This window comes from Parvimonas sp. D9, assembly GCF_035282565.1.
In the GTDB taxonomy this organism is placed as follows: domain Bacteria; phylum Bacillota; class Clostridia; order Tissierellales; family Peptoniphilaceae; genus Parvimonas; species Parvimonas micra.
In genome coordinates this window covers 57,672-173,014 of the sequence record NZ_JAYKBM010000003.1, presented here as the reverse complement: position 1 = coordinate 173,014, position 115,343 = coordinate 57,672, and the positions used below count along the sequence as shown (strand labels likewise).

At 29.7% G+C, this 115,343-nt stretch carries 117 protein-coding genes and 1 tRNA gene (2 of these 118 cut by a window edge); 97 read left to right on the top strand and 21 right to left on the bottom strand.

Annotation, left to right across the window (positions count from 1 at the left end; all coding sequences use genetic code 11):
* Positions 1-485: the 5' portion of a Fur family transcriptional regulator gene (locus VJI94_RS04510; protein WP_004832680.1), read on the bottom strand. It extends 16 nt beyond the left edge of the window; the window shows 485 of its 501 coding nt (coding positions 1-485); the start codon lies at positions 483-485; the stop codon falls past the left edge of the window.
* Positions 486-812: 327 nt separating this feature from the next.
* On the opposite strand from VJI94_RS04510, the gene VJI94_RS04505 reads away from it, so the two are divergent.
* From VJI94_RS04505 to VJI94_RS04470, 8 genes are all read left to right on the top strand, one after another.
* Positions 813-1,484, top strand: coding sequence for a metal ABC transporter ATP-binding protein (locus VJI94_RS04505; RefSeq protein ID WP_029950679.1), 672 nt, complete (start codon positions 813-815; stop codon positions 1,482-1,484).
* Positions 1,484-2,287, top strand: a complete 804-nt coding sequence (locus VJI94_RS04500; protein WP_004832683.1) for a metal ABC transporter permease — start codon at positions 1,484-1,486, stop codon at positions 2,285-2,287. The genes VJI94_RS04505 and VJI94_RS04500 overlap by 1 nt, the downstream gene beginning before the upstream one ends.
* A 102-nt stretch (positions 2,288-2,389) precedes the next feature.
* Positions 2,390-3,376, top strand: coding sequence for a lipoate--protein ligase (locus VJI94_RS04495; RefSeq protein WP_324008490.1), 987 nt, complete (start codon positions 2,390-2,392; stop codon positions 3,374-3,376).
* A 10-nt stretch (positions 3,377-3,386) separates the two neighbouring features.
* Positions 3,387-4,241 (top strand): lipoyl synthase, encoded by an 855-nt coding sequence (gene lipA, locus VJI94_RS04490; RefSeq protein ID WP_150263339.1) that lies wholly within the window; start codon positions 3,387-3,389, stop codon positions 4,239-4,241.
* A 108-nt stretch (positions 4,242-4,349) separates the two neighbouring features.
* Positions 4,350-5,279, top strand: a complete 930-nt coding sequence (locus tag VJI94_RS04485; protein WP_324008489.1) for an alpha/beta hydrolase — start codon at positions 4,350-4,352, stop codon at positions 5,277-5,279.
* A gap of 73 nt (positions 5,280-5,352) precedes the next feature.
* Positions 5,353-5,967, top strand: coding sequence for an SAP domain-containing protein (locus tag VJI94_RS04480; protein WP_281703813.1), 615 nt, complete (start codon positions 5,353-5,355; stop codon positions 5,965-5,967).
* Between the two features lie 347 nt (positions 5,968-6,314).
* Positions 6,315-7,625: an NCS2 family permease gene (locus VJI94_RS04475; protein WP_324008488.1), complete on the top strand. Its 1,311-nt coding sequence runs from the start codon at positions 6,315-6,317 to the stop codon at positions 7,623-7,625.
* Positions 7,626-7,745: 120 nt separating this feature from the next.
* Complete coding sequence (locus VJI94_RS04470; protein ID WP_324008487.1) at positions 7,746-9,338, top strand: ABC-F family ATP-binding cassette domain-containing protein; 1,593 nt, start codon at positions 7,746-7,748, stop codon at positions 9,336-9,338.
* Positions 9,339-9,412: 74 nt separating this feature from the next.
* Here the strand turns inward: VJI94_RS04470 and VJI94_RS04465 are convergent, their stop codons facing one another.
* Positions 9,413-10,786 carry an alanine/glycine:cation symporter family protein gene (locus VJI94_RS04465; protein WP_150263324.1) on the bottom strand — a complete coding sequence of 458 codons (1,374 nt, stop codon included), beginning with the start codon at positions 10,784-10,786 and terminating at the stop codon, positions 9,413-9,415.
* A gap of 364 nt (positions 10,787-11,150) precedes the next feature.
* On the opposite strand from VJI94_RS04465, the gene VJI94_RS04460 reads away from it, so the two are divergent.
* The 3 genes from VJI94_RS04460 to VJI94_RS04450 are packed head-to-tail and all read left to right on the top strand — an operon-like array spanning position 11,151 to position 13,001.
* Positions 11,151-11,582, top strand: a complete 432-nt coding sequence (locus tag VJI94_RS04460) for a hypothetical protein (protein ID WP_324008486.1) — start codon at positions 11,151-11,153, stop codon at positions 11,580-11,582.
* 18 nt (positions 11,583-11,600) lie between these two features.
* A complete protein-coding gene (locus VJI94_RS04455) occupies positions 11,601-12,299 on the top strand; it encodes a hypothetical protein (RefSeq protein WP_324008484.1) in 699 nt (232 codons plus the stop codon).
* A gap of 15 nt (positions 12,300-12,314) precedes the next feature.
* Entirely contained in the window at positions 12,315-13,001 is a 687-nt protein-coding gene (locus VJI94_RS04450; RefSeq protein ID WP_004832693.1) for a hypothetical protein, read from the top strand.
* Between the two features lie 256 nt (positions 13,002-13,257).
* Here VJI94_RS04450 and VJI94_RS04445 read toward each other — a convergent pair whose 3' ends face one another.
* The 4 genes from VJI94_RS04445 to gcvT all read right to left on the bottom strand — a co-directional run bounded on the left by VJI94_RS04445 (position 13,258) and on the right by gcvT (position 18,355).
* On the bottom strand, positions 13,258-14,277 hold the full coding sequence (locus VJI94_RS04445) for an NADPH dehydrogenase (protein WP_029950213.1): 1,020 nt from the start codon (positions 14,275-14,277) through the stop codon (positions 13,258-13,260).
* A 154-nt stretch (positions 14,278-14,431) separates the two neighbouring features.
* Positions 14,432-15,880, bottom strand: a complete 1,449-nt coding sequence (gene gcvPB, locus VJI94_RS04440) for an aminomethyl-transferring glycine dehydrogenase subunit GcvPB (protein WP_324008483.1) — start codon at positions 15,878-15,880, stop codon at positions 14,432-14,434.
* 1 nt (position 15,881) lies between these two features.
* Complete coding sequence (gcvPA, locus tag VJI94_RS04435; RefSeq protein WP_324008482.1) at positions 15,882-17,225, bottom strand: aminomethyl-transferring glycine dehydrogenase subunit GcvPA; 1,344 nt, start codon at positions 17,223-17,225, stop codon at positions 15,882-15,884.
* 26 nt (positions 17,226-17,251) lie between these two features.
* Positions 17,252-18,355 (bottom strand): glycine cleavage system aminomethyltransferase GcvT, encoded by a 1,104-nt coding sequence (gene gcvT, locus VJI94_RS04430; protein ID WP_004832697.1) that lies wholly within the window; start codon positions 18,353-18,355, stop codon positions 17,252-17,254.
* Positions 18,356-19,031: 676 nt separating this feature from the next.
* On the opposite strand from gcvT, the gene VJI94_RS04425 reads away from it, so the two are divergent.
* From VJI94_RS04425 to VJI94_RS04400, 6 genes are all read left to right on the top strand, one after another.
* Complete coding sequence (locus VJI94_RS04425; RefSeq protein ID WP_248109728.1) at positions 19,032-20,147, top strand: ATP-NAD kinase family protein; 1,116 nt, start codon at positions 19,032-19,034, stop codon at positions 20,145-20,147.
* A gap of 413 nt (positions 20,148-20,560) precedes the next feature.
* The gene (locus VJI94_RS04420) at positions 20,561-20,938 is read left to right on the top strand and encodes a YtxH domain-containing protein (protein ID WP_004832700.1); all 378 of its coding nucleotides are present in this window, start codon (positions 20,561-20,563) and stop codon (positions 20,936-20,938) included.
* Positions 20,939-20,948: 10 nt separating this feature from the next.
* Positions 20,949-21,419, top strand: a complete 471-nt coding sequence (locus VJI94_RS04415) for a hypothetical protein (protein ID WP_029950221.1) — start codon at positions 20,949-20,951, stop codon at positions 21,417-21,419.
* Positions 21,420-21,477: 58 nt separating this feature from the next.
* Positions 21,478-22,230 carry a formate/nitrite transporter family protein gene (locus VJI94_RS04410; protein WP_150263309.1) on the top strand — a complete coding sequence of 251 codons (753 nt, stop codon included), beginning with the start codon at positions 21,478-21,480 and terminating at the stop codon, positions 22,228-22,230.
* Between the two features lie 11 nt (positions 22,231-22,241).
* Complete coding sequence (locus VJI94_RS04405) at positions 22,242-22,604, top strand: LysR family transcriptional regulator (protein ID WP_324001282.1); 363 nt, start codon at positions 22,242-22,244, stop codon at positions 22,602-22,604.
* A 139-nt stretch (positions 22,605-22,743) separates the two neighbouring features.
* Positions 22,744-23,079 (top strand): carboxymuconolactone decarboxylase family protein, encoded by a 336-nt coding sequence (locus tag VJI94_RS04400; RefSeq protein ID WP_004832706.1) that lies wholly within the window; start codon positions 22,744-22,746, stop codon positions 23,077-23,079.
* 122 nt (positions 23,080-23,201) lie between these two features.
* On the opposite strand, the gene VJI94_RS04395 is transcribed toward VJI94_RS04400, so the two are convergent.
* Positions 23,202-23,894, bottom strand: coding sequence for a hypothetical protein (locus tag VJI94_RS04395; RefSeq protein ID WP_324008480.1), 693 nt, complete (start codon positions 23,892-23,894; stop codon positions 23,202-23,204).
* A 388-nt stretch (positions 23,895-24,282) separates the two neighbouring features.
* On the opposite strand from VJI94_RS04395, the gene VJI94_RS04390 reads away from it, so the two are divergent.
* The 4 genes from VJI94_RS04390 (at position 24,283) to VJI94_RS04375 (ending at position 27,015) form a co-directional block, all read left to right on the top strand.
* Complete coding sequence (locus VJI94_RS04390; RefSeq protein ID WP_324008479.1) at positions 24,283-24,780, top strand: QueT transporter family protein; 498 nt, start codon at positions 24,283-24,285, stop codon at positions 24,778-24,780.
* Positions 24,781-24,943: 163 nt separating this feature from the next.
* Positions 24,944-25,765 carry an undecaprenyl-diphosphate phosphatase gene (locus VJI94_RS04385; protein ID WP_324008478.1) on the top strand — a complete coding sequence of 274 codons (822 nt, stop codon included), beginning with the start codon at positions 24,944-24,946 and terminating at the stop codon, positions 25,763-25,765.
* 120 nt (positions 25,766-25,885) lie between these two features.
* Complete coding sequence (locus VJI94_RS04380) at positions 25,886-26,455, top strand: hypothetical protein (RefSeq protein ID WP_324008477.1); 570 nt, start codon at positions 25,886-25,888, stop codon at positions 26,453-26,455.
* Positions 26,456-26,577: 122 nt separating this feature from the next.
* Positions 26,578-27,015: a hypothetical protein gene (locus VJI94_RS04375; protein WP_324008476.1), complete on the top strand. Its 438-nt coding sequence runs from the start codon at positions 26,578-26,580 to the stop codon at positions 27,013-27,015.
* Positions 27,016-27,514: 499 nt separating this feature from the next.
* On the opposite strand, the gene hpf is transcribed toward VJI94_RS04375, so the two are convergent.
* Entirely contained in the window at positions 27,515-28,039 is a 525-nt protein-coding gene (gene hpf / locus VJI94_RS04370) for a ribosome hibernation-promoting factor, HPF/YfiA family (protein ID WP_324008474.1), read from the bottom strand.
* Between the two features lie 164 nt (positions 28,040-28,203).
* Between hpf and ymfI the strand changes: the two genes are divergently transcribed.
* On the top strand, positions 28,204-28,941 hold the full coding sequence (gene ymfI / locus VJI94_RS04365; protein ID WP_324008472.1) for an elongation factor P 5-aminopentanone reductase: 738 nt from the start codon (positions 28,204-28,206) through the stop codon (positions 28,939-28,941).
* A gap of 111 nt (positions 28,942-29,052) precedes the next feature.
* Complete coding sequence (rpsD, locus tag VJI94_RS04360; protein ID WP_029950238.1) at positions 29,053-29,652, top strand: 30S ribosomal protein S4; 600 nt, start codon at positions 29,053-29,055, stop codon at positions 29,650-29,652.
* A gap of 95 nt (positions 29,653-29,747) precedes the next feature.
* Here the strand turns inward: rpsD and brnQ are convergent, their stop codons facing one another.
* Positions 29,748-31,028: a branched-chain amino acid transport system II carrier protein gene (gene brnQ, locus VJI94_RS04355; RefSeq protein WP_324008470.1), complete on the bottom strand. Its 1,281-nt coding sequence runs from the start codon at positions 31,026-31,028 to the stop codon at positions 29,748-29,750.
* Between the two features lie 298 nt (positions 31,029-31,326).
* Between brnQ and pepF the strand changes: the two genes are divergently transcribed.
* Entirely contained in the window at positions 31,327-33,120 is a 1,794-nt protein-coding gene (gene pepF / locus VJI94_RS04350) for an oligoendopeptidase F (RefSeq protein ID WP_324008468.1), read from the top strand.
* Positions 33,121-33,193: 73 nt separating this feature from the next.
* Here the strand turns inward: pepF and VJI94_RS04345 are convergent, their stop codons facing one another.
* From VJI94_RS04345 to dnaX, 6 genes are all read right to left on the bottom strand, one after another.
* On the bottom strand, positions 33,194-33,511 hold the full coding sequence (locus VJI94_RS04345) for an AzlD domain-containing protein (RefSeq protein ID WP_029950241.1): 318 nt from the start codon (positions 33,509-33,511) through the stop codon (positions 33,194-33,196).
* A gap of 9 nt (positions 33,512-33,520) precedes the next feature.
* A complete protein-coding gene (locus VJI94_RS04340) occupies positions 33,521-34,237 on the bottom strand; it encodes an AzlC family ABC transporter permease (RefSeq protein ID WP_041954663.1) in 717 nt (238 codons plus the stop codon).
* A gap of 27 nt (positions 34,238-34,264) precedes the next feature.
* Complete coding sequence (gene recR, locus VJI94_RS04335) at positions 34,265-34,873, bottom strand: recombination mediator RecR (protein ID WP_004832722.1); 609 nt, start codon at positions 34,871-34,873, stop codon at positions 34,265-34,267.
* A 2-nt stretch (positions 34,874-34,875) separates the two neighbouring features.
* Positions 34,876-35,217 (bottom strand): YbaB/EbfC family nucleoid-associated protein, encoded by a 342-nt coding sequence (locus tag VJI94_RS04330; RefSeq protein ID WP_324008465.1) that lies wholly within the window; start codon positions 35,215-35,217, stop codon positions 34,876-34,878.
* A gap of 294 nt (positions 35,218-35,511) precedes the next feature.
* Positions 35,512-36,666, bottom strand: coding sequence for a serpin family protein (locus tag VJI94_RS04325; protein ID WP_324008463.1), 1,155 nt, complete (start codon positions 36,664-36,666; stop codon positions 35,512-35,514).
* 50 nt (positions 36,667-36,716) lie between these two features.
* On the bottom strand, positions 36,717-38,339 hold the full coding sequence (gene dnaX / locus VJI94_RS04320) for a DNA polymerase III subunit gamma/tau (protein ID WP_324008461.1): 1,623 nt from the start codon (positions 38,337-38,339) through the stop codon (positions 36,717-36,719).
* A 361-nt stretch (positions 38,340-38,700) separates the two neighbouring features.
* On the opposite strand from dnaX, the gene VJI94_RS04315 reads away from it, so the two are divergent.
* A complete protein-coding gene (locus tag VJI94_RS04315) occupies positions 38,701-39,381 on the top strand; it encodes a YczE/YyaS/YitT family protein (protein ID WP_004832726.1) in 681 nt (226 codons plus the stop codon).
* 81 nt (positions 39,382-39,462) lie between these two features.
* On the top strand, positions 39,463-40,641 hold the full coding sequence (locus VJI94_RS04310) for a M20 metallopeptidase family protein (RefSeq protein ID WP_150263279.1): 1,179 nt from the start codon (positions 39,463-39,465) through the stop codon (positions 40,639-40,641).
* Positions 40,642-41,064: 423 nt separating this feature from the next.
* On the opposite strand, the gene VJI94_RS04305 is transcribed toward VJI94_RS04310, so the two are convergent.
* Positions 41,065-42,219 (bottom strand): NAD(P)-dependent malic enzyme, encoded by a 1,155-nt coding sequence (locus tag VJI94_RS04305; RefSeq protein WP_269754767.1) that lies wholly within the window; start codon positions 42,217-42,219, stop codon positions 41,065-41,067.
* A 172-nt stretch (positions 42,220-42,391) separates the two neighbouring features.
* Between VJI94_RS04305 and radA the strand changes: the two genes are divergently transcribed.
* On the top strand, positions 42,392-43,759 hold the full coding sequence (radA, locus tag VJI94_RS04300) for a DNA repair protein RadA (protein ID WP_324008459.1): 1,368 nt from the start codon (positions 42,392-42,394) through the stop codon (positions 43,757-43,759).
* Positions 43,760-43,798: 39 nt separating this feature from the next.
* Here the strand turns inward: radA and VJI94_RS04295 are convergent, their stop codons facing one another.
* Together VJI94_RS04295 and VJI94_RS04290 are read right to left on the bottom strand one after the other, a co-directional pair.
* Complete coding sequence (locus VJI94_RS04295) at positions 43,799-44,344, bottom strand: DUF6648 family protein (RefSeq protein ID WP_324008458.1); 546 nt, start codon at positions 44,342-44,344, stop codon at positions 43,799-43,801.
* 37 nt (positions 44,345-44,381) lie between these two features.
* Positions 44,382-44,807, bottom strand: coding sequence for a hypothetical protein (locus tag VJI94_RS04290; protein ID WP_004832731.1), 426 nt, complete (start codon positions 44,805-44,807; stop codon positions 44,382-44,384).
* A 298-nt stretch (positions 44,808-45,105) separates the two neighbouring features.
* Between VJI94_RS04290 and VJI94_RS04285 the strand changes: the two genes are divergently transcribed.
* The 3 genes from VJI94_RS04285 to VJI94_RS04275 all read left to right on the top strand — a co-directional run bounded on the left by VJI94_RS04285 (position 45,106) and on the right by VJI94_RS04275 (position 50,132).
* A complete protein-coding gene (locus VJI94_RS04285; protein WP_004832732.1) occupies positions 45,106-45,810 on the top strand; it encodes an ABC transporter ATP-binding protein in 705 nt (234 codons plus the stop codon).
* A 76-nt stretch (positions 45,811-45,886) separates the two neighbouring features.
* Complete coding sequence (locus VJI94_RS04280) at positions 45,887-49,033, top strand: FtsX-like permease family protein (protein WP_324008457.1); 3,147 nt, start codon at positions 45,887-45,889, stop codon at positions 49,031-49,033.
* A 31-nt stretch (positions 49,034-49,064) separates the two neighbouring features.
* Complete coding sequence (locus tag VJI94_RS04275) at positions 49,065-50,132, top strand: GNAT family N-acetyltransferase (protein ID WP_233428829.1); 1,068 nt, start codon at positions 49,065-49,067, stop codon at positions 50,130-50,132.
* A 236-nt stretch (positions 50,133-50,368) separates the two neighbouring features.
* Here the strand turns inward: VJI94_RS04275 and VJI94_RS04270 are convergent, their stop codons facing one another.
* Complete coding sequence (locus VJI94_RS04270; RefSeq protein WP_118059144.1) at positions 50,369-51,838, bottom strand: glutamate decarboxylase; 1,470 nt, start codon at positions 51,836-51,838, stop codon at positions 50,369-50,371.
* A gap of 63 nt (positions 51,839-51,901) precedes the next feature.
* Entirely contained in the window at positions 51,902-53,386 is a 1,485-nt protein-coding gene (locus tag VJI94_RS04265) for an amino acid permease (RefSeq protein ID WP_324008456.1), read from the bottom strand.
* A 398-nt stretch (positions 53,387-53,784) separates the two neighbouring features.
* On the opposite strand from VJI94_RS04265, the gene VJI94_RS04260 reads away from it, so the two are divergent.
* The 36 genes from VJI94_RS04260 (at position 53,785) to fabZ (ending at position 87,393) form a co-directional block, all read left to right on the top strand.
* The gene (locus VJI94_RS04260) at positions 53,785-54,678 is read left to right on the top strand and encodes a flavodoxin domain-containing protein (RefSeq protein WP_324008455.1); all 894 of its coding nucleotides are present in this window, start codon (positions 53,785-53,787) and stop codon (positions 54,676-54,678) included.
* 561 nt (positions 54,679-55,239) lie between these two features.
* The gene (locus tag VJI94_RS04255; RefSeq protein WP_324008454.1) at positions 55,240-55,980 is read left to right on the top strand and encodes an alpha/beta hydrolase; all 741 of its coding nucleotides are present in this window, start codon (positions 55,240-55,242) and stop codon (positions 55,978-55,980) included.
* Positions 55,981-56,008: 28 nt separating this feature from the next.
* On the top strand, positions 56,009-56,368 hold the full coding sequence (locus VJI94_RS04250; RefSeq protein ID WP_324008453.1) for a DUF6176 family protein: 360 nt from the start codon (positions 56,009-56,011) through the stop codon (positions 56,366-56,368).
* Positions 56,369-56,395: 27 nt separating this feature from the next.
* Complete coding sequence (locus tag VJI94_RS04245; RefSeq protein WP_324008451.1) at positions 56,396-57,157, top strand: class I SAM-dependent methyltransferase; 762 nt, start codon at positions 56,396-56,398, stop codon at positions 57,155-57,157.
* Positions 57,158-57,187: 30 nt separating this feature from the next.
* Positions 57,188-57,625 (top strand): GNAT family N-acetyltransferase, encoded by a 438-nt coding sequence (locus VJI94_RS04240; RefSeq protein ID WP_324008450.1) that lies wholly within the window; start codon positions 57,188-57,190, stop codon positions 57,623-57,625.
* A gap of 174 nt (positions 57,626-57,799) precedes the next feature.
* Positions 57,800-59,251, top strand: coding sequence for a glutamate--tRNA ligase (gene gltX, locus VJI94_RS04235; RefSeq protein WP_324008541.1), 1,452 nt, complete (start codon positions 57,800-57,802; stop codon positions 59,249-59,251).
* Between the two features lie 16 nt (positions 59,252-59,267).
* Positions 59,268-60,965 (top strand): DUF2207 family protein, encoded by a 1,698-nt coding sequence (locus VJI94_RS04230; RefSeq protein WP_324004060.1) that lies wholly within the window; start codon positions 59,268-59,270, stop codon positions 60,963-60,965.
* Between the two features lie 101 nt (positions 60,966-61,066).
* Positions 61,067-62,794, top strand: a complete 1,728-nt coding sequence (locus VJI94_RS04225; protein ID WP_324008449.1) for a DUF2207 domain-containing protein — start codon at positions 61,067-61,069, stop codon at positions 62,792-62,794.
* A gap of 45 nt (positions 62,795-62,839) precedes the next feature.
* Entirely contained in the window at positions 62,840-63,388 is a 549-nt protein-coding gene (locus VJI94_RS04220) for a LemA family protein (RefSeq protein WP_029949931.1), read from the top strand.
* A gap of 134 nt (positions 63,389-63,522) precedes the next feature.
* On the top strand, positions 63,523-63,999 hold the full coding sequence (locus VJI94_RS04215) for a YehR family lipoprotein (protein ID WP_004832758.1): 477 nt from the start codon (positions 63,523-63,525) through the stop codon (positions 63,997-63,999).
* A gap of 232 nt (positions 64,000-64,231) precedes the next feature.
* Complete coding sequence (locus VJI94_RS04210; protein WP_081446144.1) at positions 64,232-64,717, top strand: YehR family lipoprotein; 486 nt, start codon at positions 64,232-64,234, stop codon at positions 64,715-64,717.
* 171 nt (positions 64,718-64,888) lie between these two features.
* The gene (locus VJI94_RS04205) at positions 64,889-65,365 is read left to right on the top strand and encodes a YehR family lipoprotein (RefSeq protein WP_248111213.1); all 477 of its coding nucleotides are present in this window, start codon (positions 64,889-64,891) and stop codon (positions 65,363-65,365) included.
* A 188-nt stretch (positions 65,366-65,553) separates the two neighbouring features.
* Positions 65,554-66,516 (top strand): metal ABC transporter solute-binding protein, Zn/Mn family, encoded by a 963-nt coding sequence (locus VJI94_RS04200; protein ID WP_029949937.1) that lies wholly within the window; start codon positions 65,554-65,556, stop codon positions 66,514-66,516.
* 68 nt (positions 66,517-66,584) lie between these two features.
* Positions 66,585-67,295, top strand: a complete 711-nt coding sequence (locus VJI94_RS04195; RefSeq protein WP_040596976.1) for a metal ABC transporter ATP-binding protein — start codon at positions 66,585-66,587, stop codon at positions 67,293-67,295.
* A gap of 3 nt (positions 67,296-67,298) precedes the next feature.
* Positions 67,299-68,183: a metal ABC transporter permease gene (locus VJI94_RS04190; protein ID WP_004832762.1), complete on the top strand. Its 885-nt coding sequence runs from the start codon at positions 67,299-67,301 to the stop codon at positions 68,181-68,183.
* A complete protein-coding gene (locus VJI94_RS04185; protein WP_269720747.1) occupies positions 68,180-69,289 on the top strand; it encodes a metal ABC transporter permease in 1,110 nt (369 codons plus the stop codon). Before VJI94_RS04190 ends, VJI94_RS04185 begins: the two co-directional genes overlap by 4 nt.
* 330 nt (positions 69,290-69,619) lie before the next feature.
* Complete coding sequence (locus VJI94_RS04180; RefSeq protein WP_324008447.1) at positions 69,620-70,678, top strand: ABC transporter substrate-binding protein; 1,059 nt, start codon at positions 69,620-69,622, stop codon at positions 70,676-70,678.
* A 90-nt stretch (positions 70,679-70,768) separates the two neighbouring features.
* Positions 70,769-72,454: an iron ABC transporter permease gene (locus VJI94_RS04175; RefSeq protein WP_324008446.1), complete on the top strand. Its 1,686-nt coding sequence runs from the start codon at positions 70,769-70,771 to the stop codon at positions 72,452-72,454.
* 8 nt (positions 72,455-72,462) lie between these two features.
* Positions 72,463-73,533 (top strand): ABC transporter ATP-binding protein, encoded by a 1,071-nt coding sequence (locus VJI94_RS04170; protein ID WP_324008445.1) that lies wholly within the window; start codon positions 72,463-72,465, stop codon positions 73,531-73,533.
* A gap of 176 nt (positions 73,534-73,709) precedes the next feature.
* Entirely contained in the window at positions 73,710-74,294 is a 585-nt protein-coding gene (locus VJI94_RS04165; protein WP_324008444.1) for a DUF3841 domain-containing protein, read from the top strand.
* A gap of 171 nt (positions 74,295-74,465) precedes the next feature.
* Positions 74,466-74,912 carry a hypothetical protein gene (locus VJI94_RS04160; RefSeq protein WP_324008443.1) on the top strand — a complete coding sequence of 149 codons (447 nt, stop codon included), beginning with the start codon at positions 74,466-74,468 and terminating at the stop codon, positions 74,910-74,912.
* 77 nt (positions 74,913-74,989) lie between these two features.
* The gene (locus VJI94_RS04155; RefSeq protein WP_248111203.1) at positions 74,990-75,589 is read left to right on the top strand and encodes a hypothetical protein; all 600 of its coding nucleotides are present in this window, start codon (positions 74,990-74,992) and stop codon (positions 75,587-75,589) included.
* A 180-nt stretch (positions 75,590-75,769) separates the two neighbouring features.
* Positions 75,770-76,375 carry a hypothetical protein gene (locus VJI94_RS04150; RefSeq protein ID WP_269754301.1) on the top strand — a complete coding sequence of 202 codons (606 nt, stop codon included), beginning with the start codon at positions 75,770-75,772 and terminating at the stop codon, positions 76,373-76,375.
* Positions 76,376-76,556: 181 nt separating this feature from the next.
* Positions 76,557-77,075, top strand: coding sequence for a biotin transporter BioY (locus VJI94_RS04145; protein ID WP_004832774.1), 519 nt, complete (start codon positions 76,557-76,559; stop codon positions 77,073-77,075).
* Between the two features lie 200 nt (positions 77,076-77,275).
* Positions 77,276-77,503 carry an acyl carrier protein gene (acpP, locus tag VJI94_RS04140; RefSeq protein ID WP_004832775.1) on the top strand — a complete coding sequence of 76 codons (228 nt, stop codon included), beginning with the start codon at positions 77,276-77,278 and terminating at the stop codon, positions 77,501-77,503.
* A gap of 42 nt (positions 77,504-77,545) precedes the next feature.
* Positions 77,546-77,983 carry an acetyl-CoA carboxylase biotin carboxyl carrier protein gene (gene accB / locus VJI94_RS04135; protein WP_324008442.1) on the top strand — a complete coding sequence of 146 codons (438 nt, stop codon included), beginning with the start codon at positions 77,546-77,548 and terminating at the stop codon, positions 77,981-77,983.
* Between the two features lies 1 nt (position 77,984).
* Positions 77,985-79,352: an acetyl-CoA carboxylase biotin carboxylase subunit gene (gene accC, locus VJI94_RS04130; RefSeq protein ID WP_324008441.1), complete on the top strand. Its 1,368-nt coding sequence runs from the start codon at positions 77,985-77,987 to the stop codon at positions 79,350-79,352.
* Positions 79,336-80,202 carry an acetyl-CoA carboxylase, carboxyltransferase subunit beta gene (gene accD, locus VJI94_RS04125; protein WP_004832778.1) on the top strand — a complete coding sequence of 289 codons (867 nt, stop codon included), beginning with the start codon at positions 79,336-79,338 and terminating at the stop codon, positions 80,200-80,202. Before accC ends, accD begins: the two co-directional genes overlap by 17 nt.
* Positions 80,202-81,119: an acetyl-CoA carboxylase carboxyltransferase subunit alpha gene (locus VJI94_RS04120; RefSeq protein ID WP_324008440.1), complete on the top strand. Its 918-nt coding sequence runs from the start codon at positions 80,202-80,204 to the stop codon at positions 81,117-81,119. The genes accD and VJI94_RS04120 overlap by 1 nt, the downstream gene beginning before the upstream one ends.
* Positions 81,119-82,066, top strand: coding sequence for a beta-ketoacyl-ACP synthase III (locus VJI94_RS04115; protein ID WP_324008439.1), 948 nt, complete (start codon positions 81,119-81,121; stop codon positions 82,064-82,066). Before VJI94_RS04120 ends, VJI94_RS04115 begins: the two co-directional genes overlap by 1 nt.
* A gap of 9 nt (positions 82,067-82,075) precedes the next feature.
* Positions 82,076-83,020, top strand: coding sequence for a DUF561 domain-containing protein (locus VJI94_RS04110; RefSeq protein ID WP_324008438.1), 945 nt, complete (start codon positions 82,076-82,078; stop codon positions 83,018-83,020).
* Entirely contained in the window at positions 83,013-84,092 is a 1,080-nt protein-coding gene (locus VJI94_RS04105) for a nitronate monooxygenase family protein (protein ID WP_324008437.1), read from the top strand. The genes VJI94_RS04110 and VJI94_RS04105 overlap by 8 nt, the downstream gene beginning before the upstream one ends.
* Positions 84,093-84,096: 4 nt before the next feature.
* Positions 84,097-84,993, top strand: a complete 897-nt coding sequence (locus VJI94_RS04100) for an ACP S-malonyltransferase (protein WP_324008436.1) — start codon at positions 84,097-84,099, stop codon at positions 84,991-84,993.
* The gene (gene fabG / locus VJI94_RS04095; protein ID WP_150263242.1) at positions 84,986-85,720 is read left to right on the top strand and encodes a 3-oxoacyl-[acyl-carrier-protein] reductase; all 735 of its coding nucleotides are present in this window, start codon (positions 84,986-84,988) and stop codon (positions 85,718-85,720) included. The genes VJI94_RS04100 and fabG overlap by 8 nt, the downstream gene beginning before the upstream one ends.
* A 7-nt stretch (positions 85,721-85,727) precedes the next feature.
* Positions 85,728-86,960 carry a beta-ketoacyl-ACP synthase II gene (gene fabF, locus VJI94_RS04090; protein ID WP_324008435.1) on the top strand — a complete coding sequence of 411 codons (1,233 nt, stop codon included), beginning with the start codon at positions 85,728-85,730 and terminating at the stop codon, positions 86,958-86,960.
* A 1-nt stretch (position 86,961) separates the two neighbouring features.
* Positions 86,962-87,393: a 3-hydroxyacyl-ACP dehydratase FabZ gene (gene fabZ, locus VJI94_RS04085; RefSeq protein ID WP_324008434.1), complete on the top strand. Its 432-nt coding sequence runs from the start codon at positions 86,962-86,964 to the stop codon at positions 87,391-87,393.
* Positions 87,394-87,407: 14 nt separating this feature from the next.
* On the opposite strand, the gene VJI94_RS04080 is transcribed toward fabZ, so the two are convergent.
* Complete coding sequence (locus VJI94_RS04080; protein WP_324008432.1) at positions 87,408-88,178, bottom strand: biotin--[acetyl-CoA-carboxylase] ligase; 771 nt, start codon at positions 88,176-88,178, stop codon at positions 87,408-87,410.
* Between the two features lie 106 nt (positions 88,179-88,284).
* Here VJI94_RS04080 and VJI94_RS04075 point away from each other — a divergent pair, with 106 nt between their 5' ends.
* From VJI94_RS04075 to fusA, 31 genes are all read left to right on the top strand, one after another.
* Complete coding sequence (locus VJI94_RS04075) at positions 88,285-88,830, top strand: MarR family winged helix-turn-helix transcriptional regulator (RefSeq protein ID WP_004832788.1); 546 nt, start codon at positions 88,285-88,287, stop codon at positions 88,828-88,830.
* Positions 88,831-88,930: 100 nt separating this feature from the next.
* Positions 88,931-89,215: an Asp-tRNA(Asn)/Glu-tRNA(Gln) amidotransferase subunit GatC gene (gene gatC, locus VJI94_RS04070; protein ID WP_324008431.1), complete on the top strand. Its 285-nt coding sequence runs from the start codon at positions 88,931-88,933 to the stop codon at positions 89,213-89,215.
* Positions 89,215-90,621, top strand: coding sequence for an Asp-tRNA(Asn)/Glu-tRNA(Gln) amidotransferase subunit GatA (gene gatA / locus VJI94_RS04065; protein ID WP_324008430.1), 1,407 nt, complete (start codon positions 89,215-89,217; stop codon positions 90,619-90,621). Before gatC ends, gatA begins: the two co-directional genes overlap by 1 nt.
* Position 90,622: 1 nt before the next feature.
* Positions 90,623-92,050 (top strand): Asp-tRNA(Asn)/Glu-tRNA(Gln) amidotransferase subunit GatB, encoded by a 1,428-nt coding sequence (gatB, locus tag VJI94_RS04060; protein WP_324008429.1) that lies wholly within the window; start codon positions 90,623-90,625, stop codon positions 92,048-92,050.
* Positions 92,050-92,652 (top strand): RdgB/HAM1 family non-canonical purine NTP pyrophosphatase, encoded by a 603-nt coding sequence (gene rdgB / locus VJI94_RS04055; protein ID WP_041954585.1) that lies wholly within the window; start codon positions 92,050-92,052, stop codon positions 92,650-92,652. Before gatB ends, rdgB begins: the two co-directional genes overlap by 1 nt.
* A complete protein-coding gene (locus tag VJI94_RS04050; protein WP_009354639.1) occupies positions 92,633-93,103 on the top strand; it encodes a YfcE family phosphodiesterase in 471 nt (156 codons plus the stop codon). Before rdgB ends, VJI94_RS04050 begins: the two co-directional genes overlap by 20 nt.
* A gap of 60 nt (positions 93,104-93,163) precedes the next feature.
* Positions 93,164-94,195 (top strand): S66 peptidase family protein, encoded by a 1,032-nt coding sequence (locus VJI94_RS04045; protein ID WP_324008427.1) that lies wholly within the window; start codon positions 93,164-93,166, stop codon positions 94,193-94,195.
* Positions 94,196-94,199: 4 nt separating this feature from the next.
* The gene (locus VJI94_RS04040; protein WP_324008426.1) at positions 94,200-94,517 is read left to right on the top strand and encodes a nitrous oxide-stimulated promoter family protein; all 318 of its coding nucleotides are present in this window, start codon (positions 94,200-94,202) and stop codon (positions 94,515-94,517) included.
* A gap of 413 nt (positions 94,518-94,930) precedes the next feature.
* Positions 94,931-95,257 (top strand): hypothetical protein, encoded by a 327-nt coding sequence (locus VJI94_RS04035; RefSeq protein WP_324008424.1) that lies wholly within the window; start codon positions 94,931-94,933, stop codon positions 95,255-95,257.
* Positions 95,244-97,187, top strand: a complete 1,944-nt coding sequence (locus VJI94_RS04030) for a V-type ATP synthase subunit I (protein WP_324008423.1) — start codon at positions 95,244-95,246, stop codon at positions 97,185-97,187. Before VJI94_RS04035 ends, VJI94_RS04030 begins: the two co-directional genes overlap by 14 nt.
* 45 nt (positions 97,188-97,232) lie before the next feature.
* The gene (locus VJI94_RS04025; RefSeq protein WP_004832798.1) at positions 97,233-97,718 is read left to right on the top strand and encodes a V-type ATP synthase subunit K; all 486 of its coding nucleotides are present in this window, start codon (positions 97,233-97,235) and stop codon (positions 97,716-97,718) included.
* A 34-nt stretch (positions 97,719-97,752) separates the two neighbouring features.
* A complete protein-coding gene (locus tag VJI94_RS04020; protein ID WP_004832799.1) occupies positions 97,753-98,304 on the top strand; it encodes a V-type ATP synthase subunit E in 552 nt (183 codons plus the stop codon).
* Positions 98,305-98,317: 13 nt separating this feature from the next.
* A complete protein-coding gene (locus tag VJI94_RS04015) occupies positions 98,318-99,304 on the top strand; it encodes a V-type ATP synthase subunit C (protein ID WP_324004102.1) in 987 nt (328 codons plus the stop codon).
* Positions 99,297-99,605 (top strand): V-type ATP synthase subunit F, encoded by a 309-nt coding sequence (locus VJI94_RS04010; RefSeq protein WP_004832801.1) that lies wholly within the window; start codon positions 99,297-99,299, stop codon positions 99,603-99,605. Before VJI94_RS04015 ends, VJI94_RS04010 begins: the two co-directional genes overlap by 8 nt.
* Positions 99,606-99,621: 16 nt before the next feature.
* On the top strand, positions 99,622-101,391 hold the full coding sequence (locus VJI94_RS04005; RefSeq protein WP_029950019.1) for a V-type ATP synthase subunit A: 1,770 nt from the start codon (positions 99,622-99,624) through the stop codon (positions 101,389-101,391).
* Positions 101,384-102,760, top strand: a complete 1,377-nt coding sequence (locus VJI94_RS04000; protein ID WP_041954576.1) for a V-type ATP synthase subunit B — start codon at positions 101,384-101,386, stop codon at positions 102,758-102,760. Before VJI94_RS04005 ends, VJI94_RS04000 begins: the two co-directional genes overlap by 8 nt.
* Before the next feature lie 13 nt (positions 102,761-102,773).
* Positions 102,774-103,409: a V-type ATP synthase subunit D gene (locus VJI94_RS03995; RefSeq protein ID WP_324008422.1), complete on the top strand. Its 636-nt coding sequence runs from the start codon at positions 102,774-102,776 to the stop codon at positions 103,407-103,409.
* A 591-nt stretch (positions 103,410-104,000) separates the two neighbouring features.
* Entirely contained in the window at positions 104,001-104,297 is a 297-nt protein-coding gene (locus VJI94_RS03990) for a DUF1292 domain-containing protein (protein WP_029950025.1), read from the top strand.
* Positions 104,298-104,351: 54 nt separating this feature from the next.
* Positions 104,352-105,212 carry a Cof-type HAD-IIB family hydrolase gene (locus tag VJI94_RS03985; RefSeq protein ID WP_269755347.1) on the top strand — a complete coding sequence of 287 codons (861 nt, stop codon included), beginning with the start codon at positions 104,352-104,354 and terminating at the stop codon, positions 105,210-105,212.
* Positions 105,202-105,648, top strand: coding sequence for a peroxiredoxin (locus VJI94_RS03980; RefSeq protein ID WP_324004107.1), 447 nt, complete (start codon positions 105,202-105,204; stop codon positions 105,646-105,648). The genes VJI94_RS03985 and VJI94_RS03980 overlap by 11 nt, the downstream gene beginning before the upstream one ends.
* Positions 105,642-106,589: a TIGR01212 family radical SAM protein gene (locus tag VJI94_RS03975; RefSeq protein ID WP_324008421.1), complete on the top strand. Its 948-nt coding sequence runs from the start codon at positions 105,642-105,644 to the stop codon at positions 106,587-106,589. The genes VJI94_RS03980 and VJI94_RS03975 overlap by 7 nt, the downstream gene beginning before the upstream one ends.
* Complete coding sequence (gene sdaAB / locus VJI94_RS03970; protein WP_041954570.1) at positions 106,589-107,251, top strand: L-serine ammonia-lyase, iron-sulfur-dependent subunit beta; 663 nt, start codon at positions 106,589-106,591, stop codon at positions 107,249-107,251. Before VJI94_RS03975 ends, sdaAB begins: the two co-directional genes overlap by 1 nt.
* Positions 107,252-107,259: 8 nt before the next feature.
* Positions 107,260-108,141 carry an L-serine ammonia-lyase, iron-sulfur-dependent, subunit alpha gene (gene sdaAA, locus VJI94_RS03965; RefSeq protein WP_278553700.1) on the top strand — a complete coding sequence of 294 codons (882 nt, stop codon included), beginning with the start codon at positions 107,260-107,262 and terminating at the stop codon, positions 108,139-108,141.
* Between the two features lie 26 nt (positions 108,142-108,167).
* A tRNA-Leu gene (locus VJI94_RS03960) sits at positions 108,168-108,253 on the top strand.
* Between the two features lie 350 nt (positions 108,254-108,603).
* Positions 108,604-109,929 (top strand): electron transport complex subunit RsxC, encoded by a 1,326-nt coding sequence (gene rsxC / locus VJI94_RS03955; protein WP_324008420.1) that lies wholly within the window; start codon positions 108,604-108,606, stop codon positions 109,927-109,929.
* A gap of 10 nt (positions 109,930-109,939) precedes the next feature.
* On the top strand, positions 109,940-111,391 hold the full coding sequence (locus tag VJI94_RS03950; RefSeq protein WP_324008419.1) for an RnfABCDGE type electron transport complex subunit D: 1,452 nt from the start codon (positions 109,940-109,942) through the stop codon (positions 111,389-111,391).
* On the top strand, positions 111,391-111,969 hold the full coding sequence (locus VJI94_RS03945; RefSeq protein WP_004832817.1) for an RnfABCDGE type electron transport complex subunit G: 579 nt from the start codon (positions 111,391-111,393) through the stop codon (positions 111,967-111,969). The genes VJI94_RS03950 and VJI94_RS03945 overlap by 1 nt, the downstream gene beginning before the upstream one ends.
* 10 nt (positions 111,970-111,979) lie before the next feature.
* Positions 111,980-112,594 carry an electron transport complex subunit RsxE gene (rsxE, locus tag VJI94_RS03940; protein ID WP_004832818.1) on the top strand — a complete coding sequence of 205 codons (615 nt, stop codon included), beginning with the start codon at positions 111,980-111,982 and terminating at the stop codon, positions 112,592-112,594.
* Positions 112,594-113,169 carry an electron transport complex subunit RsxA gene (rsxA, locus tag VJI94_RS03935; protein ID WP_004832819.1) on the top strand — a complete coding sequence of 192 codons (576 nt, stop codon included), beginning with the start codon at positions 112,594-112,596 and terminating at the stop codon, positions 113,167-113,169. The genes rsxE and rsxA overlap by 1 nt, the downstream gene beginning before the upstream one ends.
* Before the next feature lie 10 nt (positions 113,170-113,179).
* On the top strand, positions 113,180-114,013 hold the full coding sequence (locus tag VJI94_RS03930; protein ID WP_004832820.1) for an RnfABCDGE type electron transport complex subunit B: 834 nt from the start codon (positions 113,180-113,182) through the stop codon (positions 114,011-114,013).
* A gap of 148 nt (positions 114,014-114,161) precedes the next feature.
* Positions 114,162-115,343, top strand: partial view of an elongation factor G gene (gene fusA / locus VJI94_RS03925; RefSeq protein ID WP_150263223.1) — the 5' portion only. The gene runs 879 nt beyond the window's last position; 1,182 of the gene's 2,061 nt are visible here — the first part of the coding sequence; its start codon is at positions 114,162-114,164; its stop codon lies beyond the right edge, outside the window.

Below are 115,343 nucleotides of genomic sequence, written 5' to 3'. Positions count from 1 at the left end.
TCCTTGCATTTATGTGTACTATGTAGTTCTTCATCGGAATTTTTTATACATTCCAATTCTTCTTTTGAAAGTTTTTTCTGACAATTTTTACAGATACCTTTAATTTCTAAATAATGACCTGTTACGATAAATTCAGTTTTATTTTCTATATCATCAATTAAGCTATGTATTGGGCAATGATTTATCGGTATTATTTTTTTGCATCTTTCACAAATCAAACTGTGAATATGTCCATTATTTAATTGAAAATATGTAGTTCCATCTATTTCTGCAGTTCTCTTTGCAATATTTTTTTCACAAAATTGATTCAATGCTCGGTATATACTTGAGATACTATATTTTTCGCCTTTTGTTGAAATTGCATTATAAATATCTTCTGCTGTTGTTGGAACTTCTCTTTTTTCCAATTCTTTAAGAATTGCCAATCTGTTTTTTGTGACTTTCAAATCATTATCTTTTAGAGTTTTCAAAAAAGCTTTTTTCATAAATACTCTCCTTTGCTTGATTTTTCGACGAAAAGGGTATATAATACACTGTATGTAAATGAGTGCTATTTGCAAATAAATTCACTCTTGATTAATCAAAAGGAGTAATTGTGAGAAAATCACAATTAAAATCATTTCCTTTACCATTATTATATCATTTTTTTCAGTTTGTGGCAAAGAATGAAAAAATGATTTAAAAAAAGAATATAAAAAAAACGTATATTTTATTTTATTCATTACAATTTTATTAGATAAAATTAAAGTTAAGAATTTAAACTAACTGTCAAAGATTTTAGGATAGTTTAAATTACAAGATAGGAGAATGTTTTGGAAAGTATTATTTCAATAAAAAATGTTTCTTTTTCTTACAGTGGAGGTGTAAATGTTTTAGAAAATCTTTCTTTTGATATTTATAAGAAAGATTTTATAGCTATAATTGGAGCAAATGGTAGTGGGAAATCTACTTTGCTCAAATTGATTTTAAAAGAGCTTAATCCTTCAGATGGAGAAATATTTATATCAAATACAAATATTAAGAATTTTAAAGAGTGGGATACAATAGGATATGTTCCTCAGATAAATGCCGGTAATATACCCGGTTTTCCCATAACGGCTTTAGAGATAGTAACTCTAAATCTTTATAATAAGATGGGATTTTTCAAATTTTCAAGGAAAAGTCATATTGAACTTGCAAAAAGGGCATTGTCGCAAGTTAATATGCTTGATTTTGCAAATACGCCTATGAATAAAATGAGTGGTGGACAACAACAGAGAATTATGATTGCAAAATCTTTAATAAATAATCCTAAGATTTTAATTTTTGATGAGCCTACAACGGGAATTGACAAAGAAAGTAAAGATCAACTTTTTAAGATTTTAACTCATCTTAATAGGATACATGGTATTACAATTTTACTTGTAACTCATGAGCTTGAAATCATGAAAGATAATCTTACAAAAGTTGTGGAAATAAGAGATAAGAAAGTGGTGGTGAGATAATGTTTCAACTTGAATTTATGAGAAGAGCTTTTTTGGTTGGAATTATGTTATCCATTGTTATACCTTGCATTGGAGTTGTTATGGTAAATAAGAGAAATTCAATGATTGGTGAAGCATTATCACATGTTTCTCTTGCTGGTGTTACGATAGGGCTTATTTTCAGAGTAAATCCAATCATAACGGCAATAATTTCTTGTGCGGTTGCAAGTTTTTCCATTGAAATCATGAGAAGATATTTTCCAAAAAATTCGGATATATCAACTGCAATAATTATGAGTTTAGGAATCGGACTTGCAGCAGTGCTTTCAGATTTTGTAAAAGGAGCGGCTAATTTCAACAGCTTTTTATTTGGAAGTATTGTTGCTATAAGTGATTTTGAAGTTATTTTGGTTACTATGGTATTTTTTATTGTAATTGCAGTTTTTGCCATATTGTATAAGGCATTGTTGTATGTTTCATTTGATGAAGTAGGAGCAAGACTTGCGGGAATTAGAGTTCAAACTGTAAATATAATTTTTACATTTTTAATTTCTCTATCAATTTCAATTGCTTCAAGAACTGTTGGAGTTTTAATGGTTTCATCCCTTATGGTTATTCCGGTCGCCTGTGCATTAAGAGTTTCAAAATCTTATTTTCAAACTGTAATTTACTCTATTTTGTTTGGAATGTTATTTACAATTGCAGGTATTGTTATCTCGTTTTATCAAGGATTGAAACCGGGTGGAACGATGGTTTTAACGGGAATTGTAATGCTAGTTACAATAGTGATTTTACAAAACTTAAGAAAACTTTTAAAAATTTAAAGAAAATCATTTTGGTTTTCTTTTTTGTTGTGGTACTATTTTTATATTTTGATTTGTGGTAAAATATACTTGAGTTAAAATTAATTTTTATGGAGAGATATTATGATTTTTGTTGAAAATAAAAATTTTGATCCTGCGTTAAATCATGCAATTGAGCTTTATCTAATGGAAAATTATGATGAAGATATTTTTATGCTTTGGAGAAATAGACCTTGTATTTTAATTGGACGATATCAAAATATTGATTTGGAAGTCAATTTGGATTTTACAAATGCAAATAATATGGATGTAATTAGAAGATTATCCGGTGGTGGTGCGATATATTGTGATACGGAAAATATGCAATATAGTTTTATAACTAAAAAAGCCGGAGAAGATGTGGATTCGTCTTTTAAAAAGTTTGCAAAGCCAGTTGTTAATTTTCTGAAGTCTTTGGGACTTAATGCGGAATTTACAGGAAGAAATGATATTCAGATAGACGGAGCGAAAGTCAGTGGAAATGCTCAATATCAAAATAAAGAAAAGATTTTACATCATGGTACTTTTTTATTCAAAGCGAATTTATATAATTTAACTAATTCTTTAAAATCAAGAGATATAAAATTTAAAGGGAAAGCCGTTCAATCTGTAAGATCCAGAGTTGGATTTATTGGAGATATGATTGATATGGATGTTGAAACTTTTATGGATAAAGCTATTGAATATATAAAAAATGAATATAAAATTACAGGTACTACATTTTTAACTGAAGAAGAGATGAAAAAAATTTACGAAATTAGAGATTCTCTTTTTGCAACAAAAGATTGGAATTATGGAAACGGCTCTTTAAAAAAGAATAGAAAAGCGGAAAAATATTCTTGTGGAGTCGTAGAAATAGGGATTGATATTGAAAATGAGACTATTAAAGACATTTCCATTGAAGGAGATTTCTTTAGTGAATTGGGTATAGATAAATTGTGTAGTATATTAAAAGGAGTTCAATGTTCAAAAGAAGCGATTGAAGAAGCTCTTAAAGATATTGAAATTGATAGATATATTAAGTCAATGGATAAAAAAGTTTTTATTGATGATATAACTAAATTATTTTAAGAGGTGTGATATGCTGAAAAGAAAAGCAGAAATAATGAGAAAACCTGAATGGTTAAAATTAAAAATTCAGGGAGATAAAAATACAACTGATGTTGAAAGTATGATTGAAGGGTTGAACTTACATACTGTTTGTCATGAAGCAAATTGTCCTAATAAAATGGAATGTTATTCAAGAAGGACTGCTACTTTCATGATTCTTGGGAGGAATTGTACAAGAAATTGTACTTTTTGTAACGTAACAAGACATACGCCCGACCCTGTCGATTTGAACGAACCTGAAAATCTTGCAAAAGCTGTTCAAATTTTAGGATTAAAACATGCTGTTGTAACTTCCGTTACAAGAGATGACTTGCCTGATGAAGGAGCAAATCAATTTGCAGAGGTTGTAAGGCAAGTAAGAAAATATAATCCTGAAACGACAATAGAACTTTTAATTCCTGATATGTCAGGAAGAAAAGAACTTATGGATATAATTTATGAAACAAAGCCAGATGTTTTAAACCATAATGTTGAAACAATTCCGGCGTTTTATCCAAAAGTTAGACCTGCTGCAAACTTTCAAAGAAGTTTAGAGGTTTTAAAATATGCAAAAGAATGTGGACTTAAAACAAAATCAGGACTTATGGTAGGTTTTGGAGAAACGGAAGAACAAGTTGTTGAAGTTTTCAAGGCTCTTAGAGATGTAGGATGCGATATGGTAACTGTAGGACAATATTTACAGCCGACAAAATTCCACATTGCTGTTAAGGAATATGTACATCCTCAACAATTTGATAGATATAGAGATATAGCTTTTAAAATGGGATTTTTGAGAGTAAATTCAGGTCCGTTGGTAAGAAGTTCATATCATGCAGAAGCGATTTAATTTTTAAAACTCATTTTTACAATTGTAAAAATGAGTTTTTTTGCAAAAACTATATTTATTAAGCAATTTGTGGTAAAATAGATATATATTGTGGTTATGGGGTGTTTTATGAAAGAATTTTATATATATTCAAGTCTTGACAACAAAAAATTATGTTGTATCGACTTTTCTGAAAATTTAAAAAATCCGAAAATAGTTCTGCAAATTTGTCATGGAATGGCTGAGCATATAAGAAGATATAAAGATTTTGCTCTATTTTTGGAAAAACAGGGAATTAGAGTTTTTGGAATGGATAATAGAGGACATGGGAAAACTTGTGAAGCTGAAGAAGAAAAAGGTCATATTGCCGATAAAGAAGGTAATATAAAACTTATCGAAGATGTTTACGACCTTAACAAATATATAAAAGAGCAATTTCCAGATAAAAAAATTGTTATATTCGGACATAGTATGGGTTCGGTTATCGTTAGGAATTTTTTAAATAAATATTCTGATTCAGTTGACGGTGCCATAATTTGCGGAACGACTGAACAATATGGAATGAAACACAAATTTGCAATGTTATTGGCTAGAATTTTATCGAGAAAAAATGGGAATAAAAGAAGTAATTTTGTAAACAGACTTGGCTTTAGTGGATATAATTCCAGAATAAAAAATAAAAATACCGATTTTGATTGGCTGACAAGAGATGAAAAAGTTGTTGAAAATTATATTTTAGATAAAGATTGCGGTTTTCTTTGCACAAATACTTTTTTCTTGGATTTGATAACTTTGATAAAGGAAGCTTCTGATAAAAAAAATCTTGAAAATATAAATAAAGATTTACCTATACTCTTTATTTCCGGAAAAGCAGACCCTGTAGGAGCTTATGGAAGAGGAGTTTTAAAAGGATATAGAATGTATAAAAAAGCAGGATTAAAAAATGTAAAAATAAAACTCTATGCACAAATGAGACATGAAATTTTAAATGAAATTGATAAAGATAAAGTTTATCTTGATATCTATAAATTTTTAGAAAGTATATATGAAAATAACTAAGGGAGGATAAAGAGGAGTTATATTAAAAGTTACTCCTCTTTAGTTTTAACTGCTATTTATTGGAGGAAAAACATTGAAAAAAAGACCGGAGTTTCAAGAAATTAAAACGTTTGAAGAATTTTGTAAATATTATTGGTATCGTGAAGAACTTTCTCAAATATGTAAATTACTAGGTTTAGAATATAGAGGGACAAAACAAGAACTTAATTGTACTATTGAGGAGTATTTTAAAGGAAATATCATTAAAAAGACTGTAATAAAAAAAGAAAAGAAGAAAGTGGAAAATATTACTTTAGATACGCCATTACTTGAGTGTGGTTTTTCCTTTAATGCAAAGTTTAGAGAATACTTTTCTAATTTAACAGGAATTTCACCATTTAAATTTAATGCTGATATGGCGACATCTTGGAGAAAAGTAAAAAAAGATAAAGATTTGAATTTTACAATTAAGGATATGCTAAATGTGTATTATGGAAAATCTGATTATGCAAAGTATGATAATTCAGTTTGTGAATGGAATCAATTTTTAAAAGACTTTTGCTCAGATAAATCTAGTTTAGACTATTCGAATAAGTTAAAAGTTGCTTCTATTCTTTGGAAAGAGGCTAAAGATTCAAAAAACGAAAAAAAATATTCGAGAGAATTGTTGGATAAGTATTCTCGTAAAGTAAAGGAATATCGAAAATAAATACCTGTTAATCAGACTAATAAAGGAATATTAAATCGTAAAGAATTGTTATTCCTTTTTTAAAATTAAATTGAGAATATTAGCTAATAAATAGATATTGACAAAAGAATTATTTACTGTTATTATATTGATGTGATATTGATAACTCAAAGAGAAAGTGCACATAGGGTTCCGAAGATTTTTCTTGCAGGTCCAAGCTGTGCAGGTGCTATGCACTACACCTAAGGGAGAAAAGCCCAGAAGGTAGGTTTCGCTTGAAGCCTACTTTTTGGGCGTTTATTTTTTTTAGATGTTATTTTTTAAGAGTTATTTTTGTTTTTTGCAAAAAAATTTTTTTAGGAGGAATTATGAGCACGTTTTTTGAAAATTTTTTCAAACTCAAGGAACACAAAACAACTGTTAGAACAGAAGTTTTAGCCGGTATTACCACATTTATGACTATGGCATACATATTAGTTGTAAACCCTACAATTTTATCCGAGGCCGGAATGGATAAGGGTGCTGTTTTTACAACAACAGCTATTGCATCATTTATAGGAACGGTCATAATGGGACTTCTTGCAAATTATCCTTTTGCGTTGGCTCCGGGTATGGGCTTAAATGCTTATTTTACCTATACAATTGTAATTGGTAAAGGATATAGCTGGCAATTTGCATTAACAGCCGTTTTATTGGAAGGTATTATATTTTTGATTTTAACTTTTACAAAAGTTAGAGAAATGATTGTAAATGCTATGCCTTACTCACTTAAACAGGCGGTTAGTGCGGGTATCGGTATTTTTATCGCATTTTTAGGATTATATCAGGCGGGACTTGTTAAACAAGGAAAGGGAATACCTCTTGACTTGGGGACAATTACAAGTACAACTTCGTTAATCACAATTTTTGGCATTTTATTTACTATTTTATTGATTGTAAAAAAAGTTCCCGGTGCAATTTTGTTCGGTATGTTGGCTACAACAGCAGTGTCAATAATTTGTGGAGTTTCTGAACTTCCAAAGGCAATTATAGGTAAACCGTCAAGTATAGCTCCTATTTTTATGAAATTTGATTTCAGTAAGATTTTATCAACTGAAATGTTTGTAGCTCTTTTTGCTTTTCTATTCGTTGATTTATTCGATACAGTAGGAACTTTAGTAGGAGTTGCATCAAAAGCTGATATGTTGGACAAAGATGGAAATTTACCTAGAGCAAGACAGGCTCTTTTTGCCGACTCAATAGGAACAACAGTTGGAGCGATACTTGGAACATCAACAGTAACTACATTTGTTGAAAGTGCATCGGGAGTTGCTGAAGGCGGAAGAACGGGACTTACAGCGATAGTTACAGCTCTTCTTTTCTTATTGGCTTTGATTTTTCAACCTATCTTTGCAGTCATTCCAACTTACGCAACATCTTCTGCATTAATTGTAGTAGGATTATTTATGATTACTGGAATTAAGAAAATTGATTTTGAGGATTATACAGAAGCGCTACCTGCATTTTTAACTATTATTATGATGCCTCTATCATACTCAATAGCAAACGGAATTGTTTTTGGAATAGTTTCATACGCGGTGTTAAAATTAATTTCAGGCAGAGGAAAAGAAGTTTCTCCAGTAGTATATATTTTAGCTTTGCTATTTATATTAAAATTTGTAGCAGAAGCATTTATGTAATTTAATAATATATTAATTTAAAATGAGCCTATAAGGCTCATTTTTAGTTGATTAATTACCCGAAATATAGTATAATCTAACTTATGTTTAATAGAGAATATAATATTATGAGGTGAAAGAATGATAAGTGTAATAGATTTAAGTTTGAGTTTTCAAGGACAAAAACTTTTTGATGATGTAAATTTATCTTTTACTCCGGGAAATTGTTATGGAGTAATTGGAGCAAATGGAGCGGGAAAATCAACTTTTCTTAAGATTTTAGAGGGAAGACTTGAACCGGATACCGGAAGCGTTGCTATAAAACCGAATACTCGTATGAGTTTTTTGGAACAAGATCACTTTAAGTTTGAAGATGAAAAAGTAATAGATGTTGTAATAATGGGAAATGCTCGTCTAATGGAAATAATTAGAGAAAAAGAAGCTATTTATGCAAAAGAGGATTTTTCAGATGAGGACGGAATTTTAGCTTCTGAACTTGAAGCTGAATTTGCTGATATGGACGGTTGGAGTGCAGAGGCAAATGCTTCTTCTCTTTTACAAGGTCTTGGTATAGGAACTGAATTGCATGAGAAAAAGATGAGTGAGCTTTCAGGCAAGGAAAAAGTAAAAGTTTTACTTGCAAAGGCACTTTTTGGAAATCCTGAAATTTTAATCCTTGATGAACCTACAAACGACTTGGATATCAAGAGTATTTTATGGCTTGAAAATTTCCTTATGGACTATGAGGGAACTGTAATTGTAGTTAGCCACGACAGATATTTTTTAAATAATATTTGTACTCATATGGTTGATATTGATTTTAGAAAGATTAAGATTTTTGTTGGTAACTACGATTTCTGGTATGAATCAAGTCAACTTGCAGCACAGATGTTAAAAGACCAAAATAAGAAAAAAGAAGATAAAATTAAGGAATTACAAAACTTTATTGCAAGATTCTCTGCAAATAAGAGTAAGTCAAAACAAGCTACAAGCCGTAAGAAATTACTTGATAAAATTCAAATTGAAGATATTCAACCTTCAACAAGACGTTATCCTTTTGTTGGTTTTGAAATGGAAAGAGAAGTTGGAAATCAAATTTTAGAAGTTAATGAAATTTCAAAGACAGTTGAGGGAAGACTTGTTTTGGACAAAGTTTCATTTATGGTAAATAAAAATGATAAAATTGGTTTTATTGGAGATGAGCTTGCAATTACAACTCTTTTTAAAATTTTAGCAGGAGAGATGGAAGCTGATAGTGGAAGTTTTAAATGGGGAGTTACTACTTCAAGATCTTATTTTCCAAAGGACAATACAGAATTCTTTAAAGACACTCCTTATAATTTGATTGATTGGTTAAGACAATATTCAACTGAACAATCTGAAATTTATATCAGAGGATTTTTAGGAAGAATGTTATTCTCAGGAGATGAGGCTTTAAAACCTGCGCAAAAACTTTCTGGGGGAGAAAAAGTTAGAATGATGTTATCATATATGATGCTTAAAAATTCTAATGTTTTAATCCTTGACCAACCGACAAATCATTTGGATCTTGAAAGTATTATCAGTTTGAATAATGGGCTTAAAGCATTTAAGGGAAATATCTTATTTGCAAGTCATGATACTGAATTTATGAATACAATCGCAAATAGAATTATTCACATTGAAGAAAATGTATTTGAAGATAGACTTATGACTTATCAAGAATATATTGACAGATTCGTTGAAATCCAATAATTATTAAATAAATATAAAGAAAAAATCCGAGTTTTGACACTCGGATTTTTTATCTAAAATAAATTTTAAGGAAGCTATTTAGCCTTATCTTTTAAGTAAAATTTTCCTTCAGTATGGAAAAATTCATCTTTTGCTTTTTTAATTTTTCCGCTCATAAATATTATTCCAATCATATTAGGAATAACTACAAGACCCAATGTTAAGTCTAAGAAAACTCCTGCGTGTTCAAATGAAAGAACTGCCGCTAGAACTATCATAATAGTTGCAATAAATCTCATAATTTTTCCTACCTTTGTTCCAAATAGATATTCTGCAAGTTTTTCAACATAGAATACTATTACGATTATTGTAGAAAGAACAAATAGGAATAAAGAAATTGAAACTACTACACTACCGATGTTTCCAAAGATTGAGTTAAATGCTCTTTCAACAGCTATTGATTTATATTCAGGATTTTTCCATATTCCTGTTGTCAAAACGATGAGTGCGGACATTGTACAAACTATTATAGTGTCGACAAATACTTCAAAAACTCCCCACATTCCTTGTCTTGCAGGATGATCTGTTATTGCAGTTGAATGTGCATAAGGTGCAGAACCCATTCCTGATTCGTTGGAATAAACACCACGAGCAACTCCGTTAGTTATTGCTTTCTTTATTGCCCAACCTGCAGCACCACCTGCTATGGCTTTAGGATTAAAAGCACCGACAAAAATCATTTTGAAAGCTTCAGGTACTTTATTTATATTAATTGCAAGAACTATAAGTCCGAAGATTAAATAAATTAATGCCATAAATGGAACTAATTTTTCAGTTACTTGTCCAATTCTCTTAATTCCACCATAAACTACCAATATTACTAAGAAGAATACAAGCCCTATAGCAATGTATTTGTGAACTCCCAGTTGTTCTAAAGGACCTGTTGCGGCAAGTGTTTGAACTGTAATTGAAGGTAAAATTTCAATCATAAAGAAAAATGCTACAAGTGAGCCTAAAAATTTTCCTATTTTCCCACCGATTCCATGTTGTAAGTAGTAACAAGCACCACCGACATATTCGCCATCTTCATTTTTTTGTCTATAAAGAATACCAAGTACAATTTCGCCAAATTTTGTTGCTTGACCTACTATTGCAGTAATCCACATCCAAAGTATTGAACCCGGACCCGCTATAAAAATAATCGAAGGCACAACTACTATATTTGCTGCACCGATTGATGAAGCAAGTGCTGCAGTTGCTGCTTGGAAAGGTGAAACGGTTCCTTCACCTGATTTGTTTTTACTAAACATCTTTCCGAAAGTTTGATTCATAATATATGGGAAGTAACGGATTTGGAAGAATCCTAGTCTTAAAGTTAAGAATATTCCTCCACCTACTAACAGAATCAACAGTGGGGGTCCCCAAAGCCAATCGGCAAAGCTTGACAATATTGAAATTAATGAATGCATAAAAAAATCCTCCTTTTGAATTTTTGAAACATTATATTATAATAATGTTTTCCTTAATTATATTATACAACTTTGGTTACTGAAAATAGGGACATAAAGCTAATATAGTTTTGTAAATTTTGGTGAATTAAAATAGTGAATATCAATTAAAATTATATTTTTGATGTAAAAATCTTCTACAAAATTCAATTCATTGTGTTAATTAATTGAACTGAATTTACACAAAAAATATAATATATTTTCCATTGAAATAATAGGAAATTGGCAAGATAGACAAAAAGTTAAGACAATAAGCAAATATTGAACATGATTAAGGTTTATAGTATAATATGAAATGTATTTAATGATTTAGAGGAGCTTTATTATGTTTGATTTTTTTAGGTATTTTTTGATAGGGTTCAAAAGCATGTTGCAATATATTATTATTCGTAATGCTTTTATTTTTATTGCTTTGGCTTTTGTAATTATAATTTTTCGCAGATTTTCAATAGCATCTAGAAGCGGTGGAAGTGTTTTTAGACCATATCATATTTCAGATGGGAATTTTTATATACATAATGCTCTTTATGTTTTTGATAGAGTTATACCTTTAAATGAGATAAAATCGATTGATGTGAATAGATTTAGAGGGATAAATTTGAATGGAAGAAAATATATACTGACTATTGAATTTAAAAATGGGAAGAGTAGAAGTATTTTCTTCGGTAGAAATAAAGCTAATGATGAGTTGGTAAAAAGTTTAAAAAAAGAAACTAAAAAATATAATATTAAAATTCATACATGTTTGTTTGATTAGTTAAAATAAGGAGAGAAGATGAAAAAGATAAAATTTCATAGTATTTATTATAGATTTATATTATTTATACTTACCTTTGCAATTTTTGTTATAAATATGATAATAGCTGATAAAAATGCAATAATACAATTCTCTAATTTTAATCTAAAACTATGGCAATTAAATTATATTTTCATTGGAATTTTTATTGCTATTACATTAATTTTTTCTTTTATTGGTTGGAAATTTTATGTCTGTAAAGAAGGAATATACTTAAGAAAAATAGATTTATTAGTTCCTTGGGAGGATGTTGATGCTGTAAGTCATGTTTGGATTAATGAATGGAGTAGACGACCTCATGGGCGTCAATATCTTTATAATCGAAAATCATTGGTGATTTACAGAAATAACTATAAACCAATTTGCATTTATAATATTTCTTTATTAGCTTTATATACGATAAAAATTTTAAAGCCTAGCATTAAAACCAATATTATTGTTGCTACATTGGCTACTATTTTTAATATGGCAGTTAATTTTGGAATACTTTACAGTGTTTACTCAAGGAAATTAGAATTTATAAAAATAGAGATATTCCTTAGCTATATTGTTGTATATATGATAAAGATGACATTAGTACCATTAGTAATGATCAAATATGAAAATATAAAACACGGGAAATACTTATTTCACGATAATGCATATAACAAAAATTCTTCAAAAGTAATTCAATTGTAAGTAATAAGGAGAGTTATGAAAAAGATAAAATTTCATAGTATTTATTATAGATTTATTTTGTTTATTTTTGCTATTTTTTTAACTAGTATAAATTCAATAGATAGAGTTAATAAAGTTACATTTGATTTTAAAGGGTTAAAAGTAGAATATTTGAATATTTGTTTTTTCGTTATTTCAATTGTTCTTATATGGTATTTTGAATTTTTTACTTGGAAATTATATATTTGTAAGGAAGGAATATATCTTAAAAAAATAGATTTATTTGTTCCATTTGAAGAGATAAATTCTGTGAGCCACGTTTGGTTTAGTTCAATAGGAAGCGTTAAACACCGTTCAAGTTATAGTAGAAAATCATTGGTGATTTACAGAAAAAATGACAAGCCCATTGTCGTTTACAATATTTCTTTATTAGCATTATATTTTATAAAAAAATACAATTCAAAAGTTGAAATAAATATTATGTCTGCAACTCTAGCAACACTATTTAATGTTTTAGTTAATACATGGTTTCTTTATAGAACATTTACAGATTTTAATGGTATGATTAATTATACAGAATTATTTATCTATATCATTATATTTATAATAAAGTTATTAATACCATTTATAATGATTAGAATTCAAAATAAAATACATGGAGATTACCTAGAACATGATGTACCATGGTATGGTTGGGGAAATGACAAGGTTATTAAGTTGTAGTTATGAAAAAGGTCAATTATTAATAAGAACCCCACCCTTCCACGATGCTTTGCATCGGGTGGGAACCCGGGAACCTTGTTACTTCGTAATAACAACCCCACCCTTCCACGATGCTTTGCATCGGGTGGGAACCCGGGAACCTTGTTACTTCGTAATAAGAACCCCACCCTTCCACGATGCTTCGCATCGGGTGGGTTCCCGGGAACCTTGTTGTTTCACAATATAAAAAAGTAGCTTATTACAAGCTACCTTTTTATTAAAATTTTATGGCAGAGTATGAAAATAGTGGATATTCTATTTCTTTTCCTTCATCAAAATATGCTCCTGCACCATAAACCCAGTTTGGATTTTTAAGTAATGTTCTTCCTTGATAAATCATATCACAGGCATTACTTTGAAGTAAATATTCACATAATCCATAGTTTTCCAAAAGACCAACAGCAGACACTGCAAGACCAACTTTTTTAATTTCTCTACTTAATTCCGCTTGATATCCAGGATAAACTAAAGGACTTTTTGGGACAACACCACCACTTGAAATACTGTTGAAAACAACTCCATCTTCCTTAGCAAGTTTTAGAATACTCATAATGTCTTCTAAAGAATTTCCTTTTTCATCATATTCATTAGCAGAAACTCTAATATGAACATCTATGTCAATATTTTTAATTGCTTTTAAAATATCTCCTAAAAATTTATATCTTTTTTCTAAACTACCACCGTATTCATCATTTCTTTGATTTGATAGGGGAGATAAAAATTGATTAATTAAATACCCATGTGCGCAGTGAATTTCTACAAAGTCAAAACCTGCTTGTTTTACAAGTTTTACAGAATTTATAAAGTCTTTTTGTAAAGAAATAACTTCTTCTTTAGTCAATTCTCTTGGAGCTTTTTCATCTGCAAAAGGAATTGCACTTGGTGCAATAATATCATCATAAGATGAGTCTGCTTTTCTTCCTGCATGACTTAATTGAATTCCGATTTTGCAATCATAATTATGAACTCTATCTACAAGTTCTTTAAAAGCTTTCATTTGAATTTCATTGTATAATCCTAAATCTACTTTTCTAATTCCACCTGTAGGATTAACCATTGTTGCTTCAACAATTATTCCAGAAACTCCACCTAAAGCTCTTGCAACATAGTGATCAAAATGCTCTTTAGTTAAAACTCCATTTACAGTTTTTGAATGGAACATACACATTGGAGCCATAACTACTCTATTTTTAAATTTATTTCTACCTATTTTCATAGGACTTAAAAGTTTACTCATAAAATACCTCCTAAATTTTTCTGACTAATTTATACCCTGAAAATTTTTGGATAATGATTCTTTATTAAATTATTTCATATTAATTATAAAAATAGCTTAAAAATACACAACAAAAAAGCCGTTATTTGCATAACAGCTCTTTTAAAATTTTAAATTATTTTGTATATTTTAATATTAATTCTTTAGCAGCTAATGTTTCATCAGGACGTTTAATTTCTGTGTCATGAGGAGCTGCATGAACAATTTCAGGATTTGTTTCAGCTTCTTTTGCAATCTTAATCATAGATTCTGCAAATCCGTCAAGAGTTTCTTTTGATTCACTTTCAGTAGGTTCAATCATCAACGCTTCATGAACAATTAATGGGAAATATACAGTTGGTGGGTGATATCCCATATCCATCAATCTCTTAGCTACGTCAAGAGTTACTAATCCGTTAGGGTTCTTTAATCCACCAAGTACAAATTCATGTTTGAATTTTACATTTTCAGGAAGATTGTAGTAATCTCTTAGTTGATTTGCTAAGTAATTAGAGTTCAATACTGCATAATCACTTACTTTCTTCAATCCATCAGATCCCATTGATAAAACATAAGCATATGTTCTTACTAGTACACCAAAGTGTCCATAGAAATCTTTCATCTTACCTAATGTCTTTGGAACATCATAAGATAAGCTGTATTTTTCACCGTTTTTAATAACTATAGGAACCGGTAAGAAGTCTTTTAAGAAATCTTTACATCCAACATAACCTGCACCAGGACCTCCACCACCGTGAGGAGTAGAGAATGTCTTATGAAGATTGTAGTGAATTGCATCAAATCCCATATCTCCAGGTCTAACATGCCCTAAAATTGCATTTGCATTTGCCCCGTCATAATATACTAAACCGCCTGCTTCGTGAACGATTTTTGTTATTTCTTGAATGTCTTTTTCGAATAATCCTAATGTGTTAGGGTTAGTAAGCATAAGTCCGGCAGTATCATCGCCAACGGCTGCCTTTAATGCTTCAATATCAACTAGTCCACTTTCACAAGATTTAATTTCGATAATTTTATATCCTGCCATTGTAGCTGTTGCAGGGTTAGTTCCATGAGCTGAATCAGGAATTATAATTTTATCTCTTTGGAAATCTTTGTTGTTTTCATGATATGCTTTAAATAACATAATACCTGTTATTTCACCATGAGCTCCGGCTGCAGGTTGTAATGTACAAGCATCCATTCCAGAAGTTTCATTTAAAGCTTCGCCAAGTTCATACATCAATTGTAAAGCACCTTGAGCTCCACATTCAGGAACATTTGGATGAAGTGTTGCAAAACCTGGAAGAGCACACATAGCTTCGTTGATTTTTGGATTGTATTTCATTGTACAAGATCCTAGTGGATAAAATCCTGTATCAACACCAAAGTTTTTATTTGAAAGATTTACAAAATGTCTAACAACTTCTGGTTCAGAAACTTCCGGTAAATCAATTTCGCCATCATTTAATAGTTCAGCAGGAATTAGCTCTTTAATACATACATCTTCAACATCCAATTCTGGTAATTTATGACCAATTTTACCAGGTTTTGATAGTTCAAATATTAATTTATCGTATTTCATATTATGCTTCCTCCAATACCTTACATAGTTTGTCTATTTCTTCCTTAGTACGTTTTTCAGTAACTGCAAACATAATAACATTTTCTAATTCAGGATAATACTTTCCAAGATCGAAACCACCGATTATACCATTTTCAAATAATTTCTTATTTAATTCACAAATCGGTTTTTTAGCTTTTAATGCAAATTCTTTATAGAAAGGTGCATCAAAAACTTTTTCGAATTTACCTGTTTCTAAAAGTTTCTTGTAAAGATAATGAGATTTCTTTATACATTGTTTTGAAAGTTCTTTAAGACCTTCTTTACCTAAAAGATCCATATAAATTGCCGCAGTCAAAACATTGATACCTTGGTTAGAACAGATATTTGAAGTAGCTTTATCTCTCTTAATATGTTGTTCTCTGGCTGATAGAGTAAGAACCCAACATCTCTTTCCATCTCTGTCAACAGTTTGTCCAACTATTCTTCCTGGAATCTTTCTTAAAAATTCTTTATTAACAGCCATAAATCCTAAGTATGGTCCACCATATGAAATAGGAATACCTAGTGATTGAGCTTCACCAACAACTACATCAACATTACAATCAGATGGTTTCTTTAAAGCTCCCAGAGAAGAAGGGTCAACAGAAACTACTGAGTAACATTTTTTAAATCCATGTGCTAGTTCAGAAACCTTAGTTACATCTTCAATATTACCGAAGAAATTTGGATTTTGAACTAAAACAGCTCCAACTTCATCATTTAATTTTGCTTTTAAATCATCAATACAAGTTACACCGTTACAAGTTTTAACAACTTCCATTTCAATATGTTGAGCATGAAGATAAGTTTTTAAAACTTCTCTTGACCAAGGTGCAATGGCTTCGGAAACTAAAACTTTTTTCTTTTTAGCATGATGAGCAGTCATAATTGCAGCTTCTGCTAAACTTGTTCCTTGATCATAAAGTGATGCATTCGCATATTCCATACCAGTTAGATTAGAAATCATTGTTTGGAATTCAAATATATATTGTAAAGTACCTTGACTGATTTCTGGTTGATATGGAGTGTATGAAGTTAAAAATTCACTTCTGCTAATAATTGTTGGAATAACAGCAGGAATATAATGATCATAAGCACCAGCACCTAAAAATGTTGTATATTCACTTGAAGATGCATTTTTACTTGCTAACTTAGTTAGATAGTTATATACTTCCAACTCACTTTTTGCTTTTGGAATATTCAATTCTCTTTTTAATTTTAACTCTTCAGGAATATCTGAAAATAAATCTTCAACAGAATTAACACCAAGGCTATCTAACATATCTTTAACATCTTGTTCTGTTAGAGAAATATAAGGATACATATAGAATTTACCTCCTAATAATTTAATTATTTTTTAAGAAATTTCTTACTGATTAATACAGCAGGAACTTTTTTATTTCTAATTTCAACTTGAACTTCATTTCCTATTTCAGCTTGATCCGCATCAACAATTACATTTGCAATAGTTTTGCCCAATGTAGGTGACATATAACCTGTTGTAACAAATCCGATTTCTTTATCGCCTTTAAATACTTTCGCTCCATGTCTTGCAATGCCTTTGCCTGTCAATTCAAGACCGATTAACTTTCTAGGAACTCCTGCTTCTTTCATTTTTGCTAAAGGAGCTTTACCTATGAAGTCTGCTTCTTGTTTTAATTTTACAAAATAACCAAGACCTGCTTCAAGTGGAGTTATAACATCATCCATTTCATTTCCGTAAAGTGGAAGAGCTGCTTCAAATCTCAAAGTATCTCTACAACCTAAACCGCAAGGCATAACTCCGTCTTCTTTGCCGATTTTTAGGATTTCATCCCATAATTTATTCATATCTTCACCGGAGCCGTAAATTTCAAATCCGTCTTCACCTGTATATCCTGTACGTGAAACTAAGAATTTTCCGCAATCTCCAAGTTGAACATTTTCTTTAAAAGTGAAGAATTTTATTTCATTTGCCAAATCAACATCTTTAGCTAATTTTTGTAAAATTTTTTCGGCTTTTGGACCTTGCAATGCAATTTGTGCAGTTTCTGATGAAATATTTTTAATTTCTACATCGTAGTTTCCTTTTTGTTTTAAGAACCAAGCAAAGTCCTTATCTGTATTTGCAGCATTAACTACAATATACATATCATCTTTACCTTTTCTGTAAACTAGTAAATCATCAACAACTCCACCGTTCTCATTACATAATAAAGAGTAAATAACTTGTCCGTCACCAATAGTTGTCAAATCGTTAGTGATTAAATGATTTACATAGTCAAAAGCGTCTTTGCCTTTAACAGTAACTTCTCCCATATGTGAAACATCAAATAATCCGGCATTATTTCTAACTGCATTATGTTCAGCAGCTAGTCCTTCGTATTTAACAGGTAGTAACCAACCTGCATAGTCAACAACTTCTCCTCCATATGAAATGTGTTTTTCGTACAATGGTGTTTTTTTTGCAGCCATATCAAATTCCTCCTTTAAATTTAGAATAGAAATCAATTACCTCTCATAAGATAACTCCTTTCCTTTAATGTAATTATAGTATAAAAAAATAAAAAATACAATAGTCTTTTTACAAAAACATAAAAAGTTTTTTATCAAACTAAATTTCTTGTTCATAAAATTAACAAAAAAGAGTTATATTAAAATAAAAGCGTTTTTATTTTAACTTATAGATTTGTAATATATGGAAAACATACCCTAAAAATTTATAAAATAATTATAAATTAAAAAACTTTTTTTAAAAAATTTTAAAATATTTTACTTATAAAAATAATATTGATAACTTACACTATAACTATTAACAAAAAAATAAAAAATACTAATTTTTTAAAAAGATTAAAAAAATTTTTCAATAAAATCATTTTTTTTTATAAAGATTTTTTAATTTTACAAAAAATATGTTACAAAAGTTAAAATAACAATAAAACAATGACGAATTGTCAATAAAAGTTTTTGCATATAATTATAAAAAGTTGTTGTAAGTTTATTAAATAAATCTATCAAAAATGTAAAAACGTTAGTTAAAAATATTTGTTTATATTTTTATATTTGATATTATTAGGGTATAAAATTCCTATAAAATAATTACATATACGATAATTAAATCTAAATTAAATTTGTAATTGCGGAGGTCATTATGAAAAAAATTGGACTTTTGGTAAATCCTATTGCCGGAATGGGTGGTAGAGTGGGACTTAAAGGAACTGATGGAGCAGATATTTTAGAAAAAGCAATTTCACTTGGTGCTGTTCAAGAAGCTCCTGAAAAGGCAAAGAAAGCTTTAGCTAAAGTTGTTGAATTAAAAGATAAGTTTAAAATTTATACTGCAAGTGGTCTAATGGGAGAAGATGAATGTAAAGAGCTTGGACTAAATTATGAAGTTGTCTATAATTCAGCTGAAAAATCTTCAGTTACAGATTCAAGAGAGCTTTTGAAATACTTTTTAGAAAATGGTATTGATTTGATTTTCTTTGTAGGTGGAGATGGAACAGCAAGAGATGTTTATTCCGTTATCGAAGATAAAATAGCTGTAATCGGAGTTCCTGCAGGAGTAAAAATTCATTCACCTGTTTATGGCAATACTCCTGAACAAGCTGGAAGTTTGCTTTTTGAAGTTATAAATGGTGTTGAACTACCTGTAATTGAAAAAGATGTTGTGGATATTGATGAAGATGCCTTTAGAGATGATAGAGTAGAAGTTAGACTTTACGGTTATTTAAAAGTACCTTTTGATCAAAGATATTTACAAAACAAAAAATCACAAACTCCTCAATCAGATAGTGATGCTCAAGTTTCAATTGCATGTGATATAATTGATGATATGAAAGATGATATCTTTTATATAATTGGATCAGGAACAACTCCTATGTACATTATGAAAGAATTGGACTTACCATACACTGTATTGGGTGTCGATATAATAAAAAATAAAAAACTTGTGAAAAAAGATTGTAGTGAAAAAGATATACTTGAAGTAATCGGAGATGAAAGAGCTATTTTGGTTGTGACTCCAATGGGGGGTCAAGGTTATGTTTTTGGTCGTGGAAATCAACAACTAAGCGCAAATGTTTTAAGAAAAATTGATAAAAAAGACATTATAATAATTGCGACAAATGGAAAACTGGAAAGTATAACATCAGGGCATCTAGTAGCTTACACAATGGATGAAGAAGTGGATAAAAAATTAAAAGGCTATTATAGAGTTAAAATTGGATATGAAAGAGAAAAAATGATGTTAGTAGATAATGAATAAAATATTAGGCGATAGGAATATCGTCTTTTTTTGTCTAAAAATTTAATTGAGATATTATAGAAAACAATATCTAGTAGTTATTTATTAAATAGATGATACAATAAAAAAGTGACAAAATTTATTAATATGCCCGGTTTTTTATAAATTCTGTATAAATTCTAAAAATTTTTTCTATACATTTTTATTTTGTACTACCTTTTTGAACTAAAGTGTGTTATAATAATATTGTCTAAGGTTCCTGTTTAATTATACCTACATTTATTATAAGGGATTACGGAGTTCTTACTTTGATGGCAGCCTTATTTTAGGAAACCGTGAGATTTAAGACAGTTTGCCCACCTTCAATTGCGAAGGTTTATAAAATAACAGGAACCAAAAGACTTTATTAATAAGTTAATAATTAGGAGGTTTTTATGAGTTTAACAAAGTATATTGAACAAAGACGTATTGAAAGAGAAAGAGAAGTTAGAAGAAAAATAAGAAATGAAAAATTATCAAGTCTTGCAAAAGTTGCTGCGGGAGCTGCTGTTGGTGCCGGAATTGGAATTTTATTTGCTCCTAAATCCGGTAAAGAAACGAGAGAAGATATTGCTAAAGCAACTAAAGAAGGTGTTGAATATGTAAGTGAAAATGTAAACAATGCTGTTAAAGTTGTTGCTGATAAAGCTAAAGAAGTTAAAGAGGCGGTAGGAGAAAAATACGATAATTTTGCTAACAGAAATATGACTGAAATTTCTCCTGAATCCAAAGAAATGGATATAACAGATATAACTGAAACAACAGAAGAATAGTGAGGATAAAATGGTAACAATAGATTTAGATTTAACTTTGAGGGTTATTCTTTATTTAGTTGCGATAGTTTGTTTATTATTATGTATTTATTTCTTTATCAAGTTGATAAAAATGTTTGGAAGAATAAATACGATTTTGGAAAAAAGTGAAGAAAGTTTGATTTCAAGTGCTGAAAAATTACCAGGCTTGATTGAAAATACTGATAAAGCTATCGTAAATGCAAATGAAATTCTTGAAAAAACAGACGGAATTTTAACCGATACAAAAGAAGATATAACAGAGAGTATTGAAAATGTAAATTTGACACTTGAAAATGTAAAAGATATTACCGAAGATATTAATGTATCTACAAGATTTGTAGCAGAACAAGTTGTAGATACTACAATGGATATTAGAGAAAATGTCGATATTATGATTGATAAAGTAGATATGATTATGAATATCATAGAAACTATCAGATCTTATTTTAGGAAAAAATAATTTTTATACTATCGACTTTTGATAAGTTTCTATTTTTTTATAAAGATAGGAGGATATTATGGGAGTTATAGGAAAATCAGAATTGTTGGAATCGTTGTATAAGATTGGAGAGGGAAAGGCCGGTTATAAGTTAAATAAAATGTTAATTTTGGCATTTTTAGCGGGGTTGTTTATAGCACTAAGCGGATTGTCTTATGTAGTTGTTAATACGGGAATGGCGAGTTTAAACGCAACTTATGGAAAATTTATTTCAGGGATTTGTTTCTCTTTTGGTCTTTTTGCCGTAGTTGTTGCCGGAGCTGATTTGTTTACAGGGAATGTTTTGATGTTAGCTCCTGCATTGGGAAAGAGAATTACATTTTCTAAAATGTTTAGAAATTGGGTATTTGTTTACTTATTTAATTTTGTCGGTGCGATTTTTGTATCACTGATTGTTTATTTTGCAAGTATTATGACACCGGAAATGCTTGCGTTTTTACATAAAATTACTGTTGCTAAAACTACAGAAAGCTTTACAGTTCTTTTGTTTAAGGGAATAGGATGTAATATTTTCGTTTGCTTGGGTGTTTGGATGGCTTATGCGTGTAAAGATGGTGTCTCAAAGTTCTTTGCTTGTGCAATTTCCGTTATATTATTTTTAATTTGCGGATTTGAGCATAGCATTGCAAATATGTTCTATCTTTCATACTCTTTTATAATATCAGATATAGGTGTAGGTGCAGTTATATATGATTTAATTCCTGTTACAATAGGAAATATAATAGGAGGAAGTATAGTGGCTATTTGTTACTATTTTGCTTATAAAGATTAGGAGTTGTAATTATGTTGGAGTTTCCCCAAAAATTTAATGTAAAAATAACTTTGTATAATAAAGATTACTCATTTGGAAATGGATTATACAGGCTACTCTTATTAATTGATGAATATAAGTCAATCAATAGAGCATGTAAAGAAATGCGAATGGCATATTCCAAAGCCTACAAAATGATACTTCGATCTGAAAAAGACTTGAATTGTAAACTTCTTGTCGGAAAAATCGGAGGAAAAGGTGGTGGAGGTTCAACACTCACACCCGAAGCAAGAAAATTAATATCTTTTTATGAAAAAGTAAATTTAGAAACAAAAGAATTTGTCAAAAACGAAATTGAAAAATTTGAAAAAGAAATTAGCAAAACGGAGAATTAAAAAATCTCCGTTTTTTTGTCGTGAAGTAATAAATATTTCTGTTTATAAAAAATATTTTTCAAAGTTTTATAAGTAGAAGATAATTAAAATCATTAAAAACGGGTATATAATACAAAAATATATAAGGAGGTCTTTTAAGATGGATCATGTAAAAGGATTACAAAATGTTGTAGAAAACTCAAAAAATTTAGGAGCTGCTCTACCTAACGAAATGAAAGCTTTTAGCAATCTTTTTGGAGAAGTTTTTAAGGATGGAGCATTAACTGTAAAAGAAAAAGAATATATTGCACTTGGAATTGCAGTAGCAGTTCGTTGTGAAGGCTGTATCGAAGCTCATACAAGAAATCTTATTAATTTGGATGTTTCAAGAGAAGAAATTGCAGAAATAATTTCCGTTGCGGTTCTTATGGGTGGAGGACCTTCAACTATCTATGGCGGAAAGGCATTAGAAGCATTTGATCAATTATCTAAATAGTCTTAATAATAAAAATAAATAACAAAAAGTGGTGAAAATGTGATGAACTCAAAAACACCACTTTTTTTGTTTTTACAAAAAAAAGGTTGAAGATTTTACTCATCAACCCTAATTACTAAACTCTATTTTTTGCTAAGATTTTTTAGGCCGAATTCATAGCCTGTTTTTGTGTCTAAAATTACATTATCATTAACTATTTCAAGTCTTTTTTCTTCCAAATTATCCGCTCTTAAATATCTTTTATCTCCAATTGTTACAATACTCGGATTATCATAAACACCGCCCATGATTTTTATACCGTCTTCTTTAAATTTAAAATCTTCTCCTTCCGGTAATTCAAAACTTAATGCGGTATAGTCCTCTGTCTTTTTTACTATTGAAACATGTCCGCCTTTAGGTCCTTCATAGATATTTCCGTAAAATTTTTCTATTTCTTTATCCGGAGTTTTAGCATAATAAGAAAATTCATATCCTGTATAAGTATCAAGAATCATATTTTCTGACACTATTTCAAATCTATCATCGGGCAAATTTTTAGCAGTTAAATATTTTTTTCCATTCTTTGATACAACCTTCGGATAATCAAAATAACCACCGGATACATTTTCTTTCGTACTGTCTTTAAAAGTAGCATTTTCAGGTAATGTAAAGTATAAAACAGAATATAGTTTACTTTTTTTCATAATTGAAATGCCTGAACCTACAGCTCCATATCTTTTTCCATAAAGTTGTTCCACTTCATTGCTCTTTGAAGCACAAGACGATAACAAAACAGTTGATATCAAAACCATAAACAAAATTTTTAATTTTTTCATAAAATCACTCCTATTTTAATTTACCAAAACAAATATAGTTGTAAAAATTTTATAAACTAAACAACTATTTTTATACTATTATATTAATAATCTAAATATTTAGATTTTACTATAACATATTTTATCTTAGATATAGCAATGCCTATATTACACAATATAAATATATCACTTTATTTAAATTAAGTCAAGTATTTTATGAAAAAACACTTTTTTATTATATTTTGTTTTTGGTTGAAAAAATAATATTTTTATGTTAAAATTATACAGTAATTTTTATAGAAATTAAATTTAAATAATAGTGTTTTGCTTGGCACCCACTTTAAAAATCAAGTGCTGGGGCACTTTGCCCTTTTTTTGTTGAACAAAGCACTCCAAAGAGGAGGAAAATATGAGCGTAAAAAAAATTACAAGACAAGGAATGGTTGCAGCAATTTATGTTGTATTGACAATTCTTTCAGAAACTTTTGGACTGGGGTATGGAAGTTTGCAATTTAGACTTTCAGAAACTTTAGCGATTTTACCATTTTTTAATCCCGAATATGTAATAGGGGTAACATTGGGCTGTTTTTTGGCAAATATTGCAAGTACAGTGGGAATTGTTGATATGGTGGTCGGAACTTTGGCAACATTTGTAGTTGCATTAATTATGACTAAAATTAAAAATTTCTATTTAGCTTGCTTGGTACCTGTAGTTGTAGGAATGGTTCCGATAGCATTGGAAATATATTTATTGATGCCAAATCCTGTAGGTTTTTGGGCTATATTAGGAGAGCTTATTCTTTCTGAAAGTTTGGTTATCTATGCAGTAGGAGTTCCTGTTTTTTATATTTTATGTAAAAACAAAGCTTTTGTAAAAGCTTTGGAATTTAAAAAAGAAATAAGATAAATGAGAAAGTTGGTGTGATAATTCACATCGATTTTTTTATTGAAATAATTTTTGTGAAAAATATAAAATTAATTTTATAAATATTTTAAAAGCCCTTTTCAAATTTATCAAAATGTGGTAAACTTTGACTAGAATTTTTAATTTAATATTAAGGAGAAATATTATGTGGTTATTAGATATAATCAAAGTTATTATTTTAGGTATCGTTGAGGGAATTACTGAATGGTTACCTGTGAGCAGTACCGGTCATATGATTTTGGTAGATGAGTTTTTGAAATTAAATCAATCTGCTGAATTTAAAGAGATGTTTTTAGTTGTTATTCAACTTGGAGCGATACTTGCAGTCATAATTATGTTTTTTAACAAGTTAAATCCGTTTTCTAAAAAGAAAACTAAGGAACAACAAAAAGATACAATCAATATGTGGTTAAAGGTTATTGTCGGAGTTATTCCTGCAGGAGTATTGGGAGTGCTTTTTGATAAAACTTTGGAAAAATATTTTTATAATTTTCCTACAGTTGCATTTACTTTAGTTTTATATGGAATTTTATTTATCGTTGTTGAAAATAATCCGAAGTTTAAAAAACAAAATGTAAAAAGATTTGAAGATTTAAGTTATTCATTAGCTTTTTATATAGGTTGTTTTCAAGTTTTAAGTTTAATTCCGGGAACTTCAAGATCCGGAGCTACGATTCTTGGAGCGTTAATTCTTGGACTTTCAAGGAGTTTGGCAGCAGAATTTTCATTCTTTATGTCAATTCCTGTGATGTTTGGAGCAAGTTTGTTAAAACTTAGAAAATTCGGCTTTGCATTTAACCTTTTCCAATTTTTCATCTTAATACTTGGGATGTTTGTAGCATTTGTAGTTTCTGTTATGGCAATTAAAATGTTGATGAGATATATTAAAAAGCACGATTTCAAAGTATTTGGATATTACAGAATTGTACTTGGAGCGATTTTAATTTTATATTATATTTTACATTGATTTAATTAAAATATTATTTAAATATTAATACAAAAAGTTAAATAGAAGAAAGTTTTTTCTATTTGACTTTTTTTGCCATATTTGGTAAACTGAATTAACATAATAAAGGAGGAAATATCTATGAAAAAAAGATTTCTGATTACAGCCTTAATAATTTGTTTTTGTAGTGTTATTGTTTCTTGTAAGGCAAAGGAGAAACCTGAAGAAAAATCGAAAGATAATAGTCAAGTAAATGTTAAAGAGAAAAAAGTTAAAGAAAATATTCAAGAAGATAATTCAGATAAAAAAGAAGATAAAAAATCTGAAGAAAATAAAGAAGAAAAGGGATTAAATTTCGTCATAAAGGATTTGGGAAACAACAATGTAAAAATGATAGCAAAAAAAGGTTCTAAAATGCCTTTTGATATTTATACTGTTGGAATGGAATTTAAATTAAAAATGGACGGAAAGGAGTATTCTGTTAAAGATGCCATTTCAAATGGAATTTTAGATGAAGATAAGCTGTTACAAAAACTTGAACAGGATAAAAAAGATAATAAATCTACAAGTGAAATGTATAGAGATAGTGGTACTATAATATATAGATATAAGGATTATTCTATAGTTAAATACAATTCAGATGATGAAAGTATGTATGTTACTAAAGAAAAAGATTTAGATTCTTTGGAAAAAATATTGAATAAAAACTAGGTGAAAAAGGTCAACAACTGAGAAATTGTTGACTTTTTTTAATAATAAGATTTAAAATTAATCATAATTTAAATTTATATTTAAACGATGATTAATATATATTTGGAAAGGATGTGTTTTTTATGTGTAAAGAATGTTATGTAAGTCAAAATAGGATTACCCCTCTCTTAAATCCTATAGAGTGTTTAAAAAATCATGTTCAGTACATTTGTGGAACTTGTGGAAGATGTATTTGTATTGACCACGATCCTGTAAGAGATTTACAACGTTGGAATTTTCCGTTTAAGTCTTTAGAAATTGCAAAATTATATTTGCGTACTGCTGATTATACGATGAAAAAATCATGTGGAATTTATGAGATAAAAAGCGAAAATGGAAGACTTTCATATAAGATTTTTGAAAATGAAGAAAGTTTAAAGACATATTTAAAAAGAAATAAAGGAAAAACTTGTGAGACTATGAAACCTGCTTTTATAGTTGATGAATACCGCGAATATAAAAATACACAGGTTAGAAAATTAACTCCTGAAGAGGTAGAAAGATATATGTTGGAAAGATAAAGAAAATCTTATTTTTAAAGGAGCTTTGGGAGAATTTCAATGTATCTTCGATACATTTACTTTTGCTAAAGCAAAAGTATGAGATCTCTCCGCTACACTTAGCTTCGCTTCGCTCCGGTCGAGATGACGTATAAGGCAGGAAGCTTTGTTTAATAGCCTAACGTGAACAATAAATAAATATTAAAAATAATTAAAAAATTGTTTGAAAAACAAACAATTTCATGTCATAGTAATTAAAAAGAAATGCTCGCAATACGTCATTTCGACCGAAATGAGCAAAGCGAATGAAGTGAATCTAGCCCTAACTTATATTATTTGCTTGTAAATAATATATAGTAGGTCTGACAGGGCAATTGTATCTAAAGATACAGTTGTTCTGGATGAGTACCTATAGTATCAAAAAGCTTTGTATCTAAAAATACTTTTTAAGAATGAAAATTCTGCAAAAAAATCGCAGACTACTTGTCTGCGATTTTCATTTAAAATATTATTTTTTTACTTAATCAGCTATTATTAAACCATAATTTCCGTCTTTTCTTTTATAAAGAACATTTATTTTATAATCTTTTGCATTTTTGAAAATAAAAAAGTCATGATTTAAAAGTTCTATTTGTAAAATGGCTTCTTCTTCAGACATTGTAGATACATCAAAGTTTTTAACTCTTACAATTTTTGATTCTTCTTCCTCCAAAGGTTCAGCTATTTTTTCGAATCTTATAGTTTCTAAGGCTTGATATTTTTTTTGTAACTTTGTTTTGTTTTTTCTAATTTGTCTTTCAAGATTATCCAAAACGATGTCTATTGAAGTGTACATATCATTTGTACTTTCTTCTGCTCTAAGTATTGTACTGTTTGGTAAATAAATTGTTGCTTCAAAAATTTTATCATTTTTAACTGCACTGTAAGTAACTTTACCTTCAATGTCTTTAGAGAAAAATTTATCCAATTTTTCAAACTTTTTAGCAGTAATTTCTCTTAAAGCGTCAGTAACTTCAATATTTTTACCTATAAATTTTAATTTCATACAAATACCTCCCTAACATTTTTTATAATTACACAAAATGTAAATATAATGTTACCTATATTATACCATATTTTTTACTTAAATACCTAAACTGAAACTAAAATTTTTGTTTTATATTTTTTTGTGGTATACTTAATTAGTATTTATTTTAAAAAGGAGATATTATGAAAAGAGATACTGTACTTATAACGGGATCATCAAGAGGCATTGGCTCCGCAATTGCAAAGACTTTGGCAAAAGAAAATTATAATATAGTTATAAATTATAAAGAACACGAAATAGAGGCAAAAAAAGTTTTTGAAGAGATAAAGATATATAATCCTAATGTTTTGATGATAAGAGCTGATATAAGAAAAACTACCGAGGTTGAAAATATGTTTAATGAAATAGAAAAAGTATTTGGAAATGTCGATATTCTAATAAATAATGCAGGGATTGCAAGTGTAAGATTTTTTCAAGATATTACAGAAGAGGAGTGGGAAGATATTTTTAATGTAAATGTGCATGGAGCATATCGTTGCATAAAAAGAGCCATTCCTTCGATGATTGATAATAAATATGGGAAAATAATCGGAATAAGTTCAATATGGGGAGTTACTGGAGGATCACTTGAAGCTCATTATTCGGCTACAAAAGGGGCGATTATTTCTATGAATAAGGCTCTTGCAAAGGAGCTTGGATATTCAGGAATAACTGTAAATACAGTTGCACCCGGTGGAGTTGATACTGATATGTTAAAGGATGTTCCAAAGGAAAGTATTGAGGCTTATTGCTCTGAATTTCCTTTACAAAGACTTGCAAAACCTGAAGAGATTGCAGATGTGGTAAAATTTTTGATTTCCAAAGAAGCCTCTTATATAACAGGACATGTTTTAAATGTAAATGGGGGAGCTTTTATTTAAAAAATATTGAAAAAAACATAAAAAAGCTATTTACAAAAGTTTAAAAAAGTTGTATAATCTATGCGTGGCTATAAATTATCGCGGCAAATAATTTATGGGGAGTATGAAAATATGGCAAAAATGATGGGACCTAGATTTAAACAATCAAGAAGACTAGGCTTAAATGTATGTGGACACCCAAAAGCTAACAAAAGAATGGGTAAAGGTCTTGCAAGAAACGACAAAAAATTAACAGAATATGGTTTACAATTACTTGAAAAGCAAAGATTAAGAGCTTACTATGGAGTTATGGAAAAACAATTCAGAACTTATGTAGAAAAAGCACTTAGACAAAAAGAACGTATAACAGGGGATGCTCTTGTTATGATGTTAGAAACAAGATTAGATAACCTTGTTTACAGAATGGGTTTTGCTTCTTCAATTAGACAAGCAAGACAAATGGTAGTTCATGGACATATGCTTGTTAATGGAAAGAAAGTTGATATACCTTCATACGCAGTACAAGTTGGAGACGAAATCACTTTAAGAGAAAAATCACAAAAAGTTGAAATGTTCAAAGAAAACTTTGAATCTACATTCTTAGGAGTTGTTCCTTACATCGAAAAGAAAGAAGGATTAAAAGCAACTTTAACAAGAATGCCGGAAAGAGACGAAGTTCCTATTGAAATTCAAGACTCATTAGTAGTAGAATTCTACTCAAGATTAATTTAACAAAACAAAGCACGAATTATCGTGCTTTTTTGTTTGTAAAAAAAGGTGATATTATAATATAATATCACCTTTTGTCTTAAATTACTATTTTTTTATTATTTCTTTTTAAGAAATAATGCTATTACAAATGCTATAAAACTTGGAATTATCCAGTTAAAACCTATACTGCTTAATGGTAAAATAGTTATAAATTTTAAAATTCCTAATTGTTCATAAAGTACTTGAATAAAACTTATTGTAACTGCTGTAAAAGCAGGTAATTTAAAGATTAAATCATTTTTTATTTTATCTTTAAAGAATGCAAGTATAATCAGAATTATTGTCGGTGGATAAACAACGGCAAGTATTGGAGCACCGATTTTTACTATTCCACTAACTCCGATTATTGCAGTTACAGTTCCGAATAAACATATACAAAGTATAAATGTAGAATATTTTATCTTTCCTTTTGTAATATTCACTAAATATTCTCCGGATGCAGATGTAAGACCTATCGAAGTTGTCAAACAGGCAAGAAATGATGCTAAACCTAAAGCAACTTTTCCTGCATTTCCTAAAAGATTTTGTGTTACATTTACAATTATTTGTGATTGCTCAACATCCAGTCCATATTTTGCAGAAACGGTTGCTCCTAGATATGTAAGTCCACCATAAATCAATCCTAAAGTAGTACAAGCAATAAGACCTGATTTAAACAGCATTTTTATTTGTTGTTTAGGTTCACTATAACCTTTATTTTTTAGTGTTAATAATAGAACTGATCCTACTGCTAGAGATACAAAACAGTCCATTGTTTGATAACCGTCAATTAATCCTTTTCCTAAAACACTGTTTATTTTAGCAGTTTCTGCAGGAGCTCCAAGTGGAGAAATAATTCCTTTAACGATTATTACAACAAGTGCAAGAATTAAAAAAGGAGTTAAAAATTTTCCAATAATATCTACAACTTTTGATGGTCTTACAGTTAAAAAGTAAGTCAGCATAAAAAATATTATAGCTACTGCTGTTATAGTAAAAGTATTATGAAATCCCAATATAGGTTTAATTCCCATTTCATAAGCAGTCGCACCTGTTCTTGGAATTACAAGAAGAGGTCCAACACACATAATAACCATAAAACTTAAAACTAAAGCCGGTTTCTTTCCTATTGGGCTGAAAAATTTCATTATATCACATTCATAGCATGTAACTGCCATTAAAGCTACAAGGGCAAGCCCTACAGCTGTAACTGTAAAACCTAAAAATGTTATAAACCATGAACTACCGGAAAGAACTCCCAAATATGGGGGAAAAATCAAGTTTCCTGCTCCAAAAAACATTGCAAAAAGTGCAAATCCGAATGTTAACATATCAATTATGCTATTTTTTTTGCTCATTACATTCTCTCTCCTTAAAAATAAAAAAATTAAAATATCAAAACTTACAAAATTTTGTATTTTGTATAACAATATTTTACAAGAAATTCAGAAAAAACTCAATACTAAAAATGGTGTTTATAAAAATTTTTTATGTATTTTTTGCTATTTTTAAAAAATTTAAACAATTATTTTAAATTCATTTTTTTGAGTCAATTATTTTACAATAAACTAATGAAAAAAACAATAAACTAATGAAAAAATTTTAAAAATATGGTAGAATAAATATTGTGGAAGAAAACATTTTTGGAGGTATGATATGAAAAGAAATGAAGTTGATAAAAGTTTAACTTGGAATTTGAGTGATCTTTTTAAAACAGAAGAAGATTACAAAAAGGCTCTTAAGGAAATTGTTGAAAAAACAGATGAACTTGTAAAGATTTATGAAGGAAAACTTGACTGTTATTGTACTATTAACAGTTGTTTGGAAGATTTAAAACCTATTTATGTATTGATTGATTTAACTGCAAATTATGCAAGTTTGGATTATGAAACAGATTTAGGTGGAAAAGAACAATTTGAAAGAATGGTAGATTTTGAAAATACCATTGCTCCGGTTTATGCTAAACTTAGCTTTGTAGAAACTGAAATCTTAGCAAATGATAAAAGAATTATAGAAAAGGCTATGAAAGAAAATTCTGAAAATAGAAGATTTTTAGAAAAACTTTTAGACAGAAAAGATCATACTTTATCAAAAGAAGTTGAAAGCACACTTTCAGCTTTATCAGGAAGTTTTGAAACCCCTTATAGAGTATATCAACAATCAAAAATGCAAGATTTATCTTTTGAAGATGTTGAAGTAAATGGTGTAAAAACTCCAATGACTTACAATATTTTTGAAGGATGTTTTGAAGTTGATTCAAATACTGAATTTAGAAGAGAGGCTTTTAAAAAATTCTACAAGACTTTAGCAAAATACGAAAATACATTTGCAAGTGCATATTATAGCAATGTTCAACAAGATAAGGCAATGTCTAAAGTTAGAAAATACGACAGTGTCTTTGATTATCTTTTGTCTTCACAAGAAGTTACAATGGATATGTACAATAGACAATGTGATGTTATTATGGAAAAACTTGCACCACATATTAGAAAATATGCAAGACTTCTAAAGAGAGTAAATAAATTGGATAAGATGACTTTTTCAGATATGAAAATGCCATTAGATTCTGAATTCCAAAAAGTTTATAGCATCGATGAATGTAAAAATATGGTAATTGATGGACTATCAGTTTTAGGAAATGATTATAAAGCATATTTGGAAAGAGCTTTTGATAATAGATATATCGACTATGTTGACAATGAAGGAAAGGCATCAGGTGCTTTTTGTGCAAGTCCTTACAAAGTTCATCCCTATGTTCTTTTAACTTGGTCAGGAAATATGTCTGACATCCTTACTATTGCTCATGAACTTGGACATGGTGGACATTTCTCACTTTGCCACCAAAATCAAAATATTTTAAATGTTGATTGTTCAACTTATTTTGTAGAAGCACCATCAACAACAAATGAATTGATTATGGCTCATTATCTTCTTGAAAAAGCAAAGACCGATAGGGAAAGAAGATGGATTCTTTCTGAAATCATTTCAAAAACATATTATCATAATTTCGTAACACATTTCTTAGAAGCATATTATCAAAGGGAAGTTTATAAAATTATAGATAAAGGTGGAGCTGTTGATGCCGAAACTTTAAATACTATTTTTAAAGAAACTATGGAAAAATTCTTTGGTGAAGATGTTGAACTTGTAGATGGAGTTGAAAGAACATGGATGAGACAACCTCATTACTACATGGGACTTTATTCATACACTTACAGCGCTGGTTTAACAATCGGAACACAAATGTGTCTAAATATTTTAAAAGATAATTCAAAGGCAAAACAATGGATTGAAGTTCTAAAAACCGGTGGAAGCAAAAATCCGGTAGATCTTGCAAAAATGGCAGATGTTGATATTACAACAGATAAGCCACTTCTTAATACAATAGAGTATATTGGAAGTCTAATTGACGAAATGGAAAAATTAACTGATAAGATAGAAAAAGAATAATTTTTTAAAGATACTGATTTATTCAGTGTCTTTTTTTTACACAAAAATAGGAGCTTTAAGCTCCTTAAAAATTTTAGATAAAAACATTCATGTAGATAAATGTTGTTAGTATTGATGCAAATACAGTCAGTATCATATTTCTAGTTATATATGAAACCGCTGATGCAACTGCGATTGTAATTATATACATTAGTTTTGCAGATGATTCTGCAACCAAGACTTCTCTTAAAATCAGCACAGTCATTGAAGTAAAAGGCACGATTTTAAAGAAAGTCATTAGTTTTTTATTAAAAGTTTTTCCCCTAAGAAAGAATAAAGGAAGAACTTTCGGGATTATTGTTACAGCAGCGGCAACCAATGTACCGATTATGTAGTAGTAATATTTGTCCATATTTTCTCCTTATTCTTTTATTTCTTCTTTATCTTCTAAAGTTTCATTTCCAATTAAGAATATACCTGCTATTGAAGAAAGTATTATTGAAAAAACTATATCCCAACCTAGTGGAAATACTTTTGTGTAATAGATAATAGCATATATTACTGCTGTTACGATGACAACTCTCACAGTTACTAAATGCTTTTTTACATTTGGAACAAGTAACGCTACAAAAAGTCCAAGAAGACCGACACTAAAAGCAACTTTTAAGTTTTGTGGCAAAAAATCGCCCAAGAAGTAACCTACTATTGTAAAAATTCCCCAAATAAAATATGGCGGAATTTGTACTCCAAGTGTAAATGATGTATTTACTTTTTCTTTATTAAATGAAAGTATGGAAAAACTTTCATCTGTTAATAACCATCCTACAATAGGGAACGCTTTATGATTTACCTTATCTACAGTCGCCCCAAGTGTGGCGGACATAAGGAACAGTCTGGTGTTTAATAAAAATACGGAAACTGCAATTCCAACAAGAGGAACACTTGAGGTTAAAAAACCCACTAGCATAAACTGGGCAGCACCTGAATACAAAACAAAAGAACTCAAGAAAGCGTGTAATAAACCTAGCGAATTAGTATTACATAGAATACCTAAAGTAATCGCTGACGGGATATAACCTATCCATATAGGAATTGAATGTCGAACACCTGAAATAAAATTGTTCTTTGTCGATTTCATATTTTCTCCCCATAAAATATTAGAAACCTAATATTCTATTTCTCTCCTATCCTCTAATGCTTTTAAAAATGTTAATTCATCATAGCTGTCTATACTTCTACCTACCGGAATTCCATTAGCAATTTTTGAAATTTTTAGGTCTTTGAAATTTTTTAGTAAATCGACAATATAAAGTTCAGTCAATTCGCCATCAATAGTTTGACTAATAGCGAATATAACTTCTTTTACATTATCTTTTTCAATTCTTTCTAAAAGTGAATCTACATTTAGGTCATCTAAAGTTATTCCTTCTCTTGGAGTAACAAGACCATTTAAAATATGATAAGTACCTTTATAAACTTTAGTTTTTTCTAAACTTATAACACCTTGCATATCTTCAACAACGGTTATAATTGACTTATCTCTTTTTTCATCCGCACAAATATTACAAATTTCATCTTCTGTTAAATTTCCACAAATTTTACAATGATGAGTATTTTTTTTCATATTTATAAGACTTTTAGCAAATTCAATTGTAAAATCATCATCCATTTCTAAAATTTTCAAAGCCATTTTTGTTGCAGACTTTCTTCCAATAGAGGGAAGTTTTGACAGGTAGTGAATAACTTCATCTATAGACTTAGTATAATTATTCATCTTTATAATCCCGGAATATTAATTCCGCCTGTTATTTTATTAATTTCTGAATCATGTTTTTCTTGAGCTTTTCTATTCGCTTCATTTATAGCTGTCATAATTAAATCTTGTAACATTTCTATATCATCAGGATCAACAACTTCAGGATCCAGTTTAATATTTAAAACTTCTTTTTTACCATTAACAGTTACTTCAACTGCACCACCGCCTGAAGTTGCAGAAACTTCTTCTTCGTCCAACATTTTTTGTGTATTTTCAAGTTCTCTTTGCATTTTTTGCATTTGTTTCATCATATTACCCATATTCATTCCGCCACCGAATTTAGGGAAACCGCCTTTAGCCATAAATACCTCCTAAAAATAAATAGTATAATTATTTAGTGTCAAATTTACATTACATTAAAAAATTTGTTAATCATATAACATAAAACTTTAAAAATCTTCTTTTATAATAGCATTTTTTTTATGATAAATCAATAATTTACAATAACAAGATAAAGTAAATATATTTTTGAAAAGATAAAAAAAGACAATATCAGACTTAAAACTTTCCCATATTGTCTTTATATATTTATTATTGCGAAGCAACAAGATTCTCGAGCATCATCCGATGCAAAGCATCGATGAAGGGTGAGGTTCTCATCTACTAGGATCTGCAATATGTGCTGTAAAAGTAATTAAATTTGCCTTGCTATTTTCGTCATGGTCTTCTATAATGATGTAGAAAGGTCCGTTCATTTTTATATCAATATTCTCGTTTTTTTTCGGCATACTTATTTCTTTAACTTCTGTTTTAGTTACTGATTTAGCTTTTGCACCTTTTTCATCCATTTTTAGTGTAGAAGTTTGTTTCGCATCACTTACTACAAGTTTCATATCAGGCAATAATTTTTCTAATTTAAAAGTATTTAGCATTTTACCAAGTCCAATCTTTTGAAATAGAGCTTTAAAATCAACTTGTGATTTAATATCTATCTTTGGTAAATAGAAATTTACATCATATCTTTCGCTACTTTCTTTAAACGAATTTATAAAACCAAGTAATTGCTCTGTAGATAAAATTTTATTATCTTTATGCTTTAAGAAATAAATAGTTGAACCATTTGAGCTGATTGAAAAAATATCTACATCATAATTTGAAGTTGCTCGTACATTTTCGAAATGATTACACATTGTATCTACTTGAATTTTTGTGCCGTCCGATTTTGTGAAATCTCGTTTTTCTGTCTTTTTTTCATCAAATGGGTGTTTCCATTTTACTTCATAATTTACTGTGTCGATAAAGGTCGCTACAAAATCATTTCCTAAACTGTTTTTATCCAAAACTTCATCTAAATTGGATTTTTGAAATTTTTGATAAACTTTTGTTCCTTCTTTTGTTGATTTAACGGTCTTAATATTACTATATTCAAGATTTTTAGTTTCACCTTTGATATTTTCTAAATTTATTAAAATTAAATTTGCCAACTTTGTATTTTTAAATTTTAGATTTTGAAGATGAGCTTTATCGTAAAATTCAAAAAGTGGTAAATCTTTCCTATCATCTGTACAAAGAGAGATAAAATCCAAACATCTTTGTATTGATAGAGGAGATAGAACAAAATTTTCATCAGTTTTTTTCTCTTTCAGCAAAGTAGTAAAAATATCCAGATTTACTTTATTTGTCTTATTTGTTTGAGATGCATCAAATAGCAATTTCTCTCTATTTTCGGGAAATAATTTCTCTGTCTTCGTACAAGATACTAAAGGAATCGAAATGAATAGTAAAAAAATAATTTTTAATAGTTTTTTCATAGCATACCTCCGTTTTAATACTACAATAACCTAAAAATTAACATTTTGAACTAATTTATAAAATTTGCATAAATGGTCAATGAATTTTGAACGGGCATATTAACCTTTGTAAAAAATTCGTTTAAAACAGCAGTTTCCTTTAAAGTGAAAGAATTATTTTCATCCAACTTATAACTTCCAAACTTAAATAAATACTCTTTACAGTCGATGTGTAAGAAATTTTCTTTTGGGAAAAAGTAAATTTCTTTTACACTCTCATCGAAAAGTTTAGAAACAGTTTTTTTGAAAACAGTTGTTTTTAAAACATCTTTAAAAGGAGTTAAATCAATTTTTTCGTAAATTTCATCATTATTTTCTGTAGGTTGCTCTACATCTTTTGTGTTTTCTATATCTTCTGTATTTTCAGTATCTTCGTTTTCTGTCTCGCTTTCTATATTTTTTATATCTCCTGTATTTTCAACAGTTTCGACATTTTCTACTTCTTCTTCATTTGAAATCTCTTCTTTTTCTATAACTTCAACTTTTAAATTTCCACTCTTTATAATATTTTCAAGAGTTTCAATTCTCTTTTCCATTTCGGATTTTTTTCTTTTAAATGAACAGATTTTTATAATTAAAAGTTCAGCCAGAGCATTTTGCATATCACTTTTTTTCATCTTATCTTCAACATCCAAAAGATTTTCTAAAATGAAAATAAGTTCATCCATTTCAAACTTATTTGAATGTTCTAAATATTTCTTATACTCAACATCATTTAGTGTTGTAAGTTCTTTTTTTATGCTCTTTACTAAAATTATATTTCTAAAATGTTTGATTAAATCAATGATTATATTATGTGGAGTCTTTCCGTTTTTTACCAAATTTCTAAAAGTTTCAATAGTTTCATTTTTGGATGAATTCAAAATTGAATTTGAAAGCTCAAATAACATATTTAAGTTTACAAGTCCTAAACATTCATTAATATCATCAATAGTAATTTTTTCCTTTCCAGTTGCAACAACCTGATCCAAAAGACTTAAAGCATCTCTCATTGCGCCTGAAGAAAGCTCAGAAATTAAATTGATTCCATCTTCTTCTATCTCTACATTTAGATTATTTAAAACATAGTTTATATTTTCAACAATGTCTGAATTATTAATTCTTTTAAACTCAAATCTTTGACATCTTGAAATAATTGTATCAGGAAGTTTATCAATTTCTGTTGTCGCAAGAATGAAAATTAAATGTTTAGGGGGCTCTTCTAAAATCTTTAGAAGAGCATTAAAGCCTTCATTCGTAATCATATGGGCTTCGTCTATAATATAAACTTTGTATTTTACGATTTGTGGGGGATAGATTACTTTTTCCTTTAATTCCCTTATATCATCAATACGTCTATTACTTGCAGCATCCATCTCTACAACTTCAAGTGCCTTGTCTTCTAAAATCATTTTACAATTTTCACATTCATTACAAGGATTTCCGTCAATTGGATTTAAGCAATTTACTGCACGAGCGAAAATTTTAGCACAACTTGTCTTTCCGGTTCCTCTTATTCCTGAAAAAAGATAGGCATGTCCTAAATTTCCCGTTCTTATTTGATTTTTTAAAATTTCAACAATATGAGCTTGACCAACTACTCTTGTAAAATCTTTAGGTCTAAACTCTCTATAAATAGCTTGTTTCAAAATCACACCTCTAATATTTTAATTAAGATACTATATACATATTATACCATAGTTTCCTTTTGATAACTAAACTAGTGTAACCATGGTGAAATATTAATAGCTTTATCATTAGGCATAAAGCTATTAATATTATATCATAGTTCCTTTTTTATAACTAACTTTATGTAACTATGATGAAATATGAATATACTTATCATGTATAAGCATATTCATATTATATCATAAAACAGGAAAGATTGAAAAAATCTTTCTAAATTGCTTTAGGATTAATAGATATAAAAATTAACAAAGTTCTTTTATAAATCAATTTTTTTGTATTGACAAGAATTTCTATTTTTTATAAAATATCTAGGTAGGAGAGAGAAAGATGAAAAAAGATAAATTATTTATTAGGATTGCTATGTCCATAATCGGAATGATTATTTTGGGAATAGGGGTATTTTTTACAATTAAAGTTAATTTGGGAGTTGACCCTGCAAGTACAGTTGATCTTGGAATGTCAAAACAATTAGGATTAAGTTATGGAACTTGTGCAGTAATTTTCAATATAGTATTTTTAACTATAATATTTTTTGTGGATAAAAAGTATATAAATATATCATCAATTTTAGCTATTTTTATAATAGGTTATACAGTTGAAGCTATGAATTTGATTTTTGGTTGGATTAATTTACAAGATTTAGATTTAATTTATAGAGTCATAATTTGTATTGTAGGAACTTTTATTATAGCTATCGGTGTTACAGTTTATATTTTTGCAGATTTGGGAGTTGGAGCAACTGACGGAATTTCTGAATTAATAAGTAATAAGACAAACTTTTCTTACAGGACTGTAAGAGTTATTTCCGATTTTTTACTTGTTATTATCGGATATTTAATGGGTGGAGTTGTTGGAATTGGAACTTTGATTATTACATTTTTTGCAGGACCTTTTATTCAATTTACAAGAAAATTACTTACTCCTTTTCTTGAAAAAATATTGGGAAAAGAATTGGTTGATAGTGTAAACAAAGATGAAGAAAAATTTGAAAAAGAAGTTATTGCTTAAATAGGGGAAACCCTATTTTTTTTTATTGCAAAAAGTGGTATTATATGAGTATATTATTAAATTAATATGAAGGAGGTTTTTATGGATATTTTAAAGCTGGTTAAAGAAAAAGAAGAAAAAGTTATAAAGATAAGACGCGATTTACATCAAATTCCGGAACTGGAGTTGGAACTTCCAAAAACTATGGAATATATTTCAAAAGTTTTAGATGAAATTGGTGTAAATTATAAAAAATTATTAAATGGAAATGCAATTGTCGTTCAAATTGACGGAGAACAAAAGGGCAAATGTATTGCGATAAGAGCCGATAGTGATGCACTTCCTGTCGTTGAAAAAACAGGACTTTCTTTTGCTTCCACAAACGGAAATATGCATGCTTGTGGACATGACGGACATACTGCTATGGCACTTGGAGCTTGTATGATATTAAATGAAAATAGAGATAAACTTAAAGGAACAGTTAAAATATTTTTCCAACCCGGAGAGGAAACACCGGGAGGAGCTTTACCTATGATTGAAGAGGGCTGTATGGAAAATCCAAAAGTCGATGCAGTAATTGGACTTCATGAAGGGTGCTTAATTCCTATTGAATATGGAAAAATAGGAGTAAAATCAGGAGCCATAATGGCATCAGCGGATATTTTTGAAATCTATGTAAAAGGAAAATCTTCACATGCTGCAACACCTCATCTCTCAGCAGATCCGATTGTTGTTTCATCAGAAATCGTACTTGGACTTCAAAAGATAATTTCAAGAGAAATAAATCCTATTTCAAATGCGGTTTTAACTATCGGCATAATAAGGGGAGGAACTGCTCATAATGTAATTCCGGAATCTGTTTACATCAAGGGAACAGTTAGAACTTTAGACGAAAAAGTTAGAGAATTTATTGCAAAGCGAATTGAAGAAATTGCAGATGGAATTGCAAAAGCTTATAATTGTAAGGCGGAAACAATTTATCACTTTATGTATCCAGTAGTTATGAATGATGAAAAATTTACTGAATTTTTTATAGAAAATACAAAAGAAATTTTAGGAGAGGATTCAGTTGAAATTATAAAAAATCCGAGCATGGGTGGAGAAGATGTTGCTTATTTCCTACAAAGAGCAAAAGGAACTTACTTTATGCTTTCAAATCCGAAAATTTATGATGGAGATAAAATATATCCGCATCATCATAGTAAATTCGATGTTGAAGAAAGTTTGTTTTACAAGGGAATGTGTGCAGTTTTAGGAACTGTTTTTAAATATTTGAGCTAGAAAAATGGATTGTCTATAAACGGCAATCCATTTTGTATTCTCAAATTTATTTTTTATGTATCGAAGATATATCAGTTAGAAGAATTTCATCCTAAAGAAGCTTTAGGAGATCTTTCGACTCCGTTACACTCCGCTCAAGATGACGTGTTGGGGGGCATTTCTATACTAGTTGCTATGACGTAAAACTTTTTATTTTCTTGGAAATTTTTTATTTTTTAAGAATATTTACTGTTTACGTTAAGCTACTAAACAGAGAAAATTCCTTTATACGTCATCTCGAGCGTAGTCGAGAGATCTCATGGTTTTGCTTGTAAACAAGCAAAACTAAATGTATCGAAGATACATTTAAAAAACATTATAAACTAAAAAATAAAAGCAAAAAAATCCCCAACATTTGTTGAGGATTTCACTACTAAATATTTACTATTTAACTTTTTCTGCAACTGCTTTTGCAACTGTATCAGCTACATTTTCTTCAAAAGCTGAAACAATAATATAATCTTCTCTAATTTTGTCATCAGGAATCATACTTGCAAGTCCGTATGCTGCAGCTAATTTCATTTCATCAGTAATTTTCTTAGCCTTTGCTTGTAAAGCACCTTTAAAAATTCCAGGGAAAGCAACTACATTGTTAATTTGGTTAGGCATATCGGATCTGCCTGTTGCAGCAATTCTTGCTCCAGCTTCTTTTGCATCTGCATAAAGAATTTCAGGTTGTGGATTTGCCATTGCAAATACAATCGCATCTTTATTCATTGAAGCGACCATTTCCTTAGTAACTAAATCTTTTTGACTTACACCAATGAATACGTCGGCACCTACAAATGCTTCTTTCATAGTCATATCTTTTTGTTCTTTATTTGTAATTTCAGCTAATTCTTTCTTTACAAAATTATAATTTTCTGAATGTTTTTTGTTGATTGCACCTTTTGAATCGAATGCAATTACATTTTCAACACCCAACATCATAATTAATTTGATGATTGAATATCCTGCAGCACCGGCTCCTGAAACAACAACTTTTACATCCTTAGCTTCTTTTTTTACTAATTTTAATGCATTGATTAAAGCTGCAGTAACAACTATTGCAGTACCATGTTGGTCATCGTGGAATACAGGAATATCAAGTTCATCTATTAATGTTCTTTCAATTTCAACACATCTTGGAGAAGAAATATCTTCAAGATTAATCCCACCAAATGTAGGAGCAAGAGCTTTTACAATTGAAATAATTTCCTTAGGGTCTTTTGTATCTAAAACTATAGGAACAGCATTAACTCCACCAAATTTTTTAAATAAACAGCATTTTCCTTCCATAACAGGCATAGCGGCTTCAGGACCAATATCTCCAAGACCTAAAACAGCAGTTCCATCAGAAATAACAGCAATAGTATTAGCTTTACTTGTATATTTATAAGCTAAAGAAGGGTCTTTGCTTATTTCCATACAAGGTCTTGCAACACCTGGAGTATATGCATAAGTTAAATCTTCAGCATTTTCCAATTTTGCTTTTAATTCTGTTGATAATTTTCCTTGCCATTGTTCATGAAGCAACAAGGCTTTTTCGTAAACATCCATTTTTTATCTCCTTTATATAAAAATATTCATTCGTTGTTAATATACTACAAAGATTTCTAAAAGTCAATACAAGCATATAATTTAATTAATAATTTAATTTGCAAAAATTTAATTCAAATTTCGCCTATTGCTTTTTAAAAGTTTTTACATTAAAATATAGTTGGTGATTAAAATGAAGATAAAGAAAAAATATATATGTTCAAATTGCAAGAAAGAGTCATTGGGTTGGCAAGGAAAATGTAGTTTCTGCGGTAGCTGGGGAACGATAGAAGAAATTGAAGTTTCCGACGTTAAAAGTCCAACCGACAAAATTGTTGCAAAGGGAAAAGTTGAGAAGTTAAAAAATGTAAATATAAATGAAAATGATAGATTTATAACTGGAATTGATGAGTTAAATCGTGTTTTAGGTGGTGGAATTGTAAGAGATAGTGTAAATATTTTGACTGCAAGACCCGGCTGTGGGAAAAGCACATTGCTTTTACAACTTGCACTTGACTTTGCAAGTAAAAATGTAAAATCTATTTATATTTCTGCAGAAGAAAGCTCCTCACAGATAAAGTCAAGAGCAAATAGAATTGTAAAAGAAATTCCAGAAAATATTTGGATACAATCAACACAAAGTATGGACGAGGCTTTGAATTCAATCGAAGAAGTTGATGCTGAAGTTGTTATTTTAGATAGTATTCAAACTGTTATGTTAAGTTCAATTCCGTCAAGGGCAGGTGCTCCAACACAGACTGTCGAATGTATAAATGAATTAGTTAGAGTTGCAAAAAATGCTAAAAAGCCGAGGACAATTTTTATAGTTTGCCATATGACAAAGCAAGATGAAATGGCAGGACTTAGGACTTTGGAACATATGGTGGATTCTGTTTTGCTTTTAGAGGGAGAGTCTGACGAAAGTTTAAGAACTCTTACAAGTACAAAAAACAGATTTGGAAGAACTGGAGAAATCGGACTTTTTAAAATGGAAGAGTATGGACTTTTAGAAATTAAAAATCCATCAGAATTTTTTGTAACTCAAAGAGAAAAAGATATTTGTGGAAGTGTACTATCTGTTGTAAAAGAGGGAAGCAGAATGTTAGTTGTTGAAGTTGAAAGTCTGGTTTCTCAATCTTTTACAAGCTATCCTGCAAGAATTGGAGACAGTCTTAAAAAAGATCAATTAAATACATTGCTTTCTATTTTAGAAGAAAGAGCCGGATTTAATTTATATAATAAAAATGTAATTTTAAAAACTACAGGGGGATTAAAAATTTCGGAGCAATCTGTAAATTTAGCTGTAATTATTTCCGTTGCATCTTCAATTTTAAACAAATCAGTTCCAAGAGATAATGTATTTATTGCAGAAGTTGGACTTACAGGAGAACTAAAAAAAGTTCCGAATTTAAGCGAAAGATTAACGGAACTTGACAGAATGGGCTACAAAAAGGTATATATTTCAAATGAAGTTGTGGATATAAAAAATTTAAAAACTTTAAAAGTAGAAAAATCTAAAACTCTAAAAGAAGTTATTGACAAAGTTTTTAGAAATGTTTAATATTAAAAAAATAAGGTTGTGTATGTGCTACACAACCTTTTAAATATTTGTATTAACATAGTCATTAATCTTTGAAATTCTAATCTCATCAATAAATATATTCTTTTCTTTTAATTTCTGTAAAATTTCAATATTCATAGAATGAAAAATTGCAAAATCAACATCTTTCACAACAATTTCAAAAAGAGAATTGTTAAGTCTTTTTGAATTCATATCTATAAAATAGGATTCTGTAGTTTTTTCATCTAAGAAGTCAATCATCTTTAAAAGATGTTTATCTTTTTCTGCATAATAATTATTAGATTTCATAAGATTTTCATTATATTTTTTTTGTTTTTTCTTGTTATTTGAATACAAAATTGATTTTTGTTTAAAAAATTTCGCTAAAATATTGTAGTATTGGTAATTATACATCCCTTCTTCCAGCGATAATATATTTAAAAGTGGTTTCATATTTAAATTTTGTATCAATTCATAATTTTTTTCTAAAAAAGATATTTTATCAATTTTTCTTATCGAAAGTTCTTTAATTAACTCATTTCTTCTTTTGAAAAAAATCTCAAGTTGTTTTGTTGGTATATTCATACTCAAAAAAAAAGCATCCCGACGATGCCTTTTAAATTTAGTCTAATTTTAATTCGACACAAGTTGCTTGAGCTCCCTCACAAAGTTCTTCTTTAGGAATATTAATTCCCATGAAAACTTCAAGATTGTGCTCTTTGCAAAATGCTTCGACATCCTTTTTAAATTTGCAAAGCTTATCGCTATCAAGATCAATTATTGAATAGATACCGTCGATGTAAATTTTTTCCACATCATAATCTCTTGAAACAATTCCGAAGATAAATCCGAATAATTTATCAAGATTTACTATTCCATATTCTTTAGCATTTGTTAATCTTACACTGTGGTCTAAGCTGAAAATATGAGAATCATCTGTATCTATAAAGATGATATTTCCGTTTCCTTTTCTCACTTCTTCATTTGCTTTATCTATCAACCATTTAGTTTTTCCGGATCCTGACGGACCAAGTACAAAATTTAACATTTAAACCACCCCTTAATTTCTTTTTTTCATTATACCATTTTGCAATAAATAATACAAGTGTTTTTTTATAAAAAAGGTTAATAAAAATTATTGAAAAATAAATATTTTTTATTAAATTTATAGAATATTTTTGCAAACGATATTAAAAATTTGATTAAAGAACAGTTTTGGTTGTACTTAAAATCTTGATTTTTTATCACTTTTGTGCTAAAGTAAAATTAGGTTAGTTTGAGTAATTTTATGAAATATTAAATATTAAATGTAATATATTTAGAATAAATTAAAATGGGAGGCAATTATGGCTTTTGTCGAATTTAAAAATGTTTATAAAAAATATAATGAAGGAAAGAGTTCAGAGATTGTTGCAAATAGAGATGTTTCTTTTGAAATAGAACATGGAGAATTTTGTATTATCGTTGGACCTTCCGGTGCAGGAAAATCCACAATCCTTAATATTTTAGGGGGAATGGACGATGCAACAAGTGGAGAAATTTTTATAGACGGAAAAGATATTTGTAAATTTAATAAAAGACAACTTAACGACTATAGAAGATATGATGTAGGTTTTGTTTTTCAATTCTATAATTTAATTTCTAATTTAACAGTTTTGGAAAATGTTGAACTTGCAGGGCAAATCGTAAAGGAAAGTTTAAATCCGGCAGGGGTTTTGGAATCTGTTGAATTATCTCACAGGCTGAAAAATTTTCCAAGTCAATTATCCGGAGGGGAACAACAGAGAGTTGCAATAGCCAGAGCACTATGTAAAAATCCTAAACTGCTTTTATGTGACGAGCCTACAGGAGCTTTAGATTACCATACCGGAAAGAGGATTTTAGAACTTTTGCACCAAAGATGTAAAAGTACAAATACAACTGTAATTTTAATAACTCACAATCAGGCAATAGCGCCAATGGCAGACAGAGTTATTGAAATTAACGATAGTACTGTAAAAAATGTGATATTAAATAAAAACCCGAAGAACATAAAGGAAATTGAGTGGTAGTATGAAAAAAACATTGTTTAAAAATTTTTACAGAACAATTTTTAGGACATTTCCGAAATTTGTATCTATTGTATTTATGATAGCACTTGGAGTAATGGTCTTTGTAGGACTTAAAATAACTCCATACATCATGAGAGGAAGTGTTGATGAACGTGTAAAAGAAGGAAATTTATACGATTATAAAATTTCTTCTAATTTTGGCTTGCAAAAAGAGGATGAGAATATAATTTCCAATTTAAAAAACTTAAAGGATGTTGAATACGGATACAGTATAAATCTTAAAGATGAGGATAGGAAAGTAGATTTTACCATTGAAAACAAGCCTGAAAAAATCAGTACCGTTCAAGTAGTAGAGGGGAAAGATATTGAATCCGATTCTGACATTTTGTTGGATGAAAGATTAAAAGATAAATATAAAATCGGAGATGAAATAGACTTTAAAAATGTTGAAAAATTTGGAATTTTTAAAGATGAAGTAAAAAAATTAAAACAAAGTAAATTTACAGTTAAAGGCTTTATCAAAAGTCCTGAGGTTTTAACTACATTGTTAATGGGAACTACCGAAAATGGATATTTGGCGATAGTTTCAAAAGACACTTTTGATTTCAGTTATTTTTCTTATGCAAAAATTACTTTTTCAGACCTAAATGGTTTGAATAGAAATAGTAAAGAGTATAAAAAACTATCAAACAAAAGAAAAATAGAGTTACAAGACTCATTCAAAGGTAGAGCCGGAGAAGTATATAATGTTATTTATGCTCAAAAAAGAGAAGCATTAGATGATAGCAAGGAAGAGGTTAATAAAAATAAATTTGATATTGAAGAAAGTGAAAAGAAATTACAACAAAATCTTGAAAAAGTACAAAGTGGAAGAAAAGATTTAAGAAGAGCATTTGCGGATTTGGATTATCAAAAAAATCAATTTATTAAGCAGATAAATCAAAATGAATCAAAATTGACAACAGCCCTAGATGAGTTGTATTCTAAAAAAGCAGAGTTGGATAAAAACAAAGAAATTTTAACTGAAAAAAATAATTCTTTAATAAAAGATAAAGCAGATTTGGAAAATTCAAAAACTGATATTGAGCTACAAATAAAAAATGAAAACAAAGAATTAAAATTGCTTGAAGAAAACTACAAGGCAAACTTAATTGAAGAAAGCGAATATAAGGCAAAAAAAGAAGAAATTACTAAAAAATTGGCTGTTTTAAATGCAACTCTTGAAAAAATCAAAAAAAATTCAGCTTTGCTTGATGCTGGTCTATCAAATATTTCTTCAAAGATTAATGAATTGTTTGAAGCGGAGCAAAAATTATCTTCCGGAATCGTAAATTTGGAAAATAAAAAGTATGAATTGGAAGCAAAGTACGAGGAAGGGTTGAATAAATTTGACAAATACTATTCAAAGTTGGTTCAAAAAAAGGCTGAAATTGAAGAAAATAACTTAAAATTAAATAAAGGTAAAGATGAATTGGAAGATGCTAAAGGAAAAATTTCCGATGCAGATAGCAAAATTTCTGACGGCGATGAAGTTTTATCTAAATTGATAGAGCCAAATTACAATATTGAAGAAGGATTTGTTTCATCTGCAATGTCAAAAGTTTATTTTGCAGCTAATGGAATTTATGGCGTTTCAAATGTATTCTCACTATTTTTCTATTTCATTGCCCTTTTGGTATCACTTACAACAATGACCAGAATGGTAGATGAAAATAGAATACAGATAGGAACTTTAAAAGCTTTAGGATATAGCAATATCGACATTGCAAAACAATACTTTTACTATGGACTTTTAGCAAGTATTATTGGAGGAATAATAGGTACTATCTTAGGTTTTAAAGTGATTTCTCCACTTGTTTACAAATCCTATCTAAAAGCATTCATATTTAAAAAAGTATTTGACAATTATTATCCACAAATAATTATCGTTGGAATATTAATTGCAATTTTCTGCACAGCTTTTGTATCATATATAACATGTATAAGAACTTTAAAAGAAAAAATCTCATCACTTATGAGAGCAAAGGCTCCAAAGTCAGGAAATTTTGTTTTTCTTGAAAAAATACCATATATATGGAAAGAACTCTCATTTTTACAAAAAGCAACTTTAAGAAATGTGTTTAGGTACAAACTTAGATTGTCAATGACAATTATAGGTGTAATGGGTTGTATGGGACTTTTAGTTCTGGGATTTGGAATAAAAGACAGCTTAGACGGAGTTTCCGATTTACAATACTCAAAATATACAAAATATCATTCATCAGTTATCTACAATCCAATGTCATTGGGGAAAGATTTGGAAAAATTTAATGAAGATATAAAAGCAAATAAGGATATTAAAGAAAGTATTGATATATCATTAATATCCGTAAACATAAAATCCAAAAAGAGCTTTGATGAAAAAATAGGTGTATTTACAATTGACAATTTGGGTGATTTTTCTAAGTTCTTTGGACTATACAATGGAGATAAAAAAATCGAAAAATTAGATGACGGAATCTATATAAATAGAAAATTAGCTGAAAAATTTTCACTTTCAGTTGGAGATGAAATAAGATTTATAAATAACAACAAGGAATATAAAGGAGTCGTTGCAGGAATCTTTGAAAATCATGTTGGCAATTTTTTTATAATGAATGAAAAAACTTATGAACAAACTTTTTTCAGAAAACCTATAAAAAATACTAAACTACTAATTTTAAATGATGGAAGCAAGAGCAATGTTGAAAAAGTAATAAATGAATTAGAAAAAGATCCCGTTTCCGTAAAAGGCACAAACATACATTCCTTGAAAAGAATAATTGATGACGCATCTTACAGCATAAACTCAATTATTTTAGTAATCGTAATATGCTCAGGCTTCTTGTCAATCGTAGTTTTATATAATCTAAGTAATATAAACATCTCTGAAAGAAAAAGGGAAATTGCAACACTTAAAGTTTTGGGATTCTATCCTTTAGAAATTGACAATTACATCTACAAAGAAACTGTAATACTAACAATGTTAGGAATAGGACTGGGAGTCTTTGTAGGTCATAGCCTGCACATAAACATAATGGAACAACTTGCTATGGACTCAATCAGATTTTTCAACAAAGTAAAACTCATAAGCTACATTTACTCAGCATTAGTAACGCTATTATTCACATTTGTAGTTTACTTTATAGTAAAAATAATGCTTAGCAAAGTTCCGATGATTGAATCTTTAAAAGATGTGGAATAGAAAATATTTTTAAAAAAGAGAGGTAGAAAAAATGGATAAAAAAAATAAGGATATTAATATTCCTGAACCATCAATCGAAGAAGTTGAGAAATATCTTGAAAAATGGAAACACAATAAGGAATATTGTAATAAGGAGGAAGCACTTAATAAACTGTTCTTTGAAATATGTCCAAAGAATACAGATATTAAAGATATTCTATTAAAGGCATCAACACTTAATGACTTTTATAGTACAAATATTTTTTCAATCTATCCAGTTGCTGAGCATATACAAGCTAAGGGTATAGATTCAAAACTTAAAAAAGGGGATATTTCTGCGGTTAGTGATATTCAAAATGTAACCATTGGAGGCAAAATTAAAAATTTTTACTCATTTGCTTCAAAATATTGTAGTCATCATAATTCAAAAGATTATCCAATTTATGATAGTTATGTCGATAGGGTGCTTAGATATTTTAGAAAATGTGATAAGTTTTTCGATTTTAAAAACGAAGACTTGAAAGATTATGTTAAATTCAAAGGCATAATTATAGAATTTCAAAGATTCTATGGTTTAAATGAATATAGTTTTAAGCGAATTGACCAATATCTTTGGCAACTTGGAAAAGAGTACTTCCCTAAACATATAAATATAGAAACAAAAAGGTGTAGGATAAGACAATTTAAACAATCAGATGTAGATGACCTATATCTGATATTAAGTAACCCTAAAGTGATGGAATACATTGAAGAACCCTTCACTTTGGAAAACACAAAAGACTTTTTAAATAAAAATGCACTGTCTTATCCTCCACGAGTATTTGCTTTGGAATATAAACAAAACAAAAAACTAATTGGACATGTTATTTTTCACGAATACCACGAATACGACGAAGAAAGCTACGAAATTGGCTTTATTTTAAGTCAAGACTATTGGGGACAGGGCATAGCAGATGAAATAACAAAATCACTCATTAACTATGCAAAAAATAAAAATATTCATTCACTCATTATCGAATGTGATAAAAGACAATTAACAACACAAAAAATCGCAACAAACAACAATTTTAAGCTAATAAGTAGTGAGAATTTGCTTGTTTATGAATTGGTTTTAGAGTAAATATGTGTGGATTATGTATCTACGATACATTTACTTTTGCTTGTAAACAAGCAAAGTTAGGACTAGATTCGTTTTGCTAACGCTATAGTCGAAATGACATATTAGGTAAGATACTCCGATTAAGAACAAGATGTTATGAGTAAAAAACTTAAAAATATTTTTTAAATGAGATTTTTATTATTAAATATACATTAAAAAAGGGGCTGATAACAGCCCCTTTTAGTATTTTACCTAAATTATCTACCACTATGGTCAAATCCCTTAGCAGGGTTAGAGTTCTTTTCATTGTTACGAAGAACAACTCTTGAATTGTTTAATATTTCAATTTGTTTTTTCATTTCGTTTATGCAAAGAATTGCTAAAGGCATTCCAAAATCTTGACGAAGAACAAGTCTTTGTACATCTACATCTTTTAAATTTTCAGGCATAGGATATGCAGGAATCATCCAGCCATGCATACGAAGTCTATCTTCAAGGTCGTATAATGTCCATTGTACATTTGCATTTTCTTTTAGTCTCCAGCATACAATAGGGATTTGATTTGCTTCTTCAAGCAGTTCAAATATTTCCATTTTTTTGATTTCATCTGCCATGTATCTTGCTACATCTATTGTTCTTTGATGAATTTCTTTATAGCCTTTAAACCCGTTTCTCATAAGCATATAGTATTGACCGACAATTTGAGATGCACTACGTGAGAAGTTGATTGCCATAGTAGCTTCTTCTCCTCCTAAGTAACTAACCCAGAAAATTAATTCTTCTGGAAGAGCTTTTTTGCTACGCCAAATTACCCAGCCTACTCCCGGATATACAAGACCATATTTATGACCTGAAGTACTAATTGACCATACATTTTTTAATCTGAAGTCCCATTTTAATTCAGGTTCTATAAAAGGAGCAACCATACCTCCAGAAGCAGCATCAACGTGGATTCTAATAGGTAAATCAGGTTTCTTTTTATTATATTGTTCAACTAGTTTGTCAAGAGCTTTTACATCATCATATTTTCCTGTATAAGTAATACCTAAAATAGCAACTATACCTATTGTGTAATCATCAACATAATCCATTACTGTATCCATATTAAGGGATAAATGTTCCATATCTAGTGGAACAGTTCTCATTTCAATATCCCAGTAGCGACAGAATTTTTCCCAACATACTTGATATCCTGAAGAAATTACAAGATTAGGTCTCTTTTTGGTGAATCTATTAACTCCTGCTTTATCTGCAAGATGTTTCCATCTGAAAAGCATAGCTAGTCCACCTAGCATACAAGCTTCTGATGAACCGACAGTAGATGTTCCTATAGGTTCTTCTTTTGGATTCATATGCCATAAGTTTCCAATAATATCGACACATCTGTTTTCAAGGTCTGCAGTCATTGGATATTCATCTTTATCAATTGCATTTTTTTCAAAATTCTCTGCCATCAATGCTGTTGCAGTTGGTTCCATATAAGTTTGACAGAAAGTTGCAAGGTTTTGTGTTGCATTTCCTTCTGTTTTTAAATATTCTCTAATAATTTCTGCTGCAACTTGAGGTGATACAGGATTTTCATTTATTTTTTTGTTTGGCATTTCAATATCGCTAGCTTCTGTACCGAAAATTGGTGTAAGATATCTAGTTTCTTGATTCATTGATTCAAGAATATCACTGATATGATTAGTGCTTTTTCTACTTGATTTTGATATTTTTTTACTCATATTAATCTTCCTTTCTTTAAATAAAATTTGAACTATATCAATGTATTTAATAATTTATAATAACTACTTACTTTTATCATCATATTTTGTTGCCCATCTATGTTTATTTGAATAAATAATTATAGGAACTATTAAGGAGATAATAAAGCATATAATTAGCACAATTTGATATACTTGATTATCTGCAGTTGTTAATTTTGATGATGGGAAAAATGAAATAATTAAAGTTGCTATTGTAATAAGCAATCCTACTGTAGCAACAATTATTTTAAATACTTTTCCACCAGGAACTTGGAATGTACGTTTTAAATTAGATTTTTTCAATATTAAAACGAAATATCCTAAGAAGAATAATATATATCCAACCAAATAGATTACAACTGTAAGTCCTATTGCTGTTAAATAACCGACTGATGAATCAGAACCTCCTGCCAATGCTATAGAACCACATAGAACTGCATCCCAAATTGTTACTATAATTGCTTGAAGTATAACTGTTTTTACTGACACTCCATTTTTATTAGTTTTTGCAAAAGATGGAGGGAGAATCTTATCATTTGCCGCTTCTAAAAGCGCTCTGGATGGGCCAACAATCCAAGAAGATATTTCTGCTAATACACCAAGAGCTAATAGTATTGCAACTATTAAAACAAGCCAATTATATTGTGAACCAAAATGTTCTGTAAAGATTGCTTCAAATGCCTCAATAACTCCATAAGATAGATTACCATTTAATATTTTGTCTGGAAGAGTTGTAGCTATAGCAAGTCCGCCAAGAGCATCAAGTACAATTGTAAGTATAGTTAAAACAATCATAACTGAAGGATATGTTCTTGTCGGATTCTTAAGTTCGTTAACGTGAGATGCTGATGCCTCTACGCCCATATAACCGAGAATAAAAGAAGCAAAAATTACAAGAGTTCCTGTTTCCTTGAAATTTGGAATTAGAGTTTCTGTCGTAATCTTAATTTGAGAAACACCACCAGTACTAAAGTATGCAATTAAGCCAATGAAAAGTATAATAACAGGAAGAACTATTCCTCCAAGAAAACCAATCTTAGAAATTCTTTCTGTATATTTTGTTCCACCTAGTTGTGTAAATGTTAGAACCCACACAATGATTGCAACTCCAAAAAACATAACCATTGGGTTATTGTAAAGTGCATCAAATTTAAATACGTACGCCAATGCTGCAAGTATAAAAAATGCCATGGTAACAAATCCTACTGTTATTTGAAACCATTGAAAGAATAAAGCTGAAAATCCCCATCGTTTACCTAGAGTATTTCCAACCCATGAGTAAATACCTCCAGATTCCCATCCTTCTACTGTTGCCATTTCTGCAGAGCATAATGCAACAGGCAAGAACCAAAAAAGTCCTCCGACAATTAGAAAGAATACAAGTTGAAATCCAGAACTAGCAAAAGACGGATATTCATATACCGTCATTACCATAGATGCTGTAATAGCAAAAAAATCAAAAAATCCCAGCTTATGCGCTGATTTGTTATTTGATTTTACTGATGATGTTGTCTTATTATTAGTCATAAAATTCCTCCTTTCATTCATCATAATCAAAATATCTTTTGGTGGTAATTTATACCATTGCTCTTTTTTAAAAAATATTAAAAGTATCAAAATTTAATTCAAAAAATCGAAGTAAATTTATAAAACTTTTATGTAAATTATATATATGTAATTTATTGTACAAAAAAATAACTTGTATTATAGTGATACCCCTATATAGATTATTATATCGATAATTTTTAAATTTATATTTAGTTTGATTTGTATAGTTATATATTTTTTTAATTTTTTTCAAGTAGTTTTATTTTTGTTAGCTAAATTAGTCAAAGGGTATATTTGAAACAGTAGAGTAATATTTTTTTGAAAGTTATAATTTGGTTTATAAATTATTTAAAAACATTTATAAGAGGCGAATAGATATGAGTAGTACTATGGAATATAAGAGTAATCAAAATTTAGAGCTTTTTTTAGATGATAATATTTTGGATGAGAGAGAATCTTTTTCTCCAAAAGTTAAAGTAATTTATTTTTCACCTACAGGAACTACAAAAAGAATAATTAAAAATGTAATTAAAGGAATTGAGTCAAAAGAAGTATATTATTTTGATTTAACAAAGGAAAATAGAATTTCTAAAACAGAAAACATCGATACAAGCAAAGCTGATCTAATTATTTTAGGGGCACCAGTTTATGGTGGATTTTTGTATAAAGAATTTAGAAATTATATAAAGAATATTGATTTTAATAATAAAGCTGTCGCTATAGTTTTACTATATGGAAATGCTGCAATTATGTTTGCTAAAAGAGAGATTGTTTCTATAGTAAAAAAGAATAATGGCAATGTTGTGGGATATGGAGAGTTTATAGGAGAACATTCTTATTCAACAAAAGAACTACCTGTTGCTATAAATAGACCTAACACAGAAGATATTAATATGGCAATTTCATTTGGAAAGGCTATAAGAGAGGAATTAAAAAATAATATAGAAAAGAATAAAAGCTTAAGCTTATTTGATAGATTTATAGGCAAAGTTGCTGATATAAAACCTGTACATACTGGGAGAAGAATATTTACTATTCCTAAAACTGATTATGAGCTTTGTGATAATTGTGGTGTTTGTATAAAAAAATGTCCTAAAGCTTGTATTGATAATCATATTATAACGGATAAAAATGCTTGTATTGTATGCATGGCTTGTGTAAAGTCTTGCCATAAGAATGCTCGTATAAGCAAAGCAAAAAATCCATTAATAAATATAGGATTGAAAAAAATTAATAAAAATAAAAACGAATCAAAGTTTATTGTTTTTTAGAATTAGTAGGTTTCGTGTTTTAATTAAAAGAAATTAGACGGTTGAGATGCCGTCTTTTTTTGTTGTAAAAAATAAATTAGTATTTTATGTATCTTCGATACATTTACTTTTGCTAAAGCAAAAGTATGAGATTTCCGCAGTTGATTGTACTCAAATCAAAGATTTGAACAATTTTCCATCGTACCAACTTTTTGTTGTTTATTCATAAACAATAAAAAGTAGGTCTGACGGGGTCGTTGTATCTTTGATACAATGACTCTGGAGATCTCACTACTATTATTTGCTTGCAAATAATAGTAAGTCCTGTAAAGGACTTAGTAAATAAACCAGTTGTAACAATCTATACAAAACCCCTAAAGCTATCGTATAATGAAATTATTATAATATACAAGATTACGATACATTTTTGTATAAATTTTTCTAATTTGCAAGCAAAAAACTATTTGAGAGAGTGAGAAATCACTCTCTTTTAAATTTATATATAGATTAGAATTGTAACAAGTGGTATAATAGAGTTAAATTAGAAAGATTACAAATAGTATAAAAGTTAAGGAGTAAAAAATGAATTTTGTTGATATTAATGAGGGTAGCGAAAAGGTAATATTACTTATTCATCCTATGTTATCTTCTGCTGAAGGAATGAAATTTTTAATTGCTGATAATATATTAGGGGATTATAGATATATAATTCCGGACTTATCAGCACATGGAAAGTCAAGAGAAGTATATAAGTCAGCGGAAATGGAAGCTGATAAAATAAAGAATTATTTAGTTAAAAATGGAATAGATAGGATAAATTTAGCTTTTGGAGCTTCTTTAGGTGGAGTAGTATTGTTAAATTTATTAAATAGCAAGGATATAATTATAGATAAATGTGTTTTTGAAGGAGCTAGTTTGTGGCAAAAAGCCTATTTTTTAGATTTTCTTTTTAAGAAAATTTTTTTGAGAAAACATAAGAAAGCTCTTAAAGATAAGAATTTTGCTGTAGAAAAAATGACCGCTCTATATGGAGCGGAATTTGGTAAAATAATGGCAGAGTCTTTTATAAGGATGGATGATGAAAGTATTGTGAATATAATTCACGATTGCTCTTTTGTAAAAATCCCAGATTTATCTAAGGATGAGCAAGAAAAGCTGATTTTTTGTTATGGTTCTAAAGAGTTTGATTATAAAGAAGCGAAGAAGGTGATACCCAAAAAACTACCTTATGTTAAATTAAAAGTATGGGAAGGTTATGGGCATTGTGATAAAATTACAAAAGATAATTTAGAATATTGTAAATTTTTAGAAAGTCAAATATAAAAAAAAGTACTATTTTTGGGGGGAAAGTATGAATATAGAATTATCACGATTTCGTGTCAGAAAGGGGAAGTCGGAAGTAGTAGATAAGTGGATGAATTTTTTAAATGAAAATATGGAGGAAGTATTACTTACTTTGGACGGAGAGAGAATGTATGTAGAAACTATTTTTCGAGAAAAATGTGAGGATGAAGAGTATCTTTATTGGTATTCAATTCAAGGAGAAAATGGAATAAGAGTAGAAGAGTCTGATTCGTGGATAGATAAAAAGCATCTTGAGTATTGGGATGAATGTATAGATAAAAATTATCATGTTGAAATGTCAATGCAAGTTTCTATGATTCCTCATCATATAGCTAATTTGATGACGGATAATTCAATTGTTAGATAAATAAAATAGATATTTAAGGAGAAAAACATGGATAAACAGACACTTTTAAATGAATGGTTGCATGAGCAGGAAATTGCTCATATTAAGGGTTGGGATTTTTCTCATATTAGAGAAAGATATAAAGAAGAAGATGATCTTCAATGGGATTTTGGAAGCATTATAAAGTCATATTTAAGAGAAAGTGATTATTTGTTGGATATGGAAACTGGTGGTGGAGAATTTCTTTTATCTTTTTTATTAAATCCCAAACATACTTCAGCAATTGAAGGCTATGAGCCAAATATTAAGATATGTGAGGAGAGACTTATTCCTTTGGGAATAGATTTTAAAGCAGCTGATGGTGGTGATGAACTTCCTTTTAAAGATAATTATTTTGATATTATTACAAATAGACATGGTAAATATAATGTTAATGAGCTTAAAAGAGTTCTTAAAAGTGGAGGATTATTTCTTACACAACAGGTTGGTGCTGAAAATGACAGAGAATTAGTGGAACTTTTAATAGGAGATGTTGATGTTCCATTTCCTAAAGCTTATCTGAATATTTCAAAAGAAGAATTTATAGAAAATGGTTTTGAGATTGTTGAAGAAGCAGAAACTTATAGACCGATAGAGTTTTATGATGTTGGAGCTCTGGTTTGGTTTGCAAGGATTATAGATTGGGAATTTCCTTATTTTGAAGTCGAGAAGTATAAAGAAAATCTCTTTAAAGCACAGGAAATTCTTGAAAAAGAAGGAGTAATTAGAGGTAGAATTCACAGATATTATTTTGTTGCCAGAAAGAAATAAAGAAATTACAAATTTAGGAGGAATAAAAGTATGTTAATTAGACCGATGACTATAGATGATTATGAGGAAGTGTATTCTCTTTGGATGTCCTGTAAGGGAATGGGATTAAATAATCTTGATGATTCAAAAGAAGGAATAGAAAAGTTTTTGATTCACAATCCTAATACATGTTTTGTCGCGGAGGAAAATTGTATTGTAGGTGCTATTATGGTCGGAAATGACGGAAGAAGAGGTTATATTTATCATACAGCTGTTAATCCTAAATATCAAAATCAAAAAATTGGAACTAAATTATTGAATACAGCTATGAATGAACTTATTAGATTGGGAATTAACAAAGTTGCTCTTGTAGTTTTTGATAGAAATGAAAAGGGAAATATTTTTTGGAAAAAACAAGGTTTTACTATTAGAGATGATTTAATTTATCGTAATAAGTCACTTAAAGATATAACGAGGATTGACACTTAAAATTATTATAAAAAATGTACTTTTAATATTTTGATAATATAATTAACTGCAAGTACTTTATAAACTCGCAGTTTTTATGTGTGCATTTGAGCTTGATTTTTTGTTAAAAACCTTTACAAATTAATATAATTGATATATAATTATTATAGATATATGTTATTTTTTAGGAGGGAAATAGGAATGGTTAGATTGCGTTTTGCACCAAGTCCAACAGGATATTTACATATAGGAGGACTTAGGACTGCACTTTATAATTATTTATATGCTAAGCAAAAGGGAGGAAAGTTTTTGCTTAGAATAGAAGATACCGATAGAACCAGATATGTTGAGGGAGCTATTGAAAATTTGATTCACGAACTTAAATGGGCAGGAGTTGAGGCAGACGAAGGTGTTTGTCTTGATGAAAACGGAAAGATTACAGAAGTTGGTGAATGTGGTCCATATATCCAATCTGAAAGAGTTGAAAAGGGAATTTACAATAAATATGCAGAAGAACTTATCGAAAAGGGATATGCTTATTATTGTTTCTGTAGCAAAGAAAGACTTGATGATGTAAAAAATCAACAAAAGGCTGATGGAAAAATTCCAAGATATGACGGACTTTGTAGAGGTGTTAGCATTGAAGATGCTAAAAAGAGAATTGCAAATGGAGAAAGCTATGTAATTAGATTAAAGTTACCTGAAAATAGAGATATTGTTTTTGAAGATGTAATCAAAGGTAGAATTACAATAAATACAAATGATATGGACGATCAAGTTTTGATTAAGGCTGACGGTTTTCCAACTTATCATTTTGCAGTAGTTGTTGATGATCATTTAATGGGAATTACTCATATTGTAAGAGGAGATGAATGGATTTCATCAACTCCTAAACATATTTATCTTTATGAGGCTCTTGGTTTTGAAAAGCCTACTTTTGTTCATTTACCAACAGTTTTAAATAAGAGTGGCAAGAAATTATCTAAGAGAAATGATGATGCATCTGTTGAAGATTTTAGATTAAAAGGATATCTACCGGAAGCACTTATTAATTATCTTGCGCTTGTGGGTTGGAGCCCTGAAAGCAATGAAGAAATTTTATCCTTAGATGAAATGGTTAAACAATTCTCTTTTGATAGAGTTTCAAAATCAGGTGGAGTTTTTGATGTAGATAAATTAGATTGGGTTAATGCTCAATATATTAGAAAGATGGAAGTTTCAGAACTTGCAAAACTTGTTAAACCTTATTTAGTTAAGGCAGGGTTTATAAAGGAAGATATTTGTGAAAAAAGACTTGAACTTATTACGAAGATTTTTCAGGAATCTATTTCAAGACTTCCAGAAATTGTTGAACAATCAAGATTTTTATTTGAAGATGTTGCAGTTGAACCGGATGCTTTGAAAATGAGGAATGTAGAGCATATAGAAATTTTAAAAGAAAAAATGAAGGAGGAATTATCTCAAATCGAGGAAATGGATGAAGAAACTGCCAAAGGCTTTATGAAAAAAGTTCAAAAGGCATCAGGTTTTAAGGGCAAAGACTTGTATATGCCGGTTAGAGCATTACTTACAGGTCAAGTTCATGGACCTGAACTTTCAAACATTTTAGAGATTTTAGGTAAAGGTGAAATTCTAAGAAGATTGTAATAGGAGGCGGAGGCTTATGAAAAATCTTAGAAATTTGGCAAAAAGAATTTTTGTTTTTTCTGCTGTATTACTTAGTCTATTTGTAATACCTTTCAATAATTCTTTTGCAGATACTTTTTACAAAAATACGATAAATGTTAGAATTAACAAAGATGGAAGTGCTGACATTGAAAGTATTATGGATTTTGAACCATCAAAAGGAACTGAATACTTTGTTCCTGTTAATAATTTAGGGAAAAGTGAAATAGTTAATTTCAAAGTTTCGGAAATTAAAAATGGAAAAGAAGTTCCTTATGAAAGTTTAGAATCTTGGAATACAAAGAAAACAAGAGAAGAAAAGGCTAAAAAATCAGGAGTTGTAAAGACTGATAAAGGTTATGAACTTTGTTTCGGATTTGGAGAATATCAGAGAAAAACTTTTATTTTAAGATATAGAGTTACTAATTTCATAAAACTTTTAAAAGATTCTGATATGATCTATTGGCAATTTGTAAACAAAGGATTAAGCGCTGCTCCCGGCGAAGTTAAACTTACTATCACAAAAGGAGAAGGAAGTTTTGACAATACAAACTCTAAGATTTGGGCTTTCGGGAACAAAGGAACAATAGAATTTTCGGATGGCAAAATAGTTTTTAATAGTTTGACTGGACTTACAAGTTCTAATTATGTTACGGTTTTGGTTCAATTAAACAAAGGGGATATCACTTCCGGAGAAACTATAGATAAAGATTTTTCATATTATAAAGATTTAGCATTTAAAGGCTCTGATTATACTAAAAAAGCCGATAAAAAAAGTAGTAATAAGATTTTTTATGTTGCAGGAGGTATAATTGTTGCCATTGTTGTTCTTGTTAAAATATTTGGCAAGAAAAAGAGCAATGGATATCAAAAAGGAGACTTTAAAGGAGAATATTACAGAGATATTCCTGAAAAAGAATGGTGGAAATTGTCCGATATTTTAGAAGATATAGGTTTCGATGGTCAAGAATCGATAATTAGAGCATATTTTCTAAAATGGATACAAGAAAAAATATTAATACCTGTAACTGAAGAAAAGGGACTTATTTTTAAAAAAGACACATTGGCTTTGAAAATAAAGAGCGGTTTTAACAATGATTTCGAAGAAAAAGTAGAGAGAAAACTATTTGCTATGTTTGCAGGTGCTGCCGGAGCTGATGGAATCTTACAAGAAAATGAGTTTTCTGATTATTTGGAAGATACGGATAATCAAGAAGAATTTGAATCAATAGAAGAAGATTTAGAAGAACTATCCAATGAATATGCAAGTAAAAATGATCTTTTTGAAAAAAGTAGTAAAGGCAAATATTCTCATACTTATAGTGAAAAAGGTAAAGAATTTACCGCGAAATTAGTAAAAAATTATAATTATTTGAAAGATTTTTCATTATTGAGTGAGAGAGAAATTTCAGAGATAAAAGTTTGGAAAAACTTGTTAATTTATGCAACGCTTTATGATGTTGCAGATGAAGTTGAAAAACAATTAAAGAAATTATCTCCGGAATTTTTGAGAAATATAGATATGGATGTAGAATCATTGCATACGGCAGTTATTTATTCTAATGCATTCTCTAATGATTTCGTGGATGCTTATTCAAGAAGTGTTGAAGAGGCTTCTGATGGAGGTGGAGGCTTTACAAGCATCGGCGGTGGAGATGATTCCTTCGGTGGCGGAGATGGTGGTGGAACTAGATAGTTCCAGCATAATAAAAAATTAAAAATTTGCAAAACTTGTAAAGCTATATAGTAATACAAGTTTTGCAAATAATATATTAAGAAGGTTGGTATATGAGGCTTATGAAAATTTTTAAGAATTATTTTAAAAGATTTTTTATATTTTCTTTTATACTGCTCGGACTTTTTGTTATTCGGTCCAATAATTCTTTTGCAGATACTTTTTACAAAAATGAAATAAATGTTAGAATTAATAAGGATGGAAGTGCAGATATTGAAAGTATTATGGATTTTCAAGCCTCAAAGGGAACCGAATACTATATTCCTATAGGAAATCTTGGAACAAGTAAAATAGTTAATTTTAAGGTTTCTGAAATACAAAACGGGAAAGAAATTCCCTATGAAAGTTTAGAAAATTGGAATACAAAAAAAAGCAGACAGGAAAAATCCGGCAAATCAGGAGTTTTAAAAACTTCAAACGGTTATGAACTCTGTTTTGGATTTGGAGAATATCAAAGGAAGACTTTTGTATTAAGATACAGGGTAACAAATTTTATAAAACTTTTAAATGATTCAGATATGATTTTTTGGAAATTTGTAAATGACGGATTAAGTGCCGCTCCAAAAGAAGTTAAGATTACTATTTCTAAGGAGGAAGGAAAGTTTGATAATACGAATTCTAAGATTTGGGCTTTTGGTAATAAAGGGAAAATAGAATTTTTAGATGGAGATATAGTTTTTAATAGTTTGACAGGACTTTCCAGTTCTAATTATGTAACTGTCTTGGTTCAATTAAATAAAGGTGAAATTACTTCCGGAGAAAGAATAAATAAAGATTTTTCATATTATCAAGATATGGCATTTAAAGGGTCAAGTTATGATAAAAATTATAAAAAAAATACAAGCTCAAAAGATCGTCAAAGAATTTCTAGACTTGCAATACAATTTATTATAATTCTTTTTGCCGGAATGTTTGGAACTTCTGCAGTTGTTTCTGCAAATAAGAAGATTAAAGGTGGATACAAAAAGGGAGATTTTAAAGGAGAATATTATAGAAATATCCCTGAAAAAGAATGGTGGAGATTATCCTTCATTTTGAAATGCGCCGGCTTTGATGGAGCAGAATCGATAATTAGAGCATATTTTTTGAAATGGATACAAGCTAAGCTTTTGATACCTATGACCGAAGAAAAGGGATTTATTTTTAAGAAAGAAATTTTATCTTTAAAAATTAATAATAAATTAGAATACGATTTTGAAACTACAACAGAGAGAAAATTATTCACTATGGTTGTTAAAGCAGCCAGAGATGATGAAATTCTACAGGAAAATGAATTTTCAAACTATCTTAAAAAGACGAGCAATCAAACATCTTTTAAGTCTTTACAGGAAACATTAAAACAAGACTCTTTAAGTTATGCAAGAGAGCATAACCTGCTTAATACTAGTGATAGAGGAAAGTGGACATACAGATATAATGAAAATGGTAAAAAGTTTACTGAAAACTTGATAAAATATTATAATTATTTGAAAGATTTTTCACTGTTGAGTGAAAGAGAAATTTCTGAAATAAAAGTTTGGAAAGACTTATTGATTTATGCAACACTTTATGATGTTGCAGATGAAGTTGAAAAACAATTAAAGAAACTTTCTCCGGAATTTTTAGAAAATTATGATGTAGATATATATTCATTGCATACAGCAATGATTTATTCTCACGTGTTTTCTAATAACTTTTTAGATGCTTATTCAAAAAGCGTTCAAAGTTCTTCCGGAGGAGGCGGAGGCTTTACAAGTATTGGCGGCGGAGGAGGATCCTTCGGTGGCGGTTCCGGTGGAGGAACTAGATAGTTGGCTATAAATTTAGTACAATATATATTTAGAAAGGAGAAAATTATGATAGCATTATATGTAATTCTGGGAGTGGTGGTTTTATTAGGATTATGGCTTATGTCAAGCTATAACAAATTAATAAGACTTAGAGAAATGGTTAAAAATGCTATGGGACAAATAGCAGCAAATGTTGAATCAAGATGGGATGCTTTAAAATCTTTGATTGATGCAACTAAAAAATATTCAGCACATGAAGCTGAAACATTAGAAAAAGTTATTCAAGCAAGAGGAAGTGTAAACAGTAGCAGTTCTGTAAAAGATATTGAAGCTGATGATAATATGTTTACTCAAGCTCTATCAAGACTTGCTGTTGTGGTTGAAGCATATCCTGATTTAAAAGCTAATACATTATATCTAAATACAATGGACAAGATTGATGAATATGAACAAGACGTAAAGAATTCAAGAATGATTTATAATGACACAGTTACCAGATTTAATAGGACTATGTTAGTATTCCCTGTAGTATTAATTTCAAGAATGATGGGATTCACTGAATACGAATATTTCAAAAACACAGAAGAAAAAGCAGCTCCTCCAAGCTGGGATTAATTAAAAGCACTCGAAAGGGTGCTTTTTTAGTAAAATTTTTTAGAGAAAATGTCGGGAGAATAGTATAAAAAATATTTGAAAAAAACTTTTTAATGTGGTAAAATAAGTTATAAAAATTTATACGGAGGTAAATTATGAAAAGATTAAAAAGTATTTTATTATCTTTAGCAATGATTTTTGTTGTGGTACTATCAACAGCATGCTCAAGCAAAGAAGCTACTACTGCTACAAAGACTTTTGTTAAAGAACAAAATGGAATGAAAGTAACTTTGGTTTATACTTACATTGAAAAAGAAGACAAGGTTATAAAGCAAACAAGCAAAACTGAAGCTCCATTTTCAGCATTTCAAGGTAAAGATGTAGAACAGGTTAAACAACAATTACAAGCTGTTTCTAAACGATATCAAGGAATTAAAGGTTTAAAAGAAACTCTTGATATTCAAGAAGATAAATTTCTTGAAGAAGTTGAAGTAGATTATGCAAACTTTGATTATGAAAAGGCAAAAGATCTTCCTGGAATGACTTTCTCAGGAGATCCTTCAAAAACTAAAGTTAGTATGCAAAAAAGCGAAGAATTAGTGTTAAAACAAGGATTTGTAGAACAAAAATAATATGATTTTATTATAAAAAGGTAGTATAATTTTATACTGCTTTTTTGTTTGTTATGATATTTTCCAGTTAGTGGTTTTAATTTTCCAATGCATTTGAAAAAAGTTTTATAATGTGGTAGAATAATTATAGAAATCTTTGTGTGAAGGAGATTTGTTAAAGATTGTTAAGAAGGTAAAGATTTGTGAAAAAAAGATAATATTAGTATATTATTTTGATTGTAAGGAGGTAGCTATGAAAAATTTTAAAAGAATACTTACAAGTTTTATGTTGATTTTTTCAATTATATTACTGATAGCTTGTGGCGGAGAGAAAAGTAAAACTTATTACATGTCAGAAAACGGAAGTGAAATGACGGTAAAGGTAAAATATAAAGATGATGTAGTAAATGAATTGGATATTGATGCTAAAATGTCATATAAATCACTGGATGTAGAAAATCAAGAACAGGCAAAACTTCTATTTTCTATGATAAAGAGTATGGGAGCAAGTCTTGAAGGGATAAAATTTGATGTTGAATATGGTAATAATGAAGCCACATTAAAAGTTAATATTGATTTGAACAAAGTGAATCCTGAAAAGCTAAAAGCATTAGCCGGTTCATTTGGAGGAAAAGTTTCTGAAAAATCTTCAGGAGAGCTTGAAGAAGGGCTAAACAAAATAAAGAGTTTTAAAGAATTGGAAAAATCTCTTTTGGAAGCCGGATTTAAAGAAAAATAATATTATTCTATAAAAGGTAGTACAATTGTACTGCCTTTTTATTTTATAACTGTCATTTTATCATATTTTGATATTTTATTTAATGAAATTGCATATTAATATTAAAATTTACTTGAAAAAATTTTTTAATTATGATAAAATGTGTCAAGAATATTTTAATGGAGGTATATTATGAAAAAAATAAGAAATGTTCTATTATCAATGGCTATGATTTTTATCGTGGTACTGTCAACAGCTTGCTCAAGCAAAGAAGCTGCTACTGCTACAAAAACTTATGTACTTGAAAAAAACGGCTTGAAAACAACTATAGTTTATACTTATATTGAAAAGGAAGACAAAGTTGTAAAGCAAACAACTAAAAATGAAGGTATATATGCTCAATTGCCAAGTACGAAGACTAAAGAAGAGACTCAAAAGGTATTAGATCCAATCGCTAAAAAATATCAAGGAATCAAAGGAATAAAACATTCAATAGATTATCAAGAAGATAAGTTTATTGAAGATTTAGAAGTTGATTACACAAATATTGATTATGAAAAGGCAAAAGAAGTTCTTGGAAAGAATTTTCAAGATCCTGCAAAAACTAAGATTAGTATGAAAAAAACTGAAGAATTGATGAATAAGATGGGATATACAGAACAAAAATAATATGATTTATATCCAAAAGGTAGTACGAATTTGTACTGCCTTTTTTGTTGTAATTTATAAAATATTTTAGAAGGTTAAAAAATTTTTTACAAAAATAAATAATAATTATTGATATTATTTAAAAATTGTGATAATATATATTAGTAAGAGAAAACAAACTCTTTATAAAAATGTTTAGGAGGGAAAAAATGAGAAAAAAAATTATATTATTACTTGCATTGGTACTTTCCGTTGGGGTTTTAGGAGCTTGTACCAAAAAAGATGATAGTAAAAACAAAGAGGGAGAAAAGAAAACTGAGCAAAAGACTTCAAAGAAAAAAGTTGTTGCTACAAGTACAATGCTTACAGATTTGGTAAAGCAAATCGGTGGAGATAACTTTGAAGTTGAAGGAATGATGAAAGCGGGAGTTGACCCTCATCTATATAAGCCTACAGCAGGCGATGTGGAAAAACTTGAAAAAGCAGATGTTGTAGTTGTAAATGGATTACATTTGGAAGGACAAATGGGAGAAATTTTACAAGGTTTAGAAAAACAAAATAAGAACGTTGTAACTGCAGCAAAAAATATTCCATCAGATAGATTACTTCCTTGGGATGAAGAAGGAGCAGGTCCTAATGATCCACATATTTGGTTTAGTGTTAAGAACTGGAAAATAGCTGCGAAAAATGTAGCAGAAGGTTTGAAGAAAGCTGATAGTTCAAAAGCTGAAGAAATAGATAAAAATCTTGCTAAATATGAAAAAGAACTTGATGAACTTTCCGATTATATAAAGAAAAAAGTTTCTGAATTACCTGAAAATCAAAGAGTTTTAGTTACTGCTCATGATGCTTTTAACTATTTTGCAAAGGAATTCGGATTTAAGGTAGAGGCTATTCAAGGAATCAGTACAGAATCAGAAGCAAGTGCAGCTGATATAAAGAAACTTTCAGATTTCTTGGTTAAAACGAAAATAAAAGCAGTTTTTGTTGAATCTTCAGTTCCTAAGAAAACTATTGAATCTTTAGTTGAATCTTGTAAAGCTAAAGGACATAATGTTAAAATAGGTGGAGAGTTGTATTCTGACTCATTAGGAGATGATAATACAAAAGAAAATACTTATATCTCAATGTTTAAATATAATATTGATACTATAGTTGATGCTTTAAAATAATACTTGAAAAAAATCTCCTAAATATATATACTTATATTGTGGAGATTTTTTGTTTTTTGGAGGAAAAAATGGACGAAATAGCTGTAAAAGTTGAAGATTTAACTATTGCCTATTATCTTAAACCTGTAGTTTGGGATGTAGATCTGGATATTAAAAGAGGTAAACTTACCGCGATTTTGGGACCAAACGGTGCAGGTAAATCGACTTTGTTAAAGGCAATGTTAAATTTAATCCCCATTTCATCCGGAAAAATTTCATTTTTCGGCAAGCCTTATAAGGAATTTAGAAAAGATATTTCTTATGTGCCACAAAGTGAGTCTGTCGATTGGGATTTTCCGACAGATGTTTTGGATGTTGTTATGATGGGAACTTATGGGAAGCTCGGTTGGATAAAAAGAGCAGGTAAAAAAGAAAGAGAATTGTCTTTAGAGGCTTTAAAGAAACTTGGAATGGAAGAGTTTGTCGATAGGCAAATAAGCGATCTTTCCGGCGGCCAACAACAGAGAGTTTTCTTAGCGAGAGCATTAGTTCAAGATAGTGAAATTTATTTTTTAGATGAACCGCTAAAAGGGGTTGATGCTAAAACGGAAAAAGAAATTATGAAAATTTTGAAAGAACTTAGAGATAGCGGAAAGACAATCATAGTTGTTCATCATGATTTGAGAACTGTTGAGGAATATTTTGATGAGGTTGTACTTTTAAATAAATTGGTTGTTGCATCAGGTTCTGTTAGAGAAGTTTTTACTGAAGAAAATATAAATAAGGCATATAGGGTGTAGATTATGAACGGAATTTTAGATTTACTTACTGACTATACTTTTTTGATGATAGCTTTAGGTTCAGGACTTTTGGGACTTTTAAGTGGAATTATGGGAGTATATGTTACAGTGAGAAAACAAGGACTTATCTGTGATGCAATCAGCCATTCAACTCTTCCCGGTGTTTGTATTGCTTTTATGGTACTTGGAATTAAAAATTTGGAATTTTTACTTCTTGGAGCTTTTATTGCAGGAGTTATAGCGGCACTTCTTATTTTCGGAATTGATTTAAAATCAAAAGTAAAATTTGACAGTGCATTGGCAATTGTTTTGTCAACATTTTTTGGGCTTGGCGTTGTTTTACTTGCACTTATTCAAAGAGAAGCAAATACTAATCAAGCGGGTCTTGATAAATTTATATTTGGGCAAGCTGCCGCTTTTTTGAAAAAAGATATATATTTTTTAATCGGAATAATTATTTTGGTACTGTTTGTAATTTTACTATTTTGGAAAGAATTAAAACTTTTTTCCTTTGATCCGGAGTTTGCACAAACAAAGGGATTTTCTATAAATTTAATGACCGGAATATTAATAGTTTTACTTGTAATTTCAATAGTTATGGGAATTCAATCAGTTGGAGTAATTCTTATGAGTACAATGTTAATTGCACCACCTGTTGCTGCAAGACAATGGACGGATAAATTCAATGTTATGATGATTTTATCAGGAATTTTTGGAGCTTTTTCAGGAATTACCGGTTCATTTATAAGTATGTACTATAAGGGGTTGTCAACAGGACCGGTTATAGCGATAGTTGCAAGTTTAATTGTATTTTTTAGTATATTATTTTCGCCTAAAAAAGGAATTTTATTCAGTAAAAAGAGAACTATGCAAGGAGGGACTAAATGAGACAATTAGAAATTTTAATAGCTGTAAGTTTAGTTTCAGCTGCTTGTTCACTATTGGGACCATTTTTAATTCTTAGAAAAATGTCTATGATGATAGATTCTATAACTCATACAATTTTACTTGGAATCGTAATTGCTTTTTTCATTACAAAAGATTTGACAAGTCCTTTGCTGATTGTCGGTGCCGGACTGGTTGGAATACTTACTGTATTTTTGACGGAGCTTATAAATCAAAAGACAACTTTGCATGAAGATGCGTCAATAGGGCTTGTATTTCCATTTTTGTTCAGTATTGCTATAATATTGATTTCAAAATTTTTAAGAGGAGTGCATCTCTGTATTGACTCCGTTTTAGTTGGAGAAGTTGCATTTTCAATAATTCCGAGAATCGAGTTTTTCGGTTATGAAATGTCAAAGGTTATTTTTGTAATGGCAGTAATATTTTTAATTGATTTGATTTTTATTTGGGTGTTTTTTAAAGAATTAAAAATTTCTACATTCGACAAAAATTTAAGTTTGATTTCCGGATTTGCACCGGCTGTTATTTATTACGCTTTGATGAGTTTAGTTTCTATAACAACTGTAGGAGCATTTAATGCGGTGGGTTCAATACTTGTAATTTCATATATGGTTGTTCCATCTGCAACGGCATATCTATTAACACATGATTTGAAGAAAATGATATTTATAAGTGTTTTCACGGGAGTTTTAAGTAGTGTAATAGGATTTTATATGGCATATATTTATGACCTTTCTATTGCCGGAACAATAGCCATAGTTAACGGGTTGATATTTTTATTAGTATTTATATTTGAACCGAGAAACGGAATTATCAAAAAAATATTAAATGAAAACAGAAAAAGGGCTGAATTTGCAGAGGTTACAATGATGCTTCATATTATAAATCATGAAAATACTGAAAGAGCTGACATCGAGTGTAATGTTGTAAAAATAAATGAGCATTTATGTTATGCAAAGAATAAATTTGAAAAAGTTTTAAAGAACATAGTAAATAAAAAATTTGCATATATAGAAAATGACATTATAAAAGTTACTGACATTGGTAGAGAGAAAACTTTGGATAAATTTAATGAATGGATGAAGTAGATTAATAGAAAGAGTAATTTTTTAGAATCGTTTTCTAAATTTAATCTAAATTTTAAACAAATTATTTCAAAAAATTAATATTTTTTTAAAAGAGAGACAATTTTTCATAAATGATCTCTCTTTTTTGTTTTTAGTATGTTTTAAATGAGAACTAACAAATAGGGATGGATATTTTTGCAGGGACAATAAAGTCCCTTTTTAATTGTTCAAAAATTTAAAATTATTTTGAAAATTGATGAAAAAAATATAGATTTTTTTTAGGATTTTGAATATAATTAATCGTGGAGTGTGTACTCAACAAAAAGATAATATTTCTATTTAGGGGGAATTATGAAAAAGAAATTTTTGGCACTTATGTTGTCAGCATTAATGATTGGAACTACTGCTTGCGGAGGAAGTTCTGGAAAGAAAGATGATACGAGTAAAAATATGAAGGCGAATGAAGAAGTTACCGGAAAAATTAGAATCTATACTTCAATGTATGAAGATATAATTGCTAATATGAAGCCTGCACTCAAGAAGAAATTTCCTAATTGTGAAATCGAATTTTTCCAAGGCGGAACAGGAACTTTGCAAACAAAAATAGCCGGAGAAATTGATGCGGGAAAACTTGCTTGTGATATTATAATGGTTGCAGAACCTTCTTATGCTTATGAATTAAAAGAAAAGAAAGTACTACATAAATTTGATATCGAAAACAAAGATAAATTAGCTTTCGAATATGATAAAGAAGGATATTGGTATCCAGTTAGAATTTCTAATATGGTTTTAGCTTATAATCCTGAAAAAACAAAGAAAGAAGATTTAGCTCAAACTTTTAAAGAATTTGCTGAAAAGGAAAGTCTTACAGGAAAAATTTCAATGTCAGATCCTTTAAAATCAGGTACAGCTCTTGCAGCTATCAGCGGATTAAAGGATAAATATAAGGATGAATATTTCACTAATTTAGCTAAGAGAAAAGTTGCTATTGAAGCGGGTAGTGTTGCTTTAACTAAACTTGAAACCGGAGAAATGGACGAACTTATGATTCTTGAAGAATCTGTTTTAAAGAAAAGACAAGATGATAACTCTTCATTGGAAGTTATATATCCTAAAGACGGAACTATTGTGGTTCCTTCACCAATTATGGTCGTAGATGAAAAATTAACAGAAAACAAGAATACAAAAGCGGCAGAAGCTATTTCAAAATGGTTTTTATCAGAAGAAGGTCAAAAATATATAGTTAAAGGATGGATGCACTCTGTATTAAAAGATTTTCCTGAAGTTCCTTATGATGCAATTAAAACTTCTGAAATTACATCAAACAGTATAAATGTTAAATGGGAACAATTAGTTAAAGATAGAGATTCTCTAAGAAAGATGTTTACAGATACAATTGGTAAAAAATAAATTCACAGAATACTTAGAGATTGTTATTTCACAATAAAAAATATATAACGGAGGGAGGAAACTCCCTCTTGTTAATGAAAGGTTTATTTTATGCAAAAGACAGAAAGAAAATTTAGAATAGATATAAAGTGGATAATAATACTATCGATTATAGCATTTTTACTTATTTTTGAAGTTTTTCCGCTTTTATATCTCTTTGTTAAATCTATATTTCCAAACGGGAGTTTTACTTTAGAAGCTTTTAAGAGAGTTTATAGTTATGATGCGAATTTTATAGCTATAAGAAATACGATTGTTACTGCGGTTGCAACAACATTTTTTGGAATGTTAATTGCTTTTCCGCTTGCTTTTTTAGTTGGAAGAACTAATTTATATGGTAAAAAAATATTTAGAACTATGTTTGTTATAACATATATGGTTCCACCTTATGTAGGGGCTATGGCTTGGCTTAGACTTTTAAATCCGAGAGTTGGAACTTTAAATATGTTTATTCAAAAATTATTTGGACTTAGTGAACCGATTTTCAATATTTACAGTGTATGGGGAATGATTTGGGTACTTACTTGTTTTTATTATCCTTATGCTTTTATCACTATTTCTCGTGCAATGGAAAAAATGGATCCTTCTTTAGAAGAAGCTGCTAGAATTTCAGGAGCAAGTCCTTTAAAGACTTTATTTACTGTTACAATTCCAATGATGACACCAAGTTTAATTGCTGCGGGACTTTTAGTTTTTGTAACGGCTGCATCTTGTTACGGTATTCCGTCAATAATTGGAGCTCCGGGACAAATTCATACAGTTACAACTAGAATAATAGAGTTTGTTCATATAGGAAATGAAGAAGGCATAATTGATGCTACAACTTTAGCAGTATTCTTGATGATAATTGCAAATTTAGTTTTGTACTTTTCAACATTTGTACTGGGGAAGAAACAATTTATAACTATGAGCGGGAAATCAACAAGACCTACAATAGTTGATTTAGGAAAATGGAGAACACCTCTTACAATATTGGTTTCAATTTTTTCTTTTATAGTAGTAATAGTTCCGTTTATAACAGTTGCTCTTACTTCTGTAACTATCAATATGGGTAAGCCTTTGTCTGCAAGAAATATTTCATTTAGATTTTGGAAACAAATGCTTACAAGAGATAGTATATTGAGTTCTACAATGAACAGTTTGATTGCAGCTTGTGCTGCAGCATTTTTGGGGATAATAATTTCTTGCATGATGGCTTATTTGCTTGAAAGAACGAGAGTTAAAGGAAGAAAGATTCCGGACTTTTTAATAACTGTAGGTTCAGGAACTCCAAGTATTGCAATAGCTCTTGCTCTTATAATGACAATGAGTGGAAAATTTGGAATAAATATTTATAATACAATTTATATTATGATAATTGCATATATGATTAAGTATATGTTAATGGGAATGAGGACTGTAGTTTCAGGAATGAGTCAGGTTCATCCTTCTCTTGAAGAGGCATCACAAATCTCCGGAGCAGGCTGGCTTAGAATGGTTAAAGATGTTACCGCACCGCTTATAATGCCTTCAATAGTTGCAGGGATATTTTTAATATTTATGCCTTGTTTCTATGAACTTACTATGAGTACGCTTTTGTATTCATCACATACAAAGACAATCGGTTTTGAACTTTACAATTATCAAACTTATCATAGTCAACAAATTGCAAGTGTACTTGCTACTGCAATTTTGATTTTTGTATTGGTAGTTAACTGGATTTTAAATAAACTTACAAAAGGTAAGTTTTCAATTTAGGAGGAAAAATGTCAACGATTACTATAAAAGAATTAAGTAAATCTTTTGGTAATGTAGAAGTTTTAAAACCTTTTACAGATACTTTTAAAGATGGTGAATTTATAACACTATTAGGACCTTCAGGTTGTGGTAAAACAACAATGTTAAGACTTATTGCCGGATTTGAAAAACCTACAAGCGGGGAAATTCTAATAGGAGATAAAGTTGTTTCAGGAGGAAAAACATTCCTTCCACCTGAAAAAAGAGGAATAGGAATGGTATTTCAATCATATGCAGTTTGGCCTCATATGAATGTTTTTGACAATGTTGCCTATCCTTTGAAAATAGCCGGTATAAAGAAAGAAGAAATAAAAGAGAGAGTTGAAAAAGTTTTAGAAATAGTTCACTTATCTCAATATAAAGATAGAGCACCTTCAGAACTTTCTGGTGGACAACAACAAAGGGTTGCATTAGGACGTGCTTTGATTGCAAAACCTAAATTACTTTTACTTGATGAACCACTTTCAAACTTGGATGCGAAACTAAGAGAAGAAATGCGTTTTGAAATAAAAGAGATACAAAGAAGACTTGGAATTACAGTTGTATATGTAACACATGATCAAATAGAAGCTATGACAATGAGTGATAGAATTATTTTGATTAATAAAGGTGTTGTTCAACAAATAGGAACTCCTAAAGAAATTTACAGAAATCCTGTAAATCCTTTTGTTGCAAACTTTGTGGGTCGTGTTAATTTCATTAAAGGAGTTGCGAAAGACGGTTTTGTTGAACTTGCAAATACAGGAAAGAAATTACCTTATGACGGAGATAAGTCAGGAAATGTTATAGTTGCAATAAGACCTGAAGCTCTTAGAATTGATGAAAGAGATGGAACAATTGATGCTAAACTTGTAAGTCAATTCTATCTTGGAGATGTAAATGACTGTAAGGTAGATTTGGGGAATGACAATGTAGTCAGAGTTATTGACCACGTCGAAACTTATGGGGTTTACGAAGAAAATGCAAATATCAAATTGAGAATTAAAAACTTTATGGTATTTGACGATGACGGAAAAGATTATACAAAGATAATAACTTAAGAATAAGAACCCCACCCTTCCACGACGCTTTGCATCGGGTGGGTGCCCGGGAACCTTGTTGTTTCACAATAGGAGCTATTGAATTTTTTCAATAGCTTTTTTGTATTATTTTCAATTTGATTTTTGTGGTTTAATGTAATATAATAGATTATAGAGATAAGAAGGGATGTGAATATATGGAAACTGTAAGATTATATACCAGACAAGATATTAGATCTTTAAAAGAAATTGAAGAGAAAGGATATTTTACAAATAAAATTTCTTATGTTAAAGAAAATTTTGGAGTGATTTCTGACTATATTTTAAATTGTTATAATTATTTTGTAAAAGAGGCAAGTAAAAGAGTTCCAAAACCTGATGAAGTTGAAATGCCTGTTTGGTGTGGAGTAAGTAATAAGAATTGTATGCCCGTAATTGAAAATACAGTTGTATATGTTTTAGATGTTCCAAAAGATGAAGTAATCTACTTTGACGGAGTTAAATGGGATTATGTACTCAATCATCATTATATCCCTTTGAATGAAGAAGATGATAAAAAGTATAAAAAAAGATTAAAAGAAAAAGGGATAGATAACGGATTTGAGTTTTTTGAGGGAAAGTATAAGAATGTTTTTCCAGAAGAAAGACAAATAGTTATAGACAGTTGGACTAGAATATTCGATATTGATGAATGGGATATTTATAGAGTACAGGCAAATATTTGGAAAATAAAAAAAGAATGGATTTATGCCATTGTAAATATGGGAGATAAAATCCCTTAAATTTCATATTTAAGCGATAATTTAATAAATATTTATTTTGAAATTATTGACATTTTTTTGGAATATGCTACAATAAAATAAAGATAATAATTTTTTTGTTTAGTATATTATCATACGTCATTTGATGTACATATTTTTAGATTAATCCGTGCATACTTCAAGGAGGATTTTATGAAAAAATTTTTTAGAAGATTGGCTTTGATTTTGCCTGTTTTTATTGCTTTGTCAGGTTGTTCTAAAAGTTCCAAAGTTGATGACGATAATACAAAAAAGCAAGTAGTTAGAAAGGCAAGTAAAGAGGTTGAAAAAATTTGTGGATATTATTATGCGTATGATTCACAAATTGTTTTAGATAATGGTGAATATTATGGTGTGCCTTGTATGTATTATAAGGCTAAACCTATAGACTTTGATAAATGTTCAAAAGAATCCGTTAAAAAACTTCGTGGTAATTTTACGGATGATGGAAATTTTTTAGAACCCAAAATTTTTGAAGAAGGCGGAAAAAAGTATTTAACAGCTAATTTTTTCCCTGAAAAGAAGTTTTGGATAAAAGATGAAAAAACCATTGTTGATGTTGAAACGAATACGGAATATAAAAAGGGTGACCCTAAATAAATATGTAAAATTAATTAAACAACTAATGGTTTTTGCCATTAGTTGTTTTTTTAAAAATAAGAAGTAAGGGGGATGTTATGAAAAATAAATTTAAAATTTTATTTCTATCGTTCTTTTTATTGACTTCTTGTAGCAATGGAAGAACTAAATCGTATGAAAATAATTTTAGAAAATATCAATATGGGAATGATATTTTTATAGAGGCTAAGATGGATGCTTATAGAAATTTGAATGATGTTGAAAAGGAAACGGAAGTAATTGTTTTAGGTAAAAAAATAAAACAAAATCCGTCAACAATACAAAAAAATAATGGTTATGTTAATGGTGTATATACAATCTCGAATTTTAAAATAGAAAAGGTTTTTAAAGGTAATTTTAAACCGAGAGATGTTGTAGATGTTTTTGAAAGTGCTGGAATAGATGAGAAAACAGGAAAGATTTATCATATTGAAGGATATGAGTTAATGGAAAAGGATGAGAAATATTTACTGTTTTTAAGACATTCGGAAACTGATCCATGGTATATGATATCAGGATTGAAATTTGGCAAAATTTCACTTTCAGGTAAAAAAGGAGATTTGCGATTAGAAATGGAAAAAGCAAATGAGTATTTGGAAGAATTTGAAAATGAAGATAGAATAAGAGAAGAAGCAATAAAAAAATATATTGAAAAGTAGTAATTTAAAAGATAGAATAATCATAAAATTAAAGAGTTGGAAGTCCAACTGTTATCACGTACACAACCAGCAAATAATTCAAGATCTGTTATGAGAGCAACAGAATTTAATTATAAACCTTATCCACTATCAGATGATAAAGCTGGAATTTTAGCTAAGTATTAGTATTAGGAGGAAGTTATGAAAAATAAATTTAAAATTTTATTTCTATCGTTCATTTTATTGACTTCTTGTAGCAATGGAAGAACTAAATCGTATGAAAATAATTTTAGAAAAAATCAATATGGGAATCATATTATTGCAGATGCTAAGCTAGATTATTATGGAAATTTGAATGATGTTGAAAAGGAAACAGAAGTAATTGTTTTAGGTAAAAAAATAAAACAAAATCCATCTACAATAAAAAAGGATAAAGTTTATAGAGGTGTTTATGGGGCATATACAATCTCGAATTTTAAAATAGAAAAGATTTTTAAAGGTAATTTTAAACCGGGAGATGTTATAGATGTTTATGAAAGCGCCGGAATAGATGAGGAAACGGGAAAGATTTATCATATTGCAGGATATGAGTTAATGGAAAAGGATGAGGAATATTTACTGTTTTTAAGACATTCGGAAACTGATCCGTGGTATATGATATCAGGATTGAAATTTGGTAAAATTTCACTTTCAGGTAAAAAATCAGAGTTCAGAATAGAATTAGAAAAAGCAGATCATTATCCGGAAGCTTTTGAACTTGAAGGTAAAATAAGAGAAGAAGCGATAAAAAAATATATTGAAAAGTAGTGATAAAAAATTTTGAATGCAGTCTGTTGAGTGGTTTTTACAGACTGCTTTTTTATGAAAAATATCCTTAACTTTTATAATTTAATTTTTTTACTTTAGGGAAAAATTTACTTACAATATTGACAAAAAAATTTTTTTGTGTTCTAATTTTTAAGTAAAAATTTTAAAGAAAGGAGATATTATGAAGATAAGTGCAAAAGATCTCACTTTAGTAGCCTTATTTAGTGCATTAATTGCCGTTGGAGCATTTATAAAGATTCCATTTCTACTTGTTCCGATTACATTACAAACGCTATTTATTGTTCTGTCAGCATTGGTGTTGGAACGTAAATTAGCTGTATTAAGTGTAATTGTATATATAATGATTGGGCTTGTAGGATTTCCTATATTTGCAAATGGTGGAGGAATAAATTATATTTTCAGTCCAACTTTTGGATACTTGGTATCATTTATATTTGCAACTTATTTTATTTCTAGCTTTAAGGAAAAGAATATTTATATAAGTACTGCTATTGGAATGTTAATTATTTATGCTCTAGGAATGATGTATTTTGTATTTATACAATATGTGCTTAATGGGAAAGTGTATTTAATAAATTATTTATTTTATAATTTATTTTTAGTTTTTTTACCCGGAGATATACTTTCTTGTGTAGTTGCAATCATTGGATATAGAAAGATACTTAGATTAAAGAAATAGAACTTTTTAATAATTTTTTAGAAACAATACTCTTTTTGATTTTTTATCAAATTAAGGGGGGTGTTGTTTTTTTGTGTTTTTATAAAAATTTAAGTTTCTTAAAAAATACTTGACATTATAAAACAAATAATATATAATTTGACTGTCAAAACTTTGACTATCAAATATTTGATAATCAAAATAAAAAAGGAGATAAAATTATGTTAGAAAAAGTTAGAGAAATTTTAGTAGAATCATTAAATATCGAAGGAAGTGAGGTAGTTCCTACTGCAAGATTAAATGAAGATTTAGGAATTGATTCTTTATCATCTATTGAACTTGCATTGGAAATAGAATCAGAATTCGATATAAAAATTGAAGATGAAGAATTAATGAAATTACAAACTGTACAAGATGTAATAGATATTATTAACTCAAAGACGAAGTAGTAAGCTATCAAAATTAGCTTACTAAATTTTTAGGAGAAATTTATGGATATTGACAAGATAAATAGTATTATTGAATTGTTTAAAAATTCAGGTTTAGATGAAATGACTTTAGAACTTAAAGATTTTAAGATCAATTTGAAAAATAATAAAGTTGAATATGTTACTAAAGAGGTAGTAAATGTTGTAGAGAAAAGTAATTCTGTAAAACCTGTAAAAGAAGAGAAACAAGTTGATGATACTAACGGTGAATGGATTAAAGCTCCTTTTGTTGGAACTTTTTATGTTGCACCAAGTGCTAATGAAGCACCTTATGTAAAAGTTGGTCAAAAGATAAAAGAAGGTGATATTATTTGTATTTTGGAAGCTATGAAAGTTATGAACGAAATAAAATCCAATAAGAGTGGAACTGTGCTTGAAATTAAAGCACAAAATGGAAATATGATTGAATTTAATGAGGAGCTTATCTTGATAGGAGATTAAGATGATTAGAAAGTTACTAGTTGCTAATCGTGGTGAAATAGCAGTAAGAATAATTAGAACTTGCAAAGAAATGGGGATAACCTCTGTTGCAGTTCATTCGGTTGGAGATAAGGAAGCGTTGCATGTTAATTTGGCAGATGAAGCAATATGTATAGGTCCTGATAATCCTTTACAATCATATCTTAATATGAATAATATTATTCAAGCTGCTTGTAGTAGCGGATGTGATGCAATTCATCCAGGATTTGGATTTTTAAGTGAGAATCCTAAATTTGCAAAATTAGTTGAAGAATGTGGTTTAATTTTTGTAGGGCCTAATCATGAATTGATAAGTATGTTAGGGGATAAAAATGAAGCCAGATTACAAATGGAAAATATTGGAGTTCCAGTTATTCCTGGAACTAAAAATGTCATTGAAAATGTTGAGGAAGGACTTTTAGAAGCAGAAAAAATTGGATATCCAGTTATCATCAAAGCCTCTAGTGGTGGTGGTGGTAAAGGAATGAGAATAGTTTGGGATAGTTCTGATTTTATTGAAAATTTTAATACTGCAAAATCTGAGGCAAAAGTTAGTTTTAATGATGATAGAGTTTATATTGAAAAATATATTGAATTACCAAAACATATTGAAGTACAAATTTTAGGGGATATGTTTGGAAATGTAATTCATCTATATGAACGTGATTGTTCAATGCAAAGGAAAAATCAAAAAATTTTGGAAGAGGCGCCTTGTCATGTTCTTGATAAAAAAATTCGAGAAAAGTTGATTACAGACGCTGTTAAAATTTGTAAGCATTTAAAATATTATTCAGCTGGAACTATTGAGTTTTTAGTTGATAAGTCAGGCAATTATTATTTTATGGAAATGAACACCAGAATTCAAGTAGAACATCCTATTACAGAGATGATTACGGGAGTTGATATAGTAAGGCAACAAATACGTGTTGCATCAGGATTAAAGCTAAATATCAAGCAAAAGGATATAAAAATCAAAGGATATTCTATTGAATGTAGGATAACTGCTGAAGATACTAAGAATAATTTTGCACCTTCTCCAGGTAAGATTGAATTTTTGAATCTACCTTGTGGGAATGGAGTTCGTATTGAAACTGCAGTTTATAATGGTTATACAATTCCACCTTTTTATGATTCTATGATTATGAAGGTGATAGCTTATGCTCCTACAAGATTAGCTTGCATTAAGAAGATGAGAGTTGCTCTTGAAGAATTATTTGTTGATGGAATAAGTACGAATATAGAGTTTCAATATTTGTTATTACATAGTCCAAATTTTATTAATGGTAGATATGATACTGGATATGTTGCAAAATATATAAAGGAGTTAAGTGAAAATGCAGAATATATTTAATACTAGAAAAAATAAAATAAGTAAACTTAAAATTTATAGAAAAAATAATACTACATTTTTACCAAAGGAAATTCCTGATGATCTTTTCAAAGCTTGTCCAAATTGTAATGAGAATATCACTAATGAAGAGTGGGAGTCCAATTTATATGTTTGTAGTAAATGTGGACATCATTTGAGAATTGGAGCTCCAGAGAGAATTAGAGAGCTTTGTGATATTAACTCCTTTGATGAATTTGATGCTGAAATTACTACCTTTAATGAAGAAAATTTTTATCAATATGATGAAAAGCTTGAAAAAGCTAAAGCAAATAGTGGAATAAATGAGGCTGTAGTTTGTGGAATTGGAGAAATTTCAGGAAAAAAAGTCGTTATTTGTGCTATGGATAGTAATTTTATGATGGGAAGTATGGGAAAAGTTGTAGGAGAAAAGATTACACGTTCAATTGAATATGCGACATTAAAAAAATTACCTTTAATTATAGCAACTGCAAGTGGTGGTGCCAGAATGCAAGAGGGAATTATTTCTTTAATGCAAATGGCAAAGACGAGTTCGGCTTTGAAAAAACATAATGATAAAGGCTTATTATATATAACTATTTTAACAGATCCAACTACAGGAGGAGTGAGTGCTAGTTTTGCAATGCTAGGAGATATAATTATTGCGGAACCCAATGCTCTTATCGGATTTGCAGGAAAGAGAGTTATTGAAAAAACTATAAATGAAAGTTTGCCTGAAGAGTTTCAAAGAAGTGAATTTTTATTAAAAAAAGGCTTTGTAGATTTTATAGTAAGTAGAAATAAATTAAAAGATACAATACATAAACTTTTAATTTTACATGGAGTGAAGTAATGGAATATAAAGATTATGAAGTAATTATAAAGGATCTTTTAAAGAAAAAAAGTAGTGCAACAGATGAAAAAGAAAAAGAAATTTTAAAAAATAAAATAAGAAAATTTTGTTATGAAGCAAATCAGAATTTAACTTCTTGGGATAGAGTTTGTATTGCAAGAAATAAATCACATCCTAAAGCAGAAGATTATATAAAAAGATTATTTTCAAATTTCATTGAATTGCATGGAGATCGCTATTATGGAGATGATAAGGCTATAATATCAGGAATTGGAATATTTCATGACATTCCTGTTACTATAATAGCACAAGCAAAGGGAAAGACTACAGAAGAAAATATTGAAAGAAATTTTGGAATGAGTAATCCGGAAGGTTATCGTAAAGCAATTAGACTTGCAAAACAGGCGGAAAAATTTAACAGACCAATAATAACTTTTGTTGATACTGCTGGAGCTTACCCAGGAAAAGATGCAGAAGAAAGAGGACAGGCAGAGGCTATTGCTAAATGTTTATTTGAATTTTCGACAATTGAAACACCTATAATATGTGTTGTAATCGGAGAAGGTGGAAGCGGTGGAGCTCTTGCTCTTAGTGTGGGCGATAGCATTATAATGCTTGAAAATTCAATTTATTCGATTTTATCACCTGAAGGCTTTTCATCAATTTTATGGAAAGATGAAACGAAATGTAAAGAAGCTAGTGAAATGATGAAACTTACAGCTTCAGACCTTAGAGATAAAAATATAGTTGATGAGATAATAAGAGAACCTTTTGGTGGAGCACAAAATAATTTTTTCGAAGTGATAAAACTTTTAGATGAATGTATCTATAAAAAAATCAAAGAATTGAGAAAAGTTAGTAAAAGTAGTTTACTTTCTAATAGATATAAAAAATATAGGAATATTGGAGTTTATTAATGAAAATTTTAGGTTTTGGGAAAGCTGTTCCTAGAAAAATTGTTACAAATGATGATCTTTCAAAATTTGTAGAAACAAGTGATGAGTGGATTTTTCAGAGAACAGGAATAAGAGAACGTAGAATTTCCGATGAAAACACAAGTGAATTGGCATATAGATCAGCTGTTGATGCGATAAAAAATTCAAATATTGATAAAAATGAAATCGACCTAATTGTTTGTGCAACAATGACTCCTGATAATTTTACTCCATCAGTAGCATGTATGGTACAAGAAAAGTTAGGACTTGGGGATAATGTTACTGCATTTGATGTAAATGCTGCATGTACAGGTTTTGTATATGCTTTAAAAATTGTAGCTTCTATGCTTAATACATATCATAAAAAAGCATTAATAATAGGCTGTGAAATACTTAGTAAAATAATAAATTTTGAAGATAGAAATACATGTGTTTTGTTTGGAGATGGAGCCGGAGCAATTGTTGTAGAAAAAGACGAGAAAAATGAGGAATTTTACACTTGTAGTTTAGGAAATGACAAAGATCTCATTGCTGAAAATGTAGAAATGAATTTTGAAATGAAAAACAAAGTTCTTAAATCTGGCTTTTTAAAGATGGATGGTAAAGAAGTATTTAAATTTGCTATAAATGTTGTAGAAAAATCTATAAATAAAATTTTAGATATGAATAATTTAAAAATTGAAGATATTAATTTGATTATTCCACATCAAGCAAATCAGAGAATAATAAATAATGTTGCTAAAAAATTTAATATAAGTAATGATAAGTTTTTTGTTAATTTAGAAAAATACGGCAATACAAGTGCTGCAAGTATCCCAATGGCTCTTTGTGAAGCCTTTGAATCAAAAAAAATTACAAAAGGAGATAAAGTAATTTTAGTTGGCTTTGGTGGAGGATTAACTTGGGGTTCTACAATTATTGAAATATAGGAGAAGATAATGATAAATGAAATATTAGGAATAAAATATCCGATTTTTCAAGGTGCGATGGCAAATATTTCAACTGCAGAATTTGCAGCAGATGTTAGTAATTCGGGTGCTCTTGGAATTATCGGAACTGGTGCAATGAATGCCAAAATGGTAAGGGAGTCTATAAAAAAATGTAAAGAACTTACTGATAAACCTTTTGGAGTTAATGTAATGCTTATGAATCCCTATTGCGATGAAATAATTGAGGTTATTTTAGATGAAAAAGTTGCAGTTGTTACTACAGGAGCAGGAAACTCGGGAGTTTATGTTGAAAAATTAAAAGCTCAAGGAATAAAAGTTATTCCAGTTGTTCCAAGTGTTGCTCTTGCAAGAAGAATGGAAAGTGTCGGTGTTGATGCAGTTATAGTTGAGGGAACCGAATCTGGAGGGCATGTTGGAGAACTTTCAACAATGGCTCTCGTTCCACAGGTAGTTGATGCGATAAATATTCCAGTAATTGCCGCAGGAGGAATTGCTGACGGCAGAGGTTTTAATGCTGCTATAAGTTTGGGAGCAATTGGTGTGCAAGTAGGTACTTGCCTACTAGTTGCTAAAGAATGTCCAGTTCATCAAAATTATAAAAATGCTGTAATTAAAGCAAAAGATATAGACACTGTTGTTACTGGTCGTAGTATAAATACACCGGTTAGAATTTTAAAAAATGATATGAGTAGAAAATTCTTACAATTAGAAAAAGAAGTTTCATCAAGGGAAGAATTAGAAAAGTTAACTTTAGGTTCTTTAAAAAGAGCTGTAATTGAAGGTGATGTTAAAAATGGTTCTGTGATGCTTGGACAAATTTCAGGTATGATAAAAGAAGAAAAAACATTGAAAGAAATTTTTGAAAATATTATGGAAGAAAGCAAAATAGAATTTAAAAGATTAAAAAATTTAATAGGGGGAGACAATGCTTAATTCTATTAAATTAAAAAATAAAATTTTAAAAGTACCAATTATTCAAGGAGGTATGGGAGTTGGAATTTCATTGTCAAATTTAGTAGGTAATGTTATGAGTGAAAATGCTATGGGAGTTTTAAGTTTCGCTCACCCCGGATATAATCGCAACACATTTTTAAAAAATACATCGGAAGATAATTTTATTGCAATGAAAGAAGAGGTTGATAAGGCTAGAAAGATTTCTGAAGGAAAAGGACTACTTGGAGTTAATATAATGGTTGCTACTTCTCAATATGCACTTTATGTTAAAGAATGTGTAAAGCTCGGTGTTGATGCAATAATTTCAGGGGCAGGTCTTCCTCTTAATTTGCCTGAATTGACTAAAGGAAGTGACGTTCTTATTGCCCCCATAGTTTCAAGTGCAAAGGCTTTAAATCTTATCATTAGAAGATGGGATCAACATCACAATAAAATTCCTGATTTTGTTGTAATTGAGGGAAGTGAAGCTGGAGGACATCTCGGATTTAAAAAAGACGATGTTCTAAATGATACTTGTGAAAGTATAGATGAAATTTTGGAACAATGTTTGAAATTAGTTGTTGATTATGAAGAAAAATATAATCAAAAAATTCCAATTTTTGTAGCTGGTGGAATTTTTACAGGAAGGGATATTGCAAAATATGTGAAACAGGGAGCGAGTGGAGTTCAAATAGGAACTAGATTTATTGCAACAGAAGAATGTGATGCTCACGAAAAATACAAAGAGATGTTCGTAAAAGCTAAAAGAGAAGACATCATTATAGTTAAAAGTCCAGCAGGTTTTCCCGGAAGGGCTATAAGAAATAAATTTACAGAAAGATTGGATAAAGATGGAAGAATTCCTGTAAAATATTGTGTTGATTGTATTTTACCATGTAATCCTAAAAACACAGTTTATTGTATAACTGATGCTTTAATAAGAGCAGTAAAAGGAGATGTGGAAAATGGATTAGTATTTTCAGGAACTAATGCTTATAGAATAGATAAAATAACAACTGTTAAAGAATTAATTTCAGAATTGGTTTCTGAAGCAAATAATGAATTGAGGTGATTACATGAAGATAGCATTTTTATTTGCCGGTCAAGGTGCTCAATATGTAGGAATGGGACAAGAATTGTCTGATAGTTCGGTATTTAAAGAAGTATTTGAATATTTGCCTTCAAATCTACAAAAGATTTGTTTTGAAGGTCCTGCAGAAGACTTAAATAATACTTTAAATGCCCAACCTTGTATAGTGGCAGTTTCCTTAGGAATAGCAAAAGTTTTAAATAGCTATAGGATAGACTGTGAATATGTGGCAGGTTTGAGTTTAGGAGAATATACAGCTTTGGCATATAGTGAAGTAATTTCTGTAGAAGATGTTTTAGAACTTGTTAGAAAACGTAGTGAGATTATGTCGAATGCTGTGTCTAAAAACACGGGAATGGCTGCAATTTTTAATTGTGAGGCAAAAATAATTGAAGATGCAATTAAAGATATAGAAAATGTAGAGATAGCAAATTATAATAGTCCTAAACAGATTGTAATTACAGGAAGTATGAATAGTATTGATGAAGCTATTTTGAAATTAAAAGATTTGGGATATAAGTCAAAAAAATTAAATGTAAGTGGGGCTTTTCATTCAAGTTATTTAAAAAATGCTAGTGATGAATTATTTTCTGTATTAAAAGAAGTTGAATTTAAAGAACCAAATAAAAAAATAGTTTTTAATACTATTGGGAAGACTTCTGATGAAGATATTAAAATACTTTTGAAAAATCAGATAAAATCAAGTGTAAAATTTATGCAAAGTGTTGAGTTTATGATTGAAAATGGCATTGATACTTTTGTTGAAATAGGACCTGGAAAAGTTTTAAGTGGATTGGTTAAACAAATTAATTCAGAAGTAAATATTTATCAAGTAGAAAGTCTTGAGTCTATAAGAAAGGTGGTTGAGTTATTACATGAATAAAGTTGCATTGATTACAGGAGGAAGTGGAGGAATAGGCAGAGCTATTTCAATCAAACTTGCCGAAGAAGGATATGATGTAGTTATCAACTATCATTCCGATTATGAAAAAGCATTAGAAGTAAAAAAAGTTTGTGAAGAATATAATGTTAAAGTTATGTTATATAAATGTAATATTTCAAAATTTGAAGAAGTTGAAATTATGTTTAAAGAAGTTGTAAAAGAAATGGGAAGAGTTGATGTTTTAGTTAACAACTCAGGAATCACTAGGGATACTTTAATTTTAAGAATGAGTGAAGAAGATTTTGATAAGGTAATAGATGTAAATTTAAAGGGATGTTTTAACTGCATAAAAAATGTTTCAAGAATTATGATGAAACAAAAATCAGGTGTTATAATTAATATTTCAAGTGTAGTTGGACTTTCAGGAAATATTGGACAAGTTAATTATGCAGCAAGTAAAGCTGGAATTTTAGGAATTACAAAATCTGTTGCAAGAGAATTGGTTTCACTAAATGTAAGATGTAATGCCATTGCTCCCGGTTTTATAGAAACAGAAATGACGGATGTTCTTTCTGAAAATGTAAAAGAAGGAATATTAAAATCAATTCCTATGAATAAGATGGGAAGTCCTGAAGATGTAGCAAATGTTGTTAAATTTTTAGTTAGTGATGAATCAAAATATATAACAGGTCAAGTAATTAATGTTGACGGTGGAATGATAATGTAGGTGTGATATGAAAAGAAGAGTTGTTATAAGTGGATTGGGAGTTGTTTCGCCAATCGGAAATGATAAGGAAGAACTTTGGAGTTCTATAGAAAATGGAAAATGTGGAATCGATGAAATTTCATTATTTGATACAAGTGAACATAAGGTAAAACTTGCAGCGGAAGTTAAAGATTTAGATTTTGACAAGTATTATAACAAGCGTGATTTAAAATTTAATGATCGTTTTGTAAAATTCGCAAGGATTGCTACTAAACAAGCCTTTGAAGATTCAAATCTTAAAGATTTTGATAGAGATAGAACTGGAGTTATTTTAGCAAGTGGAATAGGTGGAATAGAAACTATTTCAAATTGTGAAAATGTATTGAATGAAAAAGGACCAAGTAGAGTTTCTCCATATTTTATTCCTATGACATTGATAAATATAGGAGCTGGAACTGTGGCTATTGATTTAGATGCAAGAGGATATTGCAGTAGTGTTGTTACGGCTTGTGCAGCCGCTACAAATGCAATTGGTGAGTCTTTTTTAAAAATTAGAGATGGATATTTGGATATTGTTTTTACAGGAGGAAGTGAAGCTTCTATAACTTCACTTTCTGTAGCAGGATTTGCAAGTATGAGAGCTTTAAGTGAAAGTACTGATAAAAATAGAGCGAGTATTCCTTTTGATAAAGAAAGAAATGGATTTGTAATGGGAGAAGGAAGTGCAGTACTAGTTCTTGAAGAGTTAGAACATGCCCTAAAACGTAATGCTAAAATTTATGCTGAAGTTGTAGGATATGGAAACTCTTGTGATGCTAATCATATAACAGCTCCTTTAAGTGATGGAAGTGGAGCAGGAAAGGCAATGTTAAATGCGATTAATGATGCGGGATTGAATCCAAAAGATATAGAATATATTAATGCTCATGGTACTAGTACACCTTTAAATGATAAGTCAGAAACTTTAGCAATAAAATATGCTTTTGGAGAAAATTATAAAGATGTATTAGTTAGTTCTACAAAATCAGCTACAGGACATTTGCTTGGTGCAAGTGGTGCTGTTGAAGCATTAATCACAACTTTAGCATTAAAAAATTCTTATATTCCTGCAACATTGAATACAAATGAAATTGATGAAGAATGTGATCTGAATATCGTAAAAAATAAAGGATTAGAAAAAAATATAAAATATGCAATGAGTAATTCTTTGGGTTTTGGTGGACATAATGCGAGTATAATTTTAAAGAAATGGGAGGATTAATATGGTTTATAATTCAAATGAAATTCAAGAAATAATACCACATAGATATCCGTTTTTACTAGTAGATAGAATTGACTATATAAATGAAGAAAAGACAGAAATAGTTGGGACAAAATGTGTCAGCGCAAATGAAATGCAATTTATGGGACATTTTCCAAATAAACATGTTATGCCGGGTGTTTTAATTGTCGAAGCTTTGGCACAAACAGGCTGTGTTTTATTGCTTAGTAAAGAAGAAAACAAAAATAAAATTGGTTATTTTGCAGGGATTAATAAAATGAGATTTAAACAAATGGTTTTACCTGGAGATGTACTAACTTTAAAAGTAAAACTTGTGAATAACAAAGCAAATATTTACATTGCAGAAGTTTGTGCAATGGTTGAAAATAAAACTGTTTGTAGTGGGGAAATAATCTGTTCAGTTGGGAATTAAAAAATAAGTATAAGTTATCTTATACTTATATCAGAACTTATTAATTTGATGATTTTTTCTTGTTCTTGGACTATTAATGCACCGTTGTCCTCAATATCTATCGCTTTTGCAAAGAATTGTCTATCATTTTGAATTACGGTAATGTCTTTTCCAAGAACATAAGAATTTTCTTTGTAAAGGTCGAGATAGTTTTTATTATCTATAAAATATAAATCAAAAAAGTTGATTATTTCAGAAATTAATTCATTTCTTGAAATTTTAATATTTGTATTATTTTCAATAGATGTAGCAATGTTTTTTAAACTTGGTGGGAAGTCGAATTCTTTTACATTTATTCCTATTCCAACAATCATATTGTCAATTATATTGTTATTTAGGTTGATTTGACTTTCGCAGAGAATTCCTCCAACCTTTAAATCATTTAAAATTATATCATTGACCCATTTTAGTTTTACATCTAAATTATAGACGGATTTTATTGCTGAAAGAACAGCAACACTAGTTAAAATTGTTATTTTTAAAGACTCTTCAATTAAACAATTCGGATTAATTAAAATAGACATATATATTCCAGTATCTTTATTAGATATAAATTGCCTATCATTTTTTCCGTAACTATTAGTCTGTTCATTACTTATTACAATAGTACCATAATTTTTTTCGTTTATCTTTGATTTTAAATACTTATTTGTTGAATCAATACTATCAAAAATTTCAATATTATGTTTATACTTTAGATTTTTTTGAATTTCTTGTATATTTAAGTTGTTTTGTAAATTTTTCATATATTAATTATACATAAATTTTAGAAAAAAACAACTAGACTGAGTTTTTATATTGACTAAAGTAAAATACTGTTATATACTTTTAATATAAGTTAGGAGGGTAAAAATGGCTGAAAGTAACACAAGACAAACGTTAAATGAATTATTAGTAGATTTGTTTAATTTTATATTATATATACAGGAAAAATATATGAAAGAAAAAGGTGTGCCTTTGACAATGTATGAAGTTCATTTGCTTGAAAATGTTTCAAAGATTAAAAATAACACAATAGGTAATATCGCAGATGCTATGTTAGTTACAAAGGGAACTCTTTCAGTTAATGCCAGTAGACTTATAAAAAAGGGATATTTAACAAAATATGTTGATAAAGATGATAGAAGAGTTGTTAGAGTTGAAATAACAGATAAGGCTAAAGAAGTTTTGAAAATACATGATGAATTCCATGAAAATTTAATTGATCGTGCATTAGAGGACTTAAATTTATCAGATAATGAAGTTTTAAATAAAAGTTTTGAATCCATTTTGAATTATTTTAAAACAGAATATAAGAAAATGAGTCAAAAAAATGATGAGCCTAAAGTTAAGGAGACAAAATTTAAAAAGATTAAGAAATTAAATAGGATAAAAGGAAAGATTAAGGATAATATTTAGATGAAAAATAGAGGTTGTTTCGTTACAGCCTCTTTTGTTTTTTTAGTCAAAATATGTTAAAATAATACATGATAATTAATATTTCAGATAGGAGATTTTTATGGTTAGTAAGGAAGAAGTAAAGAAAATTTATTATCTTGCAAACTTGAATGTAAAAGAAGAAGAACTTGATATTATTGCAAAAAAGTTCGACGATGTTCTAGTTTTTGCCAATGAAATTATGGAACTTGATACTTCAGATTGTGAAGCTCTAGAAATTGTTGTTGAACATAACAGTCCTTTGAGAGGAGATGTTGTTGAAGAAAGTATTTCAAGGGAAGATGCACTTTTGAATGCAAGTGACAAAGAGTATGGATATTTTAGATTGCAAAGGGTTGTGAAATAATGGATATTTTAAGTATAAGAGAAGATTTTATCAGTGGTAAGGTGGATTTGATTTCATTTTATACTGATGTTATAAAGAGAATTGAAGATAAAAAAGATTTGAATATTTTTCTTGACTTTTCTAAAGAAAAAATTATGGAAAGAGTTAAATTTTTAAATAATAAATTAAAAAATAAAGAAAAATTGGGCTCTCTTTTTGGAGTTTCAGTTTCCGTTAAAGATAATATTTTAGTTAAAGGATATAAGAGTACTTGCGGTTCAAAAATTTTGGAAAATTATAATCCGATTTTTAATGCTACAATTATTGATAGACTTTTGAAAGAAGATGCTGTTATTCTAGGAAAAGTTAATATGGATGAATTTGCAATGGGGGGTTCAGGAGAGACTTCTTATTTTGGAGCAACAAAAAATCCACTTGATGAAAGTTTAATTCCCGGTGGTTCATCTTCAGGTTCTGCAAGTAGTGTAAGTGCTGACCTTGCTATGATTAGTTTAGGATCCGATACAGGTGGTTCTGTTAGAAATCCTGCATCATTTTGTGCTTGTGTAGGATATAAACCTACTTATGGAATGATTTCAAGATATGGAGTTGTTTCTATGGCAAGTAGTTTAGATCAAGTAGGAATTTTATCAAGTGATGTTAAATCAATTTTGCCTGTTTTAAATACAATTGGCGGTTTGGATAAAATGGATGCAGTTACAATGAGAGACGCTGTAGATATTAAGGAAGATAGTGATTTTTCTTTAAAGGGAATTAAAATTGCGACAGTTTCAAATATTGAAAGCTATGAAATTGATGATATTGTTTTAAATGATTATAAAAAGGCAATTGAAAATTTAAAAAATCAAGGAGCTATAATCGAAGAAGTAGATTTTAAATATATTAAGCATTCTACAAATGTATATAATGTTATTATGAGCTCTGAAGTTTCAAGTAATATGTCAAGATTTGACGGTATCAGATATGGATATAGGACTGAAAATTATGACTCAACAAGAGAACTTTTCACAAATACTAGAAGTGAAGGTTTTGGAGAAGAAGTTCAAAGAAGAATTGCAATGGGAACTTTCTATCTTGCAAGTTCAAATAATCAAGCTCTTTACAAAAAAGGCTTGGAAGTTAGAGACTTGATAAGTAAAGAAGTTAATAAAGTGCTTTCAGAATATGATTTTATTTTAACTCCTACAACAACTTGTCTACCAAGCAAGATTGGAGCAGAAAAGGACAATGCTTTAAAATCTTATGCAGGGGATACTTTTAATGTGCCTGTGAATTTTGCCGGGCTTCCTGCTATTTCCATTCCTTTAAATCTTAAAAAAATTGGTGGAAGTGTTCAATTTATAGGTAAGAGATTTGATGATGAAAGATTATTAAATCTTGCAATGAATTTTGAAAGGGGGCTTTAATATGAGTTTAAAAACAATAATAGGACTTGAAATTCACGTTGAGTTACAAACTGATACAAAAATGTTCTGTGGTTGTAAAAATGAATATGGTTGTCCTCCAAATACTAATGTTTGTCCTATTTGTTTAGGTCATCCGGGAACTCTTCCAAGAATAAATAAAAGAGCGATTGAATATGCAATAATGGCAGGGAATGCTTTTAATTGTGAAATTTCTATGGATATGAAAATGGATAGAAAAAAATATTTTTATCCAGACTTGGTTAAGGGCTATCAAATAACTCAAGAGAGAACTCCTATTTGTAAAAATGGATATATAGAAATTGAAACTGAAAATGGAGTGAAGAAACTTAGACTACAAAGAATTCATATTGAAGAAGATACAGGAAAGTCAATTCATAATGAAAATGGACATACTCTAATGGACTATAACAGAGCGGGAGTTCCATTAATTGAAATTGTATCTGAGCCTGACATGAACAGTCCTGAAGAGGCTATTGCCTTTTTGACAAACTTAAAAGAAACTATAAAATATCTTGGAATTTCAGATGTTAAAATGGAAGAAGGCTCACTTCGTTGTGATGTAAACTTAAATGTAGTTGATGAAGAAAGTGGATTTAAGACAAAAATTACTGAAATTAAAAATCTAAATTCATTTAAGGCTGCACTTCGTGCTATGGAATATGAACAAAAAAGACATATAGAAAATGTTAAAAACAAAATTGTCGGAGAAAAAGAGACAAGACGTTGGGATGAGTCAAAACTTGAAACTATAATTATGCGTCATAAAGAAGAGGGAAATGATTATAGATTTAGTGTTGAGCCTGATATTCCATATATCAAACTTGAAAAAGACTTTGTTGAAGCCATTAATGAAAAAATGCCGGAGCTTCCAAAGAATAAGAAAAATAGATTTTTAAATGAATACAAACTTTCAGAATATGATGCGAATGTATTAACTCAAAATAAATATTTATCTGAATATTTTGAAAGAGTAGTTAAAAAAGTTGATGATGCAACTCTTGTTTCAAACTGGTTGCTTTCTGATGTTTTAAGAAGAATTAAAGATTTGGAAATTGAATTTGAAGAAATTCCTTTAAATATTGAATCTTTTGCAACTCTTTTAAAATTAGTTAAAGAAAATAAGATAAATGCAAATGTCGGAAAAAAACTTCTTAGAGAATTATTTGAAAAAGGAGACTTTGATCCACTAAAAGTTGTTGAAGAAAGAGGATTAATTCAAATTTCAGATGACAGTGCATTGATTGAAATAGTTGAAGAAGTTCTAAAAAATAATCCATCTTCAATAGAGGACTATAAAAATGGAAAAGACAGAGCATTAGGATTTTTGATGGGACAATGTATGAAGGCTTCAAAAGGTAAAGGAAATCCACAAAAATTCAATGAATTGATTTTAGAAAGGTTAGTTTAATGAAAAAGGTAGCACTATCTACGGATAACAAAAATAAAGTCAAAGAAATGCTTGCAATTTTAAGTAAATATGATTTTGAAATAGTAACTAAAAGCGAATTGGGTGTAACTGAAGAATTTGAAGAAATCTATGATACACTTGAGGAAAATTCAAAGCTAAAAGCTGAAAAGCTAAGAGAATATTGTTCTTTTGCTGTTTTAGCTGATGATACAGGACTTTTTGTAAATGCTTTAAATGGAGAACCTGGAGTGCTATCTGCAAGATATGCAGGAGAACATGGGAATAGTGAAGCAAATAGAGAGAAACTTTTAAAAAATCTTGAAGGGAAGTCCGATAGAAGTGCATATTTTAAAACTGTAATTGTCTTTGTTGATGAAAATGGAAAAGAATTTATAGCAAAGGGAATTTTAAAAGGAACTATTTCGGAAGTCGAAAGAGGAGAAAATGGCTTTGGATATGACAAGATTTTTATTCCTGAAAATATGGAAAAGACTTTGGCTGAAATCAGTTCAGAGGAAAAAAATAAATTTAGTCATAGAAAAAGAGCATTAGAAGATTTAAAAAATATTTTAGGTGATAGATATGATAGTAGCGGTTGTTAGTGATACTCATGGAATTGTACTTCCTGTTGCATACAGTTTGCAAAGAAATAAGGTGGATGTTGTTCTTCATCTTGGAGATAATGTAGAAGATGCAAGAAAAATAGAACAGATAACAGGTATGGAAGTTTATGTGGTTGCTGGAAATTGTGATGAAAATTCCAAAGACACTCCGGAAGATTTAGTTTTAGAGATTAGAAGAAAAAAATTCTTTCTGACGCATGGACACAATTATAATGTTAACAATGGAATTGATAAAATAGTTGAGAAAGCTAAAGAATTAGGGGCAGATTATGCTCTTTTTGGGCATACTCATGTTCATTTAAGAGAAAAAGTTGATGGAATAACAGTTTTAAACCCAGGTAGTACTACTATGCCAAGACAGGGAGATACAAAGGGATATTATATCGTAAACTTAATTGAAAAAAGTGTAAATAGAATAAATTTAAAATAATCGGCTTTATAACCGACCATTTGGTCGGTTCTTTAGCTGATTTTTTCTATGGAGGAATATATGAGAGTAAGAAAAATAGGAATAGTAAGTTTATCCAGTGGGGTATTAGGAGAAGATTTTGTTTTACATGAAGTTAAAATTGGAATTGAAAGGCTAAAAGAATATGGAATTGAAGTTGAATTTTTACCTAACTCTAAAAAGGGAATTGAATTTATAAAAAATAGCCCGGAAGCAAGGGCGAAAGATTTAATAAAAGCTTTTAAAGATGATTCAATAGATATGATATTATGTGCGATAGGTGGAGATGATACTTATAGATTATTGCCTTATTTGTTTGAAAATAATGAATTAAAAATGGCAGTAAAGCAGAAAATATTTTTAGGTTTTTCCGATACTACAATGAATCATTTTATGCTTAACAAAGTAGGGATAAAAACATTTTATGGACAGGCATTTTTACCCGATGTTTGTGAATTGTCAAATGAAATGCTACCATATTCAAAGCGTTTCTTTGAAGAATTGATTAATACCGGAAAAATTAAAGAAATATATCCAAGCGATGTTTGGTATAATGAGAGAGAAGACTTTAGTGAAAAAGCTATAGGAATTTCTATGAAAGAACATCAAAATAGAGGATTTGAATTATTAAGAGGGAATGCAAAATTTGAAGGTCAAATATTGGGAGGATGTCTTGAAACGATATTTGATATTTTTGATAATTCAAGATATGAAGATACAGTATATCTTTGTCAAAAATATAATTTATTTCCAAGTTTAAATGAGTGGAAAAATAAAATCTTGCTTCTTGAAACAAGTGAAGAAAGACCTAAACCTGAGCTATTTAGAAAGATGATTCTTAAACTTCAAGAATATGGAATATTTGATGTTATTTCAGGTTTGATTATAGGAAAGCCACAAAACGAAGAATATTATAATGAGTATAAACAAATTATTCTTGATGAAATAAGAAATAAAAATTTGTCCATTGTATATAATATCAATATTGGGCATAGCACTCCAAGATGTATTATTCCTTTTGGAGTAAATGCAAAAGTAGATATTGAAAGACAAATTATAGAATTTAAAGAATAAAGATATGAAAAAAAGTATTGAAAAGAAAAGAGATAGAGAGAAAAAAGTAATAACTGAAATGGTGAAATTGTATTGTAAGAAAAATCACAAAAATGATAAATTATGTGATGAATGTAGGGATGTTTTAAATTATTCTTTAAATAGAATAGATAATTGTAAATACATGGATACAAAAACTTTTTGTTCAAATTGTAAAAAACCTTGTTATAGTCCTAAAATGAAAGAAAAAATAAAACAAATTATGAAATTTTCAGGACCTAGAATTTTATTTCATCATCCATTATTAGTTATTTCTCATATGTTAAGCAGATTTAAAAAATAAATAATATATCTTGTAACATAAAAAATTTTAATATAAAGGATATAAAGTGAAATATTGCCGTAAAAGTTGTTTTTTATTGAAATTTGAATATTTATTTAACATATTTCTTTTAGATTTATCATTGACTTTAATTTATTTTTATAATATATTTAACTCGGTAGGTTCTTGGGTAAAAGAAAAATAATTTATTATAAACTCTTTGTAAAAAATTAGTTGAAAAACTAAAAAAAAAAGTCTATAATAATCTTACGATTAAAGAGTAGGAGGGTTTTTTGTTTTTGAGAATCTTCTAACTTTATTTTAACGTAACAAATAAAATAGGTTTTAAATTTCATAAATTTTGCGAATTTATTATGAAAATATTATTTCTAAAATTTTATTTAAAATTCTATTTAAAATTAGGAGGTGATGAAATGACTACTGATGCTATAAACAGAGTTAAAGAAGCAGAACTGGAAGCAAAATCTTTAGTTGATGCAGCTAAACTAGAAGCTACGAATTTGAAAAAAACTTCAGGAAAGGAATGTGGTGCAATTTCTGATAAAGTTATAAACGAAGCAAATAAAAAAGCTGATGAAATCAAATTAGGATTAATCAATGAGGGTGAAATGTTAGCAAAACCTGTTATTGAAAAAGCTAAAAGGGAAGTTGAGCACATTAAGTCTGTTGACGATAAAAAGTTAGAATCTGTGGTTAATTCAATAGTAGAGAGGATTGTGAGTGTAAATGGCAATAGTTAAGATGAAGAAATTCACTTTATTTGCTTTTGAAGCCGAAAGAAAGCGATTGTTAGAAGAACTTCAAAGATTTGGTTATGTAAACTTTTCAAAATCCGACTCTATTGAACAATTTGATTATCTTAAAGATGTGGAAGTATCTACTCTAGATAATAATTATATTGAAGAATCCACAAGAATTAAATGGATGATTGATTATGTAGGGAGATTTATCGAAAAGGAAAAAGGTTTATCCGCTTTGAAAAAGGGTCCCGTTGTTTATACATTTAGTGAACTTGAAAAAGAAGCTAGTTCTTATGATTACATTCCGGATTTTAATATTTTGAGTGAAATAAGTAAAAAGGTAGATTCGAATAATCAAAGATTAACAGCTATAGATAATACAATCAAAGAATTATCACCATGGAAATCTATTAAAGAACCTATTGACGACTTAAATTCATTTAAAAAATCAAAATTCATTATGGGATATTTACCGACTAAGAATCTTGAAAAATTTAAGACATCTACTGTAGATTTAAAATTTACATATTTTGAAGAAGTAGATATAGTTGGAAAAAATTCATATTGTATTATCTTCACTAATGAGTTGGAAAAAGAAATGGCTCTTGAAAATTTAAGATTAAATGGTTTTTCTGAAGTTAATCTTGAATTTAAAGGTGTGGTTTCTGAAGAAATCGAAAAGTTGGAAGCTGAAAAGAAAATATTAGAAGATGATAATTCTAAGTTGACTGAAGAAATTAAAAAATTTACTGTTAATATTCAAAAGATGCAAAGTGTTTATGAATATTATCAAAATTTAGCTCTTAGAAATACAGTTGTTTCTAATTTTAAAGCTACAGAGAAGCTGGATATTATTCAAGGCTATATACCTGCTGATAAAGAGGCAAATTTCAAAGCTTTACTTGAAAAAGTTTCAGCATTAAAGATATATTTGGAAATTGAAGATGCAAAAAAGGATGACCCTAACGTTCCAATCATCCTGAAAAACAATAAGATAGCATCACTTTTTGAATCAGTTACAAATATGTATGCTCTACCAAAATATGATGAGGTTGATCCAACGTTTATATTATCAATATTTTATTGGATATTCTTCGGAATGATGGTTGCAGATTTTGCTTATGGATTAATTTTATGCATAGGTTCGGGGATAGCTTTAAAGATGTTTAAGTTTAATTATTCGACAAAAAAATTCTTAAAATTTTTCTTCGCACTTAGTTTTTCAACTATGATATGGGGATTGATATACGGTTCGGCTTTTGGAGATTTGATTACTTTACCAACTCAAATATTGGATTCGTCAAAAGATTTTATGACGGTTTTGATATTGTCTTTAGCATTTGGAGGAGTACATTTAGCTTTCGGCTTGGGAATGAAAGCTTATGTTCTAATTAAAAACGGAAAACCTATGGATGCATTCTACGATGTATTTCTTTGGTACTTGACTTTGACATCTGTTATTTTGGTTATTATTGGTAAAGCAATAACAATGCCTAAGATAGTAAATACAATAGCTTTTTATGGAATGATAGTTGGTATGTTAGGGATTATTGCATTTGGAGCCAGAGATTCAAAAAGTATTGCCGGAAGAATTGCTGGTGGATTGTATTCACTTTATGGAATAACATCTTATATAGGAGATTTTGTTTCATATCTTAGACTTATGGCTCTTGGACTTGCAGGTGGTTTTATTGCAGTTGCAATCAACATAATTGTAAAAATGCTTGTAAGTGGAGGAATTGTAGGAATAATTTTTGGAGTGATAGTTTTTGTATTTGCTCAAGCATTTAATATATTCTTAAGTTTTCTATCAGCTTATGTTCATACTTCAAGACTTATGTATGTAGAATTTTTCAGTAAATTTTACGAAGGTGGAGGAAAAGCATTTAAGAAATTTAGAAGTGATAACAAATATATAGAAGTAAAATAATTCTAAAATAAAAAAATAAAAAACAAACGAAAAGGAGATTTTGTAATGAAAGAATTTATGGCTGTATTAGCACAAAATGGCGGAGTTGTATTTGGTATATTAGGAGCGGCACTTGCTGTATTACTAGCGGGACTTGGTTCTGCAAGAGGTGTTCAAATGGCAGGGGAAGCTGCTGCTGGATTAGTTATTGATGAACCTGAAAAATTTGGTAAGGCAATGGTATTGCAATTATTGCCGGGTACACAAGGACTTTACGGATTTGTAATAGGTCTTTTCATCATGTTTAAATTAAGAGTAGATATGAGTCTAATTGAAGGTTTGTACTATGTTATGGTTTCACTACCTGTTGGTATTGTAGGTTTGAAATCAGCTTATTATCAAGCAAAAGTTGCTGTTGCAGGTATTAATATCTTAGCTAAAAATGAAGAACATCAAACTAAAGGTATTATTCTTTCAGTAATGGTTGAAACTTACGCAATCTTAGCATTTGCAATGTCATTCTTATTACTTTCAAGCGTTGCATTCAAATAAAAAGCATTAAATAAAATAAAAAGGATGTGGTTGAATGTCTAATTTGGACAATATTATAGATGAAATCCTTCAAGATGCTAAAAATGAATCTGAAAAAATAGTAGAAGATGCTAAAAGTGAAGTTGCGAATCTTGTTGGGAAAACAGAAAGTGAAGCTCAAAAAAATGCTGATAAGATTATTGAAAAAGCAAGAGTAGAGGGCGCACAATCAAAAGATAGAATAATTTCAAACTCAAGTTTAACAGCAAGAGATATGATTTTGGTTGCAAAACAAGAAATGATAAATAAAGTTTTTGAATTAACTAAAGAAAAATTAAAAACATTAAATCATGAAGATTATTTGAAATTTGTTGAAAATTCATTAAAGACTTTGGATGTTAAGGAAGATAGTGAAATTATTCTTACTGAAAGTGAAAAAAAACTTGCAGGAGAAAAGCTATTTGGAATTAAAGTTGCAAAAGAAACTGTTGAAAGTGGATTTTCATTAAAGAATGGAAAAATAATTTTAAACAATGAATTTTCAAGTTTAATTGATTTAATAAAGGAAGACTTGGAACGAGAAGTATCAATTAGATTATTTAGTTAATAGGAGGTGTGTTATGGATAGAGAAGATTTTATCCAATCAAGTGTTAGAATTCGTTATGCTGAGAAAAAACTCCTTACTAAACAACAACTTCAAAGGCTGGCTGATACAAAAAGTCTTGAAGATGCTATTAAGTTACTTAATGAAACTTCTTATTCAAGTGAAATTTCTAAGCTGGATAGACCTGAAAACTATGAAGAAGTTTTATCCGATGTTTTAAATAAAACATACAGAGATGTTACGGAAATTTCTCCTGATAAATCTTTAGTTGAGATACTTTCTTGCAAATATGATTATCACAATTTAAAAGTTTTGGTAAAAGAGCATATTTTAAAAGAAAAATTTGACTCAATGTATTGTATGTTAGATGAAAGTGGTATTGAAACATTTAGAGAATTAGCCTTGAAAAATGATGAGGGATTGTCAAAAGATTTTAAGGAATGTTTAGAATTTTATGATAAAACAAAAGACCCTCAAGATATTGACATTTTTATAGATAAAAAGTACTTTGAAAAAGTTTTGGGTTTGGCTGAAGAATTTAAACTTGATATGATTTCTGAATATTTTAGAGCAATGATTGATTTTATTAATCTAAGAACTTTTATAAGATGTAGAAAACAAAATCAAGTAAAAGAAACTTTAGAAAAAGTTTTAATAAAAGGTGGAGATATCGAAACTGAAAAGATTTTAGGAATGTTCTACGATGATATAGAAGTTTTACCTATTAGGTTTAAAGCTTATAAGATTGGTAGAGTTCTATCAAAAATTGTAGATGAATATAGGAATACTAGTTCTCTTAATAGTTTTGAAAAAAATATGGATGACTATTTAATTGAAATAGTAAGAAAAACTAAATCAATCCACTATGGAGCTGAAGTTATTTTTAGTTTTCTTTTTGCTAAAGAATTGGAAATTAAAAATTTAAGACTTATTTTAGTAGGAAAAGTCAATGGTTTATCTCCTGAATTTATAAAGGAAAGGTTGCGTGAAGTTTATGTATAAAATAGCTGTAATTGGCGATAAGGATTCTGTTCTTGCCTTTAGAGCTCTTGGAGTTCATGTTTTCACTGCAATTGAAGGTAATGATGCCAGAAGAATTATTGACAAACTAGCAAAAGAAGGATATGGGATTATTTATATTACTGAGCAATTGGCAAAAGATATTCCCGAAACTATTCAAAGATATAACAATGAAGTTATTCCAGCAGTAATTTTAATACCTAGCAACAGAGGTAGTTTGAATATAGGCTTAGAAAATATCAACAAGAATGTTGAAAAAGCTGTTGGATCAAATATATTATAGAAAGCGAGGGCTTATATTGAAAGTCGGTAAAGTTATTAAAGTTTCCGGACCTCTTGTAGTTGCAGAAGGAATGGAAGATGCGAACGTATATGATGTTGTTGAAGTTTCTGATAATAAGCTCATTGGAGAAATTATAGAAATGAGAGGTGATAGAGCCTCAATTCAAGTTTATGAAGAAACTACAGGTATTGGACCTGGAGATGATGTTTATTCAACAGGTAGTCCACTTTCTATTGAACTTGGACCTGGAATGTTAGAACAAATGTTTGACGGTATACAAAGACCTCTTGAAGCTTTACAAGCGAAAGCAGGAGATTTCCTTTTAAGAGGAGTAAGTGTATCACCTTTAGATAGAGAAAAAAGATGGGATTTTGTTCCAACAGTAAATGTTGGTGATGAAGTTTCAGAGGGAAATATAATCGGAACAGTTCAAGAAACAACAGTTGTTTCACATAAGATTATGGTTCCTCCAGCTGTAAGTGGTAAAATTGTTGAAATTTTACCTGGTTATCATACAGTTGATGAAATAATTTGTAAAATAGAAACTGATGATGGAATTAAAGAATTAAATATGATTCAAAAATGGCCGGTACGTCGTGGTCGTCCATATTCAAGAAAATTGGACCCAATTAGACCACTTGTAACAGGTCAAAGAATCATTGATACATTTTTCCCAGTTGCAAAAGGGGGAGCTGCAGCAATTCCGGGACCTTTCGGTTCAGGAAAAACAGTAGTTCAACACCAACTTGCTAAATGGGCAGATGCAGAAATAGTAGTTTATGTAGGTTGTGGAGAACGTGGAAACGAAATGACAGACGTTCTTATGGAATTCCCTGAAATTTTAGACCCTAAGACTGGTCAATCACTTATGAAAAGAACAGTTCTTATAGCTAATACTTCAAATATGCCGGTTGCTGCTCGTGAAGCTTCAATCTATACAGGTATTACTATCGGAGAATACTTTAGAGACATGGGATATTCAGTTGCACTTATGGCTGACTCAACTTCTCGTTGGGCAGAAGCACTTCGTGAAATGTCCGGTCGTCTTGAAGAAATGCCCGGTGATGAAGGATATCCAGCATATCTTGCATCCAGAGTTGCAGACTTCTATGAAAGAGCTGGTTATGTAAAATGTCTAGGTGAAGATAGAGAAGGTGCTTTAACAGTAATTGGAGCGGTTTCTCCTCCGGGTGGAGATATTTCTGAACCGGTTTCACAAGCTACTCTTAGAATTGTAAAAGTATTCTGGGGACTTGACTACGCATTATCTTATAGAAGACATTTCCCTGCTATTAACTGGTTGAATTCTTATTCATTATATCAAGATAAGATGGATAAGTTTATGGATGAAAGTATTGATAGAAAATTCTCTGCACATAGAATACAATCAATGGCACTTTTACAAGAAGAATCAAATTTGCAAGAAGTTGTTCGTCTTGTAGGTAGAGATTCACTTTCAGAAGCGGATCAATTAAAGCTAGAAGTTGCTAAGTCTTTAAGAGAAGATTTCTTACAACAAAATGCTTTCCACGAAGTTGATACTTATTGTTCTCTTCCAAAACAATTCAAAATGTTAAATCTTATTTTAGGTTTCTATGATGAAGCAAAAAAAGCTTTAGATGCAGGAGTATATCTTGATGAAATTTTAAAGATTGAATCTCGTGAAGGAATATCAAGAAGTAAAAACATTTCCGAAAATGAATTGGAAAAGTTTGATGAATTATTCGAAACAGTTAAAGCCGATATAGAAAAATTAATAAGCGAAGGAGGTAACTCTAATGCTTAAAGAGTATAAGACAGTAAAAGAAGTAGTAGGACCTTTGATGGTTGTTGAAGGTGTTGAAGGTGTTAAATACGAAGAATTAGTTGAAGTTAGAGTTCAAAACGGAGAAAAGAGAAGAGGGAAAGTTCTTGAAATTGATGGCGATAAGGCAATGGTTCAATTGTTTGAAGGTTCAGCAGGAATTAACTTAAGAGATACATCTTGTAGATTTTTAGGTCATCCTCTTGAACTTGGAGTTTCTGAAGATATGATAGGAAGAATTTTCGACGGCCTTGGTAATCCTATCGATAAGGGACCAAAGATTATTCCTGAAATGAAGATAGATATTAACGGTTCTCCAATCAATCCTGTATCAAGAGATTATCCTTCAGAATTTATTCAAACAGGTATTTCTACAATAGATGGACTTAATACATTAGTTAGAGGACAAAAATTACCTATATTCTCAGGTTCAGGGCTTCCACATAACAATGTAGCTGCGCAAATTGCCAGACAAGCAAAAGTACTTGGTAGTGGAGAAAAATTTGCCGTAGTATTTGGAGCAATGGGAATTACTTTTGAAGAAGCACAATTCTTTATTGATGATTTTACAAAGACAGGGGCCATAGACAGAGCAGTATTATTTATGAATTTAGCAAATGACCCTGCAATCGAAAGAATTGCAACACCTCGTATGGCTCTTACCTGTGCTGAATATTTAGCATTTGAAAAGGGAATGCATGTTTTGGTAATCTTAACTGACCTTACAAATTATGCAGAAGCACTTCGTGAAGTTTCTGCAGCAAGAAAAGAAGTTCCGGGACGTCGTGGCTATCCGGGATATCTATATACTGACCTTTCAACAATTTATGAAAGAGCCGGAAGACTTAAAGGTAGACCGGGATCCATTACACAAATTCCTATTTTAACAATGCCGGAAGATGACATCACCCATCCAATACCTGACCTTACAGGATATATAACAGAAGGACAAATTATTCTTTCAAGGGAATTATATAAACAAGGTATTCAACCTCCAATTTTTGTAATTCCTTCATTATCAAGACTTAAGGATAAAGGTATCGGTAAAGGAAAGACAAGAGAAGATCATGCAGATACAATGAACCAAATCTATGCTGGTTATGCATCAGGTAGAGAGGCTCGTGAATTGGCAGTAATCTTGGGTGAATCAGCATTGTCAGAAGCAGATAAAGCTTTTGCAAAATTCGCAGACGCTTTTGATAAGAAATATGTTGACCAAGGATATGATACTAACAGAACGATAGAAGAAACTTTAAACTTAGGTTGGGAATTATTAAGTATAGTTCCAAGAACAGAACTTAAGAGAATTAGAGAGGAATATATTGATAAATATTTAGGAAAGACAGAATAAAGGGGAGATATAGATGGCAAAGCTAAATGTAAATCCTACACGTATGGCTCTTTCTAATCTCAAAGGAAGACTTGTAACTGCTAAAAGAGGTCATAAACTTCTTAAAGATAAACAAGATGAACTTATGAGAAGATTTATTGAAATGATTAGAAAAAACAAAAAACTTCGTCTTGAAGTTGAAGAAGAACTCTCAAACTCATTTAAATCTTTTCTTTTAGCGAGTGCTGTTATGAGTCCTGAATTTTTGGAAGAAGCTGTGGCGTTTCCAAAAGAACAGGTATCCGTTGCCATTGAAACAAAAAATGTAATGAGTGTAAATATTCCTAAAATGAAATTTGACAGAACAGAATCAAGTGGAGCAATATTTCCTTATGGATATGCTCAAACATCCTCTGAACTTGACGATGCAATTTTAGAATTACATTCAGTAATGGATAAGCTATTAGAACTTGCAGAAGTTGAAAAAGCTTGTCAGTTAATGGCAGATGAAATTGAAAAGACTCGTAGAAGGGTAAATGCTCTTGAGTATAGAACAATTCCTGATTTGGAAGAAACAATTAAATTCATCAGAATGAAATTGGATGAAAATGAAAGGGCTACTATTACAAGACTTATGAAAGTTAAGGATATAATAGCTAAACAAGTATAGAAGAATTTAGTAACTAAAGTTGAGGAGTACAATTAAAAAAGTGCTCCTTAATTTTTTTATTATAGAATGAGAAATTTAATGAATGACATAATATATAGTGTATTGAGAGTTTGTAAAATGTTCATTTATTTGACATTTTTTATAGAGAAAGAATTTATCACCTAGAATTGATATTATAGGCTACCAAATGATAACAAAAAAAGTAAAGAATTTTTGTAAAATTGTGGATAAGTTGAATAACTTGTGGATAAGTGGATATTTTGGGTTTTGTTTTGTGGATAACTTTTATAAAAATGTGGGATAACTTTCAATTTTTTGTAGGAAATTGGGAAAAATTTGTTTATTTTAACATTATCAATAAGAACCTCACCCTTCCACGATGCTTTGCATCGGGTGGGTGCCCGAGAACCTTGTTGCTTCGCAATAAAAAAATTGTGAATAAAATATTTTTTAAAAAATATTTTAAAAAGCTATGTTTTTTTTGAAAAATGTGGTATCATTATTGTAGATATGTGTTTCATAATTTTATGAGAAGTATCTTTATCGATTTAGAAAGTTAGAATTTTTAAAATTTTAAGGAGGACATACACAATGGAAGAAAATAAAGGTTGTGGCTGTGGCTGTGGTTGCGAAGAAGAAATGGAAGCTGAATTATTAGTTTTTGAAAACGAAGATGGAAAAGAAGAGACTTTTGAAGTTATAGGAGTTTTTGAAGTTGAAGAAAAAGAATATATAGCACTTCAAAGTCAAGAAGATGGAAGTATCTTACTTTGCAAATATATAGAAAAAGAAGACGGAGAATTTGAAGTTGAAGAAATTGAAGACGACGAAGAATTCGAAAAAGTTTCTGATGCATTTGATGCTTTGGTTGAGGAAGACGACGAATAGGATTAGTCTATGAAGTGCCGTTATCGGCACTTTATTTTTTTGAAAGAGGTATTTATGTTAAAAGCGGTTTGTTTAGATTTAGATGGAACTTTGTTAGATGATGACAAAAAAATATCACCACGGAGTTTTAGATTATTGGACAATTTAATTGGAAATGGTATAGAGGTTGTAATCGCTACAGGTAGACATTTTTATATGGCATCAGGCTTTTTACAACCTTTAAAGAGAGATATTATGGTATGTGCAAATAATGGAGCTATGAGTAGATTTAAGGAATCCAGTAAGTTGGTCAATGTTGAATATATAAATAATTCCAAATTCTTGGGAGTTTATAATAAAGCCTTAGATTGTGGAATGAATCCTTATGTTTATGTGGATTCTTTTGTCGACGGCTATCATCTCGCTATAAAAGACGGGCAACCTCCAAAAAGTCATTTTGAAGAAAATATTGCAGACAAAAAGATTGCCACAGATAGTATTAGATATTTTAGTCAAGTTGATATGAATTCTTTAGAAACTGTTTTATGTATAGCATTTTTAGATCAAAAGGAAAAGATTGATGAGTTCTACGGATTATTCAAGGATGAACATAATTTGGTTAAAAATAGGTATTTTGTTCCAAATGGGAAAAAAGTTTTGGAATTTCAATCTGAAAAAGCGGATAAATGGGTTGCTATAACTAATTATCTTAAGAGCAAGAATATTGAACTTTCAGACGTTGTATCTTTTGGTGATGAGTTTAATGATAAATCTATGATTAAAAATTCGGGAATTGGTTTTGCGATGAAAAATGGAATTGATGAATTAAAGTCTTTGACCAACAATATTACCGAATTTACAAATAATGAAGATGGAGTATATTTCGAGTTGAAAAAATTATTTAAAGATGTTTTAGGAGAAAAAAATGGCTTGTAATTTAAAGTTTAATGGAATAGATGGAGAATTTTCTTTAGATAAGTTTAAAGGAAAAAAGATAGTATTATATTTTTATCCAAAGGATAATACTTCAGGTTGCACTTTGGAAGCTATTCAATTTAGCGAACTTAAGGATGAATTTGAAAAGTTAGATGCCGTTATTATCGGTATTAGTAAAGATTCTCTTGCCAGTCATAAGAAGTTTATTGAAAAACACAATTTAACTGTCGAGTTGGTTTCTGATGAAGATATTTCAATTCAGAAGTATTTTGACGTTTGGAAATTAAAGAAAATGTATGGAAAAGAGTATATGGGAACTGTAAGATCCACTTTTATTTTGGATGATAAGGGAAATATTTTAAAAGAATTTAGGAATGTAAAGGTTAAAGACCACGCTATAAAAGTTTTAGAATCGTTGAAGGAATTACAATGTTAGAGGAAGATTTTTATAGAACATATTCAAAATATCTTAAAGATATTTATGGAGAAAAAGTTTATAAACTACCTGTCAAACTCAATTTGAGCTGTCCTAACAGGGATGGTAATATTGCAACAGGCGGTTGTATTTTTTGTGGAGAAGAAGGTGGTTCTTTTGAAAATTGTCATATTTCTATGTCCGTAAGAGAACAAGTTTTGAAAAATAAGGCTTATATTTCAAAAAAGTATAATGCAAAAAAATTTATTGTCTATTTTCAAAATTTTACTAATACATATCTTGGAATGGAAGATTTTAAAAAGATGATTGAAGATAGCATTGTTGATGAAGACATAATTGGGATTTCTCTGTCAACAAGGCCAGACTGTATTTTAGAAGAGCAATTGTTATTCTTAAAGGATTTTCAAAAGAATAGAAATTTAGAAATAGACTTTGAACTTGGGCTACAGACTGTAAATTATAGAACTTTAATAAAACTAAACAGAGGTCATACTTTAGCTGAATTTATAAATGCTGTTAATTTAATTCACAAATTCGGCTTTAGAGTTTGTACTCATATTATTGTTGGGTTACCCTGGGATGATGAGCTGGATATGGTGGAGTCTGCAAAGATTTTATCTGCTCTCAAAGTTGAAGAGGTTAAATTACATTCCCTATATATTGTAAAAAATACAGTTTTAGGAGAAATGTATTCAAAAGGTGAAATAGAATTAATAAGTAGGGCAAAATTTATTGACTTAGTTATTTCTTTTTTAAGAAATCTTGACGAAAAAATAATTTTACAAAGACTGCTTGGCCGTGTTCCTGAAGAAAATAGTTTGTTTTGTAATTGGAATACGAGTTGGTGGAAAATTAGAGATGAAATTTTAGAAAAAATGGAGAAAAATAATTTTAGACAGGGAGATTTGTTTAATAATTTTGAAGGAGTAGTGAAAAAATAATGAAAAACTATGGACTTTTTGACGTTATAGGTCCTATAATGATTGGGCCTTCAAGTTCTCATACTGCCGGAGCCTGTAGGCTTGGACGAATTTCAAAAATTATTTATGCGAGAGACATAAAGAAAGTAATTTTTCATTTACATGGAAGTTTTAAAAATACATATCAGGGTCATGGAACTGATAAGGCTTTAGTTGGTGGAATATTAGGATTTGATACGGACGATGATAGAATAAGAGAGTCTTTAGATATTGCAAAAAGTAGAGGAATAGAATTTTCTTTTGTTCCTATGGATTTGTTATTTGCTCATCCGAATACTGTTAAGACTGAATTTATTGATCCAAATGGAGAGAGTTTTTACGTTATTGGTTCTTCAATTGGTGGTGGTGCCATTGAAATTACAAATATTAATGGGGTTGACGTTAAATTTGGAGGGGTGTATAATACAATAATCCTTAAATACAATGACAGATATGGAATGATTGCACAGGTAAGCACAATTTTAGCTGAAAATAAGATAAATATAGGCAGTTTAGTTATGAACAGAGAAGATGGCGTTGCGTCTGCAATTATGGAAATTGACGGTGGAATTGACGAAATGGCTATTTATAGAATAAGTAAATTGCCAGACATGTTGGAATGCATGATTTTAAAACCGTTATAGGAGGTTATATGATTTCTTCAGGAGCACAATTATTACGATTATGTAAAGAAAAAAATAAAAAAATTAGTGAAATTGCATTAGAACATCAACTGGAAGAAATGGATATAACAAAAGAAGAACTCTTAAAGATGCTTAGGGAAACTTATGAAGTAATGAAAGCATCTGCATCGGATGTTATAACTAATGATAAAATCAATCCATTTAAAATAACAGGTGGAAATGCAAAGAAAATTTTAAGATATGCACAAAGTGGGAAAAGTATTTTGGGAGAGTCAATGGTGACTGCGATTGCTAGAGGTTTTTCAACTTCAGAATTAAATGCGGGTATGGGAAAAATCGTAGCTGCACCGACTGCAGGAGGTGCAGGAATTTTACCGGGTAGTCTTTCTTGGATTCAAGATAAATATAATTTTACTGATGATGAAATGCTGATGGCGCTTTTAGTTTCCGGAACAATTGGGAGAATTATTGCTACAAATGCGACAATTTCCGGAGCAGAGGGCGGTTGCCAAGCAGAATGCGGAGCGGCAACTGCAATGAGTGCAGCAGCAATTGTAGAATTGCATGGCGGAACTCCCGAACAATCTTTGATAGCTGCATCTTTTGCAATGCTTATGGTATTAGGTCTGGTTTGTGATCCGGTTGCAGGACTTGTAGAATTTCCTTGTGCACTTAGAAATGGTTCAGGAACAATTAACGCATTGGTAGCAAGTGATATTGCGCTTGCGGGAGTTGAATGTATAGTGCCTTTTGACGAGGTTGTTCAAGCTATGTATGAAGTTGGAAACGCCCTACCTGAAACATTGAGAGAAACAGCTTTAGGTGGATGTGCTGCTTGTCCATCCGCAAAAAAAATGGAATGTAAAGTATTTCCAAATAGATTAAGTTAATAACGGGCTTTTTAAGTCCGAATTATGCAGAAATGGTGGAACTGGTAGACACGCTATCTTGAGGGGGTAGTGAGCAAAGCTTGTGAGGGTTCGAATCCCTTTTTCTGCACCAACTCCGTTAGTTATACTAGCGGAGTTTTTTGTGGTCAAAAAACAATAATTAAAAGGTATTTAATTGATACAAAGCATTGATAGAATGAATTTTTATTTAAAAACTAACGGATATTTATTGTTAAACAAAATAATCAATAAAGAATATCTATATTGAAATTAAAAACATTTTATAAATTTTAATCATTTTACTGTCCGATTTTAAATTGACATTGGAGTAAAAATGTTGTAAAATAATTGTGAATACAAGTTTTTAAAAAAATATTTTTCTGTACTCGCAATTTTTTTATGTTATTAATTTTGTTTATACAGAGATTTTAAAAATTGTGATATTAAAAAGAGGTGAATGAGGTGAGTGTGAACACTTTTAAAGGTGGAAAGCATATCCATGACTTTAAAGAGTTGACTAATTCGAAACCTATTAATTTTGGTTTTGTACCAAAGATAGTAACCATACCTCTATCACAACACTCAGGGGCACCCGCTACTTGTTTGGTTAGCAAAAATGATTTAGTAAAAGTTGGACAGAAAATTGGCGAAGCATCAGCTTTTATTTCTGCAAATGTACATTCAAGTGTTAGTGGGAAAGTTAAATCTATTGATGAGATTATGACTGCGACAGGTGTTGTGTGTCAAGGAGTAACTATCGAAAATGACGGTTTGGATGAATTGGGATATGAAGAAAAGAATTTAACTATTGATGAAGTAAGCGCAACAGACATAATAGACGCCATAAAAGAAGCCGGAATTGTCGGACTTGGAGGCGCAGGATTTCCTACTCATGTTAAGTTGACAGCTAGAGAAGGGCAAATTACAGACTACATAATAATAAACTGCGCTGAATGTGAGCCATATTTAACAAGTGATCAACTTATGATGGAATTATATCCTGAAAAAGTTGTTATGGGACTTTTACTTGCAATGAAGGCAATGGGAGCGAAAAAAGGTATTTTAGGTATTGAAGATAATAAACCGCTTGCTATTGACAAGTTGAAAGAAGCGTCAAAGTCTTATCCTGAGGTAACTGTAAGTGTTGTAAAGACTAAATATCCTCAAGGAGATCAAAAAAGACTTATTCAAGCTACAACAGGAGTAGTTGTACCTTCAGGAGCTTCTACTTCTGCAGTTGGTATAAGAGTAGTAAATGCTAATACTGCCATTGCAATTAATGATGCTGTCTTACATGGGAAACCACTATATGAAAAGTTGGTTACTATGACGGGTCACGCACTAAAAGAACCACAAAATGTTATGGTTAGAGTAGGATCAAAAGTTTCAGATATTGTAGAATTTATTGGAGGGTATTCAAGTGAACCGGGAAAAATTATTTCCGGCGGTCCAATGATGGGTGAAACACAATATACTCCTAATGTTACTACAGGAAAGGCTATGGGTGGACTACTTTTTATGACTCAGGAAGAAAGCGCACCTAAAGCTGTAAGTCCTTGCATAAGATGTGGAAGATGTGTTGATATTTGTCCTGTGTACTTACAGCCTTTGTATTTACAGCTATATACCTTGAAAAATCGAGTTGGAGAGGCGGAAAAATTACATTTAATGGATTGTATTGAATGTGGTTCCTGCTCATATATTTGTCCGTCAAACAGACCTTTAGTTGAAACTATCAGACTTGGAAAAGCTGAAGTAAGAAAACAAGGTAAAGGAAAGAGAGCATAAGGAGGGTACTATGGACGAAAAAGATTTAAAAGTTGAAGTCCCTTCTGAATTAGAAAATGGAACGGACGTTAAGACTAACGAAGAGGTATCTGAAAATGTTGCAGAAGTAAAAGAAGCAGAAACTGAAAAGGTTGAAACAGCTTCAACTACTGAAGAAACAAAATCAGAAAGACCTGTTAGAGAAAGAAGAGAAAGAGCTTCCAGAGAACCTAGGGAAAGAACTGAAAGACCTGTAAGGGAAAGAAAATCAAGAGTTGTCTCTGATGATGTATCAACAAGTTCTGAAACAGTAGAAAATTCAGAATCAGGAGAAGAAGTAAAAACAGAAAGACCTGTTAGAGAAAGACGTGAAAGAGCTCCTAGAGAACCTAGAGAGAGATCAGAGCGTCCTGCAAGAGAGAGAAGAGAGAGATCAACTGAAACTAGTGATGCTTCAGAAGGAAGACCTACAAGAGAAAGAAGAGAAAGACCTGCAAGGGGTGGACGTAACGAAGAACCTCAAATGAAGTTATTTGTAGGATCGTCTCCTCATATAAGAAGTGAGGCAACGGTAAGTACCGTTATGAGAGATGTTGTTATAGCTTTGATACCAACTTTGCTTGCCGGAATTTATTTCTTTGGTTTTAGGGCATTATTAGTTACATTGGTATCAGTAATTTTTGCGGTGGGGTCAGAATACATTTACGAAAAATTGACACATAGACCAATTACTATAAAAGATTATTCAGCGGTAATTACCGGAATGCTTTTAGCTTTCAATGTACCGGTTACTATTCCTTATTGGATGGTTGCACTTGGAAGTATGTTTGCCATTATAATTGTTAAACAATTATATGGTGGACTTGGAATGAACTTTATGAACCCTGCGCTTGCTGCAAGAGCTGCATTAATGGCGTCATTCCCAACAGCAATGGCAAATTATGTTGCGCCTAACTCAGGAATTTCAAATTTAATAAATTCCTCAACTTATTCTTCACTAGATGCTACAACTTTTGCTACACCTTTATCAAAAGGAACTCAAGTAAATTTTCTTGAAGCATTTATAGGTGTAAGAGGAGGCTGTATCGGTGAAGTTTCAACTATATGTTTATTAATCGGAGCCGGATATTTATTGTATAGAGGAGTTATTCAACTTAGAATTCCACTTGTATTTATATCCACAACTGCGGTTGTTTTAGCTCTTACAGGAACTCCTATAGCAAAATTGCCGATTCAACTTTTAATGGGTGGACTTATATTAGGGGCGTTCTTTATGGCTACTGATTATGTATCAGCTCCTGTTAATAGAAAGGCTCAAATATTTTTTGCTATTGGTTGCGGTATCATCACAGCACTTATAAGAAATTTCGGAAATTTGCCGGAAGGTGTAAGTTATTCAATTCTATTTATGAACATACTAACACCACTTTTGGAAAAATATTGTGTCCCTAAAGTTTTTGGAGAAGGGAGAGTTAAAAAGTAATGAAAGAAACTATTAAATTGACAGTCAGATTGTTTTTAATTACTGCAATTGCAGGTTTCGTTCTTGCATTTGCAAATAGTTTTACTTCTCCGGTTATTAAAGCAAGAGAAAAGGCTCAATATGAGGCAGCTTTAAAAGAGGTTTTTGCTGATGCAGATAAGTTTGAGACTGTTGAAGAAGGAAAACTTAATACAATAAAAACAAAGATAAAAAATATAGAAAAAATAGAGATTGCTAAGAAATCAGATAAAACTGTAGGCTATGTTTTTAAGACTTTAGGAAAAAATGGTTATGGTGGAGATATTTCAATGCTTATGGCTGTAAATATTGAAAATAAAACTATAGTTGGTTTCAAAGTTTTAAAACATAGCGAAACACCCGGACTTGGAAGCAGAGTAACAACTGATGAATATGCAAAAAGTGTTGTTGGAAATAAGGTTACTGAGCATCTAGTTAAAAATTTACATCCGGATGCAGATAATGATATTCAAGCGATAACAGGAACAACAATAAGTGTCAATGCGGTTTTAAACGGATTAAATGCCGCAATAGACGCATTACAAGAACTTGAGAAGTAGGAGGGATAATATGAAATTAAAAAAGATTTTCTTTGATGGTATATTTTCAAATAACCCTGTACTTGTTCAACTTGTTGGGATGTGTTCCGTATTAGCTGTAACAACAAGCGTTGTAAATGCAATAGGTATGGGTTCATCAGTAATATTTGTAGTAACTTGTTCAAACATTGTAATTTCGAGCCTTAGAAAATTTATTCCGGATAAAGTGAGAATACCCGCTTATGTAGTAATTATAGCTACATTCGTAACATTGGTACAAATGTTTTTATCAGCTTACATACCTGCATTATATGATAGTTTGGGACTTTTTATACCACTTATAGTAGTAAACTGTTTAATCTTAGCAAGAGCGGAGTCATTTGCATCAAAAAATACAGTTTTTTCATCAATGATAGATGGAATTGGACAAGGAATTGGTTTCACTTGTGCATTGATTGTACTAGCAAGTGTTCGTGAGATTTTGGGTAATGGAACTTGGTTAGGATTTCCAATTCTTGGAAAAAGTTATGTAAGTATAGGTGTTATTACACAAGCTCCGGGAGCATTTATTATTCTGGGACTTTTGGTAGCAGGATTTAATATGTTAAGTAGAAAAGTTAATGCTAAAAAAGAAGGAGGTAACTAATGGGTACAATATTAAAAATTTTAGTTGCATCAATTTTAGTAAATAACTATGTTTTGGGACAATTCTTGGGAATTTGTCCATTGATTGGTGTATCAAATAAAGTTGAAACTGCATTCGGTATGGGTATGGCGGTTACATTCGTAATTACAATTTCAAGTGCTGTAACTTGGATAATCCAAAAGACATTATTGGATACTTTAGGACTTGAATATTTACAGACAATCGTGTTTATACTTGTAATAGCGACTTTAGTACAATTTGTCGAAATGGTACTTAAAAAAATGAGTCCAAATCTCTATAATGCTTTGGGAGTTTTCTTACCACTTATAACAACAAACTGTGTAGTTTTAGGGGTTGCAATTACAAATATACAAAAAGAATATAATTTGTTAGAAACAATATTTAATGGTTTAGGAGCATCTCTTGGTTTTTTATTAGCCATTGTTTGCTTGGCTTCTATAAGAGAAAAATTGGAAGTAACAGAAGTTCCTAAAAATCTTGAAGGAGTTCCTCTTACATTAATTACCATTGGACTTATGTCTTTAGCATTTTATGGATTTGCGGGATTAGTATAGAGGTGAGATTATGAGTGATATAATGATACCGGTTTTGTTACTTAGTATTTTAGGTATTTTATTTGCATTGATACTTGGATTTGCATCAAAAGTATTTTTTGTAAAAGTAGATGAAAAAGTTATACAAGTCAGAAATGAATTACCTGGAGCAAACTGTGGTGCTTGTGGATTTCCGGGTTGTGATGGTCTTGCAAAAGCCATTGCAGAAGGAACTGCAGGAATAAATGCTTGTCCTGTTGGTGGAGCTGACTTAGTTGCAAGGCTTGCAAAACTTTTAGGAACGGAAGCTGGCGAAGTTCAAAGAATGGTAGCTTGTGTAATGTGTCAAGGAGATAAAGATTTTGCAAAAGAAAAATACATATATACTGGCATTAGAGATTGTAGAGTAAACAACTCGATGCAGGGAGGAAGTAAGACTTGTGCTTATGGATGTTTAGGCTGTGGTACTTGTCAAGATGTTTGTGGGTTCAATGCAATAGATATGATAAATGGGATTGCAGTTGTAAATAAAGAAAATTGTACAGCTTGTAATAAATGCATAGAAATCTGTCCAAAGAACTTAATTGATTTAGTTCCTTATGAACAAACAGTTATGGTAAAATGTAAGAGCTTTTCAGCCGGAAATGTTGTTAAAAATGCTTGTAAAGTTGGATGTATTGGCTGTAAAATGTGTGCAAGAGTATACCCTGAAGCATTTGTTATCGAAAACAATTTGGCTGTTCTAAATTACAAACATGGTTTAGATGAAGATTTACTTTTACAAGCTGCGGATAAATGTCCTACAAATGCAATTCATCCGGGACTATTAAAGAAAATGGCTGAAAAAGTAAATGAAGTAGCATAGATTAAGGGCGGAATATAACCGCTCTTTTTTATGTGTGGGGATTTGTTTTAATTTTTTATAAAAAAACTTGACTTGAAAACATTTACATATTATAATATCCTTAAGGTATTAATTTATCTATTTTACAATATGTTAGGGGGAATCAAATATGAAATCATATTCGACAGAAAAGATTAGAAATCTTGCATTAGTTGGACACAGTGCCAGTGGTAAGACTTCAGTTTGTGAGGCTTTACTTTATAAAACAGGCAATTTAAAAAGACTTGGCAAGGTTGAGGACGGAAATACCGTAACTGATTTTGATAAAGAAGAAATTTCAAGAGGAGTTTCTATTTCAACTGCAATTGCGCCGGTTGAATGGAGAGACTTTAAAATAAATTTAATTGACACTCCGGGGTATTTTGATTTTAGTGGAGAAGTTTATAGTTCTCTTAGAGCATCAGAAGCGGCTTTGGTTGTTTTGGATGCACAAAACGGTATAGAAGTAGGGGCTGAAAAGGTCTTAAAATATACTGAAAATATTGAATTACCAAGAATTATTTTTGTAAATAAAATGGATAAAGAAAATGTAAACTTCGCAAAAGTGGTTAGTGATTTACACATAGCTTTTGGTAAAAAAGTTATTCCATTTACACTTGCATTAGGCGAAGGCGAAAATTTCAAAGGTATTATTGACGTTTTAAATAAAAAAGCTTATGAATATGATGGATTTGAAAGAAAAGAAGTTGAAATTCCTGAAATAAGAATTGAAGAAGTAAATCATGTTTATGATACAATAGTGGAAGTTGTTGCAGAAACAGATGATGAACTTATGGAAAAGTTTTTTGATGGAGAAGAATTTAGCCATGAAGAATTTATGAAAGGGGTAACAAGTGCGTTGTTGAGTGGTTCAGCTGTTCCTTTAATTTGCGGTTCAGCTACAACAGGAGTCGGAATTGATATGTTGCTTGATATTATTACAGACTATATGCCTGCTCCAAATGACGAAAGAGCAAAAAGAGGTTTTAGAAATGAAGATGATAATATTAGAAAAATTTCTGTAAATGAACCTTTTTCAGCAGTTGTTTTTAAAACTATTGTTGACCCATTTATTGGAAGAATTTCTATTTTTAAAGTTATGAGTGGAAAAATCACTAAAGATACAGAAATTTTTAATTCAACTAAAGATGAGGTAGATAAAGCGGCAGGACTTTTCTTCTTAAGAGGAAAAACTCAAATAGAAACATCTGAGATAGTTGCAGGAGATATTGGCGCCGTTTCAAAACTTACTTTGACTGAAACAGGAGATACAATTTGCGATAAGCAAAACAAAACTCTTTATAAGAAGATT

What these genes read in the sequence shown, in the direction of transcription:
- gcvT (WP_004832697.1), bottom strand. Translation starts at nt 18,355, where the DNA reads ATGGCTGCAAAAAAAACACCATTGTACGAAAAACACATTTCATATGGA.
- VJI94_RS04210 (WP_081446144.1), top strand. Translation starts at nt 64,232, where the DNA reads ATGAAAAATTTTAAAAGAATACTTACAAGTTTTATGTTGATTTTTTCA.
- VJI94_RS03990 (WP_029950025.1), top strand. Translation starts at nt 104,001, where the DNA reads ATGGAAGAAAATAAAGGTTGTGGCTGTGGCTGTGGTTGCGAAGAAGAA.
- VJI94_RS04500 (WP_004832683.1), top strand. Translation starts at nt 1,484, where the DNA reads ATGTTTCAACTTGAATTTATGAGAAGAGCTTTTTTGGTTGGAATTATG.
- VJI94_RS04150 (WP_269754301.1), top strand. Translation starts at nt 75,770, where the DNA reads ATGAAAAATAAATTTAAAATTTTATTTCTATCGTTCATTTTATTGACT.
- brnQ (WP_324008470.1), bottom strand. Translation starts at nt 31,028, where the DNA reads ATGAGCAAAAAAAATAGCATAATTGATATGTTAACATTCGGATTTGCA.
- VJI94_RS04340 (WP_041954663.1), bottom strand. Translation starts at nt 34,237, where the DNA reads ATGAAATCGACAAAGAACAATTTTATTTCAGGTGTTCGACATTCAATT.
- VJI94_RS04285 (WP_004832732.1), top strand. Translation starts at nt 45,106, where the DNA reads ATGGCTTTTGTCGAATTTAAAAATGTTTATAAAAAATATAATGAAGGA.
- VJI94_RS04450 (WP_004832693.1), top strand. Translation starts at nt 12,315, where the DNA reads ATGAAAAAGATAAAATTTCATAGTATTTATTATAGATTTATTTTGTTT.
- rpsD (WP_029950238.1), top strand. Translation starts at nt 29,053, where the DNA reads ATGGCAAAAATGATGGGACCTAGATTTAAACAATCAAGAAGACTAGGC.
- gatA (WP_324008430.1), top strand. Translation starts at nt 89,215, where the DNA reads ATGGATATTTTAAGTATAAGAGAAGATTTTATCAGTGGTAAGGTGGAT.
- VJI94_RS04465 (WP_150263324.1), bottom strand. Translation starts at nt 10,786, where the DNA reads ATGCATTCATTAATTTCAATATTGTCAAGCTTTGCCGATTGGCTTTGG.
- fabG (WP_150263242.1), top strand. Translation starts at nt 84,986, where the DNA reads ATGAATAAAGTTGCATTGATTACAGGAGGAAGTGGAGGAATAGGCAGA.
- VJI94_RS04120 (WP_324008440.1), top strand. Translation starts at nt 80,202, where the DNA reads ATGGAATATAAAGATTATGAAGTAATTATAAAGGATCTTTTAAAGAAA.
- VJI94_RS04305 (WP_269754767.1), bottom strand. Translation starts at nt 42,219, where the DNA reads ATGGATGTTTACGAAAAAGCCTTGTTGCTTCATGAACAATGGCAAGGA.
- VJI94_RS04155 (WP_248111203.1), top strand. Translation starts at nt 74,990, where the DNA reads ATGAAAAATAAATTTAAAATTTTATTTCTATCGTTCTTTTTATTGACT.
- VJI94_RS04470 (WP_324008487.1), top strand. Translation starts at nt 7,746, where the DNA reads ATGATAAGTGTAATAGATTTAAGTTTGAGTTTTCAAGGACAAAAACTT.
- sdaAB (WP_041954570.1), top strand. Translation starts at nt 106,589, where the DNA reads ATGAAAAACTATGGACTTTTTGACGTTATAGGTCCTATAATGATTGGG.
- VJI94_RS04295 (WP_324008458.1), bottom strand. Translation starts at nt 44,344, where the DNA reads ATGAATATACCAACAAAACAACTTGAGATTTTTTTCAAAAGAAGAAAT.
- VJI94_RS04495 (WP_324008490.1), top strand. Translation starts at nt 2,390, where the DNA reads ATGATTTTTGTTGAAAATAAAAATTTTGATCCTGCGTTAAATCATGCA.
- VJI94_RS04050 (WP_009354639.1), top strand. Translation starts at nt 92,633, where the DNA reads ATGATAGTAGCGGTTGTTAGTGATACTCATGGAATTGTACTTCCTGTT.
- VJI94_RS04020 (WP_004832799.1), top strand. Translation starts at nt 97,753, where the DNA reads ATGTCTAATTTGGACAATATTATAGATGAAATCCTTCAAGATGCTAAA.
- pepF (WP_324008468.1), top strand. Translation starts at nt 31,327, where the DNA reads ATGAAAAGAAATGAAGTTGATAAAAGTTTAACTTGGAATTTGAGTGAT.
- VJI94_RS04015 (WP_324004102.1), top strand. Translation starts at nt 98,318, where the DNA reads ATGGATAGAGAAGATTTTATCCAATCAAGTGTTAGAATTCGTTATGCT.
- VJI94_RS04390 (WP_324008479.1), top strand. Translation starts at nt 24,283, where the DNA reads ATGAGCGTAAAAAAAATTACAAGACAAGGAATGGTTGCAGCAATTTAT.
- VJI94_RS04230 (WP_324004060.1), top strand. Translation starts at nt 59,268, where the DNA reads ATGAAAAATCTTAGAAATTTGGCAAAAAGAATTTTTGTTTTTTCTGCT.
- VJI94_RS03995 (WP_324008422.1), top strand. Translation starts at nt 102,774, where the DNA reads ATGGCAAAGCTAAATGTAAATCCTACACGTATGGCTCTTTCTAATCTC.
- VJI94_RS04380 (WP_324008477.1), top strand. Translation starts at nt 25,886, where the DNA reads ATGAAAAAAAGATTTCTGATTACAGCCTTAATAATTTGTTTTTGTAGT.
- VJI94_RS04175 (WP_324008446.1), top strand. Translation starts at nt 70,769, where the DNA reads ATGCAAAAGACAGAAAGAAAATTTAGAATAGATATAAAGTGGATAATA.
- VJI94_RS04375 (WP_324008476.1), top strand. Translation starts at nt 26,578, where the DNA reads ATGTGTAAAGAATGTTATGTAAGTCAAAATAGGATTACCCCTCTCTTA.
- lipA (WP_150263339.1), top strand. Translation starts at nt 3,387, where the DNA reads ATGCTGAAAAGAAAAGCAGAAATAATGAGAAAACCTGAATGGTTAAAA.
- sdaAA (WP_278553700.1), top strand. Translation starts at nt 107,260, where the DNA reads ATGATTTCTTCAGGAGCACAATTATTACGATTATGTAAAGAAAAAAAT.
- radA (WP_324008459.1), top strand. Translation starts at nt 42,392, where the DNA reads ATGAAGATAAAGAAAAAATATATATGTTCAAATTGCAAGAAAGAGTCA.
- VJI94_RS04245 (WP_324008451.1), top strand. Translation starts at nt 56,396, where the DNA reads ATGGATAAACAGACACTTTTAAATGAATGGTTGCATGAGCAGGAAATT.
- VJI94_RS03975 (WP_324008421.1), top strand. Translation starts at nt 105,642, where the DNA reads ATGTTAGAGGAAGATTTTTATAGAACATATTCAAAATATCTTAAAGAT.
- hpf (WP_324008474.1), bottom strand. Translation starts at nt 28,039, where the DNA reads ATGAAATTAAAATTTATAGGTAAAAATATTGAAGTTACTGACGCTTTA.
- gatB (WP_324008429.1), top strand. Translation starts at nt 90,623, where the DNA reads ATGAGTTTAAAAACAATAATAGGACTTGAAATTCACGTTGAGTTACAA.
- VJI94_RS04160 (WP_324008443.1), top strand. Translation starts at nt 74,466, where the DNA reads ATGAAAAAATTTTTTAGAAGATTGGCTTTGATTTTGCCTGTTTTTATT.
- VJI94_RS03980 (WP_324004107.1), top strand. Translation starts at nt 105,202, where the DNA reads ATGGCTTGTAATTTAAAGTTTAATGGAATAGATGGAGAATTTTCTTTA.
- VJI94_RS04000 (WP_041954576.1), top strand. Translation starts at nt 101,384, where the DNA reads ATGCTTAAAGAGTATAAGACAGTAAAAGAAGTAGTAGGACCTTTGATG.
- VJI94_RS04325 (WP_324008463.1), bottom strand. Translation starts at nt 36,666, where the DNA reads ATGAAAAAACTATTAAAAATTATTTTTTTACTATTCATTTCGATTCCT.
- ymfI (WP_324008472.1), top strand. Translation starts at nt 28,204, where the DNA reads ATGAAAAGAGATACTGTACTTATAACGGGATCATCAAGAGGCATTGGC.
- VJI94_RS04330 (WP_324008465.1), bottom strand. Translation starts at nt 35,217, where the DNA reads ATGGCTAAAGGCGGTTTCCCTAAATTCGGTGGCGGAATGAATATGGGT.
- VJI94_RS04345 (WP_029950241.1), bottom strand. Translation starts at nt 33,511, where the DNA reads ATGGACAAATATTACTACTACATAATCGGTACATTGGTTGCCGCTGCT.
- VJI94_RS04165 (WP_324008444.1), top strand. Translation starts at nt 73,710, where the DNA reads ATGGAAACTGTAAGATTATATACCAGACAAGATATTAGATCTTTAAAA.
- VJI94_RS04290 (WP_004832731.1), bottom strand. Translation starts at nt 44,807, where the DNA reads ATGTTAAATTTTGTACTTGGTCCGTCAGGATCCGGAAAAACTAAATGG.
- VJI94_RS04080 (WP_324008432.1), bottom strand. Translation starts at nt 88,178, where the DNA reads ATGAAAAATTTACAAAACAACTTAAATATACAAGAAATTCAAAAAAAT.
- rsxA (WP_004832819.1), top strand. Translation starts at nt 112,594, where the DNA reads ATGGGTACAATATTAAAAATTTTAGTTGCATCAATTTTAGTAAATAAC.
- accD (WP_004832778.1), top strand. Translation starts at nt 79,336, where the DNA reads ATGCAGAATATATTTAATACTAGAAAAAATAAAATAAGTAAACTTAAA.
- VJI94_RS04255 (WP_324008454.1), top strand. Translation starts at nt 55,240, where the DNA reads ATGAATTTTGTTGATATTAATGAGGGTAGCGAAAAGGTAATATTACTT.
- VJI94_RS04415 (WP_029950221.1), top strand. Translation starts at nt 20,949, where the DNA reads ATGGTAACAATAGATTTAGATTTAACTTTGAGGGTTATTCTTTATTTA.
- gcvPB (WP_324008483.1), bottom strand. Translation starts at nt 15,880, where the DNA reads ATGAAATACGATAAATTAATATTTGAACTATCAAAACCTGGTAAAATT.
- VJI94_RS04110 (WP_324008438.1), top strand. Translation starts at nt 82,076, where the DNA reads ATGATAAATGAAATATTAGGAATAAAATATCCGATTTTTCAAGGTGCG.
- VJI94_RS04115 (WP_324008439.1), top strand. Translation starts at nt 81,119, where the DNA reads ATGAAAATTTTAGGTTTTGGGAAAGCTGTTCCTAGAAAAATTGTTACA.
- VJI94_RS04035 (WP_324008424.1), top strand. Translation starts at nt 94,931, where the DNA reads ATGACTACTGATGCTATAAACAGAGTTAAAGAAGCAGAACTGGAAGCA.
- VJI94_RS04395 (WP_324008480.1), bottom strand. Translation starts at nt 23,894, where the DNA reads ATGAAAAAATTAAAAATTTTGTTTATGGTTTTGATATCAACTGTTTTG.
- VJI94_RS04265 (WP_324008456.1), bottom strand. Translation starts at nt 53,386, where the DNA reads ATGACTAATAATAAGACAACATCATCAGTAAAATCAAATAACAAATCA.
- VJI94_RS04385 (WP_324008478.1), top strand. Translation starts at nt 24,944, where the DNA reads ATGTGGTTATTAGATATAATCAAAGTTATTATTTTAGGTATCGTTGAG.
- VJI94_RS03950 (WP_324008419.1), top strand. Translation starts at nt 109,940, where the DNA reads ATGGACGAAAAAGATTTAAAAGTTGAAGTCCCTTCTGAATTAGAAAAT.
- VJI94_RS04215 (WP_004832758.1), top strand. Translation starts at nt 63,523, where the DNA reads ATGAAAAGATTAAAAAGTATTTTATTATCTTTAGCAATGATTTTTGTT.
- VJI94_RS04260 (WP_324008455.1), top strand. Translation starts at nt 53,785, where the DNA reads ATGAGTAGTACTATGGAATATAAGAGTAATCAAAATTTAGAGCTTTTT.
- VJI94_RS04310 (WP_150263279.1), top strand. Translation starts at nt 39,463, where the DNA reads ATGGATATTTTAAAGCTGGTTAAAGAAAAAGAAGAAAAAGTTATAAAG.
- VJI94_RS04145 (WP_004832774.1), top strand. Translation starts at nt 76,557, where the DNA reads ATGAAGATAAGTGCAAAAGATCTCACTTTAGTAGCCTTATTTAGTGCA.
- VJI94_RS04205 (WP_248111213.1), top strand. Translation starts at nt 64,889, where the DNA reads ATGAAAAAAATAAGAAATGTTCTATTATCAATGGCTATGATTTTTATC.
- accB (WP_324008442.1), top strand. Translation starts at nt 77,546, where the DNA reads ATGGATATTGACAAGATAAATAGTATTATTGAATTGTTTAAAAATTCA.
- gcvPA (WP_324008482.1), bottom strand. Translation starts at nt 17,225, where the DNA reads ATGTATCCTTATATTTCTCTAACAGAACAAGATGTTAAAGATATGTTA.
- accC (WP_324008441.1), top strand. Translation starts at nt 77,985, where the DNA reads ATGATTAGAAAGTTACTAGTTGCTAATCGTGGTGAAATAGCAGTAAGA.
- VJI94_RS04485 (WP_324008489.1), top strand. Translation starts at nt 4,350, where the DNA reads ATGAAAGAATTTTATATATATTCAAGTCTTGACAACAAAAAATTATGT.
- VJI94_RS04195 (WP_040596976.1), top strand. Translation starts at nt 66,585, where the DNA reads ATGGACGAAATAGCTGTAAAAGTTGAAGATTTAACTATTGCCTATTAT.
- VJI94_RS04410 (WP_150263309.1), top strand. Translation starts at nt 21,478, where the DNA reads ATGGGAGTTATAGGAAAATCAGAATTGTTGGAATCGTTGTATAAGATT.
- VJI94_RS04275 (WP_233428829.1), top strand. Translation starts at nt 49,065, where the DNA reads ATGGATAAAAAAAATAAGGATATTAATATTCCTGAACCATCAATCGAA.
- VJI94_RS04010 (WP_004832801.1), top strand. Translation starts at nt 99,297, where the DNA reads ATGTATAAAATAGCTGTAATTGGCGATAAGGATTCTGTTCTTGCCTTT.
- recR (WP_004832722.1), bottom strand. Translation starts at nt 34,873, where the DNA reads ATGAATAATTATACTAAGTCTATAGATGAAGTTATTCACTACCTGTCA.
- VJI94_RS04455 (WP_324008484.1), top strand. Translation starts at nt 11,601, where the DNA reads ATGAAAAAGATAAAATTTCATAGTATTTATTATAGATTTATATTATTT.
- VJI94_RS04475 (WP_324008488.1), top strand. Translation starts at nt 6,315, where the DNA reads ATGAGCACGTTTTTTGAAAATTTTTTCAAACTCAAGGAACACAAAACA.
- VJI94_RS04220 (WP_029949931.1), top strand. Translation starts at nt 62,840, where the DNA reads ATGATAGCATTATATGTAATTCTGGGAGTGGTGGTTTTATTAGGATTA.
- VJI94_RS04460 (WP_324008486.1), top strand. Translation starts at nt 11,151, where the DNA reads ATGTTTGATTTTTTTAGGTATTTTTTGATAGGGTTCAAAAGCATGTTG.
- VJI94_RS04420 (WP_004832700.1), top strand. Translation starts at nt 20,561, where the DNA reads ATGAGTTTAACAAAGTATATTGAACAAAGACGTATTGAAAGAGAAAGA.
- VJI94_RS04225 (WP_324008449.1), top strand. Translation starts at nt 61,067, where the DNA reads ATGAAAATTTTTAAGAATTATTTTAAAAGATTTTTTATATTTTCTTTT.
- VJI94_RS04040 (WP_324008426.1), top strand. Translation starts at nt 94,200, where the DNA reads ATGAAAAAAAGTATTGAAAAGAAAAGAGATAGAGAGAAAAAAGTAATA.
- VJI94_RS04180 (WP_324008447.1), top strand. Translation starts at nt 69,620, where the DNA reads ATGAAAAAGAAATTTTTGGCACTTATGTTGTCAGCATTAATGATTGGA.
- VJI94_RS04025 (WP_004832798.1), top strand. Translation starts at nt 97,233, where the DNA reads ATGAAAGAATTTATGGCTGTATTAGCACAAAATGGCGGAGTTGTATTT.
- fabZ (WP_324008434.1), top strand. Translation starts at nt 86,962, where the DNA reads ATGGTTTATAATTCAAATGAAATTCAAGAAATAATACCACATAGATAT.
- VJI94_RS04100 (WP_324008436.1), top strand. Translation starts at nt 84,097, where the DNA reads ATGAAGATAGCATTTTTATTTGCCGGTCAAGGTGCTCAATATGTAGGA.
- VJI94_RS04075 (WP_004832788.1), top strand. Translation starts at nt 88,285, where the DNA reads ATGGCTGAAAGTAACACAAGACAAACGTTAAATGAATTATTAGTAGAT.
- VJI94_RS04045 (WP_324008427.1), top strand. Translation starts at nt 93,164, where the DNA reads ATGAGAGTAAGAAAAATAGGAATAGTAAGTTTATCCAGTGGGGTATTA.
- VJI94_RS04445 (WP_029950213.1), bottom strand. Translation starts at nt 14,277, where the DNA reads ATGAGTAAACTTTTAAGTCCTATGAAAATAGGTAGAAATAAATTTAAA.
- VJI94_RS04270 (WP_118059144.1), bottom strand. Translation starts at nt 51,838, where the DNA reads ATGAGTAAAAAAATATCAAAATCAAGTAGAAAAAGCACTAATCATATC.
- VJI94_RS04190 (WP_004832762.1), top strand. Translation starts at nt 67,299, where the DNA reads ATGAACGGAATTTTAGATTTACTTACTGACTATACTTTTTTGATGATA.
- VJI94_RS03930 (WP_004832820.1), top strand. Translation starts at nt 113,180, where the DNA reads ATGAGTGATATAATGATACCGGTTTTGTTACTTAGTATTTTAGGTATT.
- VJI94_RS04400 (WP_004832706.1), top strand. Translation starts at nt 22,744, where the DNA reads ATGGATCATGTAAAAGGATTACAAAATGTTGTAGAAAACTCAAAAAAT.
- VJI94_RS04315 (WP_004832726.1), top strand. Translation starts at nt 38,701, where the DNA reads ATGAAAAAAGATAAATTATTTATTAGGATTGCTATGTCCATAATCGGA.
- VJI94_RS03985 (WP_269755347.1), top strand. Translation starts at nt 104,352, where the DNA reads ATGTTAAAAGCGGTTTGTTTAGATTTAGATGGAACTTTGTTAGATGAT.
- VJI94_RS04405 (WP_324001282.1), top strand. Translation starts at nt 22,242, where the DNA reads ATGTTGGAGTTTCCCCAAAAATTTAATGTAAAAATAACTTTGTATAAT.
- VJI94_RS04240 (WP_324008450.1), top strand. Translation starts at nt 57,188, where the DNA reads ATGTTAATTAGACCGATGACTATAGATGATTATGAGGAAGTGTATTCT.
- VJI94_RS04200 (WP_029949937.1), top strand. Translation starts at nt 65,554, where the DNA reads ATGAGAAAAAAAATTATATTATTACTTGCATTGGTACTTTCCGTTGGG.
- VJI94_RS04170 (WP_324008445.1), top strand. Translation starts at nt 72,463, where the DNA reads ATGTCAACGATTACTATAAAAGAATTAAGTAAATCTTTTGGTAATGTA.
- VJI94_RS04425 (WP_248109728.1), top strand. Translation starts at nt 19,032, where the DNA reads ATGAAAAAAATTGGACTTTTGGTAAATCCTATTGCCGGAATGGGTGGT.
- VJI94_RS04185 (WP_269720747.1), top strand. Translation starts at nt 68,180, where the DNA reads ATGAGACAATTAGAAATTTTAATAGCTGTAAGTTTAGTTTCAGCTGCT.
- VJI94_RS04030 (WP_324008423.1), top strand. Translation starts at nt 95,244, where the DNA reads ATGGCAATAGTTAAGATGAAGAAATTCACTTTATTTGCTTTTGAAGCC.
- fabF (WP_324008435.1), top strand. Translation starts at nt 85,728, where the DNA reads ATGAAAAGAAGAGTTGTTATAAGTGGATTGGGAGTTGTTTCGCCAATC.
- VJI94_RS04105 (WP_324008437.1), top strand. Translation starts at nt 83,013, where the DNA reads ATGCTTAATTCTATTAAATTAAAAAATAAAATTTTAAAAGTACCAATT.
- rsxE (WP_004832818.1), top strand. Translation starts at nt 111,980, where the DNA reads ATGAAATTAAAAAAGATTTTCTTTGATGGTATATTTTCAAATAACCCT.
- VJI94_RS03945 (WP_004832817.1), top strand. Translation starts at nt 111,391, where the DNA reads ATGAAAGAAACTATTAAATTGACAGTCAGATTGTTTTTAATTACTGCA.
- gatC (WP_324008431.1), top strand. Translation starts at nt 88,931, where the DNA reads ATGGTTAGTAAGGAAGAAGTAAAGAAAATTTATTATCTTGCAAACTTG.
- VJI94_RS04280 (WP_324008457.1), top strand. Translation starts at nt 45,887, where the DNA reads ATGATAGCACTTGGAGTAATGGTCTTTGTAGGACTTAAAATAACTCCA.
- acpP (WP_004832775.1), top strand. Translation starts at nt 77,276, where the DNA reads ATGTTAGAAAAAGTTAGAGAAATTTTAGTAGAATCATTAAATATCGAA.
- rdgB (WP_041954585.1), top strand. Translation starts at nt 92,050, where the DNA reads ATGAAAAAGGTAGCACTATCTACGGATAACAAAAATAAAGTCAAAGAA.
- VJI94_RS04250 (WP_324008453.1), top strand. Translation starts at nt 56,009, where the DNA reads ATGAATATAGAATTATCACGATTTCGTGTCAGAAAGGGGAAGTCGGAA.